Source organism: Bifidobacterium asteroides, from assembly GCF_048001765.1.
GTDB lineage: Bacteria > Actinomycetota > Actinomycetes > Actinomycetales > Bifidobacteriaceae > Bombiscardovia > Bombiscardovia asteroides_K.
Window position 1 is genome coordinate 115,344 of sequence record NZ_CP181447.1, and the last position, 115,343, is coordinate 230,686.

At 58.7% G+C, this 115,343-nt stretch carries 82 protein-coding genes, 3 tRNA genes, 3 rRNA genes and 1 pseudogene (1 of these 89 only partly in view); 57 read left to right on the forward strand and 32 right to left on the reverse strand.

Translation table 11 applies throughout. The features are described from left to right. Both ACNAOV_RS00400 and ACNAOV_RS00405 read right to left on the reverse strand, forming a co-directional pair. Window positions 1–899 carry the 5' portion of an AAA family ATPase gene (locus ACNAOV_RS00400; protein ID WP_416518104.1) on the reverse strand. 370 nt of this gene lie to the left of the window's left edge, so 899 of the gene's 1,269 nt are visible here — the first part of the coding sequence; its start codon is at window positions 897–899; its stop codon lies off the left edge, out of view. 63 nt (window positions 900–962) lie between these two features. Next, entirely contained in the window at window positions 963–3,815 is a 2,853-nt protein-coding gene (locus ACNAOV_RS00405; protein ID WP_416517493.1) for a heavy metal translocating P-type ATPase, read from the reverse strand. 119 nt (window positions 3,816–3,934) lie between these two features. Between ACNAOV_RS00405 and ACNAOV_RS00410 the strand changes: the two genes are divergently transcribed. Further along, on the forward strand, window positions 3,935–4,216 hold the full coding sequence (locus ACNAOV_RS00410; protein ID WP_110416674.1) for a metal-sensitive transcriptional regulator: 282 nt from the start codon (window positions 3,935–3,937) through the stop codon (window positions 4,214–4,216). A gap of 168 nt (window positions 4,217–4,384) precedes the next feature. Next, window positions 4,385–5,749 (forward strand): dicarboxylate/amino acid:cation symporter, encoded by a 1,365-nt coding sequence (locus ACNAOV_RS00415; RefSeq protein ID WP_416517494.1) that lies wholly within the window; start codon window positions 4,385–4,387, stop codon window positions 5,747–5,749. On the opposite strand, the gene ACNAOV_RS00420 is transcribed toward ACNAOV_RS00415, so the two are convergent. From ACNAOV_RS00420 to ACNAOV_RS00430, 3 genes are read right to left on the reverse strand one after another with little or no spacing between them, the layout of a single operon-like run. Then, window positions 5,746–6,831 carry a glycoside hydrolase family 88/105 protein gene (locus ACNAOV_RS00420; protein WP_416517495.1) on the reverse strand — a complete coding sequence of 362 codons (1,086 nt, stop codon included), beginning with the start codon at window positions 6,829–6,831 and terminating at the stop codon, window positions 5,746–5,748. The two genes, ACNAOV_RS00415 and ACNAOV_RS00420, sit on opposite strands and share 4 nt — an antisense overlap. Before the next feature lie 39 nt (window positions 6,832–6,870). Next, window positions 6,871–7,842, reverse strand: coding sequence for a sugar kinase (locus ACNAOV_RS00425; protein ID WP_416517496.1), 972 nt, complete (start codon window positions 7,840–7,842; stop codon window positions 6,871–6,873). Between the two features lies 1 nt (window position 7,843). Beyond that, window positions 7,844–8,989 carry an ROK family protein gene (locus ACNAOV_RS00430; RefSeq protein WP_416517497.1) on the reverse strand — a complete coding sequence of 382 codons (1,146 nt, stop codon included), beginning with the start codon at window positions 8,987–8,989 and terminating at the stop codon, window positions 7,844–7,846. A gap of 279 nt (window positions 8,990–9,268) precedes the next feature. On the opposite strand from ACNAOV_RS00430, the gene ACNAOV_RS00435 reads away from it, so the two are divergent. The 7 genes from ACNAOV_RS00435 to ACNAOV_RS00465 all read left to right on the forward strand — a co-directional run bounded on the left by ACNAOV_RS00435 (window position 9,269) and on the right by ACNAOV_RS00465 (window position 16,623). Further along, window positions 9,269–10,528 (forward strand): ABC transporter substrate-binding protein, encoded by a 1,260-nt coding sequence (locus ACNAOV_RS00435; RefSeq protein WP_416517498.1) that lies wholly within the window; start codon window positions 9,269–9,271, stop codon window positions 10,526–10,528. 36 nt (window positions 10,529–10,564) lie between these two features. After that, entirely contained in the window at window positions 10,565–11,479 is a 915-nt protein-coding gene (locus ACNAOV_RS00440) for a carbohydrate ABC transporter permease (protein WP_416517499.1), read from the forward strand. Window position 11,480: 1 nt separating this feature from the next. Then, entirely contained in the window at window positions 11,481–12,329 is an 849-nt protein-coding gene (locus ACNAOV_RS00445; protein ID WP_416517500.1) for a carbohydrate ABC transporter permease, read from the forward strand. A gap of 162 nt (window positions 12,330–12,491) precedes the next feature. Beyond that, window positions 12,492–14,123: a hypothetical protein gene (locus tag ACNAOV_RS00450; protein ID WP_416517501.1), complete on the forward strand. Its 1,632-nt coding sequence runs from the start codon at window positions 12,492–12,494 to the stop codon at window positions 14,121–14,123. Window positions 14,124–14,198: 75 nt separating this feature from the next. Beyond that, on the forward strand, window positions 14,199–15,035 hold the full coding sequence (locus tag ACNAOV_RS00455; protein ID WP_416517502.1) for a sugar phosphate isomerase/epimerase family protein: 837 nt from the start codon (window positions 14,199–14,201) through the stop codon (window positions 15,033–15,035). An 80-nt stretch (window positions 15,036–15,115) separates the two neighbouring features. Then, on the forward strand, window positions 15,116–15,925 hold the full coding sequence (locus ACNAOV_RS00460) for a gluconate 5-dehydrogenase (protein WP_416517503.1): 810 nt from the start codon (window positions 15,116–15,118) through the stop codon (window positions 15,923–15,925). 59 nt (window positions 15,926–15,984) lie between these two features. Next, on the forward strand, window positions 15,985–16,623 hold the full coding sequence (locus ACNAOV_RS00465) for an RpiB/LacA/LacB family sugar-phosphate isomerase (protein WP_416517504.1): 639 nt from the start codon (window positions 15,985–15,987) through the stop codon (window positions 16,621–16,623). Window positions 16,624–16,693: 70 nt separating this feature from the next. On the opposite strand, the gene ACNAOV_RS00470 is transcribed toward ACNAOV_RS00465, so the two are convergent. Together ACNAOV_RS00470 and tgt are read right to left on the reverse strand one after the other, a co-directional pair. Beyond that, window positions 16,694–16,776: transfer RNA gene (locus tag ACNAOV_RS00470), tRNA-Leu, on the reverse strand. Between the two features lie 58 nt (window positions 16,777–16,834). Next, a complete protein-coding gene (gene tgt / locus ACNAOV_RS00475; protein ID WP_416517505.1) occupies window positions 16,835–18,133 on the reverse strand; it encodes a tRNA guanosine(34) transglycosylase Tgt in 1,299 nt (432 codons plus the stop codon). Between the two features lie 232 nt (window positions 18,134–18,365). On the opposite strand from tgt, the gene ACNAOV_RS00480 reads away from it, so the two are divergent. From ACNAOV_RS00480 to htpX, 6 genes are all read left to right on the forward strand, one after another. Next, window positions 18,366–20,237, forward strand: coding sequence for a S1C family serine protease (locus tag ACNAOV_RS00480; protein ID WP_416517506.1), 1,872 nt, complete (start codon window positions 18,366–18,368; stop codon window positions 20,235–20,237). Window positions 20,238–20,410: 173 nt separating this feature from the next. Next, entirely contained in the window at window positions 20,411–22,378 is a 1,968-nt protein-coding gene (locus ACNAOV_RS00485) for a heavy metal translocating P-type ATPase (protein ID WP_416517507.1), read from the forward strand. Window positions 22,379–22,496: 118 nt separating this feature from the next. After that, a complete protein-coding gene (locus ACNAOV_RS00490) occupies window positions 22,497–23,963 on the forward strand; it encodes an FAD-dependent oxidoreductase (RefSeq protein WP_416518105.1) in 1,467 nt (488 codons plus the stop codon). Between the two features lie 171 nt (window positions 23,964–24,134). Then, the gene (locus tag ACNAOV_RS00495) at window positions 24,135–25,316 is read left to right on the forward strand and encodes an ImmA/IrrE family metallo-endopeptidase (RefSeq protein ID WP_416517508.1); all 1,182 of its coding nucleotides are present in this window, start codon (window positions 24,135–24,137) and stop codon (window positions 25,314–25,316) included. Then, complete coding sequence (locus tag ACNAOV_RS00500) at window positions 25,313–25,912, forward strand: DUF4411 family protein (RefSeq protein ID WP_416517509.1); 600 nt, start codon at window positions 25,313–25,315, stop codon at window positions 25,910–25,912. The genes ACNAOV_RS00495 and ACNAOV_RS00500 overlap by 4 nt, the downstream gene beginning before the upstream one ends. A gap of 90 nt (window positions 25,913–26,002) precedes the next feature. Then, the gene (gene htpX / locus ACNAOV_RS00505; RefSeq protein WP_121913517.1) at window positions 26,003–26,938 is read left to right on the forward strand and encodes a zinc metalloprotease HtpX; all 936 of its coding nucleotides are present in this window, start codon (window positions 26,003–26,005) and stop codon (window positions 26,936–26,938) included. Between the two features lie 204 nt (window positions 26,939–27,142). Here htpX and nagA read toward each other — a convergent pair whose 3' ends face one another. Genes nagA through ACNAOV_RS00525 form a run of 4 tightly spaced genes read right to left on the reverse strand, consistent with a single transcriptional unit; the run spans window position 27,143 to window position 31,666 of the window. Then, window positions 27,143–28,450, reverse strand: a complete 1,308-nt coding sequence (gene nagA / locus ACNAOV_RS00510; RefSeq protein ID WP_416517510.1) for an N-acetylglucosamine-6-phosphate deacetylase — start codon at window positions 28,448–28,450, stop codon at window positions 27,143–27,145. Window positions 28,451–28,464: 14 nt separating this feature from the next. Continuing rightward, window positions 28,465–29,253 (reverse strand): glucosamine-6-phosphate deaminase, encoded by a 789-nt coding sequence (nagB, locus tag ACNAOV_RS00515; protein WP_416517511.1) that lies wholly within the window; start codon window positions 29,251–29,253, stop codon window positions 28,465–28,467. Then, entirely contained in the window at window positions 29,250–30,356 is a 1,107-nt protein-coding gene (locus ACNAOV_RS00520) for an ROK family protein (protein WP_416517512.1), read from the reverse strand. The genes nagB and ACNAOV_RS00520 overlap by 4 nt, the downstream gene beginning before the upstream one ends. A gap of 5 nt (window positions 30,357–30,361) precedes the next feature. After that, window positions 30,362–31,666 carry an AGE family epimerase/isomerase gene (locus ACNAOV_RS00525; protein WP_416517513.1) on the reverse strand — a complete coding sequence of 435 codons (1,305 nt, stop codon included), beginning with the start codon at window positions 31,664–31,666 and terminating at the stop codon, window positions 30,362–30,364. Between the two features lie 298 nt (window positions 31,667–31,964). Between ACNAOV_RS00525 and ACNAOV_RS00530 the strand changes: the two genes are divergently transcribed. Further along, window positions 31,965–33,083 carry an ROK family transcriptional regulator gene (locus ACNAOV_RS00530; RefSeq protein WP_416517514.1) on the forward strand — a complete coding sequence of 373 codons (1,119 nt, stop codon included), beginning with the start codon at window positions 31,965–31,967 and terminating at the stop codon, window positions 33,081–33,083. A gap of 123 nt (window positions 33,084–33,206) precedes the next feature. Further along, a tRNA-Gly gene (locus ACNAOV_RS00535) sits at window positions 33,207–33,277 on the forward strand. Window positions 33,278–33,498: 221 nt separating this feature from the next. On the opposite strand, the gene ACNAOV_RS00540 is transcribed toward ACNAOV_RS00535, so the two are convergent. Further along, the gene (locus ACNAOV_RS00540; RefSeq protein ID WP_416517515.1) at window positions 33,499–33,936 is read right to left on the reverse strand and encodes a hypothetical protein; all 438 of its coding nucleotides are present in this window, start codon (window positions 33,934–33,936) and stop codon (window positions 33,499–33,501) included. A gap of 571 nt (window positions 33,937–34,507) precedes the next feature. Continuing rightward, window positions 34,508–34,633: a hypothetical protein gene (locus ACNAOV_RS00545; protein WP_416517516.1), complete on the reverse strand. Its 126-nt coding sequence runs from the start codon at window positions 34,631–34,633 to the stop codon at window positions 34,508–34,510. Window positions 34,634–34,737: 104 nt separating this feature from the next. Here ACNAOV_RS00545 and ACNAOV_RS00550 point away from each other — a divergent pair, with 104 nt between their 5' ends. From ACNAOV_RS00550 to ACNAOV_RS00560, 3 genes are all read left to right on the forward strand, one after another. Next, window positions 34,738–34,971: a DUF2188 domain-containing protein gene (locus tag ACNAOV_RS00550; RefSeq protein ID WP_045934889.1), complete on the forward strand. Its 234-nt coding sequence runs from the start codon at window positions 34,738–34,740 to the stop codon at window positions 34,969–34,971. A 200-nt stretch (window positions 34,972–35,171) separates the two neighbouring features. After that, the gene (locus ACNAOV_RS00555; protein ID WP_416517517.1) at window positions 35,172–35,981 is read left to right on the forward strand and encodes a hypothetical protein; all 810 of its coding nucleotides are present in this window, start codon (window positions 35,172–35,174) and stop codon (window positions 35,979–35,981) included. Between the two features lie 31 nt (window positions 35,982–36,012). After that, window positions 36,013–36,768 (forward strand): alpha/beta hydrolase, encoded by a 756-nt coding sequence (locus tag ACNAOV_RS00560; RefSeq protein ID WP_416517518.1) that lies wholly within the window; start codon window positions 36,013–36,015, stop codon window positions 36,766–36,768. A gap of 6 nt (window positions 36,769–36,774) precedes the next feature. Here ACNAOV_RS00560 and ACNAOV_RS00565 read toward each other — a convergent pair whose 3' ends face one another. Further along, window positions 36,775–39,006, reverse strand: a complete 2,232-nt coding sequence (locus ACNAOV_RS00565; RefSeq protein WP_416517519.1) for a cation:proton antiporter — start codon at window positions 39,004–39,006, stop codon at window positions 36,775–36,777. A gap of 521 nt (window positions 39,007–39,527) precedes the next feature. On the opposite strand from ACNAOV_RS00565, the gene ACNAOV_RS00570 reads away from it, so the two are divergent. After that, window positions 39,528–42,314, forward strand: coding sequence for a cation-translocating P-type ATPase (locus ACNAOV_RS00570; RefSeq protein WP_416517520.1), 2,787 nt, complete (start codon window positions 39,528–39,530; stop codon window positions 42,312–42,314). Window positions 42,315–42,373: 59 nt separating this feature from the next. After that, window positions 42,374–42,802, forward strand: coding sequence for a nucleoside deaminase (locus ACNAOV_RS00575; RefSeq protein ID WP_416518106.1), 429 nt, complete (start codon window positions 42,374–42,376; stop codon window positions 42,800–42,802). Window positions 42,803–42,811: 9 nt separating this feature from the next. On the opposite strand, the gene ACNAOV_RS00580 is transcribed toward ACNAOV_RS00575, so the two are convergent. Then, entirely contained in the window at window positions 42,812–43,639 is an 828-nt protein-coding gene (locus ACNAOV_RS00580; protein WP_416517521.1) for a sulfite exporter TauE/SafE family protein, read from the reverse strand. A gap of 222 nt (window positions 43,640–43,861) precedes the next feature. Between ACNAOV_RS00580 and ACNAOV_RS00585 the strand changes: the two genes are divergently transcribed. The 4 genes from ACNAOV_RS00585 to ilvA all read left to right on the forward strand — a co-directional run bounded on the left by ACNAOV_RS00585 (window position 43,862) and on the right by ilvA (window position 50,939). Next, window positions 43,862–44,836: a ketopantoate reductase family protein gene (locus ACNAOV_RS00585; RefSeq protein ID WP_416517522.1), complete on the forward strand. Its 975-nt coding sequence runs from the start codon at window positions 43,862–43,864 to the stop codon at window positions 44,834–44,836. 63 nt (window positions 44,837–44,899) lie between these two features. Further along, a complete protein-coding gene (locus ACNAOV_RS00590) occupies window positions 44,900–46,810 on the forward strand; it encodes a glycoside hydrolase family 13 protein (protein ID WP_416517523.1) in 1,911 nt (636 codons plus the stop codon). 162 nt (window positions 46,811–46,972) lie between these two features. Further along, window positions 46,973–49,438: a trehalose-phosphatase gene (otsB, locus tag ACNAOV_RS00595; protein ID WP_416517524.1), complete on the forward strand. Its 2,466-nt coding sequence runs from the start codon at window positions 46,973–46,975 to the stop codon at window positions 49,436–49,438. Window positions 49,439–49,673: 235 nt separating this feature from the next. Then, window positions 49,674–50,939 (forward strand): threonine ammonia-lyase, encoded by a 1,266-nt coding sequence (gene ilvA / locus ACNAOV_RS00600; RefSeq protein ID WP_416517525.1) that lies wholly within the window; start codon window positions 49,674–49,676, stop codon window positions 50,937–50,939. Window positions 50,940–51,155: 216 nt separating this feature from the next. Here the strand turns inward: ilvA and ACNAOV_RS00605 are convergent, their stop codons facing one another. The 5 genes from ACNAOV_RS00605 to ACNAOV_RS00625 form a co-directional block, all read right to left on the reverse strand. Next, window positions 51,156–51,827 (reverse strand): ATP-binding cassette domain-containing protein, encoded by a 672-nt coding sequence (locus ACNAOV_RS00605; RefSeq protein ID WP_416517526.1) that lies wholly within the window; start codon window positions 51,825–51,827, stop codon window positions 51,156–51,158. Window positions 51,828–51,852: 25 nt separating this feature from the next. Beyond that, a complete protein-coding gene (locus ACNAOV_RS00610) occupies window positions 51,853–53,886 on the reverse strand; it encodes a bacteriocin-associated integral membrane family protein (protein WP_416517527.1) in 2,034 nt (677 codons plus the stop codon). Window positions 53,887–54,302: 416 nt separating this feature from the next. Further along, a complete protein-coding gene (locus tag ACNAOV_RS00615; protein ID WP_416517528.1) occupies window positions 54,303–54,803 on the reverse strand; it encodes a hypothetical protein in 501 nt (166 codons plus the stop codon). A 506-nt stretch (window positions 54,804–55,309) separates the two neighbouring features. After that, a complete protein-coding gene (locus ACNAOV_RS00620) occupies window positions 55,310–55,681 on the reverse strand; it encodes an SdpI family protein (protein WP_416517529.1) in 372 nt (123 codons plus the stop codon). Window positions 55,682–55,728: 47 nt separating this feature from the next. Next, entirely contained in the window at window positions 55,729–56,382 is a 654-nt protein-coding gene (locus ACNAOV_RS00625; RefSeq protein ID WP_416517530.1) for a DUF1648 domain-containing protein, read from the reverse strand. Between the two features lie 394 nt (window positions 56,383–56,776). On the opposite strand from ACNAOV_RS00625, the gene ACNAOV_RS00630 reads away from it, so the two are divergent. Then, complete coding sequence (locus ACNAOV_RS00630; protein ID WP_416518107.1) at window positions 56,777–58,033, forward strand: IS256 family transposase; 1,257 nt, start codon at window positions 56,777–56,779, stop codon at window positions 58,031–58,033. A gap of 624 nt (window positions 58,034–58,657) precedes the next feature. Here the strand turns inward: ACNAOV_RS00630 and ACNAOV_RS00635 are convergent. Further along, window positions 58,658–59,413 (reverse strand): Sir2 family NAD-dependent protein deacetylase, encoded by a 756-nt coding sequence (locus tag ACNAOV_RS00635; protein ID WP_198220191.1) that lies wholly within the window; start codon window positions 59,411–59,413, stop codon window positions 58,658–58,660. 654 nt (window positions 59,414–60,067) lie between these two features. Between ACNAOV_RS00635 and ACNAOV_RS00640 the strand changes: the two genes are divergently transcribed. The 7 genes from ACNAOV_RS00640 to ACNAOV_RS00670 all read left to right on the forward strand — a co-directional run bounded on the left by ACNAOV_RS00640 (window position 60,068) and on the right by ACNAOV_RS00670 (window position 68,735). Further along, window positions 60,068–61,592, forward strand: a 16S ribosomal RNA gene (locus ACNAOV_RS00640). A gap of 406 nt (window positions 61,593–61,998) precedes the next feature. Continuing rightward, a 23S ribosomal RNA gene (locus tag ACNAOV_RS00645) occupies window positions 61,999–65,069 on the forward strand. Between the two features lie 170 nt (window positions 65,070–65,239). Continuing rightward, window positions 65,240–65,356 (forward strand): 5S ribosomal RNA (gene rrf, locus ACNAOV_RS00650). The 16S, 23S and 5S rRNA genes sit together here, the layout of an rRNA operon. A gap of 304 nt (window positions 65,357–65,660) precedes the next feature. Continuing rightward, a complete protein-coding gene (locus ACNAOV_RS00655; protein WP_416517531.1) occupies window positions 65,661–66,326 on the forward strand; it encodes an NAD(P)H-binding protein in 666 nt (221 codons plus the stop codon). Window positions 66,327–66,518: 192 nt separating this feature from the next. Continuing rightward, window positions 66,519–67,271, forward strand: a complete 753-nt coding sequence (locus ACNAOV_RS00660) for a tyrosine-protein phosphatase (protein ID WP_416517532.1) — start codon at window positions 66,519–66,521, stop codon at window positions 67,269–67,271. Window positions 67,272–67,338: 67 nt separating this feature from the next. Then, on the forward strand, window positions 67,339–68,277 hold the full coding sequence (locus tag ACNAOV_RS00665) for an aldo/keto reductase (protein WP_416517533.1): 939 nt from the start codon (window positions 67,339–67,341) through the stop codon (window positions 68,275–68,277). A 206-nt stretch (window positions 68,278–68,483) separates the two neighbouring features. Next, entirely contained in the window at window positions 68,484–68,735 is a 252-nt protein-coding gene (locus ACNAOV_RS00670; protein WP_416517534.1) for a hypothetical protein, read from the forward strand. 210 nt (window positions 68,736–68,945) lie between these two features. Here ACNAOV_RS00670 and ACNAOV_RS00675 read toward each other — a convergent pair whose 3' ends face one another. Both ACNAOV_RS00675 and ACNAOV_RS00680 read right to left on the reverse strand, forming a co-directional pair. Beyond that, a complete protein-coding gene (locus tag ACNAOV_RS00675; RefSeq protein ID WP_416517535.1) occupies window positions 68,946–69,764 on the reverse strand; it encodes a nitroreductase family protein in 819 nt (272 codons plus the stop codon). A 106-nt stretch (window positions 69,765–69,870) separates the two neighbouring features. After that, window positions 69,871–70,206 carry a DUF4235 domain-containing protein gene (locus ACNAOV_RS00680; protein WP_416517536.1) on the reverse strand — a complete coding sequence of 112 codons (336 nt, stop codon included), beginning with the start codon at window positions 70,204–70,206 and terminating at the stop codon, window positions 69,871–69,873. A 70-nt stretch (window positions 70,207–70,276) separates the two neighbouring features. On the opposite strand from ACNAOV_RS00680, the gene ACNAOV_RS00685 reads away from it, so the two are divergent. Beyond that, the gene (locus ACNAOV_RS00685; protein ID WP_416517537.1) at window positions 70,277–70,987 is read left to right on the forward strand and encodes a histidine phosphatase family protein; all 711 of its coding nucleotides are present in this window, start codon (window positions 70,277–70,279) and stop codon (window positions 70,985–70,987) included. Between the two features lie 96 nt (window positions 70,988–71,083). On the opposite strand, the gene ACNAOV_RS00690 is transcribed toward ACNAOV_RS00685, so the two are convergent. Continuing rightward, window positions 71,084–72,124, reverse strand: a complete 1,041-nt coding sequence (locus tag ACNAOV_RS00690) for a LacI family DNA-binding transcriptional regulator (protein ID WP_416518108.1) — start codon at window positions 72,122–72,124, stop codon at window positions 71,084–71,086. A gap of 76 nt (window positions 72,125–72,200) precedes the next feature. Continuing rightward, complete coding sequence (locus ACNAOV_RS00695) at window positions 72,201–73,949, reverse strand: glycoside hydrolase family 13 protein (protein WP_416517538.1); 1,749 nt, start codon at window positions 73,947–73,949, stop codon at window positions 72,201–72,203. Window positions 73,950–74,514: 565 nt separating this feature from the next. On the opposite strand from ACNAOV_RS00695, the gene ACNAOV_RS00700 reads away from it, so the two are divergent. The 12 genes and pseudogenes from ACNAOV_RS00700 to ACNAOV_RS00755 all read left to right on the forward strand — a co-directional run bounded on the left by ACNAOV_RS00700 (window position 74,515) and on the right by ACNAOV_RS00755 (window position 88,963). Then, on the forward strand, window positions 74,515–75,879 hold the full coding sequence (locus ACNAOV_RS00700; protein WP_416517539.1) for an ABC transporter substrate-binding protein: 1,365 nt from the start codon (window positions 74,515–74,517) through the stop codon (window positions 75,877–75,879). Between the two features lie 168 nt (window positions 75,880–76,047). Next, entirely contained in the window at window positions 76,048–76,902 is an 855-nt protein-coding gene (locus ACNAOV_RS00705) for a carbohydrate ABC transporter permease (RefSeq protein ID WP_416517540.1), read from the forward strand. After that, window positions 76,899–77,738 carry a carbohydrate ABC transporter permease gene (locus ACNAOV_RS00710; protein WP_416517541.1) on the forward strand — a complete coding sequence of 280 codons (840 nt, stop codon included), beginning with the start codon at window positions 76,899–76,901 and terminating at the stop codon, window positions 77,736–77,738. The genes ACNAOV_RS00705 and ACNAOV_RS00710 overlap by 4 nt, the downstream gene beginning before the upstream one ends. A 57-nt stretch (window positions 77,739–77,795) precedes the next feature. Further along, the gene (locus tag ACNAOV_RS00715; RefSeq protein WP_416517542.1) at window positions 77,796–79,982 is read left to right on the forward strand and encodes a hypothetical protein; all 2,187 of its coding nucleotides are present in this window, start codon (window positions 77,796–77,798) and stop codon (window positions 79,980–79,982) included. A 56-nt stretch (window positions 79,983–80,038) separates the two neighbouring features. Beyond that, entirely contained in the window at window positions 80,039–81,160 is a 1,122-nt protein-coding gene (locus tag ACNAOV_RS00720; protein WP_416517543.1) for a glycoside hydrolase family 172 protein, read from the forward strand. A gap of 16 nt (window positions 81,161–81,176) precedes the next feature. Further along, window positions 81,177–81,776, forward strand: coding sequence for a DUF624 domain-containing protein (locus ACNAOV_RS00725; RefSeq protein ID WP_416517544.1), 600 nt, complete (start codon window positions 81,177–81,179; stop codon window positions 81,774–81,776). 228 nt (window positions 81,777–82,004) lie between these two features. Then, window positions 82,005–83,903 (forward strand): molecular chaperone DnaK, encoded by a 1,899-nt coding sequence (gene dnaK / locus ACNAOV_RS00730; protein ID WP_416517545.1) that lies wholly within the window; start codon window positions 82,005–82,007, stop codon window positions 83,901–83,903. Between the two features lies 1 nt (window position 83,904). Further along, window positions 83,905–84,630 carry a nucleotide exchange factor GrpE gene (gene grpE, locus ACNAOV_RS00735; RefSeq protein ID WP_416517546.1) on the forward strand — a complete coding sequence of 242 codons (726 nt, stop codon included), beginning with the start codon at window positions 83,905–83,907 and terminating at the stop codon, window positions 84,628–84,630. A 146-nt stretch (window positions 84,631–84,776) separates the two neighbouring features. After that, window positions 84,777–85,781, forward strand: a complete 1,005-nt coding sequence (locus tag ACNAOV_RS00740) for a DnaJ C-terminal domain-containing protein (protein ID WP_110412332.1) — start codon at window positions 84,777–84,779, stop codon at window positions 85,779–85,781. Between the two features lie 52 nt (window positions 85,782–85,833). Next, on the forward strand, window positions 85,834–86,364 hold the full coding sequence (locus tag ACNAOV_RS00745; RefSeq protein ID WP_416517547.1) for a heat shock protein transcriptional repressor HspR: 531 nt from the start codon (window positions 85,834–85,836) through the stop codon (window positions 86,362–86,364). Between the two features lie 202 nt (window positions 86,365–86,566). Continuing rightward, window positions 86,567–88,033, forward strand: a pseudogene (locus ACNAOV_RS00750) (DEAD/DEAH box helicase); the annotation flags it as partial. A 273-nt stretch (window positions 88,034–88,306) separates the two neighbouring features. Continuing rightward, window positions 88,307–88,963: a GntR family transcriptional regulator gene (locus ACNAOV_RS00755; protein ID WP_416517548.1), complete on the forward strand. Its 657-nt coding sequence runs from the start codon at window positions 88,307–88,309 to the stop codon at window positions 88,961–88,963. On the opposite strand, the gene ACNAOV_RS00760 is transcribed toward ACNAOV_RS00755, so the two are convergent. Further along, window positions 88,951–91,074, reverse strand: coding sequence for a transketolase family protein (locus ACNAOV_RS00760; protein ID WP_416517549.1), 2,124 nt, complete (start codon window positions 91,072–91,074; stop codon window positions 88,951–88,953). The two genes, ACNAOV_RS00755 and ACNAOV_RS00760, sit on opposite strands and share 13 nt — an antisense overlap. 219 nt (window positions 91,075–91,293) lie before the next feature. Here ACNAOV_RS00760 and ACNAOV_RS00765 point away from each other — a divergent pair, with 219 nt between their 5' ends. Together ACNAOV_RS00765 and ACNAOV_RS00770 are read left to right on the forward strand one after the other, a co-directional pair. Continuing rightward, entirely contained in the window at window positions 91,294–92,706 is a 1,413-nt protein-coding gene (locus tag ACNAOV_RS00765; protein WP_416517550.1) for an MFS transporter, read from the forward strand. Window positions 92,707–92,806: 100 nt separating this feature from the next. Continuing rightward, entirely contained in the window at window positions 92,807–93,907 is a 1,101-nt protein-coding gene (locus ACNAOV_RS00770) for a mandelate racemase/muconate lactonizing enzyme family protein (RefSeq protein ID WP_416517551.1), read from the forward strand. A 1,491-nt stretch (window positions 93,908–95,398) separates the two neighbouring features. Here ACNAOV_RS00770 and ACNAOV_RS00775 read toward each other — a convergent pair. Further along, window positions 95,399–95,471, reverse strand: a tRNA-Ala gene (locus ACNAOV_RS00775). A gap of 108 nt (window positions 95,472–95,579) precedes the next feature. Next, on the reverse strand, window positions 95,580–96,260 hold the full coding sequence (locus tag ACNAOV_RS00780) for a VTT domain-containing protein (protein WP_416517552.1): 681 nt from the start codon (window positions 96,258–96,260) through the stop codon (window positions 95,580–95,582). Window positions 96,261–96,472: 212 nt separating this feature from the next. Between ACNAOV_RS00780 and ACNAOV_RS00785 the strand changes: the two genes are divergently transcribed. Then, window positions 96,473–97,867 (forward strand): GH1 family beta-glucosidase, encoded by a 1,395-nt coding sequence (locus ACNAOV_RS00785; protein WP_416517553.1) that lies wholly within the window; start codon window positions 96,473–96,475, stop codon window positions 97,865–97,867. Between the two features lie 67 nt (window positions 97,868–97,934). Here ACNAOV_RS00785 and ACNAOV_RS00790 read toward each other — a convergent pair whose 3' ends face one another. Further along, window positions 97,935–99,491 (reverse strand): dolichyl-phosphate-mannose--protein mannosyltransferase, encoded by a 1,557-nt coding sequence (locus tag ACNAOV_RS00790; RefSeq protein WP_416518109.1) that lies wholly within the window; start codon window positions 99,489–99,491, stop codon window positions 97,935–97,937. A gap of 226 nt (window positions 99,492–99,717) precedes the next feature. On the opposite strand from ACNAOV_RS00790, the gene rsmI reads away from it, so the two are divergent. Beyond that, window positions 99,718–100,671 (forward strand): 16S rRNA (cytidine(1402)-2'-O)-methyltransferase, encoded by a 954-nt coding sequence (rsmI, locus tag ACNAOV_RS00795; protein WP_416518110.1) that lies wholly within the window; start codon window positions 99,718–99,720, stop codon window positions 100,669–100,671. On the opposite strand, the gene ACNAOV_RS00800 is transcribed toward rsmI, so the two are convergent. Together ACNAOV_RS00800 and ACNAOV_RS00805 are read right to left on the reverse strand one after the other, a co-directional pair. After that, entirely contained in the window at window positions 100,635–101,084 is a 450-nt protein-coding gene (locus ACNAOV_RS00800) for a hypothetical protein (protein WP_416517554.1), read from the reverse strand. The genes rsmI and ACNAOV_RS00800 overlap by 37 nt on opposite strands. After that, window positions 101,081–101,572, reverse strand: a complete 492-nt coding sequence (locus ACNAOV_RS00805; protein ID WP_416517555.1) for a hypothetical protein — start codon at window positions 101,570–101,572, stop codon at window positions 101,081–101,083. The genes ACNAOV_RS00800 and ACNAOV_RS00805 overlap by 4 nt, the downstream gene beginning before the upstream one ends. 381 nt (window positions 101,573–101,953) lie before the next feature. Between ACNAOV_RS00805 and metG the strand changes: the two genes are divergently transcribed. The 6 genes from metG (at window position 101,954) to ACNAOV_RS00835 (ending at window position 113,666) form a co-directional block, all read left to right on the forward strand. Next, entirely contained in the window at window positions 101,954–103,825 is a 1,872-nt protein-coding gene (metG, locus tag ACNAOV_RS00810) for a methionine--tRNA ligase (RefSeq protein WP_416517556.1), read from the forward strand. Window positions 103,826–104,050: 225 nt separating this feature from the next. Further along, window positions 104,051–107,071 carry an HAD-IA family hydrolase gene (locus tag ACNAOV_RS00815; protein WP_416517557.1) on the forward strand — a complete coding sequence of 1,007 codons (3,021 nt, stop codon included), beginning with the start codon at window positions 104,051–104,053 and terminating at the stop codon, window positions 107,069–107,071. Between the two features lie 226 nt (window positions 107,072–107,297). Beyond that, window positions 107,298–109,136, forward strand: a complete 1,839-nt coding sequence (locus tag ACNAOV_RS00820) for an ABC transporter ATP-binding protein (RefSeq protein WP_416517558.1) — start codon at window positions 107,298–107,300, stop codon at window positions 109,134–109,136. A gap of 29 nt (window positions 109,137–109,165) precedes the next feature. Then, window positions 109,166–111,073, forward strand: a complete 1,908-nt coding sequence (locus ACNAOV_RS00825; protein ID WP_416517559.1) for an ABC transporter ATP-binding protein — start codon at window positions 109,166–109,168, stop codon at window positions 111,071–111,073. Window positions 111,074–111,187: 114 nt separating this feature from the next. Next, window positions 111,188–112,255 carry a glycoside hydrolase family 43 protein gene (locus tag ACNAOV_RS00830; protein ID WP_416517560.1) on the forward strand — a complete coding sequence of 356 codons (1,068 nt, stop codon included), beginning with the start codon at window positions 111,188–111,190 and terminating at the stop codon, window positions 112,253–112,255. Window positions 112,256–112,307: 52 nt separating this feature from the next. Further along, complete coding sequence (locus ACNAOV_RS00835; protein ID WP_416518111.1) at window positions 112,308–113,666, forward strand: glycoside hydrolase family 27 protein; 1,359 nt, start codon at window positions 112,308–112,310, stop codon at window positions 113,664–113,666. Between the two features lie 6 nt (window positions 113,667–113,672). Here ACNAOV_RS00835 and ACNAOV_RS00840 read toward each other — a convergent pair whose 3' ends face one another. Continuing rightward, on the reverse strand, window positions 113,673–115,256 hold the full coding sequence (locus ACNAOV_RS00840) for a glycoside hydrolase family 43 protein (RefSeq protein ID WP_416517561.1): 1,584 nt from the start codon (window positions 115,254–115,256) through the stop codon (window positions 113,673–113,675). Between the last annotated feature and the right edge of the window lie 87 nt (window positions 115,257–115,343).

The window sequence follows — 115,343 nt, forward strand, 5'->3', positions numbered from 1 at the left end:
GTGCGCAGGACCCGGATGGCTGCTTTGACGATTCGGGATCCGCGGACAGTGCCCAGGGAGAGCAGTCCGGCCGTGTCCATGTTGGACATGACCACTTCTTGAGAGGTGCCGGCAAATCTCAGATGGGCGCGGTGTTCCTGGTCGATGTGGAAGTAGTCGATGCTGTCATCGAAGACGTGCAGCACGGGATCGGCGATGGTGTCGGCCGGAACGATGGGAAAGTAGGTTTCTGGTCCGATGCGGGCGATGACCTGAGCGCACGCCGTCCTGGTGTAAGGCAGAACGATGCTGGAGTGAGGTGAGAGGTAGTCGAAAGCCTCTTTTGTCAGATAGGCATCCGTGGTTGCATCGTCTGGAGATTGAGTTGCCAGCCGCCGAACCTTGATTAGCTTTGAGCGTTGTTGGAAAGCATCTGTATTGCGAAGCACAGACTTGGGCAGAGGCTTGTTTGGATAGCGCCAAAGCTGTTCCTGAGAAAACTTATAGGTGCTATCTGCTAGCGGGTCCGTACTTTCATCGGTGTTGTCATTTCGGACTGCATCCAGCTGTGACTTGAGCAGATAGAAGTGCTGCTTGGACTCAAAGATCAAAGAGATTTGCAGGCTGGGCCCGAAGGCGCTGAGGGACCTGACGGAGGACAGCATAGGGCTGGCATCCCTGCTCAGGATGCTGACAGCTAGAGCCAGGGCGTTGAGTGCTGTGGTTTTGCCAGATGCATTGATGCCTGTAAGACACAGCACGTTCTGCGCGTAAATGTGACTGCCTGGACTGTTCTCCAGATAAGTCAGTCCATTGCCAGGGGTTTTCGAGCGGACCTGGTCGCGGGCGTAAAGATCCAGGGCCAGGGTCTGGTTTTCAAAGGGTTCAAGGCCCTCGACGACCATTCTGAGCAGACGCATGATAGTCACCAATATTCCTGTAGACATAAAAAGTGTCTACAGGAATATGATACGCCTGCAATTTTACTTGTTGAGCACCTTCTGAGGATCGGCGTCGAAGGTATCGACGCAGTTCTGCGAGCAGAAGTAGTAGGTCTTGCCCTGGTAGTCGCGCTTGGCTGCGGCTGTGTTGGGGTCGATGGTCATGCCACAGACCGGGTCGGTGACCTTGCCCGTTGTTGCCTGATCCTGCTGCATGCCGTCATGATGATGGAAGAGTCCCATCTCGTTTCCTTTCTCTTGGTTGTGTTCTTGGTGGGTGGAAATACTGAGGTCCCTGGTCAGGGCATCCATGTCGATTGGCCTGGCCTCCTTGATTGGCCTGGCCTTCAGGGGCGTGTGCCGCAGCCGGTTGGCATTGAGCACCACAGACAGGGAGGAGAAGGCCATGGCTGCGCCGGCGATCATGGGGTTGAGCAGGAGGCCGATGAAGGGGTAGAGCACGCCGGCGGCGATGGGGATGCCCAGGCCGTTGTACCCGAAGGCGAACCAGAGGTTCTGGTGAATGTTGCGCATGGTCGCAGCAGAGAGGTCGATGGCCTTGACGGCCGCGTTCAGGTCGCCCGAGACCAGGGTCACGTCGGCGGACTCGATGGCCACGTCCGTTCCGGTGCCGATGGCCATGCCCAGGTCGGCCTGGGCCAGGGCTGGGGCGTCGTTGATGCCGTCGCCGATCATGGCCACCTTGTGCCCCTGGGTCTGAAGGGCCTTGACGATGCTCGCCTTGTCCTCGGGATGGATCTGTGCCACCACCCGGGTGACTCCCACCTGGCTGCCGACCTGCTCGGCGGTGCCCTGGTTGTCACCGGTCAGCATGATGGTCTGGATGCCGCGCTCGTTCATGTCGTGGATGGCCTGCTTGGACCCGGACTTGACCTGGTCGGTCACGGCCAGGACACCAGCAAGCCTGTCGTCGATGGCTACGAAGATAGTCGTGCGGCCCTGATCCTCCCAGTTGCGGACGGTGTCGAAGAGGGATTGCGCGCCTGCCTGGTCCACCGTTTCATTCTCCAGTTCGATTCCCTTGCCCTCGAGCAGTCTGCGGTTGCCGACAAGGACATGCGAAGTGCCCTTGCTTCCTTCGAAAGATCCGGAGGGGAAGGTCGCATCGATGCCGGCGCCGGTGACCGAGTCGAAGTCTTTGGCCGGGACCAGCTCCAGGTTGCGGTCCTTGGAGGCCTGGACGATGGCCTGGGCCAGGGGGTGTTCGGAATTGTTCTCGGCGCTCGCGGCCGCTCTTATCAGCAGGTCCTCATCCATTCCCTGCACGCTCAGGGCATCGGCTAGTTCAGGCCGGCCCTGAGTGATGGTGCCGGTCTTGTCAAGGACGATGGTGTCGACGTCATGTGCTCCCTGTAGGGCCTCCGCCGACCGGTAGAGTACGCCGGCACGGGCGCCGCGTCCGGTGCCGATTGTCACGGACAGGGGGGTGGCCAGGCCCAAAGCGCAGGGGCAGGCGATGACCAGGACGGAGACCGCCGCCACGATTCCATATACGCCGCGGGGCATGGGGCCGAACACCCACCAGGCTACGAAGGTCCAAAGCGCTACCAGGATGACTCCGGGGATGAAGATTGACGATATCCGGTCGGCCAGCTTCTGGATGGGTGCTTTGGATGTCTGGGCCGTCTTGACCAGCCGGATGATCTGGGCCAGAACCGTGTCCTGCCCTACCTGGGTGGCCCTGTAGCGCAGGGAGCCTGTGCCGTTGACGGTGGCTCCAACCAGGGAATCGCCCTTCTGTTTGAGGACGGGTATAGGCTCGCCGGTCACCATGGATTCGTCCACTGAGGATGAACCGGAGATGACCTGGCCGTCCACCGGCAACTTCTCGCCTGGATGGACCTGAATCACGTCTCCAACAGCCACATCGTCGACAGCGATTTCCTGGGTGGTCTCCCTGCCGTCCTGGCCGGTCCTCACCACGGTGGCAGTCTTGGGCCTCAGTCCGATAAGGGCACGGATGGCATCGCCGGTGCCGCGCCGGGCCCGTGCCTCCAGGATCTGGCCGAGGATCATCAGGGTGATGATGGTGCCCACGGCTTCGTAGTAGGGTTCACGGCTTCCCTCAGGCAGGAGCTGCGGGGCCACGGTGACCACCAGTGAGTACAGGAAGGCCGTGGCCGTGCCCAGGGCAACCAGGGAGTTCATCTCCGGTGCCCGGTGTGCCAAAGCCAGCCATCCGGTGCGGTGGATGGGCCAGCCAGAGTAGAACATCACCGGCAGGATCAGGACCAGCTGGACCCAGGGGTTCATCAGAATGTGGGGCATGTGAAGGAACATGCCGAACATGGCCGGAATGAAGACAGGGAGCGTGAAGACCAGGGCTACGATGAATCGCCTGGTCAGGTCGCGAATTTCCGCCGTGCGCTCCTGATCGGCCTCGTCCTGGTCGCTGCCACCATTGGTCTGGGCGGGCTTGGCGGGTTTGTTCTGTTGTGGATGCTCGTCTTGCAACTGGCTGCTTTGTGCTTGCTCGGATTGTACCTCGGCACTGTCGGTCGTGGGTCCATCAGTGGCCCGGAGCATCCCGTGGAGCATGTTCATCCCGCAGGCGAAAGGATAGTCACCGGCCTTGGGCGGGGTCAGCTGGACGGTCGAGGTCTGAAAGGCGGGCAGGGTCTTGTCGATGTTGAAGTCGTTGAAGACCACGTGTGAGGAGCATTCCCCGCTTTCCTGGCGATCGAAGACCAACTTGACCGGCCGCCCGGCCTGAACCTGGATCAGCTGGGGGCTGTATCCGCCCTTGACCGTGATATGGACGGTCTGGACGCCGTTCTCATCCTTGGCCTGTGCGGCCTTTCTGGGTGCGAAGAAGTACCAGATGATGCCCGCGGTGATAGCCAGGGCTGCAATAAGGACCAGGATGTTGCTCATGTGGCTCACTATACCCCCCAGGGGTATACTGATAGTGAATTTCGATGTGGGTTTCATGAATCCGGGTTGGTCCCGGCTCTGCCATGAAGGCCATGGAATGAATAGGAATGGAGTAAACCTTGCCTGGATATGCCAACGACAAAAAGCGGACCATCACCAGACTCCGGCGTGTCGAGGGCCAGGTCAGGGCCATTGAGCAGATGGTCGAGTCAGACACCTACTGCATCGACATCCTCACTCAGATCGCCGCCTCGACCAGCGCCCTGAAGTCCGTGGCTCTGACCCTGCTGGACGACCACATGAACCACTGCGTCCGCGAAGCTGCCGAAAAGGGGGGCGAGGAGGCCGACGAGAAGATGGAGGAAGCCTCCGAGGCCATCGCTCGCTTGGTTCGTTCCTAGCCCCCCCCCCCCGCAGCCAGGCCTAATCCGCCCGGGAATAGCAGTCCATAAGCAACGGGTATAGGCATTCTTCCGGTAATCGCTGTATTTCCGCTTTTCTCCTGTTAGATTGAACCCCAACCCTAAGCCGTTTGGCCCTGGGGAGGAGAGCTCGATGAGGGAGAGGCAATGTCGGAAACAGGTTGGGATTGGGCGGCCCTGATAGTGGTCGTCATTCTCTTTGCAGGGCTGGCCCTGCTGAGCAGGAAGACCAAGGTCAACTTCAGTTGGCGGGTCATCATAGCGACGGTGCTGGGAATTCTGGTGGGTGTGGGCTTCTCCGGTCACACCACCTTTGTAGGGGCATTCGGCAACGTCTGGTCCGAGGTCATTTCGGCCCTCGTGGTGCCCCTCCTGCTTTTCAGCATCATTGCCAGCATCAGCCGTATCGGCGGGTCTGGTCGGCTGAAGAACATCAGTGTGAAAACCATCGTTTTGCTCCTGGTCAACACTTTCACAGCCGCTGTGATCGCCTTGGTTCTGGGGCTGCTCTTCCAGGTCGGTAAAGGGTTCAACCAGGCCCTGCCCAAGGGGGCCAAGCCTCACGAGGTGCCAGGAGTGCTCGATACCCTGGTCGGCCTCTTCCCCTCGAATCTAGCGGAAAACTGGGCTCAGAACCAGGTCATTCCTGTCGTGATCTTCGCCATCCTTCTGGCGGTCTCTCTGAACAAGGCCGCTTCAACCCCGCGCGGTGAGCAGAGCGTGGCCCCCTTCAAGGCTTTTGTGGAAGCGGGCAATGTGGTCCTGTCCAAGGCCACTCAAATCGTGGTTGGCTTTACCCCCTATGCGGTTCTTTCGCTGATCGCTGCCGCCATCGGTCGCAGCAACCTGAAAAGCCTTCTGCCCCTACTGGCAGTTCTCTTGGTGGCCTACCTGGGCCTGGCCATTCAGCTCTTCCTGGTCCAACCCCTGATTCTGGCTCTGGTCGGCAGGGTCAATCCTCTGCCCTTCTTCCGCTCACTTTGGCCAGCGGGCGTGGTGGCTTTCACCTCCGAGAGCAGCGTCGGCACCATTCCTGTCACGGTCCGTCAACTGCGTTCTGCCGGCGTTCCCGAGGAGACGGCTTCCTTCGTGGCCAGCCTGGGAGCCAATCTGGGCATGCCCGGATGCGCCGGACTCTGGCCCGTTCTGCTGGCGGTCTTCGCCATCAATGCTCAGGGGATTCCATACTCTCCCCTGCGCTTCGCCCTCCTGATTGTCTTTGCTCTGGTGGTTTCCGTGGGGACGGTGGGTGTGCCCGGCACAGCCACGATCACCGCCACCTCCCTTTTCACGGCCGCTGGACTGCCAGTACCCTTCATCGCTATCATGCAGCCCATTTCCCAGCTGGTGGATATGGGCCGTACGCTGGTGAACGTGGCTGGTGCCGCCAATACGGCAGTCATCGTGGCCAGGACCGAGAACGAGTTGGACCTTGACCTTTACCAGGGTCGCAAGGTCTTCGATGACCAGGACATCGAAGAGGGCGAGGAGATACAACAGTCAGCAGACTAGGCCCGGACGCGTTCCATCCCTGCGCACATGAGCAGGAAGGCACCCACCCCGTGCATGTCGTTGATACTGGTGGGCCGCTGGCAGTATTCCTCATAGCTGCCGGGGCCGGTTCCTACACAGATATCGCCGATGAGGAGGTCATCTCCCTGCCACTCAAGGCTTTTGATGACCCCCTCATATCCCTTGTTGGCCGCTTCCAGATAGGCATTGTCCAGAATGCCTTGGCCTACGGCCTTGCAGATGGCGGCCACGAAGAGACAGGTGCAAGAGTTCTCAGGCCAATTGCCCTCCTGGCCGACCTTGTCGAGAACCTGCCACCAGCGGCCGTCGGGGCCCTGATAGCGGCAGACTGCGGTCAGCAGGTCGCGGACCAGATTCCGCAGATCCTCGCGGCGCGGGTGGTCCTGCGGAATCTGGTCGAGCTCGTCCACAATGGCTACGGGCACCCAGCCGACAGATCGACCCCAGTATTCAGGCGAGAGACCAGTCTTCGGGTTCGCCCACTGGGCTTGGCGAGAAGGGTCGTAGGCATGCCGCCAGAGCCCGGTCTCGGGTATGCGCGTCTTCTCCTGCATGAGCAGGGCCTGCCTGATGGCCTCGTCTATCAGTGCCGGGTCCCCAAAGCGATGACCGTATTCCGTCATGAAAGGTCCGCCCATGTAGAGGCCATCCAACCACATCTGTCCAGCCGCCCGCTGCTGATGCCAGAAGCCTCCTTCGTTGTTTTTGGGATAGAACCGCAGTTCTCCGGCCAGCTGGTCCAGGGCATTCCGGTATCGGGGATCCCCGGTTCGCTCCTCCAGGGGGAAAAGCAGAATGCCCGGTTGAATGTCGTCAAGGCAGATCTGGTCTTGGTTGAGTACGTGTCCGCGCTCGTCGACATTGGCATCCACCCATTCCTGCAGATAGGTCATGTCGTCATCACGACCATTGAGCAGAAAGGTCTGGTAAACGCCCGACAGGAAGACCCCTTGGTGATAATGGAAGTGATTGCGGGGCGGCAGATCGCTTCCTTTGGGGAATTTACGTCGCATGGTGTCCACGGCTGCCTGGGCGTACTCTGCTGATGATGATGGTTGCATGATTCAGTCCCCTTTTTGTTAATCGGCATGATAATTGTCTCATCTACTTGAGGTCGTTTGACCAGTATCGCTCTTGAGCCTTGAAGCCAGCGCCAGAGCTCCGGTGACGGGCGGATCCTCCAGCAGGCGGAGGCCGACAGGGCCGCCTTTCAATGAGGCAAGGACCCCGCTCAGCTTGCGGGCCATGACCGGTTGGTGGGTGATGACCCCGCCAGCAGCCACCACTTGGCGCCCGCAGGCTCCGGCATGAATGACTGCTTTCACGGCCAGGCCGATGTGGGTCACAGCCTGGTCCAATATTTCGTCGGCAATGGCCGAGCCTTTCTGCCGAGACCGGAAAAAGAGTGGAGCCAGACGCCCCCAGGCCTGTTCGTCTGCGGATGATCCGAAAGCCAAGGCTAACTGGTTGATGTCCCGCACAGTGAAGTGCTCCAGCAGATCCTGTGTCAGCGGATCTTCCATGACTGCCGCCGTTCCCGCGACGACTCCGCGGTTCAGTATTTCCCTAACTGCTTCCCGGACCAGGGCAGGGGCACTGCCGTAGTCGCCCAGAAGCCAACCGTATCCGTATCCGTCGGCCCGCACCAGATTGCCGGAGGTATCCCGACCAACAACGACCATGCCGGTGCCTACCACCAGATTCAGCGCCTGCCTGATGCCCGCCGTCGGCCCTAGCAACTCGGCGTCGTTGACCACGCGGATCCGCCAGCCGGGCAATTGCTCGGTCAATGCCGTCGTGGCCAGGTTCAGTTGCTGGGGTGTATCGGCCCCATGCAGCCCCAGACATAGCGCAGCCGGCCCAGGTCGGCGCTTGGCCGCCTGTGCCCGTATTAGCTCGGCCAGTCGGATCATATCGTGGGGAAGTACGGTGTCGCTGTTCTTCCGCCATGAGTCAGAAGCCAAGATCAGGCTTTGGCGATGTTTTGAAAAAAGCGTATCGATGCGGGTTTTGGTTCCGCCTACGTCCACGCCGACCACAGGTAAGGGATCCTCCCGTTGCCTGCTGTCCATGCTAGACATTGAAAGCCGCCATCCTGACCTGCTGGCTGATCAGCTCCCCCATGCCAATCAGGGGAGCCTTCCTGCCCAGCTGGGTTGCTGCGAGATCCGGCATGTGAGGGATGCGTCCGATCAGGCGCCGTCGGATGCCTTTCAGGATTCGCTGCCCTGGCAAGGTTGGAGCGATGTCCAGGACGATGATTTCCGGGTCGGCTACCAGGCAGATATCCCCGATGGATAGACTGATCAAATCGATTAGGGCTTCCTCACGCTGTTCGCTCGGTTGGTTCTCGACGGCGCTGATCTGAGAGATCTGCCATTCCAGATCGCCGCCGTATGTGTAGTACTTGTCCAGTGATTCCCGACTGGTCAGCGTGTAGCCCATCTCGCCGGCCATGCCATGGCTTCCCCGCAGGATGCAGCCATCCACGACGATGCCGGCACCTACGCCGAAATGGCGGATGGTGTAGCCGACTACCGGGTTATGGTTTTTCCCCGCTCCTGCCAAGGCTTCTCCATATGCATAGGCATTGGCGTTGTTTTCTATCAGAACAGGGCCTTTGCCAGCCGTACGCAGGATGTCGCCCAGGGGTACTTCATTCCAGCCCAATTCACTGGCGGCTGTAACCGTGCCGTCGTTCTGGACGATGCCGGGCACGGCTACGCCCATACCGGTGCAGGGAATGGACCGATCTGCGGCCCATCGATCCAGAAGCCTGGCCATGGTGGCGATGGCGCGTATGCGGCTGCCGGTGCCCCCCTTATCTTCGTCATGCGGTTGAGGCATGTGCTCCTCGTGCAGGATCCGATCATTCAGGCTGACCACGGCTCCATCAATGGTTGTTCCTCTGATGTTGACGACCAGAACGGCGTGGAAGCTCGGATTCAAATGCAGCAGGCGAACCGGCCGGCCTCGGCCATCGCGGTTCTTCGCGCTCTCCTGGATAATGCCTTCCTTCCTAAGCTGGGCGCAAAGTCGGTGGACAGTTGGCAGCGGGATTCCTGTCAACTCAGCGATTTGGGCCCGAGAAAGGCTATCGGTATGGCATAGGGTGTCTAAAATAACGCTCCTATTGGTGGTGACAACCCGACCTCTGTCCCCATGGAGGGCCATGTTCGCTCCTGCGGTCCGTGTGCCCATGTTTTTCCTGTCTCTCATATCGATGTAGTCGGCCTTTCTTTCCACAAGGAGACCGATTGCCTGCTTGTCTTTCCGACATTCATTCTTATAATGATACTAAATAATAGTTCAGATTAAGATTTTCCTGATGGTGCGCTGGTAGAGATGCCTGATTCACTGCGATTCTGGAAGTGGATAAATACTATGATTAACAAGAGTTTTACCGTTTTGTTCACAGGCTTTCGCAATCTATGCTAATATTATTCTCAAATTGATATCCCACATTGATGTGGAATCAGATTCACAAAGGAGTGTCGAATGCCAAGGTTAATTCGCCGATTCCTGGCCGCAGGAGTGGCCGTGGTCTCTATCTTCGCCCTGACCGCATGCGGCGGAGGGTCCAAGGGAGATTCCGGAGCAGATGCCAAGGAGATCACCCTGACCTATTCGGATGATCAGAACAACGCCTACAAGACCATGGCCCAGAAATACACCAAGGACACCGGGGTCAAGGTCAATATCATGGAGGTGCCCTATGCGGATCTTAGTACGAAAATCGCCAATGCCGCCAAGGCCAATGATCTTCCTGACGTGGCACGTGTCCCCCAGATCAACCCCGTTTGGGCCGATCAGCTGGAGGATCTGACCAGTCTGGCCGATAGTCATAATGCCATGAAAAGCCTTCTGCGCAAGTCCCCGGACGGCAAGATACTCACCATTGCCTCTGATCTGACAGCTGTGGGCCTCTTCCTCAATACCTCGCTGTTCGACAAGGCTGGTGTCTCTTATCCGGATCCCGACGGATCCTGGACCTGGGAGGAATTCATAGACGCCTTGAAAAAGGTGCAAGAGGCCACCGGAGCGAAATATGGCATGGTCATGGATGCCTCCAGCCACCGTGAACGCTCTTTCCTCTATCAGTTCGGTTCCAAGGGCGTTCGCAAGCATGCGGATGGATCCTGGGGTCTGGATGACAAGGCCAAGACAGCCCTCGAGTTCCTCAAGAGCATCGACGACGACAAGATTATGCCTAAGTCGGTCTGGGCTTCCAACGAGGATCCCTCGGCTCTGTTCAAGTCGGGACAGGTGGCTGCCTACTATTCGGGCAACTGGCAGATAGCCGATTTCAACACATCCATCACCTCATTCTCCTGGAAGAGTGTCATCATGCCTGCCTCGCCCACCAAGGCCACCAATGTGGGAACCAATTACATGGTCGCCCTGAGTCCTGCGGGCAAAAAGTTCCTCGACTGGTTCTACAGCAAGAAGAACTACACTGCCTTCTGTGAGCAGGGCAACTATCTGCCTGCCCTCAACGACATCACGCCTAAGTATGCCAACCACAATGAGGACATGGACCTCTACCAGAAAATCATTCGTGAATCCGACCAGGATGTGCTTTCCCGCCAGGTCATGACCCAGCTGGAGCTTGCGCTGAAGGGCGCGGTTCTGCCGAGCCAGGACCCTATGAAGGACGAGACGGTCAAGTACCTGTCTGACGAGCAGGATGTAGACACGACCGTGGCTAACATGAACCGCCTGTTCACCAAGTACTACACAGTTGACAACAAACAGTGAAGCCATTGGCTCAGCAAAGACATGGAGGTGAGGGCTATGGTGAAGACCTCTGGAAGAGCAGGCGGAGGTAAAGCGCCCAAGAAAATGAAAAAGCCGGTGGCAGCGCCCTTGTTTTTGATTCTGCCTGCTGTCGTGCTCTATGTTATTTTCTTCATCTGGCCTGCAGCAATCGGACTCTTCTATTCCTTCACCAACTACAAGGGCCTGTCCAAGTACCGGATGGTGGGCCTGTCCAACTACACCACGCTGCTGGCCGACCATGACTTCTGGTCCTCACTGTTGCGCACTTTTGAGTACATCCTGTGCTCGGTGCCTCTGAACGTCTGTCTGTCCCTGCTGGCGGCGGTTCTGGTGACCAACCGGAAGGCAGTCGGCCGGACCCTGGCCCGCACTCTCTTCTTCATCCCCTGGCTGGTCTCTCCCATCATCACCGGTCTGATCTGGCGATGGATGTTCGGCGAGGGCTTCGGCATCGTCAATCAGGTCATCCAGGGGCTGGGTGGACACCCTATGCGCTGGGCAACCGATGCCAACCTCTCCTTCCTGGTGCTTATCCTTGCCGGCGTCTGGGCGGGAATGGCCTTCAATATGCTGCTGTTCATAACCGCCTTGGAGAATGTGCAGGCCTCACTCTACGAGGCGGCCTCGCTGGACGGGGCCAACATCTGGCAGAAGTTCGTGCATATCACACTGCCAGGCATCGCTCCGACCACCTTCATGGTTGTTCTGTTGGGCACCATCGGAGGCATCAAGGAGTTCGCCATGGTCCAGGCCCTGAACGGGGGCGGACCAGGCACGGCTAACAGGCTGGTGGTCCAGTACATCTACGAGACAGGATTCTCAAACTCCCGCATCGGCTACGCCTCGGCGGCCTCCATGGTTCTGCTGATTATTCTGGTCGTCGTGTCACTACTGCAGATGCACCTTAACAAGAAAACAGGGGGTCGCTGATATGCATGCCGTATCTGTGAGAACATGGTGGCAACGGGTCAAGGCAGACGCCCCCTCGACCATAATGATGTGGTTCCTGGTCATCTGCTTCGCCTTCCCGGTATTCTGGTTGATTCTGTCCTCCTTCAAGGGGCCGGATGAGCTTTTCGCTGTGCCCATGAGCTTCCTGCCCCGCCGATGGACCACTGCGGGCTATGCGGCGGCCTGGAGCCGGATCGACTTTGCCCGATACTTCGGTAATACGGCAGTAGTCGCCATCATCACCACCGTCCTGACCGTTATTGTGAGCTCCATGACCGGGTATGCGCTAGCCAAATATGACTACTGGTGGACCAGACTTTTCTTCATCGGCATACTGCTGACGACCATGCTGCCCACTGAGGTCATAATGTCGCCCTCTTTCATTGTCGTGCGCGATATCGGCTTGTACAACACCCTGGCCGGTATAATCGTTCCTTCGATCATCACCGCCACTGGCATCTTCATGTTCCGCCAGTACTACCTGACTGTCCCTGATGAGATGATGCAGGCGGCCCGTGTGGACGGATGCTCTGAACTGCAGATCTTCCTGCGCATCATGTTGCCCATCGCCAAGCCCTGTATTGTGACCCTGGCCATTTTCTCCTTCCAGTGGCGCTGGAACGACTATATCTGGCCATTGCTGATCCTCAATGACTCTAAACGGTTCACTCTGCAGGTGGCACTGCGGACACTGGTTGGTGCGGAGAAGATAGATTGGGCTATTCTGCTGCCGGCATCTGTCATTTCCATGATTCCGCTGGTCCTGATTTTCATGTTCTGCCAAAAGTACATCGTTGGTTCGGATGTCGATGCAGCCTTCAAGGGTTGAGCCAAGTCCGGACGGACATTCCATGGAGGAAAGGCCTATGTGATGTCAGATATGTCCTACACCCAAATCCTGAGCAGGAGCTCGCTGCGATTCGTTCGCACGCGCTTGCAGACTCTGGATCGGGATTCTGATTTGCTGATTGGTTTGTCGCACCGTCCGACGATGGAGCTGATAAAGGCCGTTGTTGCCGTGTCTGCCATATGCCCCTCCGAGCAGACGGCGGGCTTGGTCGACAGGCTACCGGTTCTGCTGGAGCACTTGGCCGACTTGCAGTTGGAGGAGGGGCTTTTCTCTGGCGGGGATAATTTGGTTTCTCCTCCCGATAGTGCCTTCACCATCAATGATCTGTGCCTGACCTTGGAGCTGATGCAGGTCCAAGACTGTCCCCAGTCCGTGATTCAGGCCGTGCGTGAACCTCTCTTTGAGATAGCACGACGTGCCGCCCCAGCCATGCTGCAGGGGGGTGTGCACACTCCCAACCACCGATGGGAGATGGCAAGTGCCCTGGTTGGGCTCAACCTCTTCCTGGGCGGGAGTGAACTGCGCTCCCGTGCTGAGGCCTGGCTGGCCGAAGGCATCGATATTCAGTCCGATGGTCTCTATTCGGAGCGCAGCCCCAACTACGCAGCCTATGTGACCAACCCATGTCTGATTGCCCTGTCGCGCAGGACCGGACATACCCAATACCTGGACTTGGTCGAGAGGAACCTGCGCGCCCAGGTTGCTTTGATGCGGCCGGACGGAATGATGGAGACCGTTCAATCGCGCCGCCAGGATCAGAACCAGCCATTCGACCCCGAACCCTTCCTTTCGCAGGCCCGACTGTTGGCCGTGGTCAAGGGAGATCCACGGGTGATTCGCTGGGCTTCGTGGCTTTCTCGACGCCGGCTGGCTGATCCAGCTCGACATCTGGCTGAGCTTCTGGTGGACTCGCGCCTGGCCGGCCCTCTGCCCCAGGCTGATGGGGCCGAGGATCATGATGATCGGGTTCAGGAGTATCAGCAGTCCGGACTGACTAGGGTCCTGCTGTCCGGAGATTCATGGGCTCAATCGAGCATGACAGCCTCCATCTATGCCGGATCGGACTTTCCCGATACTGGTCGGGTGGCCTCGGGGCTGGCCAACAATCCGACCATCGTCGATTTCTCAACTCCCGGGCTGACTCTGGAGACCCTGAGAATATCCCCGGAGTTCTTCGGCCTGGGTCCGTTGCGTCCCGGCCACTGCGTCAGACAGGGCAACAGGCTGGCCTGGATCATGCGCGATATGCGCACCAGTGGCTATTACCAGCCGCTTGATCAGAAATTCTGCCGAAACGATGCTGCATACCGGTTAACCGATGAAGGAAGGTTCTTCGCCTGCATGGACTTCGATCGGCGCAGACGGGACGATCTGACTCTGTCTACCCGGATCGAAGTCGAGATGTACCCGGATGGATTCAATCTGCACGCCCGCTTTCAAGGTCCCGTCACTACCTACACGTGCCTGTTGGCTCTGCAGGGGAACCAGATGGGGATTCGTGCGGGAGCCAGGGCCGATGGTAATGGAATTTGGAGGATTTCCGAGGCACGGTCGGCGGAGATCGTAGCCGGGGCCAAGGATGATTGCACTTGTTTGCGCCTGAGCATTCAGGGTCGACCGTCTGAGCATCCCCTGGCATACGATCCCGGGGAGTGCTATACCTACCCGGGTGGCGATGATGCAGTGGCTGGCCAAAAGTTGATTTACTCGGGGTCGACCGCCGGAGATTTGGTTCTCTCGGCTCGATGGCAGCGGAGTATGGCAAAAGCATGAAACAAAGTCAAACCCTGCAGACATTGCTATTACAGTTGACCAATCAATTGGGGATGGTGAGGAGGAAGCCCAAGGATGATTACCGTTGCAGTGAGGGGGCATGACGTCCCCGGGGTCGATGACTTCGAATCCCTAGGTGCCGGACTGGAGGGGTATGGGGTCCATGCGGTCCAGCTGTCTCTGGCTCGGCAGTTTCCCGATCTTGCTTCGGTGGACCGGATCAATCCCGGCATGGGTCAGACCTGTCGTCGTCAGTTGGGGGCGCACGGGGTCGATGTGGCTGTACTGGGGTGTTATATCAACATGATTCATCCCGACCCGGTGCGTCGGGAGGCCTTGTTGCGGCAATTCGAGGCCCATCTGCGCTTCGCGCGCTGCTTCGGCGCGCCGATGGTGGCCAGCGAGACAGGTTCGGTTCTGCCCGAGCCCACAAGTCGTACCGAGGCCAACTTCACTGAGGAAGCCTACCGCCAGGCCCGCACATCCATATCACGGCTTGTGGCCTACGGGGAGCGTATGGGGACCATGGTCGGCATCGAGCCGGGCATCAACCATCCCATCTGTTCAGTGGCGCGTACTCGGCGGCTGCTGGATGAGATCGATTCGCCCTACCTGGGCGTGGTCTTCGACCCGACTTCCCTGATCTTTGCCGGCAATGCCGGCGAGCAAATGGACTTGGCCCGGGCCGGGTTTGATGCCTTTGCTGACAGGATCCTGGCCGTCCATGTACGGGACTATCGAATCGTACCCGGCGAGGAACAGGTCCAACCCTGTGACAATGGCGAGGGGATTATGGACGTTCCCGCTGTTTTGGATCTTGTCAAGGCCTATAGGCCCATGTTGGCTGTGGTCTTCGAGGAGACCAAGGGTCCGGCCATCGCCCGCGTAGTGGAGAGATATGCCAATTATTGAATTGACGTATATTCGCGTCCGCGGAGCAGAGGAAAACGGTTGGGTTCCTTGGACCCCGACCAATTCATAAGGAGGTTATCATGACAGGGTTCTCCATGGACCAGTTTTCACTTAAGGGCAAGGTAGCGCTGGTCACCGGGGCCGTCTATGGCATTGGATTCGCCATTGCTTCGGCCTTGCATGAGGCAGGTGCCACCATCGTCTTCAACGCTTCCAATCCCAAATCGGTAGATCGCGGATTGGCCGCTTATCGGGAAGCCGGGATTCCGGTGCATGGCTATGTCTGTGATGTCACGGATGAACAGGCTGTGGCGACCATGGTGGAGCGCATCGGCAAGGAGGTGGGTACCATAGACATCCTGGTCAATAACGCCGGCGTCATCAAGCGTATTCCCATGCTTGACATGAGCGCCGCCGATTTCCGTAAGGTGGTGGACGTGGACCTGAATGGCCCCTTCATCGTCTCCAAAGCTGTGCTGCCGGGCATGATCGCCAAGGGCGCAGGGAAGATCATCAACATCTGCTCCATGATGAGCGAGCTCGGCAGGGAAACAGTATCCGCCTATGCGGCAGCCAAGGGCGGTTTGAAGATGCTGACCCGAAACATCTGCGCCGAGTATGGTCACGCCAACATCCAGTGCAATGCGATTGGCCCAGGCTACATCGCCACACCACAGACGGCTCCCCTGCGCGAGCGCCGGCCTGATGGATCCCGGCACCCATTCGATCGGTTCATCATCTCCAAGACCCCGGCTGCCCGCTGGGGTTCGACCGCAGACCTACAAGGGCCTGCAGTCTTCCTGGCTTCCCCGGCATCCAACTTCGTCAACGGACAGGTGCTGTATGTGGATGGGGGCATCTTGGCTTATATCGGCAAGCAGCCGGAGTGAACTGCCGTGCCAGAATCCCACTATATTGACAATCTATCAGCAAAGGAGAATGCAAAATCATGAAAGTGGCATTAATTAACGAAAATTCTCAGGCCGCCAAGAATCAGATTATTTTTGAGACCTTGAAGAAGGTCTGTGACAGCAAGGGATATCAGACTTTCAACTACGGCATGTACGGCAAGCAGGGGGAGAGCCAGCTGACCTATGTGCAGAATGGGCTATTGGCGTCCATTCTGCTCAACGCTGGGGCCGTTGACTTCGTGATCACCGGCTGCGGCACAGGTCAAGGAGCCATGACCGCCCTGAACAGCTTCCCTGGGATTGTCTGCGGTCTGGCAGAGGAGCCCACTGATGCCTATCTGTTCAGCCAGATTAACGGGGGCAACGCCCTGTCGATCCCCTTCGCCAAGGGTTTTGGTTGGGGCGGTGAGCTCAATCTGCAGCTGATCTTCGAGCGGCTCTTCGCGGAGCCCATGGGGGGCGGTTATCCCAAGGAGCGGGCTGTGCCGGAGCGGTGCAATGCCGGTATCCTGCAGAAGGTCAAGGCTCAAGTCTACCGTCCTCTCACCGAAGTGCTGGATAGGCTGGATCCTGATTTTGTCAAGGAAACCATAGCAGGCGAACACTTTGCGGAATACTTCATGGCCAACGCCCAGGATGGGCAAATCAAAGACCGTATCGCTGCCCTGCTGGCCTGAACGGCGAAAGACAGGTCAGAAAATATAAATGAGGCACCGGAATCTCCGGTGCCTCATCTGTATCTACAAGTGCGAACGGAGGGAGTTGAACCCTCACGAGCATCAGCTCACTGCCACCTGAAGACAGCGCGTCTACCATTCCGCCACGTTCGCAGACAACTAGAAAGGTTAGCACGGTTGTCTACGCGGCGCAATAATGGCGTGTTTTGGTTCAGCCCTTGGACCCATGGGCGTAGAACCGGGCCAGGGTCTCCTTCTTGTACTCGTCGAAGTAGCCGCCATCGATGGATTGGCGGATTTCGTCCAGTAGCCTGACAAAGAAGCGTTCGTTGTGGATGGTGGCCAGCGTGTAGCCGTTGAGCTCATGGGCGCGGAGCAGGTGGTCGATGTAGGCCCGGGAGTAGTGGGTGCAGGTGTAGCAGTCGCAGTCCTCTTCGATGGGTCTGAAATCAGCCTTGAACTGGGCGCGCTTGATGTTCCAGCGGCCGTCACGGGTGAAGACGGCCCCGTTACGGCCGCAGCGGGCCGGGGATACGCAGTCGAAGGTGTCCCCACCGTTTTCCACGCCTGCGAATATGTCGTCCACAGCGGCGATGCCCAGCACGTGCCTGGGCCGGGATTCGGGCATTTCGTCGCAGATCCAGGCGCAGGTCTGCCCCAGCAGCCGTTTCTCTATGGCGCCCCCGATGCCCACGCCGTCGAAGTCCAGGGAGGCGATCTGGCGGGCGGCACGTCGGCGCAGATCCTCATAGTTGGCCCCCTGCACCACGCCGAACAGGGCCTGGTAAGGCTTGCCGGTCCGTGCCTGGGTCAGCTTCTGGTGCTCGTCCACGCAGCGTTTTGCCCAACGGAAGGTACGCTCCACTGACTGTTCCTGGTAGGTGCGGGTGTTCATCAGGGTGGTCAGCTCGTCGAAGGAGAACATGATATCGGCGCCGATGCGGTGCTGGATTCCCATGGAGATTTCAGCCGAGAAGCGGTGCCGGTCGCCGTTGAGCGGGGACTTGAAGGTGACCCCGTCCTCGTCCACGAAGGCCAGGCGCTCCTTGCCTTCGGCGATTACCTGGTCCGACTTCATGCCGGTCACGTCCATGGCCAGGGTCTTCTTGAATCCCGCCCCCAGCGAGAGCACCTGGAAGCCGCCTGAATCGGTGTAGGTGGGGCCGTCCCAGTTCATGAACCGGGCCAGGCCCCCTGCTTGGTCCAGAATGTCGGGACCGGGGCGTTCGAACAGGTGGAAGGCGTTGGCCAGGAGGACCTGGGCGCCCAGCTCCCGCATCTGCTCGGGCAGGACGGCCTTCATGGCCGCCTGGGTGGCTACGGGGATGAATGCGGGGGTGTGGATGTCTCCGTGAGGAGTGTGGATGATGCCAGTGCGGCCGTAGCGGCGGCCATTGCGTCCCAGGCCTTCCGGGCTGTCAGGCAGGCGGTTCAGGGTCTCGAATGAGAATGCGGCGCGGTCGCCGGGTCGGCCCGGCGTGGCTCCCAGCGGGTTGGTGATCAGGCTCATGGCTCCACTGTATCCAAGACATCCAACCGTCCCGCTGCCGCCCTGTGCACAGTCGATGTGACTTTCATACAATGTCCAGACAACATTCAGTATTTCGGCCCTAGACTTGGAAGCAATGCATGCGAGGACCCACTTCGCCTGTCAGCCGGAAACAGCAAAAAGCGCGGGCGACGGGGTAGATTGACAAGCGTGACCGAATAGCAGGCAGCGGCATCGATCCGAAGGAGCAGAAATGGCTGAAGAGCACAAGGTCGACCCTTGGAAGGGCGACGACGACGGTCAGTCCTGGCAGCCAAGCCACATCGAGCGCGGGGTCGCCAATCAAGAGCAGGAGACGGGAGCTTCCGCAAACCAGACCGACTCTGCTCAAGTTCCCACGACGGACGAAGGGAACCAGCAGACCCAGGCCTGGGATCAGAGGCCCACGACTCCTATTGCCGTGCCTGGTGGAGATGCACAGTCCACGACCACGGAAAACGGGTCGAATGACGGTAGCGGCACCGGGACTTCATCCTCCTCTTCCAGTGGCTCGGCCACGGGGCAGGATGCGCCGACGCAGCAGCCTTACTATCGGCCTGCGCCCGAGTATGGCGCCTATGCTCCTGCAGGCTCGCGTCCTCCTGCCAACAATCAGAATCAGCAGCAGCACAACCAGCAGCCAAACCAGGGATATGGCTCCGGTCCTCAGCAGGGCTTCTTCGGACAGTACGGACAGCCAGGCCAGTTCGGCCAGAATGGCCAACCCCGTCAGAATGCCGGCCAGAACCCCCAGGGCGGCCAGCCTTCCGGCCAGGGTCCCTATGCACCCTTCGGATTCGGTGGCCCCAACGGCCGGCCTGGTCCTGCTAATAACGTCAGCAACAACTTAAGTGGCACGGGCAAGTACGTCTTCACCGCTGTAGTGGCTGCCTTGGTGGCCGCAGCCCTCATGCTGGGCCTGGGCTGGGCGGCACTGTCCAACGGATGGATCACCCTGCCCTCGTCCTCCTCGCTCAGCGGGGTCTCCTCCAACTCCTCGGGCCAGGGCACGGCCAAGGTCGAGGGAGGTCAGGCTCCTGACTGGCAGGGCATCAGCAAGCAGGTCTCCGAGTCCGTGGTCTCCATCCAGGTGCAGACCAAGAGCGGTGTGGGTGCCGGATCGGGTGCGGTCTTCGACACCCAGGGCCATGTGGTCACCAACAACCACGTGGTCGATGGCGCCCAGGAGATTCACGTGACCCTCTCCAACGGGCAGATGTATACGGCAAAGGTGGTCGGCACCGACACCACAGCCGATCTGGCCATCCTCAGCCTGGATCAGGCGCCCTCCGACCTGAAGCCTGTGAAGTTCGCCGATTCCGAAAAGCTGGCCGTGGGCGAGAACGTCATGGCCATCGGCAACCCCCTGGGCTACGAGAACACGGCCACCACCGGCATCGTCTCGGCTCTGAACCGCCCGGTCTCGGTCATGGACGAGAGCAACAACAACCCCATCGTGACCAACGCGGTCCAGCTGGATGCGGCCATAAACCCCGGCAACTCGGGCGGCCCCACCTTCAACGCGGCTGGCGAGGTCATCGGAATCAACTCCTCCATCGCCTCCATGGCCTCCTCCAAGTCTGAGGCGGGATCCATCGGCATCGGATTCGCCATTCCATCCAACCTGGTCAAGCGAATCGCCGATGAGATCATCAAGGACGGCAAGGCCAAGCACGTCTCTCTGGGTGTCACCATCCAGAGCAGCACGGCCCAGGCCGACGGAGTCACCCGTGGCGGCGCCAAGGTCACCAATGTGGTTTCGGGCTCCCCGGCTGACAAGGCCGGCATTAAGGTCGGAGACACCATCGTGGCCTTCAATGGTCATGCGGTCAACAACAACTACTCTCTGCTGGGCTTCGTCCGGGCTGCCGCCTTCGGCGACTCGGTCAAGATCACCGTGGTGCGTGACGGCAAGACCGCCGATGTGAATGCCACCTTGGATAGCGAGGAGCAGACCGTTCAGGGCAAGCCCAGGACCAACAGGAAGAACTCGGACGGCAGTGGCCAGGACGGCGACTCCGACCAGGGCGGTTCGGGCGACGACGATGACTCCATGGATCCCTTCCGCTTCTTCTTCGGGCAGTGATCCGCGACTGAACCCGGGGGCCGTATCCGTCGCTTTGGCGGGTGCGGCCCCTTGTCGTATCCGCCGTCCATTGCTGGCTCCGGTGCGGTATAGGCTTGAAATGTCAAGAGCAGAAGAGAGCAGTGATCCGGCTACGACTGTCAGATCGACAAGTCCGGAGCGGGGAAGTGGTCATGTCAAAAATCCTGGGTTTCGCCAAGAAGGTGCCCATGCTTTGGGTGGTTCTGATCTGCGGGCTGGTCATGGGCCTGCTCTGGCATCCCTATCGTCAGGCCGCCCAGTGGCTGGTCGCCGTCCTGGTAGCCGTCTCGCTGGTGGACACCCTCAAGGGGATGATCGATGACGTCCGCCAGGGCCACGTGGGCGTGGACATCCTGGCCGTGGTCGCCATCCTGTCCACCCTCGCCGTTCGTCAGTACTGGGCCAGTTGGGCCGTGGTCCTCATGCTCTACTCGGGCGACGCCATCGAGCAGTACGCAGGGAACAAGGCACAGAACAATCTGACCGTATTGGTCCAAGCCGCCCCTCAGGTGGCCCATGTGGTTCAGACAGAGCTGCCGGAGGGAGAGCATACCCTTCCCAAGGAGAGCGACTGGAATACGGTGGCGGTCGATAAGGTCCGTCTGAACGATCTCCTGGTGGTCAAGCCCGGCGAGACCGTGCCTGTTGACGGCGAGCTGATCAGTCCAACCGCCACCTTGGATATGTCCACCATCAATGGCGAGCCAATGCCCCGCAGGCTCTACCAGGACACCCAGGTCATGTCCGGAGCGGTCAACGGCTCGTGCACCTTCCTGATGCGGGCCCGGCAGCTGGCGCGGGATTCCCAATACCAGCGAATCCTCAACCTGGTGCGCTCAGCACAGAACTCGCGGGCAGCAGTCGTCAGAACAGCCGACCTGATGGCGGTCCCCTTCACCGTGGTGGCCTTCATCATCGCCTGCGTAGCCTGGATCATCTCCGGCGTGCCGACCCGGTTCGCCCAGGTTCTGGTCCTGGCCACCCCCTGCCCTCTGCTGATTGCCGCCCCTGTGGCCTACATGGCAGGGACTGGGAGGCTGGCCAAGGCGGGTCTGCTGATAAAGACCCAGGACGTGATTGAGAATCTGGGCCGGGTCTCGCACATCTTCTTCGATAAAACCGGCACGCTGACCGTCAAACGTCCCCAAGTGGCCAAGGTCGACCTGCCTGACGGTAGGGAGCAGAAGGTCGATACAGACCGGATTCTGGCCATGGCGGGCGCTGTTGAGTCCTACTCGGTCCACATCCTGGCCAACGGAATCGCTGAGGCCGGGGCCGCCGCCCAGGAGCGACTGCGGGCACAGAACAAGGGTGAGACCCATCTGCATGCGCGGGAGGTTCGGGAGGATTCCGGCAACGGGGTACAGGGCCAAGTCGATGGTCACCAGGTCAAGGTGGGCAGGGCTCGGTTCGTGGCTGATGGGCATTCAAGCGATTTATTCGGCCCCCTGGCGCCTGACGAGATGGCCTCCTACGTCTCTATTGATGGGGTCTTGGCCGCCAGGGTCGTCATGAAGGACGTGCCCAGGTCGGATGCCGCCCAGACCATCGCCCAGCTGCGGGAGTTGGGCATCACCCGTCTATCCATGGTCACCGGTGACAAGGAGGCCTCGGCCCGGATTATCGCCGACCAAGTGGGAATCACCGACGTGCATGCCGGCCTCTTCCCCGAGGACAAGGCCAATCTGATCGCCAAGGCCTCCAAGGAGGAGCCCAACAGGCAGCCCTTCTGGGACATATGGCTGTCCAAATTCCTAGGGGAGTCAGTGACCAAATCCATCACCATGATGGTGGGAGACGGGGTCAACGATGCTCCGGTCCTGGCCGCTGCCGACGTGGGTATGGCCATCACCGACGGAACCACCACGGCCGCCTCCGAGTCCGCCCAGGCGGTGATTATGAATGACGACATCGCCTGTTTGCCCAGGTCAATCACCATTGCACGCAGAACCAAGCGGGTCATGCTCCAGGCGGTCATGCTGGGGCTGACCCTGGCCACGGTGGGCATGCTCTGTGCCGCCTTCGATCTGATTCCGGTGGTTGTCGGCGCCTTTACGCAGGAGGCCATCGACGTGGTTTCAATCCTCTGGGCCCTGACTGCGCTGATAGATCGGGACTGAGGCCATTTCACGACGCTTGGTGAAAGTCCCGGGGATGGAGCCCAATTAGCTCTGTTCCCGACCGTCGCTTTGCGTTAGGCTGGCAAGCATGAGCGATAATAATGTCAACGATTCCACCATGCCCGCACCGGCCTGCGGTAAGGAAGCCGACTCCCCTCTGCGCGTGGCTGTCATAGGCGCGGGGCCTGCAGGGGTCTACGCCTCTGACATTCTGCTGCGGCAGCTTCGGGAGAAGGGTGCCGACCTTGGTCTGGGGGACCGGGCCAGGATTGATTTGTTCGAGAAGCTGCCCGTTCCCTTCGGCCTGGTCCGTTACGGCGTGGCCCCGGACCACCCCAGCATCAAGTACATCGCCGGCGCCTTGGAGAAGACCTTGGACAACCCGGAGATTCACCTCTATGCGGATGTGGAGTTCGGCAAGGACGTCAACCTGGATGATCTGCTTCAGCGCTACGATGTGGTGCTCTTCGCCACCGGCGCCGTGGATGACCGCCCCCTGGAGATCGCCGGTCACGAACTTGATGGCGTTCACGGGGCCGCCCACTTCGTCGAATGGTATGACGGTTATCCCGATGCTGACCAGAATTGGCCATTGGATGCCAAACAGGTGGCCGTCATCGGAGGCGGGAACGTGGCCATGGATGTCTCGCGAATCCTGATGCGGCGGGCCGACGACCTGCTGGGCACCGACATCCCCGACAATGTTTACCGGGGGATCCAGGGCAACCAGGCCCGTGAACTGCACATGTTCATTCGTCGCGGTCCGGCCCAGGCCAAGTTCTCGGTCCAGGAGCTACGCGAGTTGGAGAAGCTGCCCGGAGTGCAAATCGTCATCGACGAGGACGACTTTGACCTGGATCAGGAGACCATCGATCGGGCCGGTGCCGACAAGCTGACCCGGCAGATGCTGGAGGAGCTCTTCACCATCAGGGAGATGGCCGAGGACATGGCTGAAGATGGTGGCGTCGACTTCGAGGGCAATCCCGCCGACCGCCGTTTCTATATGCACTTCTACCGGATGCCTGCGGCAATCATCGGCCAGGACGGCAAGGTGACCGGCATTCGCGTGGAGAAGACCAAGGTCACACCCGAGGGCTCCATGGAGGAGACCAGCCAGTATGAGGAGTACCCGGTTCAGGCCGTCTACCACGCCATCGGCTACAAGCCCGCCGAGGTTCCCGGCATTCCCTACGACTTCTCCGGCTACACCCTCTCCAACGTCCACGGTCGCGTGACCACTGCTCCAGAAGGGCAGGACGGGCGACCCATCGACCGTCTTTACGCCACGGGCTGGGCCAAGCGAGGGCCTGTGGGCCTGATCGGATCCACCAAGTCCGATGCCCTGGAGACCATCGGCAACATGCTGGGTGACCTGGCTTCCAGCCCGGACCGTGGTCGCTTCGCCAAGGACCGTGACGACGATTCGATTGATCGTTTCCTGGCGGAGAGGGGCATCCAGCCCATCGACTTCGCCGGCTGGAAGCGGGTGGATGCCTACGAGCGGGCTGAGGGCGCCAAGGTTGGCCGCGAGCACATCAAGGTCATCGATCCCGACCAGCTCCGCCAGCTCGCCCACGGCGAGTAGGCGATCGCTCCTGGGCCTGTGTTAGCAGTGGCAGGACCTGGATGAGGTTCATGAATCCTCGTCCAGGTCCTGTTTTCTTGGTCTGGGCTACTGGCTGCTCACAGCGGAAGGATAAGTCTCGCGCAGGTATCATTGTCATTAGAGCCCATCACGGAATCGAAGGAGCGTGACATGGCTAACCTGACTCTCTATCCGGCCACCCTCCAGTGGGCCGTTGAGGAGGGTGATGCCGATCCCGTGGCCCTGTCTCAGCGCCGAGGGCTTGGCCAGTTGCCGGATTGGCTGGAATCCAAGGAACCCGTGTCTGTATCCTTCAACAAGGTAGAGCAGCTCAGCAGGGCCCTGCATGTGCCTTTCGGTGCCTTGGTCAGGTCGGTTGTGCCCCAACGTCGCCTTGAACCCCTGGTTCGTTACCGGACCGTAGGCAACACGTCTGTGCAGCCCAGCAAAAATCTGCAGGACACCATAGACCAGATGCGGTTCAGGCAGGAATGGGCCAGGGATGAATTGCTTGAGTCCGGCTTGGATGCCAACCCGCTGGTCGGGTCGGTGCACAGTGCCGAGTATGACGATGACCTGGCTGATGCGCTTCGCTCCACCCTTGGGTTGGATGGGCGCTCTGCCTGGGAGGGCGGCAAATCCAGCGACCGTTTCCGTCAGCTCAAGGAACAGGCATCTAATGCGGGCATCATGATCATGCTCAACTCCCAGGTGGGTTCTACAAGGTCCCGAAAACTGGATCTTCAGGAATTTCGAGGGTTCGTGCTGATTGACGACATGGCTCCGCTGGTGTTTATCAATAGGAACGATTCCTTTGACGGCATGATATTCACCTTGATTCACGAGGTGGGGCATGTACTGCTGGGTACTCAGGAGCTCTTCGACGGCATTGGCGGCCAAGGAGACCGCAAGACCACCGAGCGTGCGATAAACCGGGCAGTGGTAAAGGCTGTGATTGATGATGAGCGCTTCCGGAGGCTGTGGCAAGAGAAGCTGGACGGGGGCAAAGAGCCGGCCGATGCTGCGGAGTCTATAGCTGACGACTTCCATCTGAGTGCCTTGGCCATGGGGATACAAGCCCATCAGTTTCGCTTGGCTGACGAGGATACGCTTGAGGAGCTGCGGGCACGAATGGATCGGCATCTTCAGGACAAGACCGCTCATCGTCAGGAGCGGGAACCTCATGGCAATGGCAACAGGACCAATGCCTCCAGGGTGGACACCGGTTTCGTCCGTCTGGTCAATGCCGCCATGGACGGGGGCAGATTGGCTCCGACTGAGGGCTTCGACCTGGTGGGGGTGCGCTCCCCGCAGTCTTATCAGGGGTTGATTCGTGAAAAGAAGCTGTTATGACCGCTACCCTCTACCTGCCCGATTCCAACATCTTCATCGCCTCCTACCGGATTAACCATCCTTTCGACTACAAGGAGTTTCACCCCTTCTGGCGATGGATGGAAAAGCTGGCTGAGAGCAGGGCGATTGCCATGGTGGATGTCGTCTACGACGAGCTGGTCAATGAGCAGGCCGCCAATCCCGATATGTTGGACCTTTGGGTGCGTGCAGTGTTCAAAGGCCACCAAATAAGCCATAAGGACGACAAGTATGCGCAGGTCTATGCGAAAATCCAGGATTATCTGGTCACCTGCGGGCAGTATACGGAAGGGTCGCGCCAATACTGGGAGTCAGAGAGCAAGGCGGATCCCTGGCTGATTGCCGTGGCCAAAGTCGAGGGGGCAGTCATAGTGACGGACGAGGCCCGGGTTCCGTTGCAACAGGGTCAGCACATGAAGAAAGAGCCCAAGATTCCTAACATCGCAGACCAGTTTGGGGTGAAGACCATGAATCTTCGTCGGTTCTTCGATGTCAACGGGAGGTTGAAGAAGGTTCAATATGTTCCTCCTAAGTCTCAAGGTAAGAGAAAAGCTGTGAGCCAACCAGGCCTATTCTGAATGGGTGGTAGGGGAGGAGGGGGCTCAGCAGCCTCATCTTTTCAGCGCCCGTTCAGCAAAAATTCAGCGGTATTGTCTACCATGGAACCCATGAATGGCAAGCTGAAGGTTCACGGACATTTCAACGGCCTGAAAACGACGCTTTTGTTCGCCCTCATGTGGGCCGTTATTATGCTCATCTGGTGGCTGACTGGCGGTCGCCAGGGGACACTGGGCATCTATATCCTCATAGGCCTGGCCACCACTTTCGGATCCTACTGGTTCTCCGACAAGGTGGCGATTGCCTCCATGCACGCCCGGCCGGTCAGCGAGCAGGAGGCTCCGGACCTCTACCGGATCGTCCGAGAGCTGTCGGGGAGGGCAGGCAAGCCCATGCCCCGCATCTACATTGCCCCCACCGACTCGCCCAATGCCTTTGCCACGGGCCGTAACGAGCGCCATGCCGCCGTCTGCTGCACCCAGGGGATCCTGCGCATCCTCAACGAGCGTGAGATTCGCGGGGTGCTGGGCCACGAGCTCATGCACGTCTACAACCACGACATCCTGACCTCTGCCGTAGCTTCGGCCATGGCCACGGTCATCACCTATCTGGGATACTCCCTCATGTATTTCGGCGGCGACAGCCGGGACAGGGATAACGATTCCGGTGTCTTTGGCCTCTTGGGTGTGCTGATCAGCTCGATTCTGGCCCCGCTGGGCGCCTCCCTGATCCAGATGGCCATTTCGCGCACTCGAGAGTATGACGCCGACGAGGACGGCAGCCGGCTGACTGGGGACCCGGCGGCTCTGGCGTCGGCGCTGAACAAAATATCCTACGGGTCTCAGGCCGCGCCTATGCCGCAGACTGCCGGCACCCAGAGCGCTGCCGCCATGATGATCGAGAATCCTTTCTCGGTCAAGGGGTTCAGCAGACTTTTTTCCACCCATCCGCCCACCGATGAGCGCATAGCCCGCCTAATGCAGATGAGCCAGGAGATGGGGCAGACCCAGGTGAATTCCGGGCATGGAGCCCAGGTGGGGTACTGAAAGACCAGGGGGCTAATGCGCCTGTACACCTATCAATAGCGGTGATTCCTCTCCGCTGTCTTGGTCGATAATTTTGGGAACGGTCAGAAGGCCCGGCCTAACGTCTGGCCCTTCTGACCGTTCCTGCCTTTGTGCCCTTAGTTGCGAAGAATCCGGCTTGTCATAGAGGCAAGGAGGAATCGGAGGCTTTTGGCTATTCGTTGTTTAGATCTGAATTCTGCGCCCGTTGCAGACCACGGTTTTGACGGACCAGTCGGCCGGGTTCAGGAGGAGGAGGTCGGCTGCATAGCTTGGTGCCAGTAGGCCCAGTGGGGCCTTGGTGATCGGATTGGGATGATCTAGTCCCAAGGCCCGGGCAGGTGTCAGCGTGACGGCTTCCACGGCCTGGGGAGCCGGGAGGCCGATGGCTTGGACGGCTCGGCCGACTGCCACATCCAGGGTCAGGGTTGAACCAGCGATGGCTCCGTTGGAGGTCAGGCGGGCGTGGCCGCCCTTCACTGTTACGTCCAGGGAGCCCAGCTTGTAGGCGCCGTCCTCGCAGCCGGTAGCCTCCATAGCATCGGTGACCAGGGCAATCCGATGGGGGAAGAGCCTGAAAGCCAGGTCGACGCAGGGGTCCTGCACATGGAAACCGTCGTTGATCAGCTCAGCCGTGACCCGAGGGTCCTCCACGGCGGCCGGAATGGGCCCTGGCTGACGGTGGTGGATGCCGTTCATGGCGTTGAAAACGTGAGTGAGTATGCGGGCGCCTGCATCGAAGGCGCGGCGGGTCTGATCGTAGTCGGCATCGCAATGGCCGACCGCAGGCACCACACTGGACCCAGCCAGGCGGGATATGGCCTCGTAGCCATGGTCGCGCTCGGGGGCCAACGTCACCTGACGTATGCAACCGTCGGCAGCTTCCAGGAGGCGGTCGAGAACCGTGGGTTCAGGGTCGCGCAAACACTTGGGGTCGTGCGCCCCCTTACGGGAGAGGGCGATGAAGGGCCCCTCCAAGTGGGCGCCCAGCACGTCGGGCCTGGAGTCCATGACCCGCCTGACCGAGCGCAGATTGGTGCACATCGTGTCGACCGGGTTGGTGATCAGGCTGAGCACCTGCCTGGTGGTTCCATGGACCATATGGCAGGCCCTAGCTGTGCGAATGGCCTCGTCGCCGTCATCGAAGGAGTGGACCCAGCCGCCGTGGGAGTGGATGTCGATGAACCCGGGGGTGAGGATGAGGCCGGCTGCGTCGATAAACTCCACACCGTCCGCATTCACGTCATGGGTATCTGATCCAGGCTGGAAGGAGGGCGGTAGGCTGGGCAGGCCAGCGGCCCTCAGGGCGGATTCCAGGCTCTCCCTGCCTTGCCCGACCTGGTCAATCCTGCCCTCCAGGGCCAAAATCCAGCTGTCTTCCCTGATGCCTCGGGCGTCTATTAGCCTTGCGCCGGTCAGGACAAGGGGATGGGCCGGTCCATTCAGGGATGATTCGGCCGCGAACCCCGCCGACTCGTATGCTTCCTTGGACATGTTTGGTTTGCCTTCTAGATGGACTGCCAGTCAGGCTTGTTGGCATATGCCCACTTGTAGTAGTCGCGGTTGCGCAGGCGGGAGGCGGCGGCCTCGTCCACGATCACTGTGGCGTGGGGATGCATCTGAAGGGCGGAGGCCGGGCAGAAGGACGATATGCCTCCCTCTACGCTCTCGGCCACGGCTTCTGCCTTGCCGGCACCGAAGGCCAGGAGGACCAGCTGGCGTGCCTTGAGGATGGTTCCGATTCCTTGGGTGATGCAATGGGTGGGCACCTGGTCCATGTCATTGTCGAAGAAGCGGGCGTTGTCGATGCGGGTCTGCTCGGTCAGGGTCTTGATGCGGGTGCCCGAGGCCAGGGAGGATCCGGGCTCGTTGAAGCCGATGTGTCCATCAGTGCCGATGCCCAGGATCTGCAGGTCGACGCCGCCTGCATCCTCGATTGCCTGGTCGTACACATGGCCAGCATCCTTGATGGTGTCCAGGTTCCCATTGGGCACCCTCACCTTGGCCGGGTCCAGGCCCAGAGGCTCGACCACGGTCCGGTCGATGGTGGACCGGTAGGACTGGGGGTGGGCCGGGTCCAGGCCCGCGTACTCGTCCAGGGCGAAGCCACGTACCTGGGAGACGTCAATCCCCTCCTTGTGGACAAGATCGGCCAGCGCCTTGTATGCCGCCAGAGGGCTGGATCCCGTGGCTAGACCCAGCACGCAGTCAGGCTTGCGCCGGATTAGGTCAGCTGTGCAGCGGGCATAGATTTCGCCGGCTTCCTCCTGGGACTTGACGATGATGATTTCGGTCATGATGCGATTTCCTTTCCAATAAGGTCAGATGGTCGACTGTCGGCGGCCATGCGTCCTGCCAGGGCGGCGCCGATGGCTGCGATGGGCAGGTCGGCTGGGGCCAGGCGCAACCGGTCGGGCAGCTTCAGCGAGGCGATGAAGTGGCTGCAAGCCGCGCTCCTATTCAGATGCTCGGTGACCAGATCCAGTAGGGGCTGACCGGTTTTGCTCATGCCGCCGCCCAAGATGATGACCGCGGGATCGATGGTCAGGGCCACGATCTGCACGGCCAGGGCGATGCCATGGCCGATGATGTCCTGGACTTCCTGAGCGTGCTGGTTCCCCTGGCTTGCCTGGGCAATCAGATCAGGCAGAGGGTGGGCAATTCCTGGCCAAAGGGCTTCCACTGCTGAACCTGATGCCACGGTCTCCAGACAGCCACACTGGCCGCACTTGCAGGGAAACTGGTGGGCGTCCACCGGAATGTGTCCAATTTCGCCGATTGCTCCACTGGCTCCGTGTTCGATCCGGCCCCCGCGGATGATGCCCGCTGCCAGGCCGGTGCCTAGATTGATGAAGGCCACCACATGGTCGTCCTGGTCGGGCAGGGCCCTGGGTCTGTCACGCCCAGGCTCTGATACGGGGCGTCGGGCCTGGTTCCGGGCAACCTCGGAGTGAGGTGTGGTTCGAGGGGCCATTAGGGAGTCGCTGGCCTGCGAGGCGGCTCCCAGGGCAGCGATATTGACATCGTTTTCGACGCGGACGGGCAGGCCGGTCGTCTTGGTAACGGCAGGGCCCAGAGCCATGTGGCGGATGCCCAGGTTGACTGCGTCGTCCACTATTCCACGGTTGGCATCCACGCGCCCCGGGATGCCCAGGCCTACGGTGACAGGACCCCGATTTGGGCCCACCAGATCCAGAAGGTGGTGGATAAGTGTCACCGTGTCGTCATGAACCGCTTGGTTGCCCTCGCGCGTGGGGATTCGATGGCAGGCCAGCAGGTGCTTGTCGCCGTCCATGGCCACGCCCTCGATTTTGGTGCCGCCGATGTCAATTCCTAGGCTGATCGGACGGGCCTGGACGCTATCTGTATCCGCCTCGGGATGCGGGGTCGATGCTGCCATGGATTTCAGCGGGCCTGATTCTGGTCTGCAGGTCCCTGTCCGCAGGCCTTCTTGATGGCCGTGGCGATGGAGACCGCCGGGTCGTTGTAGGGAATCAGGGTGGACTGGAATGCGTGGTAGAGGTCGGACTTGCCGGGCCAGACCGTGCCAATCACGTGGTTGTTGGCATCCAGCTGATGCCACCAGGACCCGCCCTGGTGGTCAATCAGGTAGTGGTCTACGTAGCTGCAGAAGGTGGAGTACCAATCGGCGTAGGTGGCCTTGCCGGTGGCTGCGTAGAGGGTGGACGAGGTGTTCAGAGCCTCGGCCAGGGTCCAGTGCATGCGGTCGTCGACAACCGGGCGGCCCTGCCAGTCTGTGGTGTAGACCAGGCCCTCGGCTCCGTCGGCGGCCCAGCCATCCTCCACAGCCCTGGCGAACAGGTGCTCGGCTGCCTCGATGTAGTGGCGACGGTCGGCATCCTGATCGAACCTGCTTAGTGCGTACTGGGTAATCAGCCTGGCCCATTCAATCCCGTGGCCCGGCGTTGCCCCGTAAGGCTTGAACTGGTCGGCCTTGTTGTTCTGGTTGTAGTCCAGGTCGGCCTGCCAGTCGCTGTTGAAATGCTCGGGGATGCGCCACTGGTTGTTCTCAGCCCAGCTGATGACCTGGTCGATGATGCGACCGGCGCGCTCGCGATAATCCTCCTTGCCGGTGGCATCGGCTACGGCCAGGAAGGCCTCGGTGCTGTGCATGTTGGCGTTGAGCCCCCGGTAGGGGTCCAGCCTGGTGAACTCGCTGTTCCAGGTGTCGACGGCAAGGCCCTTGTCGTCATCCCAGAAGTAGCGGTTGAAGATCTCCAGTGCCTGGTCCAGCAGGGCCTGCCCATCGGGGTCGCCGGCCAGCATGGCCGAGGAGGCGGCCAGGACTACGAAGGCGTGGGTGTAACAGGACTTGCCGCTCTCGGGCTGGCCCTGCCAGGAGACCGAGGGATACCAGCCGCCGTGCTCGTCGTCGTGCAGGTTACCCTGGAGGGCCTGGACGCCACGATGGACCAGCTCTGATGCGCCCGGGTAGCCCAGGAGGCTGCCAATGGCGTAGACGTGGGTCATCCTGCAGGTGATCCAGGTCTGGATTCCCTGGTCTGGGTCGATGCTGCCGTCGTCATTGAGCCAGCCGGCGCCGCCCTGCTCGGTGGGGAACCCCCGTCCGAAGTCCAGGAAGCCGTAGGTCTGCGAGGCCATGAAGATGCGATTGGCCTCGTTACCCAGCAGGTATCGCGGATTTGTGGCGGACGGTGAGGCTTCCGAATGGTTCGGTGTCGTGGTCATGGCAATCGCTCCTTTGCTCAGCGAGGGGATGCAGCTGTTTTCGATGTCTGTTTACAGCCTAACACTTAATTGTTAGGAAACTGAACTTTTTATTGGCTGTCCCCGTGGTCTTGCTCACGATGCTAGTGCGCAGTCCTGAAAACCAACAGCTTTGGTGCCCCAATGGCGAGGTATGGACCTGCCCGGGCAAGGAAGTTTACAATATAAGGTGCAAGCATGGATGGGCGTGATCACGGGGTTCAAGGCCCAATCCCCATGGCGGGTCCCCGTTCCCGCATTATCTATTGTCAGGCGAATCATGACCAGCAATACCGGCAACCTGTCCAAGGCGCTGCCCAAGTCGGTGCGGCACCACAACCGAGCCATCCTGCTCAGGTTGCTCTACCCCGATGTCAGCATGACCAGGGCTGATCTGGCTCGCGCATCAGGGTTGACCAGGGTCGCCATATCAGACATCGTGGCCGAGCTGCTGGGCGAGCATCTGCTCATGGAAGTGGGTTATAGCAAATCCACTGGGCCTGGCAAGCGGGGGCGGCTGCTGCGCATCAATCCAGACGGGCGCAGCATCCTGGCCCTGGACCTTTCCACGCCCTACGTTTTCAGGGGGGCGGTGCTCAACCTGACCGGACAGGTGGTGGCGCGTGAGGAGATCCCGCTGACTGCTGACGGCAAGGTCCCCCTGGACTTGGTGGGGGAGTTGACTGATTCATTGATGCAGCGGGCAACCCATCCCATCATGGGCATCGGCGTATCCAGTCCCGGCATCGTCAGTGCTGAAGGCGTGGTGGATGATGCCACCAACCTGGGCTGGGTTCAGACCGACCTGCGCGGCTACCTGCATGAGAAGACAGGCCTGGAGGTGACGGTCAACAACGATGCCAATAATGAGGTTTTGGCCGAACGGCAGTTTGGTTCAGGCCAGTCCGACCTGCTGCTGGTCCATCTGGGCGACGGAGTTGGGGCAGGATTGCTGATTTCCGGCGAGCTGGTGACTGGTTGTAACCGTGCGGCTGGAGAAATCGGCCATGTGGGCGTTGACCCCACAGGTCCGCAGTGTCGCTGCGGCAAGCGCGGCTGCCTGGAATCACTGATCAGCGTTCCCAAGCTGACTGCTGCAATGGATCGGGATCCCGACAATCTGGCCAGCATTCTGCGGCGTGCTGGCGAACTGCTGGGTCGTGTTCTGACCATGCCCGCCGGCCTTATGGACATTCCTCGCGTAGCTGTCCTGGGCGACTCCAGGGTGGTGAATCGCATTTTCCTGAGTGCCATGGAGAAGACCATGAACGATGCCCTGGCCACTGATTTTCGGCGACCCCTTGTGGTTGACCGCTCGGCCTTGGGTGAGGATGCAGCCTTGCTTGGAGCCTGCTCCACGGTGGTGGCCGACCTGATCGAGCCTGACGGCACCGTCTGAAAGTGGATTGAAGAGCTGTCTCGCAACCGTGCCCGGAGTTGGTGATTCGCGCACATCGCCGAGACCTGCTACCATGGTGACTCGCATGCGGTTGGCCGAGGTTCGACCCTGGTAGCCGGATTTGCGGGCGTAGTTCATTGGTAGAATGGAAGCTTCCCAAGCTTCAGAGGCGGGTCCGATTCCCGTCGCCCGCTCTCCTTCTCAGAAAATCGCTAATGGCGCTGACATCTAGGTTTGGGAAGATATCAGCTTTGGCGAGGATAAACTCTTGTGCGCATCTGGTACTGACTAGCAGTTTAACGAGGATAAAGCAGATACCCCAACTGAGCATATGCCGCGTTCTTTGCGCATCCATATCGTTAAATGAAACTGGTCGGCCTATAGTTGGTGAGCGAGCGTCAGCATCAGCGTTTACTCACAGGGGAATATCGCTGACGTCTATCGAGAGGAACAGCACCCCAGCCAGACTATGCAGTAAGACGATCAAAGTCACTAAGACAAGCAGGATTTTTGCGACGATGTTCCACCATTTCCGGGCTTTGCGCGACTTCCGTTTATACAAGGCAACTATATGGACAATGCCGCTTATCAGCCAGCAGACAAGCCCCACAATGGTGGTCGCAATTATCCTGTTCACCCAAGTGTCCGAGGCAAAATCAACGGCATACGGGAATGCCATAAAGAACTGAATAGGAATTTTGCTATACCAGCCCCAGCTCATTGGCAGCAACAGAACAAGGCCTAGAAACCATAGGACAAGGTCGGCATGAGCGGGTACGTGGATTGTGCGGCGAAGGTCGGTCTTCTCCGTATCCTCGCCTGTTTTATCCGATTTCCGTCCCCTGCATGCCATAGCCGCAAGGCTACAGCATCTGTAGGTATGAAGAGCCACTTGCAGACGCTTCCTCACATTCCCCGTTAATCCTGTTCCGCTTGACCGCCAGTTTTCACTGAAGAGTTTCTCATCTGTGAAAGATTTGACTGTGCGATCTGCAAGGTGGGCGACTATAGCAAAAGACGGTACGAATCATGGTGTGGCCTCGTTTGTGTTTCCACGTCTGATTGAGGCGTATGCGCGGGCTTTTGCTCGCCACATCCAATGTGAGGAAGTTATATCGCAGCTTGGCTTGTTGGCATGAGATTAAGGACGTGGTGCCTGTCAACTCAATCCGCGACTATGCCGACGTGACGCCTGCTGACCAGCTGATGGAGTGCTTCCTCGAAGCTATTACCAACACTTGGTGGCTACTGGGCACGCTGCTTTCCGCATCGGCGAACCAATCGCGCCTATGGTTGCAAACAGGACTCTGCTCAAACCTCTAGAATCTCAAGGTTAATGGAGATGTGTCCACCTTGCCTGAATATGCATCCAACCCAGATCCTGTATCCAAGTAGGTAACTCAACATCTGTAGTTTCGTTCCACTTAAATCACCTCATAGTAATTTGCTCTGGTCATTTCTATTCTCTTGCCCATAATCGAATCTTCGATATCTGAGCTAAAAGTTGCAAGCCCGGCAACAGCGCGGAAAGCCTCTTCTAGCACCATCATTGATGAACAATATTCCTGGAAGTTCTGGAGTGTCGAAGCACGGTGCCTCAGGTCCGGCAGTGGAAGATGAGGGGGTACAGGGAAGTATGGAAAGGACGGCCATCATGGCTGATTATCACGTGCAATACGACGGGGATCGCGATCTTTGGACAGTCAAGCGGGCCGGGGCCTCACGCGTCTCCCGCACCTTCGCCACCAAGGCGGAGGCCACCAAGCAGGCCAAGGTCTTTGCAGACCGGTCCGGCGGCGGCGAGGTCAACATCCATAACAAGGGCGGCAACAAAATCCGCGACAAGCGCACCATAGGCAAGAAAGATCCTCGAGACATCAAGGGCTAAAGTCCTACTGAGATTTGGGACCTTTCGTCGTCATCGGACCTGTGCACGTGCCGTACGTCACGGCGATGAGCAACTATGCCTGACTATGCGCATCCATCATCCCGGCAGGATGTTGGGATGGTGAAGCATTGGCCGCCGTCGCTGGTCTGTATGTGTCCGCCCCCATAGACTGAAACCAACCGTGAAAGGTGGCGAGGTCGATGGCCGATGGATTCAACCAGCTGGATCAGCGGCTGGCGGACAGCGGGTATGACGAGGGTCTGCCAGCCTCATATCCTCCTCGCCCGGATATTGATGAGCGTCCCATTCAGATAGCGCATGCCAACATCTGGAGTCGGTTTGCCGCGGTCACGGGACTGGTCTCGGCCTTGGCGGGCGCGGCCTTGCTGGCCCATGCCATAGCCCCCTCCAGGCTGGGGGTCATAGGTCAGGTGGGCATCTCGGCTTGGGTGGGTGTCTCCGTGGCTTTTGCCCTGTTGACCATAATTTTGGTCATCATAGCCCGTCACTCCGGACCAGTCCCGAACCGGCCATCGGTGGGCTCGGCTGGCATTATCCTTCTGATCTGCGGGATGCTCTTGACCGTGGCAGGCCTGCTTATTGCCAACTCTTCCCCCAAGGGTATCATCAAGGCAGCTGCGCGTGACGAAGCGCCCACCAGCTCGCCCCAGGCCATGACCGGCGGTATCGACAAGGCTGCCGGCCAGTGCGCTTCGGGTTGGCATGACATCAGCCTGGGTGGGTATGTAGGCATCTCCCAAGCCCGGTATTGCACGGATACGACCATGGCCTATGTGGTTTTCGATAACGATTCTGCAGCCTCCCTGGCCAAAGGGCCTATCCGCGCCCGCGTGCCTGACCTGCTCTCCCGCTACGGGGGCGGGCTGCAGCCCAAGGATCTATGGCTGCTGACCGGCAAGCGTTGGATGGTGGTGGGTAGCAAGGCCCAGGTGACCGGACTGCAGAGCCAGTGGGGTGGCCAGGCCGAGCCCCTCATGGGCCAGCATTGAATGACCGGGCCGGTCGACTATCGTGGCAGTTATGGATCAAGCACAAAAGGATGACGGCGGATTGGTGGGTCGGCCCTCCACGGTGGTGCCCGGACGTTTTGGGCAGGAGCTCAAGGTCGAGCAGGTCCGTTGGTCCCACAAGCAGGGCACGGGCAACCCCTCGCGGCCCATTTTTGTACTCATGCATGGCTGGGGCTCCAATGAGGAGGACATGGCCGACCTGATGCGTTATGTGGCTCCTTACAACGACTACGCATCCCTGCGGGCGCCCATGGTGGTGCCTGGTAGCGAGCGCGGCATGTTCGGCCCTGGCTACACCTGGTTTCATGATATGCGTCCTGAGCAGGAGGATCTGGATCGGGATGGTTACGCAGCGGCTCGGGCTGTGGACGCCTGGGTCTCAGCCAATATCCCCGAGGACCGACCCGTAGTGGCCATGGGCTTCTCCCAGGGGGCCATGCTGGCTGTTCATCTGCTTCGGGTCAACCCTGAGCGTTACCGGGCTTCCATATGTCTGTCCGGTTTCCTGGCTCCAGGCCTGGTGCCTGGCACCGCTCCTGCGGATGAGCGCCTGGCTGGCTTGAACAAGCCGGTCTTCCTGGGGTTCGGCTCGGACGACACCACGGTGCCCAAGTATGAATTCCGTGCCCTGGCCGCCTGGCTGGATGAGCACGTATGGCTGCACACCACCGAGTATGACCACCTGGAACATGCCGTCGATATGCGCGAGATGAACGATCTGCGCCAGTGGCTGGGCGAAATCGACGTGACCTCGGGCCTTATGTAGGTCGGCTCAGAGAGCCGAGTCGGCGTCTACCTGCATGACGTAGACGTTGCGGCGCATCTTCCTGGCTGTCGTGCGCGAGATTTCCCCGGATTCGACCATATCCTGGATCCGGCTCAGCTCGATGGCGTAGCCCTCGCGCTTGGCCTCCTCCACCTGATCCCTGATGGCAGGCATGCCCGTGTATTCGGTCTTTCCCTCCGCCGAGGATTCGATCATCTGGTGGTTGATGATGGTGTTCAGCAGGTCCTCGGTCTTGAAGCGGCCCTTGCCGAGCTCGGAGTAGAGCTTTTCGATTAGGAAGTGGTTCATCTCCGCCTGCAGGTGACGCCCGGCGATGAAGACCTGGTCCTTGTCGATCGGCTGGGCCAGGTGCTTCAGGCGGTGGAACTGGCTGTGTAGCAGTCCCCTGAGTCGTCTGCGAGCCGTGTAGGCCCTCCAACGAAGTTCCCCGCCTCTGTCCAAGTGGAAGAGGGAGCCGGATATGGTGGACAGGATCCTACGGGCGGCCTGTTCCTGGCTGCGCAGATTCAGCAGTTCCTCCTGGTCGTCTCCGCGCTCGCTGCGCTGATCGATCAGTTGGGCATCGGCATCCCTGTCGGCTACGGTCTCGGCCTCGGTGCTGGGTTCGGCCTCGGTCTCGTTCCCGCTGGCAGACTGCGTGGATGCAGGTGCCTGCTCTATGTCTGCGTCCTCGTTCCTGAGTCGCTCCTCCAACTGATCCTGGGCCTCTTCTATCCGGCTCAGCCGCTCTTCCATGTAGTCCTGCTCCCACTCCATGGTCTGCACCTGAAGGTCCTGGAAGTCCTTGGGGGAGTACTGGCCGATCTCGGACTTGAGCTTGGCGATGCGGTGGTTGTACTGCTTGATTACATGCTGGATGGCCAGCCGGTTCTCGTCAGTGATCCTGCTGGAGAGTTCCCGGACCGTGCCCCTGAGTACCTTGATGGATTTTTCGACCTGTTGGGCCGGCACCTCGCTGCTCTGTGAGGGAGCCAGCAGTGGCAGGGCGAAGTTGGCAAGCACCAGGGTGACGATGATGACCCCGGCGGCCACGAAGATCAGCTCGCTGCGCATGGGGAAGGCAGAACCGTCATCGGTCATATAGGGGATGGTCAGGGCAAGGGAGAGGGTGATGGTCCCCTTGGGGCCGCCGAAGGTCATGACGGCTGCCGATCTCAGGAGCTTGGATGTGATCCGTGGCCTGCTGCCGGTTTCGTGGTCCTTGGTGAAGATCAGGACGCTGGCTGTCCAGAGGAAGCGCAGCACGATCACGGTCAGGCAGACCAGGGTGATGGTGGCTACCAGCATCCAATTGCTGACCCGCCGGTCTCGCCAGCTGGTGCCCATGGCTGCCGGCAGCAGCATGCCCAGAAGGACGAAGACTGCACCGTTGAGGCTGAAGGAGAGCACCTTCCAGACGCTGGACGAGACGATGTTCGCCTTGGAGGTATTGGGTCCCACTCCAGTGTGGTCGAAGCGGATCAGCAGTCCGGTTGAGACCACGGCCAGGATTCCGGACACGTGCAGGATGTTCTGCCCGACCATGTATATCAGGAAGGGCAGGAAGAGCTCCAGCAGGATCCTGGTGGTGGTGGTTTCCCAACCCAGGCGACGGGCCGACTCAAAGAGCCAGTTGATCACAAAGCCCATGATCAGGCCGAAGCCGACGCCGCCTACGAACTCAACGAAGAACTCGCCCAGGGCCTGGGGCAGGGAGAAGGAGCCGGTCACGGTAGCCAGGATGGCGAACTGGAAGCCGATGACGCCGGTGGCGTCGTTGAAGAGCGATTCGCCGGCCAGGATTGAATGTTCGTCCGGTGTCAGGTCGGCGCTCTCGCCCAGGGAGGAGACGGCCACGGCATCGGTGGGCCCCAGGGCGGCGCCCAGGGCCATGGCTGCGGCCAGGGGGAACATAGGCCAGGCGGCATGCAGGATGACGCCCACCATGAGCATGGTCAGAGCAGCCAGGCCAATGGCCAGGGAAAGGGATGATCGCAGCCCCTTGAGCAGCTCCACCTTGTTGATGGTATGGGCCTCGTAGTAGAGCAGTGGCGCGATGAAAAGGACCATGAACAGCTGAGGATCCAGCCGCATCCGCGGGAAAATGGGCAGCAGGGCCATGACTGCGCCCAGGACGATCTGGACCAGGGGGGTGGAGATTCGAGGAATGAACCTGGAGATGAAGGAAGAGACGAGGACGGCAGCAAGTATGCACAGAATGAGGATGAATATTTCCACGGGCTTCCTTTCCGCCACGCAATCCCGGGTGGGCTGCCGCAGGCCCGACTAGCAGGGTTCGTTCGACCAATGAAGGAATCTCCGAGTGCAGGGTCGCATGAGGATCGACGTCGCAGAGTCCATTATACGGAATCACGGCATCCAGGAACAGCATTAATGGACAATGTGCGCTAAGTTGACACCTCAAGCCAAATGGTGGACAGACCGCGCTCGCGATGGGCGAACATTTGTGAAAATCCGGCCCGGGGACTCCTTGTGATCGCATGAAAGATCGGCTTGATCAGTATACTCGTGAAGACCGGGAAGGCTCCGAACCTCCCAGAGGTTCACCGCTTTCGGCGGGTGACCATGGAGCCCCATCTCTTGACCCCGGGGACTTGCGCGCACGCTATTGTTGCCCCGATGCTTTTGGACATACCCCGGTCCAAAAGGAAGATTGCAAGAAATACTGCAGAGGGTCGCATGCGGGGACAAATGACCGATCCGGTTTGGAAAGGCCAGGTTGACCGATGACATCATCCATGACATCTACAAACATTAAGAATCAGAACGCAGCGGCAGCAGGGGCTGACATGCGCTTCGACGACACCGACTGGCACAGCTTGGAGACCTCGGCTGTGCTGGAGACCCTGCACACCGGGGATCAAGGCCTGGATACGCAGGAAAGCGCACGCCGCCTGGAGATCTTCGGGCCCAACAGTCTGGCCGAGGCACAGGCCAAACCCCGTTGGAAGCTCTTCCTGGAGCAGTTTGCCGGCCCCCTGATCGCCGTCCTGATGGTCTGCGGCATCATCACCATTTTTCTGCAGCACTATGTGGACGCTGCGGCCATTTTCCTGGTCCTTTTCCTCAATGCCATCATCGGCTATGTGCAGGAATCCAAGGCAGATAAGGCTGTGGAGGCCCTGACCACCCTGTCCACCCCCACCACACGCGTGGTGCGCCAGGGCCGGATGGAGCAGATTGACGCCGACCAGCTGGTGCCGGGCGACCTGGTCCTCCTGGAGAGCGGCGACCGCATCCCCGCCGACCTGCGGTTGATTGAGGCCCTCCACCTGCGCATTGACGAGGCCATGCTGACGGGCGAGAGCGAGGATGCCAAGAAGAATACGGACCCCGTGGACCGCGATGCAACCCTGGGCGACAGGCGCTGCATGGCCTTCTCGGGCACCATGGTCACCAGCGGCCGTGGACGAGGGCTGGTGGTGGCCACTGGTTCCGACACCGAGCTGGGCGAAATCAACGATCTGGTTCATGTGGCCAAGGGCCGCACACCCCTGCAGCGAATCATTCACCGCACCGAGGTGGGCATCGCCATCGCCGTCATCTTGGTGGCCGTCTTCGTCTTCATCGGCGGAGCCATCCTCAATGGCGACGCTACGGGGGCCTTCCTGTCTGCAGTCTCCTTGGTGGTGGCCTCCATGCCCGAGGCCCTGCCCATCGTGCTGACCGTGGCCATGGCCTTGGGAGTCTCAAGGATGGCCGAATACCATGCCATCGTCCGCTCTCTGCCGGCAGTGGAGACCCTGGGCTCCATCACCGTCATCGGCTCGGACAAGACCGGTACGCTGACCCAGAACCGCATGACCGTGGAACAGTTCACCCTGGGCGGCGGCCAGCCGGTCCCCGTCGAGGGCATGGACTTGGGCGCAGAGGCTGTATCCGACGACGATCGTATGCGCGGTCTGGCCGCTCTTGCTCGGGCCGGGGCTCTGACCAATGAGGCCCACCGGCAGCCGAATGAACAAGGCGGCATCGAATACAGCGGCGACGCGGTCGATATGGCCATGGCCCGCCTGGCCGACCAGACCGGGGCCGTGACTACTGAAGACCTGGATAGTCCTATAGTCTTGGAGACCCCCTATGAGCCGGAACTGCTCCACTCCATGACCATTCGCCGCAGCCCGGACGGTACCCTGACCCAATACGTCAAGGGCGCTCCGGACGCGGTCATGGCCATGAGCCGAACCATGCTGGACCCGGATGGTCAAGTCGTTCCCCTGGACACCCAGGCCGTTCACAAGTCCTACGAAGCCATGGGCTCCCAGGGGTTGCGGGTAATCGGCGTGGCCAGCAGGGTCCTTTCCCCTGACCAGGATCCCGCCTCCCGCCGTCGACCTGACGACCTGACCTTCCTGGGGCTTGAGGGCATGCTCGACCCGCCTCGACCTGGCGTGCGCGAGGCCATCGCCGAATGTGCCGGAGCCGGCATCCGCGTGGTCATGATCACCGGCGACCACCCGGTGACCGCAGCCGCCATAGGCCGACGCCTGGGTCTGGAGCACACCGATCAGGCGCTGACAGGCAGCGAGATGCTGGAAATGAGTGACGAGGTCCTCCGGGCCCGTCTGCGTGAGACCTCCATCGCCGCCCGTGTCTCCCCCCAGGACAAGCTGCGCATTGTGGAGGCCCTGCAGGACGAGGGCCATGTGGTGGCCGTGACCGGCGACGGCGTCAATGACGCCCCGGCCCTGAAGGCTGCCTCAGTGGGCATCGCCATGGGTCGTTCCGGCACTGACGTGGCCCGGGAGGCCAGCGATGTGGTCCTGACCGACGACAACTTCGTTACCATCACCCAGGCCGTGCGTCAGGGGAGGGTCATCTTCAAGGCCATTCGCGGGTCCGCCTACTTCCTCCTGTCCACGGCTGCAGCCGCCATGATTGCCGTGGGGGTCAATGTAATCGCCGAGGAGCCGCTGCTCTTCCTGCCCCTGCAGATGCTCTGGATCAACTTCGTGACCAATGGCGTCCAGGATATCGCCCTGGGATTCGAACCAGGCAACGGCGATGAGCTGGAGTCGCCCCCGCGTTCGTCCGGAGAGGGTCTGCTCTCGAGGGTGCTCTGGGCGCGACTTGCTGTCTGTGGGCTCTGGATGGCCACCTGCATTCTGGTCCTCTTCCGCCTCAACATCAACGCGGGGATGGACCTGGCCCACGCCCGGACCATGGCCCTGACCCTGTTGGTCCTCTTCAACTTCTTCGTCGCCATGTCGGCCCGGTCCGAGAACAGGCTGATCGTCCAGCTCAACCCCTTGGATAACACCTTCCTCCTGGTGGCCTCGTTCGTTGCCCTGGGCATCCATGCGGGGGCCATGTACCTGGCTCCGGTTGCGGGCGTTCTGGGCATGGCCCCGCTGAGCGCGAGCCAGTGGCTCATCTGCCTGGGAATTGGACTGACGGTCCTGATCTTCAGTGAGGGCGACAAGATGGTTCGTGCCTTCCTGGCCAAGCGGGGCATAGGTACGTCCGGGCGGCCCAAGGGCCATCTGCACCATGTGCGCCGCCGCATCGCAGGCATGATCAACTGAACTGACCTGTCGGGCTGGACTGTCAGACTGAACCCGTGCAAGAACGGTGGAAGGCGCCCATGGAGGAGGCCCTGCAGTTGGCCGGCATAGCCGGAGAGCGGGGGGACGTGCCCGTGGGCGCCCTGGTCTTGGATGCCTCGGACCGGATCATCGGCCGGGGCTTCAACCAGCGGCAGGTCCTGGGCCGTCCCCTGGCGCACGCCGAGATGGAGGCCATCGGGAAATCAGCCGTTGGCTGGGATCTGGCAGGATGCACCATGGTCGTCACTCTGGAGCCTTGCCCCATGTGTGCTGGAGCCCTGATGGCCTGTCACTTCAGCAGGGTGGTCTTCGGCGCCTGGGATCCCAAGATGGGAGCCTGCGGGTCGGTCTGGGATCTCCCTCGTGACCCGCACACTGGGTCAAAGGTCGAGGTGCTGGGCGGCGTGTGTGAACAGGCATGCGCCGGGATTCTTGCCGACTTCTTCGCCCGGCATCGCCAGGACTGAGTCCTGTTCTTAGCGGTGGTTGTGATTGGCCCTGTACCGCTGGAAGGCCGGGGTAACCTGAAGGGCCGCCCAGATGCAACGCAGGACGATCAAGCAGAGGTAGGCGGCGAACAGATTGGCGCCTACTCGCGCGCTGACTCCTGAGGCCGCCCAGGTGCCCACCGGTGTGGTCAGCGCGGCCACGATTCCCAGAAGCAGCCCCTGACCGGCGTGGACCAGATGGTGGCGCAGGTTGGTGAACGTCCCTGACAATGAACTGGGCAGGATGGCCAGCAGTGAGGTCCCCCTGGCGATCAGATCGCTGGCCCCCAACAGAGCCAGAGCCGGCACCGCGATGGCTCCGCCGCCAACGCCTAGCAAGCCCGACAGGGTTCCGATCAGGATGCCGACCAGCAGAATGATTAAGGCCACCACTGGGCTCAGCTGGATGCTGCTATCTCTGGAGGGCGTGGACACCAACTGCTGGGCAATGACTGCCATTAGGAAGCCCACGTAGAGCCACCTGAGTATCACCTCAGGAAGCCGGTCCAGCAGCCAGGTGCCGATCTGCGCTCCAATGACCGTGCCCACGGCAAGCAGCAGGGCGGCCAGCCAGTCCACATGCCCGCCCAGGGCGTAGGAGGCCACTCCGGCCAGCGACATGGGGATCATGGAAGCCAGCGAGGTGGCCGAGGCCTGCCGTTGCTGCAATCCGGTCCATACCAGGGCTGGCACGATGATCGATCCGCCGCCGATACCGAACATCCCCGACAGGAATCCGCTGATCACGCCCACCAGGACCAGGATGGCCAGGGTCCGCCGGTCCATCCCTCCGGCTCCTTTCTGCTCTTTCTGCATGAGTTCCAGCCTAGGTCGACGTCCTCATCGGGATGGCAGGATGTCCGCGTGTGTGGTCATGTCCTCCAAAGTGCAGAAATCCACGCATATCCCGGCCCTTATGTCCACCATGCGACCGTTGCCTTGGCTCCCTTCTGCCGTCTCGGCATACTGCTTGGTATCCCCCGGGCCGGTCCCCGGAGGTGTGTCGTCTGTTCAAGAGAATTAAGAGGGTGTATTTCGATGCGATATACGGTCATCGGTGCCGGAGCCATGGGCTATCGTCTGGGCGTGCTGCTGCAGGAGCAGGCCGGCCTGCAGGTGGATTTCGTGGATACCTGGATGCCCAATATTGACAAGGTTCATGACCAGGGAGGCGTCTACGTCTCCCGTGATCATGAGAATCGGCATTTGGTGCCCGTCAACATTTACACCCCCGAGGACTACAAGGGCGACCCCGACGTCTGGATCGTCATGGTCAAGCAGATGCAGCTTGAGGGGGTTCTGGAGCGCTGCGCGCCGCTTTTCCGCGACCATCAGGTGGTCTACTCGGCCATGAACGGCTGGGGTCACTTCGACAAGCTGCTCAAGTACTTCCCCAAGGAGCGCATCTACGGCGGCACGGCCATGATCGGCACGGTCCTCAATGGACCCGGCGATGTGGACTTCATCGGCAAGCCTGGGTCTGGTTCCGTGCATCTGTGCGCCATGACCGAGCAGACCACCGACCTGGAGCGCCGGATGGCCGAGGACTTCAAGGCCGCCAATCTCAACCCCATCCTGACCGAGAACTTCGAGGGCACCTGCCTGGCCAAGATCATCTTCAACTCGGTGGTCAACACCATCTGCACCATGTACCAGATCACCATGGGCCAGTTCGTCTCCTACCCGGGGGCCAAGGATATGTCCCGCCAGCTGATTGACGAGGCCTATGACGCCTGCGAGCGGGCCGGCAAGCAGCTGATCCAGACCCGCCAGGAGACCCTGGACGAGGTGGACTATGTCAGCCGTGTGGGCAACCCGCTTCACTACCCCTCCATGTACCAGGACATGTCCAAGGGCCGCCCGACCGAGGTGGACTACATCAACGGCTACCTGGCGCGTCTGGGCCGCGAGCATGACTATGTCTGCCGGACCCAGGAGTTCCTGACCCACGGCGTCCATCTGGCCGAGCTGGCCTTCCGTGTCCACCACGAAGAGCAGGCTGACCAAGGGTGAATGATGGGTGATTTATAGTGGGGGTGGCACAAGGACGTCCGACCCCGTCCGGCCAGGAGAACCATGACCCAGGAAGAACGCATGCAGCTGCCCGATCGGGTACGGACCAACGGAGCAACCCCCAATCCCTGGTGGGCCAACGCTGTGGTCTACCAGATCTATCCACGGTCCTTCCAGGACACCAACGGCGACGGCTATGGCGACCTGCCGGGCATCACGCAGCGGCTGGACTACCTGGCAGACCTGGGCGTGGACGTCATCTGGCTGAGCCCGGTCTACAAATCCCCCCAGGACGACAACGGCTATGACATCGCCGATTACCAGGACATCGACCCCATCTTCGGCACCATGGACGATATGGACGAGCTTCTGGACCAGGCCCACCGTCGGGGAATCAAGGTGGTCATGGACCTGGTGGTCAATCACACCTCGGACGAGCACGCCTGGTTCCAGGCCTCCCGCAACAGGGATGACCCGCACGCCGACTGGTATTGGTGGCGCCCTGCCAAGGCCGGCCACGAACCGGGGACTCCTGGCGCAGAGCCCAACCAATGGGGGTCCTACTTTGGGGGCTCCGCCTGGCAGTACGATTCGCAACGCGGCGAATACTACCTGCACCTGTTCTCCAGGAAACAGCCTGACCTCAACTGGGAGAACCCCCAGGTCCGGCAGGCCGTCTTCGACATGATGAATTGGTGGATGGACCGGGGCATCGACGGTTTCCGCATGGATGTGATCGTCATGATCTCCAAGACCGTCGACCCCGAGGGCCGCCTTCCCGGCGAGGATGGATCGGTCATTGCCGACGGTCCTGTAGGACCCGAGGGGTATTCGTCCTCGGTGCCCTTCTGTGTGGACGGCCCCAGGCTGGATGAGTTCCTGCAGCAGATGCGCAGTCAGGTCTTCCAGGGCCGGCAGGGCTATCTGACTGTGGGGGAGGCTCCCGGCCTGGCTCCTGCCCGCAGCGGGCAGATCACCGATCCGGCCAACCACGAACTGGATATGCTCTTTCTCTTCACCCAGACCGAGGTTGACACCGGGGACAGCAAGTGGGACATCCGCCCCTTCCGGGTCTCCCGGCTCAAGGCGGCCATGGACGAGCAGCAACAGGCTGTGGCCAAGGCCGGATGGGCCAGCCTCTACTTCGACAACCACGATCAGCCCAGGATCGTCTCCCGTTGGGGCGACAAATCCAGCGAGGAACTGCGCTCGCGTTCGGCCAAGGCCCTGGGGCTCCTCCTGCACATGCACCGGGGGACCCCCTACATCTATCAGGGCGAGGAGCTGGGCATGACCAACGCCGGCTTCACCAGCCTTGACCAATACAAGGATCTGGAGTCCATCAACCTCTACCATCAGCGGGTCGATCAGGCGCACGAGCAGGATCCGGAGTCCATGATGGCCGCCCTGGCCTATATGAGCCGCGACAACGCCCGCACCCCCATGCAGTGGGACTCCACCAAGTTTGCCGGCTTCACAGCCTCCTACGCTCCCAAGGAGCCCTGGTTGGCCGTCAACCCTAATAAGGACAAGGTCAACGCCAAGACCGAGCTGCGCGACCCGGATTCGGTCCTGGCCTTCTACCGGGAGCTGATTCGCCTGCGTCACACCAATCCGGTCGTGGCGGCCGGCGACTTCACTCTTCTGGATCCGGATGCTGACCAGATCTACTCATTCACCCGTTCCCTGGACCAGGCGCCGGAACCCAAGTCGGGACCCGAGGCTGCCAGCGTTCTGGACGCCCTGCCCTGCCAGCGCCTGCTGGTTGTGGTCAACCTGAGCAGCCACCCGGCCTCACTGCCGCCTCAAACTGCCGCACTTCTGGGCCTGGACCAGACTGGATTCACTTCCATGGCCCTTGGTGCGGTGGACCCCGACCGGATCCTCATATCCACCTACCGACCAGAGCAGACTGCCAGCTCCCTGCTGACCGGCCGTCTCTCCCCCTGGGAGGGGTTCGCCTACCGTCTCTGAGGAAAACCCCGCCCTCGGCACGCCTTCCCGGCTAGAGTGGAAGTCAGCGATGCCCTGATGGGCCTGTACGGACCGGTTGGGTCCCCGGGTCCCTGGGCGATGGGTCCGCGCCGTGGTCAATCCCGACGATTCCGGCGCGGACGGGAAAAGAAAGCGGGTTGCATGTCTCGTCTGATCATCGTCTCCAACCGTTTGCCCATGTCACTGCAGGCACGGGAGGACGGTTCATATACCTTGCGCCAGAACGTGGGGGGACTGGCCACGGCCATCGGTCCCTACCACCGTTCCCATAAGGACAGCCTCTGGATCGGCTGGAGCGGCATCGATCCCCAAAAGTACTCGGAAAAGGAACTGGACCGCATCCGTCAGGCCTACCGGGAGAGCCGGTGCATTCCTATCTTCCTGAGCAAGGAGGAGCTGAACGGATACTACGCCGGGTTCTCCAACAACACCCTCTGGCCGCTCTTCCATGACTTCTCGCATGAGGCCGTCTTCCGCCAGGAGGACTGGGAGATGTACCGCAAGGTCAACATGCGTTTCGCGCAGGTGGTGGAGCCGCTCATCCGCAAGGGCGACACCATATGGATCCAGGACTACCACCTGATGCTTCTGCCCAAGATGCTGCGTGAACGCTATCCTGATGCCTCCATCGGCTGGTTCCTGCATGTGCCCTTCCCCAGCGCCGAGATCTTCCGCTCGCTGCCCTGGAGCCGTGAGATTCTGGAGGGCGTCCTGGGCGCCAACCTGATCGGCTTCCATACAGTGGACTTCTCCGCCAGCTTCCTGGCTTCGCTGCACAGGCTGCTGCCAGAACTGCCGGTCAACCGGGACGGTGTGGTCGAGATGCCTGACGGCCACCGCGCAGCCATTGACGCCTTCCCCATCGGCATCGATTACAACCTCTACCGGCGCACCGCCCATTCCAGTCTGGCCCGGGCCATGCGTCGGGGGATCGACGAGGTCTGTGGCAAGTCTCCCCGTCATCGCTACCGCACATCGGTGACGGCTGAGGGCGTGGCGGCCAACGAAGCCACCGCATCGGACGCCAATTGGTGGAGCCACTACATGAAGGAGGACATCCCCGAGTCCACGCTGGCCAAGCAGGCGGCCTCCTCGGTGGGCAGCCGCTCCAACAAGGTTATCGTCTCGGTGGATCGGCTGGATTACACCAAGGGTCTGCCCGAACGGCTTCAGGCCTTCGGCCGCATGCTGGACAAATACCCTGAATGGGTGGGTCATGTCACCTACTACCTGCTGGCCACCCCCTCGCGCGAGGTCGTCGAGTCCTATCAGCGGCTCAAGGCCCAGGTGGACCAGCTGGTGGGCGAGATCAACGGCCGCTACTCCCTGTTGGCCTGGACCCCCATCCACTACATCACCCGCTCCCTGTCCATCAAGCCGGTCTGCGGTATCTACACGGCTGGAGACGTAGCCCTGGTCACCCCCCTGCGCGATGGGATGAACCTGGTGGCCAAGGAGTACCTGGCCTGCCATGATGGACGTGACGGTACCCTGGTTCTGTCGGATATGTGCGGGGCGGCCGACGAGCTGACCGACGCCTTCATCGTCAATCCCTATGACATCGACATGGTCTGCGAGGCCCTGCACAACGCCTTGGAGATCACCCCCGAGGAGTCCAGACAGCGCAACATCCGCATGCAGGCCCGGCTCAAGGTGCGCACTGCAGCCAACTGGTGCACCTCATTCCTTGACTCCCTGCGGCAGGTGTCCGCTCCCGGCATGACTGATAGGAGGCTGCGTATGGATCACCACAACGCCATCGTTCGTCAGTGGGACGGCGCTCATCGTCGTCTGGTCCTATGTGACTATGACGGGACGCTGACCCCGCTGGTTCGCCGTCCTGAGCGGGCCAAGCCCACCCAGGCCCTCCGTCGTCTGCTGACCCAGGTGGGGAGCAATCCCGATGTGGACTTCCTGCTGGTCTCCGGCAGGAGCCATCAGATCATGCAGGATTGGTTCGGAGACCTGCCGGTGGGGCTGATTGCCGAGCATGGCGCCTGGAACCGCAACCTGCCTGGCAGCAGCTCGAACGGGTGGCAGCGGGCGAAAGGCCTGCCCGACTCCGATACCTGGCAGAAGGTGATTCGGCCCATCATGGATGAATCGGCCACAAGAGTTCCTCACTCCTTCGTGGAGAGCAAGTCCGATGCGGTTGCCTGGCACTACCGTATGAGCGATGCCCAGGTGGCCGACCAGGAGCGTCAGGATCTGCTCCGCCGTTTGCGCGCAGTGGTGGTCGGCCTTGGGCTGATGATCATGGAGAACTCCAAGGTCGTCGAGGTCACCCCCGTGGCCACCAGCAAGGGCCAGGCCATCCTGCCCTTCGTCAACAGCGGCGACTACGACTTCATGATGGCCCTGGGCGACGATGAAACGGACGAGACCATGTTCGCCGTCATGCCCGATAAGGGCTGGACCATCAAGGTCGGGCCCGGCCAGACCAAGGCCCGGCTGCGGGTCAACGATCCGACCGCGGTCACTTTGCTGCTGGCCGATCTGGGTGCCGGCGTGGCCCGTGACGCTAATGAGCCCGTGGCTTCCCATGACTTCCGCGACGATCATACCGTGGTCGATGAGGCGCATGCCCAGCTCACTGACGACAAGTAAGCCAGGCGGCCACTAGCCGCTACCGGTGGCTGCTTGTGAAGTCCGTCAAGTTCATGGGTGGCTGGTGCTTCGCCTGGCTATCGGTCTGGCTGTCTCGGGTCTGTTCTCATACCTGTCTGGTCTTCGGGTGCCCAAACGTCCGATTGCCCACATGTTTTGGTTTTCGGCTCGTTTGGGTGTCCACCATGTTGACGGCTGACCCCATTGGTCGGGTCCGGCCGACCATACTTGGAGCATGGATACTTCAACAATCACTGCCTGTCTCGAGGCCGATCACGCCGCTGATTTGCGCAAAGCCGCCCAACGTCTGGAAGGTGTGGCCCGTCATACCCTTATCGAGGAATCCGATGATTTGGGCGCTCGGATAGGCCATCGCGTTCTGCTCAAGCCGGAGAATCTGCAGCTGACCGGATCCTTCAAGATTCGCGGAGCTTACAACAAGGTTGCCTCGCTGGATCAGGACGAGCTGGACCGCGGCATTGTCACCGCTTCCGCTGGCAATCACGCCCAAGGGGTGGCTTTTGCCGCACGCAGCCGGGGCGCGAAGGCCACCATCGTCATGCCCAGGATCACGCCGCCGCTCAAGGTCGATGCCACTCGGGCCTATGGTGCCGAGGTTGTCCTGCAGGGTGAGGTCTTCGACGAAAGCTCTGATTATGCTTTGGGGCTGGCATGTGATCGCGGCATGACCTTCGTCCCGCCCTTTGACGACTACGAGGTCGTCTGCGGCCAGGGGACCATCGCCATGGAGATTCTTCAGGATGTGCCCGATGTCACCGATATCGTGGTTCCCCTGGGTGGGGGCGGGTTGGGCGCCGGAGTGGCACTCGCCGTAAAGACCTTCAAGCCTGAGGTCAGAGTCATTGGAGCCACCCCGGTCGGATCTCCGGCCTGGCGTGAATCTCTGACAGCTGGTCATGTGGTCGCAGCGGATCGGATGCGTACGGCTGCCGAGGGTGTTGCCGTCAGACGTCCCGGCGATCTGAACTATGCTCTACTCAGCCGATATATGGATGATCTGGTCCAGGTAACCGAAAGCGACATCTCCGAGATGATTCTATTCATGCTGGAGAAGCACAAACTGGTGGTCGAGGCAGCTGGCGCCGTCTCCCTGGCCGCCCTGGGCCAGTTGGATCTGCAGTCCGATGTCTTCCGGTCGGCCCCGGGGCCGCATGTGATCGTCCCCATCATCTCGGGCGGCAATATCGATACGGTCACCATGGGTGCTGTCATCCAGCGGGGGATGATTTCCCGCGGGCGCATCATGCAGTTCGGCGTGGAGTTGCCCGACGTGCCTGGCCAGCTGGTCAAAGTGGCCACGGTCCTGGCCGATTTGCGTGCCAATGTGATCGAGCTCAACCACGATCAGTTCAAATCCTCCGGCCACTATGACAACGGCGTGCTCTTGGAGGTGACTGTGGAGACCAACGGCCCCGACCACATCACCCAGATTCTGGATACCTTGCGTAGTCGAGGCTTCCAGGTCCATCAGAACTACTGAGCATTATGTCCCGATTGGATCCGGTGCTCGTGCCTGGCATCCGATGTTCGGAGATAGTGATGGACAATGGTCGACGCCTTTGCTGGGCTTGGCTGATGGGTCCTGCTGGTTCTTGAAGGGCAATCTATGGCGATTCTTGTGCTGGCTTGCGTCTTATCATAGGTGGAGTCCCTTCCCCGGAGTCGTCACAGTCTGCGGGTGGAGGACGTGGGTGTATCAGCCTATTTCGATAATCGATGAACAGATTTGCTTTATTTCCTCATTATGTGTTGAGATGATGACGGCAGCGCCTTGTTGGGCAAGTTCGCACAGTATGCGTATTACGACGCTGGCGTTGTCCTGATCCAGCGCAGAGGTCGGCTCGTCTGCAAGAATGACATTCGGCTGTTTGAGCAGGAGCCTGGCGAGGGCGATTCTCTGTTGTTCCCCGCCCGATAGGGTGTAAATCTTTTTCTTCTGTGAGCCATTCATCCCGACGATGTCAAGTACTCTGCCGATTCGTTCGTCCCGTTCCTTGCGATGCTCGCGCTTCTTCATTTTGAGGGGAATCTGCAGGTTACGCGATACATTCCACTGTTCGACAAGACCATAGTTCTGGAATAGAAATCCTATGTTTTCGCGAAGACACACTCGCTGCCCCTTCCTGCTCTTATGTAAATAACCGGAGCGGAATGTCTCTTCGTTGTAAGTGACCGATCCTTCATTGAAGTCCTCCAACAAGCCGATGCAGTTGAGCAGGGTCGTCTTGCCTGCACCGGACGGTCCGCTCACTGCGATTATGGAACCAGGACCAGCGTCGAAGGACAGTCTCGACCATAACGTGTGTTCCGCAAATTTCTTGGTAAGTCCTTCGACTTTCAATGTCGGCTGCCTGCCTGCGTCTGTCATATGCATCTCCCTCAGCACCGTGGATTCACGGGCGTTTAATGTCGTCAGCACGGAACCTTGATTCGTATACCGATACGGTAATGGCCATGATGAGGCTGGATACAGCGAAGAGCAATGTTCCAGCCACCAGATCCGTAACCTTGTTCATCGAGCCGATAATGCCGACTGCCATGAGGGTCAGCAGCATCCCGATATTCTGCATGATAAGAAAGCCTCCATGTCTTCTGAAAAACCCGTATCCATGGATGAATTGAACGAAGGAGAGTCTGCGTCGTCTTGCGCAATACGCGGCCGAGCACACAAGGATGGCCATCATGGCAGCGGCCAGACCGAACGATATGGCTATAATGTCCCCGCGTTGCTCGTTCCTGGATAATGACAACGTATACGCCACCGAGTCTTTGGCGTTGTCAATACCCTGGAAGTATCCGGAGATTCCATAATGGTCCAGCTTGCTTTGCAGGAGTTCCGGATCGGAGAACAATACACTATCGCTTGATGTGTATGACAGGTATACCATGGGGCTGATCAACCCTGACGATGGAGATGTGACGGCTACCACTGGATCTTTCAAAGACAGCCTCTGTTGATCTTCCGCAGGCATGAACTGCGTTCCCGAGAAGAGGGATATGTCTTGGTCCGAACGTGTGCGGACCAAGACGCCGTGAGGGTTGCAGGAATATGGTTTCTGTTTCTGGGTAACACCCAGTTGGCACTGTATCTTGAAATATTCGGCGTATTCCTTCAACAAGGCTCCGGGGTCCCCTTTATATGATGAAGGCACCAGGAGTGTGAAAGCCCCGATATCTGTTCCAACCACTCTAACCGGTTTCCCATCAAGTCCGGCAATGGGTTGCTTGTCGAGATAGTTCGGGCTCACTACCATCGAATCGGATCCGTCCGGTTTATAAGGATCATTGTTCCCATCAGTGGAAAAAACGGAGTCACCGTTATACCCGACCAACATCGCCTTCCCTCTGCTGTCAAGATCCTCGATCACTTTCATCAGGGGAGGCGCTGCCCGGAGCTCATCCTCGTGTGGGGTGTTGGTGTTGACTGACAATCTGAGGACATATTGATCCGAGATGCGAGACCATTGTGCCAAGGACCGGCTGGTGCTCTGTATCGCGCTGATTCTATTCAGAGACCCGCTGATGGTGCCAAAGAGAACAGCCACCACCATGAACTGGGCAAAACCCGCGATGATGCCATCACGGAGTTCGTTACCCTCTCCGTTGAGAACGGCGGGTATTCGATTGCGGAATGTACTGGCACCGCCTAAAACCAACGTTAGGAAGACAAGATATGCTGTCAATACAGCCACGGCGATAAACAGCGCTCGAAGGAGTCGCCAAATCTGGTGGAAGTTATTGATAAGCCAGAGGAAAGGCAATCCCACTAAGGTAATTGTCACCAATCCCACGGCGAGTGTGGCGAGCAGTGACACCAGCTCGCCGACGAGTATCCTTCCGCTGGTATAACCGTGCATCGCCTTGATCGCATGTATCTTCCTGTTCCTGGACAGGGAATACGCGGTGGAAACCACCAATGTGATGGCGATGATAACGACTCCCGCCCAAAGGCCACCCTTCCCTAACGCGTCTATCATCGCAGCTATCCAGAAGCCTCGTGACCAGAGGCTTTGTGATTCGTCAACCACTATCCGGGAACGTGACAAAGCCTTGGCGAGCTGTTCCATATGCGACCTATCCGCATTGGTCGCATAGCTTCCGCGCAAGTCCTGGGTGGTAATCTCTTCAAAAGAAACTACTTTCGTTGACTGGTCACGCGTTGAAAAGGAAGGATAATCGTACCCTCCATTTCGTTGAAAAGACTTTTGGTCACCCACAAAGGCCACGAGAACACGAGACTTCATTGAATCACGAAATGAAGGTTGGATTTTGAAGACATTAATCCCTAAATTTCTTGATGCTTGAGCAATCGCATGCACAGCATCCGCCTTCGTCGCGGTATCAACCCTCTCGACGGTGAAAGAGGTACCGGTACCTGCCGGAAGCTCCTGGTCGATAGAGATAAGCATCTCGAATGTCACCACCATGGTGAGAATCAAGGAAGCCCAAATCGTCAACCGTTCAATCCAGTGAATTCGCAAATCACCTCACCCAAACTTCCTCAAGTCTTCTCCTTTGAAGGCAAATATGATGGCGAAAACCTTCCATCACGGGCTATTCTACCCCATAAATACAGCTGATTCATCCGGGCCTCTCACATATAGAGACCGTTCTTATGCCACTGATACCGATGTGGAATCCGAACCGGTACGATGACGCTGGCTACTCCTGGAACAATACCCTTGCCGGAGTTCGAACAACACTCCCACGACCAGTTTGCTTGGTTACACTCAAACCATGAGCATGGGATGTTTGAGTCGATGTAATGCGGAATCATGTAGGGAATATCGCTGGTGATGACACTGGTGGGGATCGTGGCGGTCAGCCAGTTGCGGGTCTGATGTCAGTCGAGCCGGTTGCTCATTCGTCTGATCTGCTCGCTGGCCTGTCTATCGAGTGAGACCAGTGCCTCGTCGAGGTGTCGTGTGACGTCGTGGGCGAGCGAGTCGAGCCTGCTTTTCTGCTCGCTCTGCAGCCTCAAGAGTCGCTCGTTCACGTACCGCTGCTCGTCGTGCATCTTTCTGAGCTGTGTTTCGTTCCTGCTCGCCGTTTGCTCCACGCCTTCCTCGAACGCCTTGTAGTCAGAGAGGATGACCTTCCTTGAGGCTTCGTTCTGCCTGTCGCCTGAGTCCTCTAATCGCTGCAAGCTGATCAACAGCATCTGGTTGGCCTGTTCCGTCGTGGAGGTTATCGCTTCCAACTGCTCCTTGCGGTTCACCTGGCTGCTAGTGGCGAGATGTATTTGCGTGCCCTGGTAGTTCCCGAGCTCCTCGAGTACATGCCTCGTCTCGCGCAGTTGCGCGCTCAGGTCCTCCTCGTTGCTCTGGTTTGGGTTCTCGTCCATGTCTCCTCGTTTCGTCCGGCAGCGATTGTAGTTCCCCGGCCACGCTCTTAATCTGTTCGCGCAGCTTCTCAATGAGCGTCTCCCCAATGACCGCGAAGCGAAGTCATCCACCGTCAAAATCAAAAATTCAAGTTTTCCTGTATAAGTATATAGGGGGGACCTCTCGTTAGCCTCACTGCGAGTATGGTTAAGAGGGTTTTGCTGCATTCAAAGTCCCTCTCTTGATTTGGCTTGATTGCGGCTTGTCTAGGCGTGATTGCTGTCTGCGCTGGTTGATGCACTTGGGGTGTGTTGATGATGGCGGTTTCGTGATTGCTGGTGGGTCTGATGCTTGGGTGGTTACGTTTGGTGGGCTGTGATTGCATGGATGTGGTGGGCTGTTTTTGGGTCGTTTACGATACATAAGAAATAAACTAGGCTACGTATCGTAATCAGTAGCGGAACGCCAGAATTAATCCACTATTTTGCTTGTTACGACACATAGCCTAGTTCAGATATCCGAAACTCTATCCCCGCTTATTATAATTATTGGCATCACTGTTTGCATAAATTCCAATAACAGCAGTTGCTCCAAGCATTATTACCAGCAACACCCAAAGTATGACCAAACAAGTGGGATCAAATGCGCTGACACCCTTAGTGAAAATACAACTAAATGCTAAGTCTATCGACATCAATGCCATAATTACAGCTTGCAATAGAAACAACCAAGAATACTTGGAGTGAATATATCCCCAGGTTTCATCAGATGACATTATGGCTTTAGTCCTTAATCCGACTTGCCCGTTTCTGCGTAAATTGCCTAGCTTCGCCTTTCGGTACAGCCACACAAAGTAAATTGTCAAAACTATCATCAATACACAAAGTGCTGCTACCATTGAATTTCGCTTTCTTTTTTGAAAATTATTGCTAATGGATCCGATTTTTAATTGTTAGATATGATAAACGCTGCTGCAGCACCGATAAATAATAAAAAGATGGCAATCAAGGCAAACATAAGAGCTATGAAGCCAGTCATCGATATCAATACTGCGACAACAAGACCTGCGACTCCAACAAAAAGAAGATCAGAAACCCATATGATTTTTACTGTCCGAATTGACAGTTTCATAAAACAATTTCCATTGCCGGGTTCTTGCAGAAGGGTCCTTTTTGATGGAACTGTTGTGATAGCTGACAGTACAAGAAGCACCGAAAAAGTAACAATAAATTGATTCACTGGATTTTTAAAAGCTGGTGATTGATGCTCAATTGAACTACTAAACATCACCATTGCAGCGTACCCTAAAACGGCAGTGGCCACAGGAAGATAAACATCAATAGAGTCAATCGCTCGTCCAACACTTTGTTTAATCACGAGTACGGATCGAGCAATGAGAACAATGAGCACCGCACACACAATGACTGCAGGGAAAATCAGAACGGTATATTTTTCCCCCCAGGAATCAGCCTTCCCAAGAGCATTCCAGTGCGTTGGCACTACATCAGGCAGTGCGTAATAGCTACTACCAAGTACGATAGCCATCACCAAAGCTAGAATGAAGGAAAACATTACGGACGGCGACAGCAACTTTTTCATATCATAACTTCCACGTTAATGACTGGGAATATGGATGTCCATAATTCAACACAGTTAAACCATCGTCACCCTTTCGGGAACGCAAAATAAAGGTACAGACTCCGTCCACTAACTCTTCGTTTTCCTTAGTTACAGTAGCCATAATCAACAACCCCTTAGTCGATATACGTTTATCAAATGCAATCGCAAAATGTGATGCGATTTACAAATATTGTAGTACTTGTCAAGCAATAATCGGTAGTTTTTCCGCTGGCGAGAGGCGCCGGTGCTTTTCCCGGGACTGTGGCAATAAGTGTGTAAGTGGCCTGGTTCGCTGACTGGTTGTCGGCGTGGAAGGTAGGCATGAAACATGTCTGTTGCAACACTGGTGCCTGTGGCATCGAAAACGAAGAAAATGACAACAACGCAGCCCTCTGCTGAGATGGTCGCTGCCGCTGAGCTAGTCCGGCAGGCGAAGGCCGCTGGACTAGATCTGGTAGGCCCTGATGGCTTGTTGAAGCAGTTCACGAAAACGGTCCTGGAAACAGCTTTGAATGAAGAAATGACAGAGCATCTGGGCCGTGAGAAGCACGAGAAGTCAGCTGAGGGACGATCGTCGAACTCACGTAATGGCACCACGTCGAAAACCGTGTTGACTGACAGCGTCGGCGAAGTGGAGATTGATGTGCCCAGGGACCGCTCTGGCACGTTTGAGCCAGTGATCGTCAAGAAGCGCCAGCGCCGGTTGAATAATGTGGATGGAGTAGTGCTCTCCCTTTATGCTAAGGGACTCACCACCGGTGAGATCAGTGCTCACTTTGCCGACATTTACGGAGCCTCTGTTTCTAAAGAGACCGTTAGTCGTATCACTGACAAAGTCGTAGAGGAGATGCATGAATGGTCCAGCAGGCCCCTGAACTCGGTGTATGCGGCTATCTTCATTGACGCCATCATCGTCAAAGTAAGGGATGGTCAGGTTGCTAACCGTGCCTTTTATGCCGCTATCGGTGTGGGTTTAGATGGCACTAGGGACGTCCTAGGCATTTGGGGTTCCCCTGGAGGTGAAGGAGCAAAATACTGGCCGTCGGTACTCACCGAGATCAAGAACCGTGGCGTCACAGACACGTTCTTCCTCATCTGTGACGGACTCAAGGGACTCCCTGACGCTGTTGAAGCGGTCTGGCCTCAAACTACTGTTCAAACGTGTATTCTTCACCTGATCAGGAACACGTTCCGTTACGCGTCCAAGAAGGACTGGGACGAACTCAAACGCGATGTGAAACCGATTTACACTGCTCCCAGCCTGGAAGCAGCCGAGGCCACAAGAGATGCCATGTTTGACAAGTGGGGCGAAAAGTATCCTGCTATTCAACGACTATGGGAGAACGCGTGGGGGCAATTCATTCCGTTCCTGCACTATGATGCGGAGATCCGCACGGTCATCTGTTCCACTAACGCTATCGAAAGTTTGAATGCTAGGTTCCGAAGGTCGGTGCGAGCCCGGGGTCATTTCCCGACCGAGCAAGCAGCACTCAAATGTCTCTACCTCACGGCACGCTCACTGGATCCTACTGGGAAGGGCCAAGTACGCTGGACCATGCGATGGAAACCAGCATTGAACGCGTTCGCCATCACTTTCGCTGACCGCTGGCCCGACGCGAAAGACTACTAAATGAAAATCGCCAGTTACACACATAACGAGACAGTCCCCTTTTCCCGATGAATTTGGGCTCGTGATCATGTCTTTCAAGCGAGTTTAAGCTCGGCTATTACACGTTTAATCTACTTGGTGACTATCAGAGATTTAGATTCTATATTGGAAGCGTCGGAGCTCTGTTGGAACAAGGCGTTTCAGGCTTATGACTCTACTAAAAGTATGCTATCGGGGATGGAAAGGTTCCGCTGGGATGTATGGCTGGAAGCCAGCGTGGTACCCGCTGATCATTGTGGCGTGGCCATGGGTGTTTTGGGGCGAAGAATCGACTCTGTCGGTGCCGATAAGGGCATGTCCAGGGCATCATACTTTGCTCGGGCGGGAAGACTTTGGCTTCCGGAGTTGATTCGCTGTCCTTCTTGTGGGGCGGGGGTTCGCTTCCTGATGCAGAGTCTCCGCGTGATAGGGGTGCGGGGTTCCAAAACGACGCTGACAGGGGACCGGTACAGGTGGAGTCTGTCTGTAGTGAGACGGAAGACGGCTAAAGGATTGCCATAGTGGGCCCTGCAGGTTCTTGCAGGGCCCATCAGAAATCTGCAGATCGCAGATCTGTTCCACTAATTGCGCCGAGCGGTTGGGAAATCATCCCTGTCCGGCGATGGTTTTGTCGACGAGTTTGGGCAGGGCTTCTTCGATAGGTTCGTGGATGAGTCGAGTTGCCAGGGAATCGTATTGGGTCGAACCCATGTTCATGATGGTGATTGGCACGCCCGCCTGGGCTGCCACCGGAACCAGCGAAGCTGCCGGATACACTTCCAAGGTGGAGCCAATCACCCAGAACTGATCGGCCTGGCTGGCCAGCCTCATGCTCTTCTCCATGGCTCCTTCGGGCAGGGCTTGACCGAAGTAGACCACATCAGTCTTGATGATGCCATTGCAAGGCATGTTGCCCTGGTAGGGCATGGGCTTGTGGCAGTGTGGATCGGGTTCCTGATCAAGCTTGGCCATGATGTCGGCCGTCCGATATGCCTGGCCGCACTTCATGCAATGGGAGCTGCCTATGGTCCCGTGAAGGTTGACGATGACGTCCTCGGAGTTACCGGCTTTCTCGTGGAGGGCATCGAAGTTCTGCGTTGCCAGCAGGTTCAGCATGCCTGCCTGCTCCAGCCTGGCCAGTGCCTTGTGGGCTACTCCGGGCTGGGCCTTCCAGACGGGCGACTCCTTCTGCCACCGCCATGAATACTCCCGCTGCTTCTTGTCGCTCATGAACAGGTCCAGGTCATAAACGTTCATTTGATCAGGATGCTTGGTCCAAACCCCGTCAGGCCCGCGGAAATCCGGTATGCCGGCGGAAGTCGAGATGCCCGCACCGGTCAGTACTGCAATTGTTGTGCTCATACACCCGTCTTACCATCCGTTAATAGACTCTATGAGTCGAAAGCCGACATGGTGCGCGAATATGTATTTATATCAACATTGGCATTCTTGCGTTGTGGATGACTGGTGGTCGAGAACGGAAGGTGAGCTCCGCGCCGGATGTGGCTGACTATGGCCAGAGTTCAGAAGGACCGTGAAAGGGCTATGCTGACACGCCAATAAGGTAGTGGCCTGGCCGATGATCTGTGAATAAAATGTGTGCATGAAGCCGTGATGGTGCGCTGAGGCCACATCTTAGCGAGTTCTAAAGTCAGAAAGGGCAAGTAACGACACGCCGTTTGAGGGCTTGTTATTGCTTGTTTTGAGGGTCTTTACGGGAGGGCCGGGTTGCGTTTCGGCCGGCTCGTGGTAAGTTTATCTCTTGCTGCTCAACACGGCGGTTCTTCTTCCGGGAGGAAGTTGAATGGCTTGTTGGTGTGGTGGTGGTTTGAGAACTCAAGAGCGTGTTTGTGCTACTTATAGCTTTTTGATTGCCAGTCCGATGCCCGCCCGGCTGTTGTCGGGTACGTGGGAGCGTTGTGAGGGGTGTCGGGGTTTTTCGTGGGTTGGTTTCCTCCTTATGGAAGCCGGCCCGTCAATTATTGATGTGGGCTGTTTCGGCCTTCTTCATGGTTTTTTGTGGAGGGTTTGATTCTGGCTCAGGATGAACGCTGGCGGCGTGCTTAACACATGCAAGTCGAACGGGATCCGGGCAGCTTGCTGCCTGGTGAGAGTGGCGAACGGGTGAGTAATGCGTGACCAACCTGCCCCATGCTTCGGAATAGCTCCTGGAAACGGGTGGTAATGCCGGATGCTCCGCGCTGTCGCATGATGGTGTGGGAAAGGGTTTACCGGCATGGGATGGGGTCGCGTCCTATCAGCTTGTTGGCGGGGTGATGGCCTGCCAAGGCTTCGACGGGTAGCCGGCCTGAGAGGGCGACCGGCCACATTGGGACTGAGATACGGCCCAGACTCCTACGGGAGGCAGCAGTGGGGAATATTGCACAATGGGCGAAAGCCTGATGCAGCGACGCCGCGTGCGGGATGACGGCCTTCGGGTTGTAAACCGCTTTTGATTGGGAGCAAGCGAGAGTGAGTGTACCTTTCGAATAAGCACCGGCTAACTACGTGCCAGCAGCCGCGGTAATACGTAGGGTGCAAGCGTTATCCGGATTTATTGGGCGTAAAGAGCTCGTAGGCGGTTCGTCGCGTCTGGTGTGAAAGTCCATCGCTTAACGGTGGATCGGCGCCGGGTACGGGCGGACTGGAGTGCGGTAGGGGAGACTGGAATTCCCGGTGTAACGGTGGAATGTGTAGATATCGGGAAGAACACCGATGGCGAAGGCAGGTCTCTGGGCCGTCACTGACGCTGAGGAGCGAAAGCGTGGGGAGCGAACAGGATTAGATACCCTGGTAGTCCACGCCGTAAACGGTGGATGCTGGATGTGGGGCCCGTTCCACGGGTTCCGTGTCGGAGCTAACGCGTTAAGCATCCCGCCTGGGGAGTACGGCCGCAAGGCTAAAACTCAAAGAAATTGACGGGGGCCCGCACAAGCGGCGGAGCATGCGGATTAATTCGATGCAACGCGAAGAACCTTACCTGGGCTTGACATGTGCCGGACGGCCGCGGAGACGCGGCTTCCCTTCGGGGCCGGTTCACAGGTGGTGCATGGTCGTCGTCAGCTCGTGTCGTGAGATGTTGGGTCAAGTCCCGCAACGAGCGCAACCCTCGCCTCGTGTTGCCAGCGGGTCATGCCGGGAACTCACGGGGGACCGCCGGGGTTAACCCGGAGGAAGGTGGGGATGACGTCAGATCATCATGCCCCTTACGTCCAGGGCTTCACGCATGCTACAATGGCCGGTACAACGGGATGCGACATGGTGACATGGAGCGGATCCCTGAAAACCGGTCTCAGTTCGGATCGGAGCCTGCAACCCGGCTCCGTGAAGGCGGAGTCGCTAGTAATCGCGGATCAGCAACGCCGCGGTGAATGCGTTCCCGGGCCTTGTACACACCGCCCGTCAAGTCATGAAAGTGGGCAGCACCCGAAGCCGGTGGCCCAACCCGTTTGGGGGGGAGCCGTCTAAGGTGAGGTCCGCGATTGGGACTAAGTCGTAACAAGGTAGCCGTACCGGAAGGTGCGGCTGGATCACCTCCTTTCTACGGAGATTTTGGAAATCCCCTGCGTGTGATGCGTGGGGGTCGTGCCTGCGGGTCCGGCCGGTCGGCCGGATGGTGTGGGCGTGCTGGCGTGGAACGGTCTTGAGGCTGTGGCATGGATGCGCTGTTGGGTTCCCGGACCGCCACCCTTGTGGGTGGTGTTCCCGATGCCCGTCGGGTTCCTGCGTGGGGTTTGTCCCGCGTCGGGTCCTGTCGGTGTGCTGGTGGTTTGAGAACTGGATAGTGGACGCGAGCGGATGGCCGGCTTTCGGGCCGGTTGTCTGCTGTATTGTTTCGTCCGAGCCTATTTTTGAGTGGGTTCGGGTCGATCGTTTTGTGATCGTTTAGTGTGATGATTTGTCGTCTGGCAGTTCGCAGTTGTTGTTGTCGTGGCATGGCCTGTGGTCGTGTTGTCGGCAAGGGCGCATGGTGGATGCCTTGGCAGACAGGACCGATGAAGGACGCGTGGGGCCGCGATAGGCCTCGGGGAGCCGCCGACAGGGCTTTGATCCGAGGGTGTCCGAATGGGGTAACCCGCCGGCCGTGATGGGCCGGCACCGCATTCGTGCGGGGGGTACGCAGGGAAGTGAAACATCTCAGTACCTGCAGGAAAGGATATTCCGTGAGTAGTGGCGAGCGAAAGCGGATGATGGCCAAACCGGTGCCGTGTGATACCCGTCGGGGGTTGCGGCATGGGTGTTGTGGGACTTGGCGTCCGGGCTCCGACGGGCCCGGCGGCAGTGATAAAGCGGCGTGTGAGGCGAACGGGATTGAATTCCCGGCCGTAGAGGGTGATGGCCCCGTAGCCGAAGGCGCGCCGCCTGCCGGTTCTTGTTCCCAAGTAGCGCGGGACTCGTGGAATCCCGTGTGAATCGGCCCCGACCGTGGGGTAAGCCTGAATATTCCTGTCTGACCGATAGCGTACGAGTACCGTGAGGGAAAGGTGAAAAGCACCCCGGGAGGGGAGTGAAAGAGTTTCTGAAACCGTGTGCCTACAATCCGTCGGAGCCCTTCGGGGTGACGGCGTGCCTATCGAAAAATGAGTCTGCGAGTCAGTGGTGCGTGGCGAGGCTAACCCGTGTGGGGCAGCCGTAGCGAAAGCGAGTCCGATAAGGGCGTTTCCAGTCGCGTGTCCTGGACCCGAAGCGGGATGATCTAGCCCTGGGCAGGTTGAAGCGCGGGTAAGACCGCGTGGAGGACCGAACGGACCTGGGTTGAAAACCGGGCCGATGACCTGGGGCTAGGGGTGAAAGGCCAATCAAATTCCGTGATAGCTGGTTCTCTCCGAAATGCATTTCGGTGCAGCGTCGCGTGAGTGCCTCCATGGGGTAGAGCTACTGGATGCTTGAGGGCCCGTATCGGGTACCGACAGCAGCCAAACTCCGAATACGTGTGAGGTGTATCGCGGCAGTGAGTCGGCGGGGGATAAGCTCCGTCGTCGAGAGGGAGACAGCCCAGATCGTCGTCTAAGGTCCCCAAGCGCGTGCTAAGTGGGAAAGGATGTGGAGTCGCATAGACAGCCAGGAGGTTGGCTCAGAAGCAGCCATCCTTGAAAGAGTGCGTAACAGCTCACTGGTCTAGTGGTTCCGCGCCGATAATGTAGCGGGGCTCAAGCACGCCACCGAAGACGCGGCAGCGCAGTTCGCTGTGCTGGGTAGGAGAGCGTTCCGCGTGGGGCGAAGCGGCGGCGTGAGCCGGCCGTGGACCGCGTGGAAGTGAGAATGCAGACATGAGTAGCGAGAGGCGGGTGAGAATCCCGTCCGCTGGATGACCAAGGGTTCCGGGGCCACGTTCGTCGTCCCCGGGTGAGTCGGGTCCTAAGGCGAGGCCGACAGGCGTAGTCGAATGGATGAAGGAGTCGATATTCTCCTACCGGCGTCAAGCCGTCCAATCCAAGACGTGGAAGCATGCCCTTACCTGTGTCGGGTGGCGGTCTTCGGACCGTCCGATGGCATGGGACCGGCGTGTGGATGCGTGGCGGGTAGCGCGGGAGTGACACGGAACGGGAGCCGGGCCGCGGTGGTGGTTATCCGTGGTCAAGCATGCGGCGCGTCGGGCAGGCAAATCCGCCCGGCATGAGCGCGAGGTGTGATGATGGGGGGTCTTGTGCCCCGAATCCGGTGTGCCGTTCCGTCGAGAAAAGCTTCGGCGTGAGGAGTGGCGCCGCCCGTACCCCAAACCGACACTGGTGGTCAGGTAGAGTATACCAAAGCGATCGAGCGAATCCTGGTCAAGGAACTCGGCAAATCACTCCCGTGCCTTCGGTATAAGGGAGGCCCCGGCCGGTGATGCGCCTTGCGCGCGGAGCCGGCTGGGGCGGCACAGACCAGGGGGTAGCGACTGTTTACCAAAAACACAGGTGCATGCGAAGACGTAAGTCGCTGTATATGCACTGACGCCTGCCCGGTGCCGGAAGGTTAAGAGGATCCGTCATCCCTCTTCGGAGGGGGCAGCGGTGAATTCAAGCCCCGGTAAACGGCGGTGGTAACTATAACCATCCTAAGGTAGCGAAATTCCTTGTCGGGTAAGTTCCGACCTGCACGAATGGCGTAACGACTTCCCCACTGTCTCGACCAGGAGCTCGGCGAAATTGCAGTACGAGTAAAGATGCTCGTTAAGCGCAGAAGGACGAAAAGACCCCGGGACCTTTACTATACCTTGGTATTGGCGTTAGGTGCGGACTGTGTAGCATAGGCGGGAGGCTTCGAAGCGGGTGCGCCAGCATCCGTGGAGCCGGAATGTGAAATACCGCTCTGTCCTCATCTGGCCTCTAACCTCGGCCGGTCATCCCGGCCAGGGACAGTGCCTGGCGGGTAGTTTAACTGGGGCGGTTGCCTCCCAAAGAGTAACGGAGGCGCCCAAGGGTTCCCTCAGCCCGGTTGGCAATCGGGTGTTGAGTGCAATCGCACAAGGGAGCTTGACTGCGAGACCGACGGGTCGAGCAGGGACGAAAGTCGGAGATAGTGATCCGGTGCCGGCGTACGGACGCGGCATCGCTCAACGGATAAAAGGTACCCCGGGGATAACAGGCTGATCATCCCCAAGAGTCCATATCGACGGGATGGTTTGGCACCTCGATGTCGGCTCGTCGCATCCTGGGGCTGGAGCAGGTCCCAAGGGTTCGGCCGTTCGCCGATTAAAGCGGCACGCGAGCTGGGTTCAGAACGTCGTGAGACAGTTTGGTCTCTATCCTCTGCGCTCGTTGGAATCTTGAGGAGCCCTGCCCATAGTACGAGAGGACCTGGGTGGACGAACCTCTGGTATGCCGGTTGTCGCGCCAGCGGCACGGCCGGTTGGCTACGTTCGGATGGGATAACCGCTGAAAGCATCTAAGCGGGAAGCCCCCTCCAAGATAAGGATTCCATGAAGCCTCAAAGCTTCTGAAGACCCCATGCAGAACACATGGTCGATAGACCGGACGTGGACACCCCGCAAGGGGCGGAGCCGACCGGCACTAATGGTCGAGGACAACACAACACCCACCCCTTGAGGGGTGGCGGCATCAACCATACTGCGGATACGACCTGCGGCAATATGCACGACGGCCACAGGCGATCGAACACGGAACACGCGTCCACCATCCGGTCCCCGAACCACCAGAAGACCCCATGCCCTTCGCATGAAGGGGATGGATGAAATTGAAGATTCGCGGCGGTCATGGCCTGGGGGAGACGCCCGGTCCCATTCCGAACCCGGAAGCTAAGACCCAGCACGGCAATGGTACTGCACCCGGAAGAGTGTGGGAGAGTAGCACACCGCCGCCACAACACGAGAATATAGGAGGTATCCTCAGGAGAATATTCCTGAGGGTGCCTCCCTTTTTCATATTCGAGTCGAATCAATGTTTAGCAGTCTCTGCTGTCCTGCACAAAGTAGAGCGCCAAATAATCGAACATGGCCAAGCTAAACACGAAAGGCCACCTTCACATGAGCAGTCTTCGATTTGCTATTTGAACGTACCGATCCGGAAACTGTGGCTTGATTTTCCGCCTGTTGTTTATTGCATGGGACACCTAGAATGAAAAGCAGCCAAATCAGGTGTGCAAACACCGTATGCAAAGAAAGCGGATGAGCATGGGTAAAAGAATCATTCTTGTAGGAGCCACGGGCAGAGTGGGTGCATTGACCTGCGAGGACTTGGTCAAAGCCGGCCACGAAGTGATCGCCTGCGCAAGAGGGGCTTCGAAGATTCCCGCTAGCCAGCAGGTGGAGCCCATGACCCTGGATCTGCATGACCCGCTCTCCCAAGTAACCGAAGCATTCCGCAGGTCGCGCGCGGACGCGGTTGTCTTCACCGCAGGCTCACGCGGCAAGGACATCAACCAGATCGACGCATTGGGAGCCATGAAGACCATAGAGGCCGCCAAAACGGTCGGTATCACCAGGTACGTCATGCTGGGAGCCATGTATGCGGCGGATTGGTTGCGCTGGGAGCAACCACAGGTCAAACCTGCCATCGATGCCCTTGCCGACTATTACATGACCAAGAACATGGCCGACCAGTACCTGATCGGCTCCGGACTGGACTACACCATCATCGAGCCAGGCAGTCTGACCGAGCAGAAGGGCACAGGAGCCATCCAGGTGGAGCCCAACGGACCCGGACCCATACCTATCCCTGACGTGGCGCAATGCCTGGCCGACTGCGTCGACCTGCCGCAGACCAAAGGCAGGATTTACAACATCGTTGGGGGCGGCACACCCATCAGACAGGCCCTCACGGCAAAGCAGTAAGCAGTAATAGGACCGACCAATCTTTCAAAAAACGCATTCGACAGGAGACCATGGCGTGTCTACACAGCAGCGGTAATGATAGCTTGGTTGCATTGCTCGTTGCGGTTGATTGCGCGCTGGCGCTCCTAGGCCCCGTGATTTTATGAAGGCGGGGTTGACATGGGGACCGGACGAATCCTAAGGAGGTTGTTGATGAACATCACCAATTTTCGTGATCTGGGAGGTATACGGACCATTCACGGCCGCCGGGTCCGGATCCACAAGTTCATCCGGTCAGGACAGTTGGTCGGCCTGGACGAGGAGACCAGGAGGGATTTGGTCGACCGCTACCAGGTGACGCAGGTCGTGGACTTCCGTCGGCCCTTCGAGATACAGGAAAGCCCCGATGATCAGATTGACGGTGTGACCTTCACCAACATTGATCTGTTGGAGCAGAGTGGCACTAACAGTGCCAGCTTGGACGATTTCGCCTCGCTGGGTTCGTCGGATCAGGTCAACGGCCACATGCTGAATGTCTACCATGACCTGGTCATGAGTCCTGCGGCCCAGCAGGGGTATGGGAAGTTCCTGCGCATCGTTGTGGGCAATACCCAGGGGGCCACGCTCTTCCATTGCTTTGCCGGCAAGGACCGGACCGGGTTCGCCGCGGCCCTGGTGCTCTGGCTGCTGGAGGTGGACGACGACCAGATATTCGCCGACTATCTGAAGACCAACCAGGAAAGGATCGGCGCCAACAACGAGCTGCTGGACCAGTTCCGCGCCAAAGGCTTCGACCAGGATTCACTGGATGCACTGCAGATTGCGCTCTGCGTCAAGAAAGAATACCTGGCCCATGCCCAACAGACCATGCTCGAGACCTACGGTGATGTCTTCGCCTATGCCCAGCAGGCTCTAGGGTTCGGACCAGACCAGGTAGATGCCCTGCGCGACAACCTGCTGGAGTAAGTGCACAGGGCTGGAGCGGCTGGGACGGGTAGACTCGATTCTAGATGTCAATTGCGAGGAGGATATTGTGCGATACATGAATTTAGGACGGTCAGGATTCCGGGCCTCCCGTGTGGCCTTAGGAGTCATGCGCATCGATCAGAAGAGCCGCGAGGAAGCACGGACCATTGTGGAGACGGCCATGAATGCGGGCGTGGACTTCTTCGACACAGCAGACTGCTACCATGCTGGGGCCAGCAGCCGAGCCTTGGGACAGGCTCTGAAGGACCTGAGCGTAGACCGTGATAGCGTTGGCATCCAGACCAAGTTCGGCATTTTCCGCAACCCGGACAGCGACCAGATCACCCGCTACGACTTCTCCAAGGATCATCTGCTGAAGGCACTGGATGAGGAGCTGGTCAACCTGCAGACCGACCATGTCGACTTTGTGCTGCTGCATCGCCCCGACACCCTGGTCGACTTGGATGATCTGGCTGAGGCTTTCAATGAACTGCAGTCTAGCGGAAAGGTTCGGCACTTTGGTGTCAGCAACGTCAACCCCATGCAGGTGGAGCTGCTTCAGAGCGCAGTGAGCCAGCGGTTGGAGGTCAACCAGCTGCAGTTCGGCCTGGGACACACCGGCATGGTCGACCAGGAGATCCACGTCAATATGGGCGACGATCCCAGCCTGGACCATGATGGCGGTCTTCTGGCATATTCGCGGCTGAAGTCCATGACCATTCAGGCCTGGAGCCCCTTCCAGACCGGATATTTCGACGGGGTCTTCCTGGACAATCCCCGCTACCCCGAGCTCAATGCCGAGCTGGACAAACTGGCCAAGCAGCATGGAGTGACCAAGAGCGCAATCGCAGTGGCCTGGATTCTGCGGCACCCTGCAGGTATACAGGTGCTTCTGGGATCCATGAACCCTGAGCGCATCACCCAGATGGCCGCTGGGGCAGATGTAGATCTGACCGCCCAGGAATGGTACGACCTCTATCTGAGCGCCGGTCACGACCTGCCCTGATCCTCGCCGTATGGTCGCTCACGTCCATCCGATTTCGGCCCAGTTCTACTGTTTCAGGTTATGAAGGATTGCGCCCTGCCGTCTGATCTTGCATCGTCTGCGTATGCCACGCGGCAGGGCCTGCTTAGGCGGATAGTAGTTATCATGAGTGGCAAAAAATGCACAAAAGGATAGTCAGATCGGTTTCGAGGTAGTCGTACGCTGTCATGCATTATTTCACCCCACGACGTTGCGTTGCTACGTCCAAGATCATGTATCACGATCGGGCCAAAGCCCAGCAGGCCGCCGACCGTAGCATGGTCGAACGCGACATTCTTCTGTGGGTCTACCGTTGCGACTACTGCGGAAGCTGGCATCTGACAAGCCATGAGCCCGGCTCCTACCAGCGTATAAGGACTACCTCGCGAGCTTCGAAACCGCATAGTCGCAAACGCGGGTATAAGCCTCGTCACAGGTGAGGCAGTCATTGCCTCTGTAGCCCAGCGTTCTTGGTGATTACCAAGTTGATTCTGATTGATTCTGACGACCCCAGACAACAAGATTGGACTTCGCTGATCTTGCTGCCTGGGGTCGTCAGTCTATGTCTATTCGCCTAATGCTGGTGAACTAGGCTGTTGAACGTATCCAGCAACTCCTACGGTTTATCTGGCTGGCAGGAATTTCGTTGCCTAGCAGGCTGGATCGAAGCCCTGTCGGCGGATCGAATCCAGCATTGGTTCATGGCCGGAGGCAGGGTTGCGAACCTTGTCGGCCATCATGGCGCTGAATGAGCGGTGGGGATCGTCCAGGTGCCGGATGTCGCGATAGTAGCGGGTGACGGTCTGGTCGAAGTCGGCCAAGGCATCCTTCATGTCTCCATCATCTTCGACCCGATGATAGGTGTTGGTGAAGATTTGCGCCTGGCGAGGCATCCTGGGCTTGGGATCCGGATCCTGGGCCGGGTGGCCGATGGCAAGACCCAGAACAGGATAGACCAGTTTGGGCAGTTTGAGCAGATCAATCAATCTGTTTGTGTCATTGATAACGCTGCCCAGAATGACTCCGCCTAGGCCCAGGGCGTTGGCTGCGGTTTCCATGGCGTGTAGGGCCAGAACCGCATCGTTCTGCGATTGCAGGAAGACATAGCCGGAGTTGAGCAGGGTGGTATCCGGATCCACATCATCGGCGAATCGTCGGACCAGATCGGCATTGCGACGCTGATCCGCCAGGAAGATGTAGAGCAACGGGGCTTCGGCGACATAGCGCTGATGGGCCATGTCGGCGATGGCAAGTGCCTCATCATGGTCCGTCACTCTGATGGCCGACCATTCATGGAAGTACCGGCTGGTCGCTGCGTGCTGGGCCGCCTGCTCAAGCAGGGCGACGGTCTCTTCGTCAACGGGTTCTTCTGTGAATCCGCGGATGGAGCGTCGCTCTAGCAAGGTCCGTATGGTGGGATTGTCGGCCGGATTCGTGGTCGGGGTTTTCTGCGAGTTTGCTAAGGTCATTTTGACATTCTGACCGTCAATGCCTTCCAATGCAAGACCTTGTCGTCAAAATCACGCAATCAGCGTTATCTGGACCGGTCTGGTTATCAGTCAGCGTCCCTTGCTTTCAGCGCTGGTGACGGCGGTCGATCAGAGCCTGGGAACCCCGCTCGGACAGACCTGTGACCAAGGCGATAACGGCTGCCGACAGAACGCTGAAGAGAAGATCGTCAGTAGCGCTCTCCTGATCTTCTTCGGGGTTGTCAACGCCTCCGTTGCGCTTGCGGACCAGTCCGCTCCAGAAAGACTGGAAGAGTTTGCCTGCCAGCAGTGCCGCAATGCTGGGAAGTGCAAACTTGACCAGCTTGTCTGTCAGCGAGTCCGGATCCGATTCAATAGAGTTGCGCATGTCATTCACCTTGTCGTCCACCTGATGAAACATGCCGACCACTTGTTCGGCCATCCCGCCAGGTTCCCGTCCTGAGTCCGTCATAGGTCCATTATCCCACACGCATGGGGTTAAAATACCATGCATGGATACTGTGAAAAACGCGGCGGGCAATGATGCCTCGGCTGAGAGTGAGGGCTACGCCGTGCTGTTACGGCATGGTCAGACTATTTGGAGCAAGACAGGACAGTATACGGGACGCACTGATATTCCCTTGACTGACCAAGGATGTGAACAGGCCAGGGAGGCCGGTCAGAGGCTGGCCAAAGCCTTTCCCAAGGGGTTTGACGCTGGTTGTGTTTTTTCCAGTCCTCTACGACGTGCCAGGCAGACAGCCGAGCTGGCCGGCTTTCCTGATCCGACACCGATGGATGAGATTCTGGAGTGGGATTATGGCCCGGCCGAAGGGCATCGTCCTCAAGATGTGGTGGCTAGTCTCGGCCGCGACTGGAAATTGTGGGTCGACGGCCCGCAGGCCCTGGGCATCAATGAACTGACCGGTGACCGGGTGGTCGTTCTGCCTTCGGGCGATTGTGTTCCAGTGCACGTGACCCGCGGTGAAAGTCTGGATCAGGTGGCCGCTCGTGCGCGAGAGATAGTCAAATGGCTTGAACCCCAGGTATGGGCGGGGCGGCATGTGCTCCTGGTGGCACACGCTCATATTCTGCGCATCCTGACCACGCAGTGGTTGACCCTGGACCCAAGCAAGGCCCAGTTACTCAGGATGAATACGGCGCATTACGGTGTTCTTGGCATCTACCAGGGGGAACGCGTGCTCAGGCAGTGGAATGTGTGATTGAGATGAATATCGGATGGTCTTAGCGGGTTTGACGATTCTAATTGAGTCTGCACGGTATAACATAAATAAAATCAGGCAGAAATCTATAGCGCATTATGGTTGTTGTCCGGATGTGATGCTTTCGGCCCCATGCCTTGGACGGGATGTACTACTACGCAGAATTAGCTTGGCGGGTACTGTTTCGCAAGTGTTGGTTATTTTCTTGCCAGCGATTAGGTCCAAGGCTTTCCTGGCGGCGATCTTTCCAAGTTGTATGGGATCCTGATGGATTGTAGTCAGCCCGACTTCATGCGCGTACAGGCTGTCATCAAAACCTGTCACCGAGACTGTGGCTGGTACCTCAATGCCGCTCTTCTGCAATTCGAACATCAGAGGTACGGCTATGCCATCCTCTTGGCAGGCTATAGCAGTGGGAAGAGATGAAAGGCTGAATATTTGCGTTAAGGCATCATCTATCTGATCATGGCTGTCTGCGACCTTGATAATGGTGGGTTCTACTCCGTTTGCTCGGCAGGTATCGAGAAAGGCATTGACTCGCTTTTGCGCACTGAAATGGAGTACTGAAGCATACATCTCTGTAATTATAAAGGCAATATTTCGATGCCCCAAGGACATGAGATGTCGTGCCAGCAGCATGCCTCCTTGCACATCGTCAATATTGACCGCTGCGTCGAACAGCTCTGACAATGATGAATTGATGCCGATTAGAGGAACATCTGCCGAATGAAGTCGTTCAACTTCGTCCTTGTCTATGTCAAACGAAGTTACGATGACTGCATCAGCGTTGCGTCTGATAGGGAGATCGCGGAAGAATTCCTGTCGTTCTTGAAGGGTCAGAATCCGACGTATGGCAATGTCATAGCCAGCCGGGTTGAAGATTGTGTTCAACCCTTCCAGAATTGAAGAATTGAACCAGGATTGGATTGGGCTGCTGATTAGCAACGCGATACGCAACGACTGTCCTGATTTCAGTACAGTAGCTGATCTCATGATGGAGAAGTTCAATTGGCGTGCAGCTTCGAGCACTCGTGCTCTTGTCTTATCGGATACTAGTGAAGGGTTGTTGAAAGCCCGTGAGACTGTGGAAACCGATACATGTGCCGAGGCGGCAACATCCTGAATTGTCGCATTCACAAGGTTGCCGCCTTTCCATTGTCCCAGCGCTCGCAGGTCGACCTCTCCTTCAAATGCGGGAATCAGTTGTAGATGTTTACTCCAATAATATCCATGCAGTGGCATCTTGAGGAAGAAGGTTATCCGCGATTTTTACTGAAGCAAGAACTACGCTACCGGTAGGTAGGGGAATAGGGTGTTCGTTAAAATTGGTGATGATGGCTAGTTTACTATTCCCGCTGCTACAGGATCGGGTGTAGGCAATTACCTTCGGGTCGTCATAGTCCGTCAGCCAGCTCAAAGATGTATCGGGTATCTCTGTCAACAATCGTGCACGTTCAGATATGGCCTGCCTGTAGAGATTCAACATGGAGGATGGATCCGACTCTTCGCGATTAACGCAGAAGCTTGCGAACCACAAGGGCTGTGGCAGGTGCGGCCTTACGAATTGACTGGATTTGCGCGTGGAGAACCCAAAGGTTCCGTTCTGTCCGAATTTATGATTCCATTCTGCTGGCTCGGGGGAGTCATGGTCATCCCAAGGCAGGGGGACACGGCAACCGTCACGGCCTTTTTCTTTCAAGGCCCCTTTGGAACGTACGGCTGTCGGATCCTCTAGGCGCTCCCAAGGGATGTCAGCCACCTCAAAGAGACCCAATTCCTCCCCCTGATAAATATATACAGACCCGGGCAAGCCCATTTCAAGCAGGATAGCGGCCCTGGCCCTTTGTGTACCTAGTACACGGTTTTCTTCATAGGACTCGCCATTTCGCAGCACCCAGTCCTTAGCTAATTGATGCTGTGTTCGGGAGTGAATCTGAGGCAACGCATAACGGCTGGCATGCCGGACCAGATCATGGTTGCTCATCACCCATGTGGCAGTTGAGTGGGAACGTTCGGCTGTTTGCAGACCGTCCTCAATCGCATCTCGCATTTCTGAAGAATCCCAATTGGCCTTGGCAAATTCGAAATTGAATACTTGTCCCAATTCATTCTTGGAGGCGTAACGGTATTGGTGATCCGGCTCGACCCAAGCTTCTCCAACGGCAAAACGAGCCGGAGTATATTCGTCAAATACCTTTCTCCATTCACGATAGATGTCATGAACTTCTGGACGGTCCCAGAGAGGATTGCTCCCATCCGGATTATCTTTGTTTTGCAGAGTCCATTGGTTCAACTCCTCCAGAGGCCTGTTTAACACGTCCTTGGCCAGCCCATGTGCGACATCGATACGGAACCCGTCGGTTCCATGATCGGACCAGAAGCGTAGCGTGTGCTTGAAGTCTTCACGGACATCCGTATTCTTCCAGTTTAGGTCGGGCTGTTCGGAAGCGAATATATGTAGATACCATTGGCCGTCTTCTACTCGCTTCCATGCAGAGCCGCCGAATTCGGATATCCAGTCAGTGGGAGGAATGGAGCCGTCAGGCCCTCTACCGTCACGGAATATATACCGGTTACGGGCCTCAGACCCTTTTGGCGAGGCAAGGGCATCCTGAAACCATGGGTGACGATCCGATGTATGGTTGGGGACGATGTCAACAATGACTTTGATTCCGTGTGAGTGAGCCGTTGCTGTCATAGTGTCGAAATCCGCCATAGTCCCTAGGCGCGGGTCGACGTTGCGATAGTCGATGACATCATAGCCACCGTCAACCAGTTCAGAAGGATAGAAGGGCGAAAGCCAGATGGCATCAACTCCTAGGTAATCCAGATAACTTATTTCGCTGGTAATTCCAGCGATGTCTCCAATCCCGTCTTGGTTCGAGTCCCTGAAGCTACGTGGATAAATTTGGTAGACGACCGCTTGTTTCCACCAGTCGTCCCGTTTCTGCATCTGCTGCATAATGCTCCTCCTGTGACATTGTGCTGCGGCGACAGGTAAGTGGCCCCACCGATATGCCTAATTGCTCATGCCGGCTGCACTGCCAACCTGTACGATTATTGGATGGATATCTCTATCGGATCGCTCGAAAAGACAGCCGATCCGTACTGCTTCTATTTGCCGCCTATGGCCTCCTCTTTCTGCAGGTGGTATATAGATAACCTATACTACAGAGATGACAACGATTGCAATTGAGAGTCGTGGTGACTTATTTTTGCCGTGGAATTGATGTAAAGTAGCAGGCCCGTTATGGGACACTAATTACCGAAGTCTTCAGGATAATAAAGGGTTCTCGGATATGAAAGTAGCTTCGAATTATTGCCATAGAGAGCAATAAGCTAGAGACGCGTCTGAACTTAATGCATACGTTGTTTCTATTTTAGATGAGAGAAGATTGTTGTAATATCAGCTAAGTAAGAAGTCTTTTGTTGTTGAGACATGGATAATTTCGTTCATATTTGACAACGGTTGCAATAGATGCCATACTGCAAGTGTCCATGAGAATTCGCAAAGGAGCGTGAGCAATATGCGCAGCGGTATCGTGAAAAGTATGACCGTCATGACCACGGTAGCCATGCTGGCCGTAGGTTTGGCGGGCTGTGGTGGCGGTTCGTCTGCTTCCAGTTCCGATAAGGGAAGAGTTTATTTTCTTAATCACAAATCTGAAGTTGCCGATCAGTACCATCAGCTGGCAAAGGATTTCACAAAGAAGACCGGTATCAAGGTTGATATCGTCACGGCAGCGACCAACACACTGGATCAGACCACACAGTCGGAATTAGCCAAGAAGGATGCGCCGACCATTCTGAGCATCGGCATGGATAACTTCCCGAAATTTAAGAAGTATCTGCTGCCTATTCAGGATACTGACGTCTATAAGCTTCTGGACAAGAACGGCACGGAGTATTCCATGAAGGACGGCAACGATTCCTTCACTTTCCCCTTCGCAGCCGAATATTACGGCATCATCTACAACAAAAAGATCATTAACGAATACGGGACCAAACCCTACGCCGTGGTTAAAAGTGTCGACGATATCAAAGATTACTCGACATTAAAGAAAGTGATCACCTCAATTCAGGAGCACAAAGACGATCTGGGCCTGCAAGGTGCAGTGACTACGCCGTCGGTAGACGCTTCCGATGAGCACAGGTTCGTATCCCACATGTCACGTATACCGCTTTATTACGAATATCAGGACTCCAATACCACCTTCAAACCTGAATTGAAGGGCACTTATTTGAAGAACTACAAGGATCTTTTTGATCTTGAAGTTGCCAGCAGTCCGTCGAATCCAAAGACAGCCAGCAATAAGACCTATGACGATTGTGTCGCTGAATTTTCCCAGGGACAGGTTGCTTTCTTCCCTGAAGGGGTCTGGGCCTACCCATTGATTCGTAATAACAAGGTAGCGGATGAGGATATGGGTATGCTCCCTTATTGGATGGGTATTCCTGGCGAAGAAAAAATGGGACCTGCATCTGTTTATGATGCTTCATGGGCTATTAACAAAAAAACCAGCAAGGCCAATCAGGAAGCATCCTTGAAGTTCATCAAGTGGATGGTCACTTCCGAAGAGGGCAAGGAAACTCTTTCTCATAAGATGAGTTTCTCCGTGCCTTTCTCGGCATTCAGCGACAAATACCAGCCCAACAATGTCCTGACCTTATCCGCGCGGGCCTATGAGAAGCAAGGCAAGCCACTGGTTCGCAGTTTCAATCTTCCCAGCACTCAGTGGGGCGACAACCTGGCTAACGCACTCTTGGAGTATACCCAAGGCACCAAGGACTGGAACAATGTCGAGCGCAGCTACATTGATGGTTGGCAGAAAGACTGGAAGCTGGTCAAGCAAACAACCGGTGCCTTGCCGACTGCCACGAAACTCCACTAATCGATCGCAGACGAAAGCGGTCGTCTGAAAACAGCATCGCACGACGGGGGGCAGACCCCCGATGCGTGGAAAACGCATGAATCTGCCCCCACCTCGGCGTGAGAGATGTCTCAAAAGTTGCCCCGGGCAAAGTGGGCGACCGTTACATGTCAGAAAGTCAGCAACATAATGATATCGATGATAGGCAAATCCATACGTAAATGGTGGATGTTGTTCTCCTTACCGACCTTGGTAGCTTTTATGGTGGGGTTTGTGGTACCGTTCATACTTGGTATCTACTTAAGCTTTACAAACTTCACTACTATTACCGATGCTGAATGGATCGGTGTTGGCAATTATTCAGGTGTCTTTAGTGACCCTGAATTCATACATTCCTTGGTGCTTACAGTTCTATTTACAGTGATAACCACCGTCATCATCAATGCTGTCGGGTTCATGATCGCCTATATGCTGACCAAGAAAATCAGTGGATCAACATTGTTCCGCAGTATCTTTTTTATGCCTAATCTGATTGGCGGTATCATTCTGGGATACATCTGGCAGTTGCTGCTCAATGGTGTGCTGTCGTTCTGGAACCGTTCTATTACCTTCTCGGCGACTTACGGATTCTGGGGTCTGGTGATACTTACCTGCTGGCAACAAATCGGCTACATGATGATTATCTATATCGCTGGGCTGCAGGCTTTGCCCGGGGATGTCATCGAAGCGGCACAGGTGGATGGTGCCAGCCAAGGTCAAACCTTGCGACGTGTGATTTTGCCTCTGATGATGCCGAGCATCACTGTGTGCACATTCTTGACCATAACCAACGGATTCAAGACATTTGACCAGAACCTTGCATTGACCAACGGTGCTCCATCCAATAATTCGGAGCTGATCACGCTCAATATCTATCGAACTTTCTACGGAACCGCTGGCATGGAAGGTGTTGGGCAGGCTAAGGCTGTCATATTCTTCGTCATTGTGGCGATAGTGGCGATTGCTCAGAATCGCCTTTCTGCGAGGAAAGAGGTGGCATTGTGAGCAAAAGCACCTTGCGTCACGGCCGTTTGTGGACCGTGTTCTTTTCGCTGGTCTCGTTACTGTGGATTTATCCGTTGATCCTGGTGATCATCAACTCCTTTAAGAAAAAGGCATATATTTCCACAGAAACTTTCAGCTTGCCTAATGCAGAAAGTTATGCAGGGCTGGAAAACTATCGACGCGGCATTGAGCGTACGAATCTTTTGGTCAGCTTCGGGTGGACCATTATTCTGACCGTGGGAAGCGTTTTGTTGGTCCTGCTATGCACATCTATGTGCGCTTGGTGGATAGTCCGCGTTAACAACAAATTCGCAAAGCTCATCTATGTGCTGTTCCTGTTCAATATGATTGTGCCTTTTCAGATGATCATGTTCCCATTGTCCAAAATCACCGACATGCTCGGATTAAACACCCCTTGGGGTCTGTGGGTAATCTATTTGGGCTTCGGCGCTGGTCTTGCAGTTTTCATCTTTACAGGAGCTGTGAAATCGTTGCCGATGGAAGTCGAGGAATCGGCCATGATTGATGGGGCGTCGGTTCCGCAGACTTTCTTCAGAATCATCCTGCCTATGATGAAGCCAACAGTGATGAGTGTGGCCATTCTTGAAACTATGTGGATATGGAATGACTTCTTGCTGCCATATCTCACCTTGGATATCAGAAAATACAAAACTATATCGATAGCAGTGCAATATCTGAAAGGCGGCTATGGCGCTGTTGATCTGGGCGCCATGATGGGCTGCCTGGTCTTGGCCATCATACCGGTCGTCGTATTTTATGTGCTGTGCCAGCGATACATCGTTGAGGGCATCACTACTGGAGCTGTAAAGGGGTGAGCTGTGGGTGAAGTAACCAGCAGGAAATCGAGTGGAACAAGAGGCTACCAGCCAACAATGAGCCAGTCGATCTCTATGGGCTATGATGCCAAAGGCGGTGCTCGTAACCGTTCTTCATTGTATGCTGCGGCAGGATTGGAATGGCCAAACGACTATATGCCCGAGGAAGAGGTACCTCGATATAATGATTACCCATTTTGTGTAGATGTTTCCAATAATCGACTTTTGGCTTCGCTGGATCGTTCGGCATTCGTTCGTCGCGCAGTAGTCGGTGTTGGGTCTCAGGATGCGCGGGGTTCTGATGCCCCAGGCGTATACACTAAAAAACAATTGGCATACTTCGACGGTCGTTGCGGATTGCGCATGTCGATTGATGGCAGACCTTTGCAACAGCCTTCGTTGAACTTCGAGAAAGGCGTCGTTCCTGTCTTTTGCTTCTGCCGACACGACGTCGAAGTGATACTGCGGGTATTCGTGCCAGCTGACTATGAGACAAAGGTGAGCGCTGTTTTCTTGCTGGCTGAGGTGAGAAATCAGAGCGATTCGTCCCATACGCTGGATATTGAGTTGGATTGCGAAGAATCATGTCAATCAAAGTGGCCTGATTTGGCAATTGACGTAACCCTGATTACTAAGGATAATCCTGAGCGCTCTGGCAGCTGTCAGGTGAGCTTGGATGCCGGACAGATGATACAGATCGGTTGTATTTGTAGATTCGCTGTCGACGTGCTTCCATCACCTCCTGTGGTGACTCTTGAGGAAATGGATTGCGCGCTTGGGAAAGTCTTAGAGTCCGTGGGCTCGCAAGGAGTGTTAGAAGTACCAGAAGAGCCTTGGGTTGGTGAGGAGCTGACTCGGGCGGCTGAACTTGCTAGGCAGAGTGTCCTTCAACTTGCTGACGGTGAGGTCATCGGTTCTTTCTGGGGGTCTAATGTCAACCCGAAGCCTGATGTGTGGATGAGGGATTTTTCCTACACGGCTATTGGCTTAGTGGATACGAATCCATGGCTGGCATATAGGTGCGCTAGATATCTTTGCGCTGCCAGTGCTCCTGGCGAGCAGTGGGGTACCGCAGAAGAAGGTCAAGCAGGTGAATCGTCATATCGGCACTCTTTGGGTAACGCCTGCATGGGCGCAGTTGTCCTCTCGATGATTTATCGACGCTATGGCTACGACTTTGTGAATCAGCCTGATTCGGTAATCGTCGATTATCTTCATCAGCTTGCAGGGTGCATGATTGCTGACCGACCTGATCGAGGATTATTGTATGCCACGCGTTTTATCTCTGATGGTTTGTCTCGCGGGGACTTTCATACAGGTTCCAATATGCTTGCATGGAGAGCCGCAGATGCCTTAATTGAAGATTTTCATGCTCTGTTTGAGAACAGTACCATCGAGACGCTGTCGTCGATTCGTTCGCAACTAATGGAGACCATTGAAACGTTGTGCGTGGGGTCTTTTGGCCAGGGTGAGCAGTTCGTGGAAGGCGCATATGCCAATGGCGATCTGGTGCCAATTCATGATGCCGAGGAAAGCGATTTAGCGCTCGCAAGTGTATATGGTTTTACCAAGCGCGATGACTGCCGCATCATCAACCATATGTATTGGGCTCACAGTATAGGAAACCCTTATTATGCCCGTGTTTCTGGAGGCATTGATTTCTGGGATTTCGACGGCAGCAATGGTGTTTCATATCCTGGGTATCTGTGTTTATTGAAGCGGACAAGGAATCGCGAGGATCTTCGACATGCTTTTGCAGCAATTCGTAGAACGACCGATTTGGATGGGTCGTTCTGGTGGTGGCCATTTAAGCATGATGAGCTGGATGCGAATCGAATAAAACGAGGTCTGGGAAAGTGTGGCTGGGGCGGTGGTGAATTCGTGAGTCTCATGCTTCATGACATTCTTGGGATACAAGCTGATGCGAAAACCAGTTCTGTTAGTTTTGCGCCGTATCTGCCTTGGCACAAGGCCAGTCTTACTGGGTTCGCTTTCCTGGACGGCACGGTGGATTTTGTGGTTGACGATGAAAAGCTCAGTCTTGTAAATAACACGGATCACGATATACATGCTCGTCTTCAACTTTGCATGCCCGCAAATTCCATGCTTGAAGATGTCAAGATTAATGATTCAAGCAGAAGGATGGAAGCACAGCTGGTCAGGCTGTTTGACAGTTCCTCAGTGGTTTTGAAAGAGGTAGTGGGCCCACGAAAGCGGGTTGATATGACTATCGCTATTTCATAAGCGATCAATAGCCGACATACAAGTTCGGATGAACTAGAAAGCGATTGGTGCGATAGATGGTGCAAGCATACGAGAATGACCTGCTTTATCGCCTGTTGAGGCCCAGGCATGGTGTGACGAGATGCATAAATGGGGAAAATCCTCAAGGGAGAAAGGGGGAAGCTGGAAATTCAAGCAGTCCTTTAGGGTTTACCAGAAAAGGGCATCCTAGTCTGCCTGTTCTGCGTCGCGGCGAATCAGTCACTATTGCAGATATTCGGGAGCCAGGGATCATCAAACATATGTGGTTCACTGTCACGGATGCCACCTCGCCGCAGGGCTTATATGTTCTTCGGAATCTGTTGATCAAGATTTATTGGGACGGTGAAGAGAGACCGTCAGTCGTTTCCCCATTGGGCGACTTCTTCTGTTGTGGTCACGGACGGGGTGCTCTGGTGGACTCCTTACCTATCTGCGTTAACCCAACTAGAGGATTTAATTGTTACTTCCCCATGCCATTCAGCTCGGCCAGAATCGTACTGGTCAACAACCACGACGAGGATGTGCAATCAGTCTTTTATCAGATCGATTATGAACTTAATGATGCACTACCTGACGAGCTGATGAGGTTTCACGCTCAGTGGCGGCGGGAACCTGTCACTACCAGACAACAGGATTACACCGTTCTTGACGGTGTAGCGGGTGACGGAATATATGTGGGTACCTATTTGGCCCTTACTGCTTTGCAATCACGATGGTGGGGTGAAGGTGAGTTTAAATTCTTCATCGATGGTGATAACCAATTTCCTACCTGGTGCAGTACTGGTGCTGAGGATTATTTCGGTGGCGCTTGGAGTTTTCGATCGGAAACGAATAAAGATGCCATGCATGAACAGACCTATAACAGGGCCTTTATGGGCTACCCATTCTATTCGCGGACAACCGGGGGTGAAATCAGTGATTATTGGGATGACTCAAGCCCTATAGTACGGGGAATGTATCGCTGGCACCTAATGGACCCAATTATTTTCCATCAGGATTTGCGGGTTACATGGCAACAGATAGGTGGCCGCGAGAGTGGAATGTTCGAGCGGGAGGATGACGTGGCTACTGTGGCTTATTGGTATCAAACAGAACCGCATCTGCCTTTCCCGACTGTTGTTGAACAGCCTGATCCAAATCTGTTAATGCCTAGGTGACGTCGAAAAGAACATCATGCATATTCTTTCGCCAGAGTCAGCCTTTATGCGTGGACTATCTATAGTTATTGATGCGGTATGGATAACTATATTGATGATTGTGGTGTCGTTGCCCGTGATTACTGCAGGCTCTGCTCTGGTTGCTGCGAATTATGCAGTCAGGAGGTCTTTGGCGGGGATTGGACATGTGACACGAGATTTTTTCGCTGCCTTTACAAGCAACTTTACGCAAGCAACCATCCTGTGGCTGATTCTTGGTATTCCTGGCGCCGCTTTGGTGGTCCTCTGGATTGTCGTACGTTCATGGGCGCTACTGGCTCCACAGCTCATTGCTACTTGTTTTTGGATAATCGGTTTTGAATGGGTTTGGTGGCTGCAGGCCCGATTTGCCAACTCTGTTGCGGGAACACTAAAGAATTCATTGATTTTCGGGCTGACTAAATGGCCATATACCGTAGCGCTTGTAATGCTTGACTGCCTCATTTTCGGACTTTTGTTCGCCTCGGTGGCTGTCATGCCACGCGGTCTTTTTTTGCTCGCTCTGGTGGCGCCTGGAGGCTTGGTCATGGTTAAGAACGCAATTTTAAATTATGCAATGCGTTCCTACATAGCATAAGAAAGTGACTACCTGAAACTGATGCAGGAATCGTTCACTTGGATGGGAATAATATTTGCCAGAAGAAGTTGAGTGATGTAGGCTCAAGTTTCGGAGTGGTCATGATGGCTGCTTGCCCGGGCCGACGGGAGCCGGCCATTGGGACCACGAACGAAGCGCGAGCGGAGAACGTGAACGATGAGGTGCGGGCCAGAACCCACACCTCAATTACATCAGGAGGTAACGAGTATGGCACGTGCAGTTGGCATCGATCTGGGAACCACCAATTCCTGCATTGCAACACTGGAGGGCGGCGAGCCCACGGTAATCGTCAACGCTGAGGGCGCGCGTACCACGCCATCGGTGGTGGCATTCAGCAAGTCAGGCGAGATTCTGGTCGGCGAAGTGGCCAAGCGTCAGGCCGTCACCAATGTGGACCGGACCATCAGCTCGGTCAAGCGTCACATGGGCACCGACTGGTCCGTCGAGATCGACGGCAAGAAGTGGACCCCGCAGGAGATCTCGGCCCAGATCCTCATGAAGCTCAAGAGGGACGCCGAGTCCTACCTGGGCGAACCCGTCACTGACGCGGTCATCACCTGCCCTGCCTACTTCAACGACGCTCAGCGCCAGGCCACCAAGGATGCCGGCAAGATCGCCGGCCTGAACGTCCTGCGCATCATCAACGAGCCCACCGCCGCGGCTCTGGCCTACGGTCTGGAGAAGGGCAAGGAGGATGAGCGCATCCTGGTCTTCGATCTGGGCGGCGGCACCTTTGATGTCTCCCTGCTGGAGATCGGCAAGGATGACGACGGCTTCTCCACCATTCAGGTCCAGGCCACCAACGGCGACAACAAGCTGGGCGGCGACGACTGGGATCAGAAGATCATCGACTGGCTGGTCAGCGAGGTCAAGAACAAGTACAACGTGGATCTGTCCAAGGACAAGATCGCCCTGCAGCGGCTCAAGGAGGCCGCCGAGCAGGCCAAGAAGGAGCTGAGCTCCTCCTCGTCCACCAGCATCTCCATGCAGTACCTGGCCATGACCCCCGACGGGACTCCAGTCCACCTGGACGAGACCCTGACTCGGGCCCACTTCGAAGAGATGACCTCCGACCTGCTGGGCCGTTGCCGTACGCCCTTCAATAACGTGCTGCACGATGCCGGCATTTCGGTCCAGGACATCGATCACGTGGTGCTGGTCGGCGGCTCCACCCGTATGCCCGCCGTCAAGGACCTGGTCAAGGAACTGACCGGCGGCAAGGAAGCCAACCAGACCGTCAACCCCGATGAGGTCGTGGCCGTCGGCGCTGCCGTGCAGTCCGGCGTCATCAAGGGCGACCGCAAGGACGTGCTGCTGATCGACGTGACCCCGCTTTCCCTGGGAATCGAGACCAAGGGCGGCATCATGACCAAGCTGATCGACCGCAACACCGCCATCCCCACCAAGCGGTCCGAGGTCTTCTCGACCGCCGAGGACAACCAGCCCTCCGTGCTGATCCAGGTCTACCAGGGCGAGCGTGAGTTCGCACGTGACAACAAGCCTCTGGGGACCTTCGAGCTGACCGGCATCGCTCCGGCTCCGCGTGGTGTTCCTCAGATCGAAGTCACCTTCGACATCGACGCCAACGGCATCGTGCACGTCTCCGCCAAAGACAAGGGCACCGGCAAGGAGCAGTCCATGACCATCACCGGCGGCTCCGCCCTGCCCAAGGACGAGATCGACCGTATGGTCAAGGAGGCCGAGGCCCACGAGGCCGAAGACAAGCAGCGTCGTGAGGACGCCGACACCCGCAATGCCGCCGAGTCCGCCGCCTACCAGACCGAAAAGCTGGTCAACGACAACAAGGACAAGATCTCCGACGAGGTGGCCAAGGAGGTCACCGACAAGGTCAACGCTCTGAAAGAGGCTCTGAAGGGCGAGGATATGGACAAGATCAAGAACGCCCAGAGCGAGCTGATGACCTCTGCCCAGAAGATCGGCCAGGCCCTCTACGCTCAGCAGGGCTCCGGGGATGCTGCAGGCGCCCAGGGCGCTGCAGATGCCGCCGGTGCTGCCTCGGGTGCAGGTTCCTCCTCGTCCGCCGATGACGACGTGGTGGATGCCGAGGTCGTGGACGACGACGACAAGAAGAAGGACGGCGAGTGAGATGTCGGCCTTCGACAAGGATGATGCCGGGCCGCTGAAGGGCGACCCGGCCGCCGCCGGCGAACCGGACGGAAATGAGGCCAAGGCTTCTGACGCCGCCTCGACGCCCGATCAGGAAGCGGCCCACGGCCGTCACGCCGGCAAGAGCGCTGCAGACGATGGCCGGACGGCCGGCCAGGCCTCGCCGGATTCCTCCGCCAAGGATGCGTCGTCAGCAGATGCTCAGACTGATGGCAAGACCGATGCTGACTCGGCCAAGGAAGACGGTGCCGACAAGGGATCAGAGGGACTGACCCCTCTGGGCCAGGCCAAGAAGGAGGCCGCCGATTACCTGGAGGCCCTCCAGCGCGAGCGGGCTGAGTTCGTCAACTTCCGTAACCGTGCCAAGAAGGAGCAGGACATCTTCCGCCAGCATGGCATCGTGGATGTGCTTACCGCCCTTCTTCCGGCCCTTGATGACATTGACCGGATCAAGGAGCACGGGCAGATGGACGATTCCTTCCAGGCCGTGGCCAAGAAGATCGACAAGACCTTCGAGAAGTTCGGTGTCGAGAAGTTCGGTGAAAAAGGAGAGGACTTCGACCCCACCAAGCATGAGGCCATCCTGCACAAGCCGGATCCCGATGCCAAGAAAGAGACCGTTGACACGGTCGTCGAGGCGGGCTACCGGATCGGCGACCGGGTGATCCGGGCCGCAAGGGTAGTGGTGACCTCGCCCGAGCAATAGCAGGGACGGTGATTGCGGACCTTCCGCAGGCTGAATCGACGCCTTCGCATGCGGCGGCTGAGTGGGTTATGTCCCGCCCGCCGCCGCACGCGAAAGGGCGGATTCCAATTCGATATATTCGTAGCTTATGAGGAAAGGAGACATGGATGGCTGAGAATGAATGGCTGAGCAAGGACTATTACAAGGTCCTTGGTGTCTCCAAGGACGCCAGCGAAGCGGAGATCACCAAGGCCTACCGCAAGCTTGCCCGCAAATACCATCCCGATCTCAATAAGACCAAGGAGGCCGAGGAGAAGTTCAAGGACATCTCCGAGGCCTACGACGTGCTCAGCAACAAGGAGCAGCGTCAGAAGTACGATGCCATCCGCCAATTCGGCATGGGGGGAGCCCGGTTCGCCGGCGGCTCCGGCCAGGGTGGCTTCAACACCGATGCATTTTCGGATATCTTCGGCTCCATGTTCGGTGGTGCCGGGGCGCCGGGAGGCACCCGTATCCGTTTCGGCGATGGTTCCGGGCAGCCGGACTTCGCTGACATCTTCTCCTCCTTCGGCGGGGGTGCCGGCGGTGGCGGTCGGACCGCCTACCAGGAGAGCAGGCCCAGACCCGTCAAGGGCGAGGATCGCAATTCGAAAATCGGGCTGTCCTTCCGTCAGGCGGTCAAGGGTGCCACGGTTTCCCTGAGCGTGGGCGGCAAGCGCTTCAAGACGCATATCCCCGCCGGAGTTCGCAACGGCCAGCGGATCAGGTTGGCTGGCAAGGGTCGGCCCGGCAGGGACGGAGGCGCCAATGGCGACCTCTACCTGCAGATCAGCGTTCAGCCCAGCCAACGGTTCACCATGAAGGACAGGGACCTGGTTATGAACCTGCCGGTGACCGTCTCTGAGGCTGCTCTGGGGGCCAAGGTCCAAGCCCGGGATATCGACGACCAGATTGTCACTTTCAAGATCCCGGCTGGCTCCTCCAGCGGCGACGAGATTCGCATCGCCGGCAAGGGGGTTCAGGACCGTCGCGGCAAGGGCGACCTGGTGGGGCGGCTTGAGATCCGCATGCCCGGTCGGCTGGGCATGGCCCAGAAGAAGGCCATGCGCGACTTCGCCAAGTCCAGTGGCGACTTCGACGAGCAGATCGCCGGCGAGCGCATGAAGATATGACGATCCGGGTGCCGGATTAAGTCGGAACGAACAGCGGAAAGGAGTGATGATCATGGTCAGGGTGGATCCCGAGACCAGGCGGATCTATCTGGCCTGCGCTCGCGGTCTGGTGGCCGGGCGCATCAGCCTGGATGCTGCCGACGATGCCGGTCTGGACATCGAACTGCCGGTCTTCAGCGTCGGCCAGGTCGGGCAGTTGGCCAACATCCATCCGCAAACCCTGCGCCAATACGACCGGCTGGGTCTGATTGTGCCGGAACGTACCGAGGGGGGTGCGCGCCGTTACTCCCTGCGGGATCTGGACCGGCTTGGTCAGGCCCAGCATTTGAGTCAGGACGAGTCCATCAACCTGGCTGGTGTGACCAGGATCCTGGCCCTGGCCGAGGAGAATCGCCAGCTGAGGCGCCAGCTGCGCCGCTCCCACCAGTCACAGGGGTCCAGTATGTTCGCAGCCGCTGCCGACGGTCGGGTTGTCGAAGTCAGGCGGTCCACCAGGGCCAGGCTCTGGCGACAGGACACGATGCATGACGAGGCCGATCCGACTGATTCCAAATCGCTGATCGTTTGGAGTGTACACTCCTGAGACAGGTGAGCGGCCTGTGCTATGGTGTACAGGTTGGCCGCTCGCCCAAGAGCTGCGGCTGATCGTCGCCTGAATGCTTTGAGTACGGGGAAACCGCTTGCGCGAAATTCGTCATTCTCTGCTTTGCAAGCGGCCTGCGAACTGTCGACCGACAGTACCGTTTTCTTCCCTGTTGTGAAAGGTCATTGTGACTGCTTCATCCATGCCCGATTCCAATTCTTCTAATACCGACCAACCTGCCGTAGAACCTATGACTTTTGACCAGCTGGGTGTACCTGAACCCTTGGTCCGCGTCCTGCGCAAGGACGGCAAGACCAGCGCCTTCCCCATCCAGCGGGATACCCTGCCTGATGCCCTGGCTGGGCGGGACATTCTGGGGCGGGGCCGGACCGGTTCCGGCAAGACCCTGGCCTTCAGCATCCCTCTGGTGGCTCGACTGGCTGCCTGCGAAGGAGGACGGACCGGTCATGGCCGCGGTGGTGCCGCCGGTGCAGGCAGTCTGCCCCGCCCGCGCGGTCTTGTCCTGGCTCCCACCCGCGAGCTGGCCAATCAGATCGACGAGGTTCTCAACCCCCTGGCTCAGGCCTACGGCATGCGGACCTGCACTGTCTACGGCGGGGTCGGCCAGGGTCGTCAGGTCGATGCCCTTCGGCGCGGGGCCAAGATAGTGGTGGCCTGCCCGGGCCGTCTGGAGGATTTGCTCCGCCAGCACAAGCTCAGCCTGGAGGACGTGGAGATTGCCGTGCTGGACGAGGCCGATGAGATGGCCGACATGGGCTTCCTGCCTGCTGTGGAGCGGATTCTGGCCCATGTTCGTCCTGGCGGTCAGCGCATGCTCTTCTCGGCCACCCTCGATCATGGTGTGGATGCTGTGGTCAAGCGCTTCCTTAAGGACCCCAAGATTCACGAGGTGGATTCCGCCACCCAGCATGTGGATCTGATGACCCACCACATCTTCCGCACCACTCAGGCAGCCAAGCACGATCTCGTACGTAAGCTGGCCTCGGGCACAGGACGGCGTATTCTCTTCACCCGGACCAAGTTCCAGGCCAAGAAGCTGGCCAAGAACCTGATTGACAACGGCATCCCGGCTGCACAGCTGCATGGCAATCTTTCCCAAAACCAGCGTGATCGCAACCTGGGGGCTTTCTCCAGGGGCGAGGTGAAAGTCCTGGTGGCTACCGACGTGGCCGCCCGCGGTGTGGATATCAGTGACGTAGACCTTGTGGTCCAAGTGGATCCACCAGCCGATCCCAAGTCCTTCCTGCACCGGTCAGGCCGCACGGCCCGGGCTGGCCGTTCCGGCGACGTGGTCACCCTTGTTCTTCCCGACCAGTGGCGTGACACCAGACGGATGCTGCGCATGGCCCATATCGATGCCAAGCCGGTTCAGGTGACTGCCGATTCGCCTGAAGTTACCGAGCTCGTAGGGCCCGTGGCCAAGCCGATCCACGGATGGTCCTTGCAGGCTGAGCAGCCGCAGGTTTCCGGTGATCGGCCTGCTCGTAGCGGGCGTGGTGGTGGCCGCAGTGGGCATCGGGGCCGTCCCAGGTCAGACAAGCGCTTCGATCGCGGTGGTCAGGGCTGGGCTACAGGCAGGGATCGAGATCGCCGGCCTTCTCGTTCCAGGCGGTCAGATGACCGACCGAGATTCGATCGTGAGGATGGCCCCTTGGACGGCCGGACCAGAGGCCATCGTCATTCCGGCAGCGGTCAGCGGACCCATGGTCACGATCATGGATACGGCAGCGGTCGCGCTGGCTCTCGTTTTGACGCAGGCCGTCGTGGATTCCGCCGTGGTCATCGTCGCGATGACAACCCCTTCCGCTCTGCCTCTAGGCGCTGATCCGTTTAGCGGCAATCATGATTCGCCTGCCTCGGTTGGCATAAAATCGGTATTGACGGCGTGCCTGGTCTCCAGCAGGGAAAAGAGGAGGATCCGATGTCAGTAAGTAAGCGCACGTTGGCCTACGATTACCTGCGCGATCAGATCGTCTTCTGCAAGATGAAACCTGGTGACCTGATTGACGAAAAGGCCGTGTCGGCCCGACTGGGATTCAGCCGCACACCTGTACGCGAGGCTATCAATAAGCTGGCTGAGGAGGGCCTGGTCCAGGTCTTTCCGCGCAAGGGGATCATCGTCAGCCAGCTTTCTCTTAAAGACCTCAACGACATGCTCGACAGCAGGATGCTGGTCGAGCCTTATCTTATGCATCAAGCCTTCGCTCATCTGGATGCCCAGACCCTGCGGAGCTACCGTGCGGCCGCCAAAACCAGGCTGGAGCGTGGATCAGTCAAGCCGGTCTCCATTCAGGATGACTTCGATTACACTTTTCACATGTATTTCGCCAGGCAGGCAGGGAACCAGTACCTGCTTGCCTTCATGAGCACCCTGCTGGCATTGAGCCAGCGTACCCGTGTTTTCCTGCCTTATCAGGAGGGGAGGGACGAGGCTTCCTGCCAAGAGCATATAGCCATCATCGATGCAGCGCTCAATGGTGACGAGGAGGGCGCGGTGGAGGCCATCCGCGCCCATCTGCACAATTCGCGAATCAGCTATCTACAGGCCAGCAGGGTTCATGCCGATTACTTCCGCTGATAGCATTTTCTTCCGCACCGTCCGACCTTGAGCAGGGACGCGTGTGCTGCATCCACTACATGGTCAGCGGTGATGCCGTAGTCTATGAGATTGCTTTCGCCGTCTCCCTGAAGTCCGAAGTCCTCGACTGAAATGGCCTTGCCCGCGTCTCCCAGATACCGGTGCCAGGACAGGGCGAGTCCGGCTTCGACGCTGACTCGTGCTCGTATCTCCTCGGGCATGACCCAGCTGCGGTAATCCTGGTCCTGCTGCTCGAACCACTCCATGCAAGGCACGGAGACAACGCGGGCCCCGATGCCTTCGATCGCCAGGCGGTTGGCTGCCTCCAGAGCCAACTGGACCTCAGATCCTGATGCCATGATCAGCATGTCCAAACGGTTCTCGGGCTCTTGGAGGATATATGCTCCACGGGATACGCCCTGGCGGGCTCGAGCCGAGGTTGCAGCCAAGTTGGGCAACGGTTGTCTGCTGAGCACTATGGCCGTGGGATGCGTGTCGCTTTTTTCGAAGATGTGTCGATAGGCTTCTGCCGTTTCGAATTCATCGGCAGGGCGGACAACAGCCAGACGGGGGATGGCCCTCATGGCAGCAAGATGCTCGACTGGCTGGTGTGTCGGCCCATCCTGTCCAAGGGCGATTGAATCGTGGGTCCAGATGTAGATATTGGGAATGTCCATCAGAGCGGCCAGCCGGACCGCCGGCCGCTCATAGTCGGCAAATTGGAAGAAGGTGCTGCCGAAGGGCCTGGTGTCCGAGTCCAACAGGATGCCGTTGGTAATGGCCCCCATGGCGAATTCTCGGACGCCGAAGTGGATTTGTCTGCCATAAGGATTGGCCTTTGGGAACTGGCGAGTGGCCCGACCGGCGGGAGCGAAGGATTCCGCTCCTTCCAGATCAGTCATGCAGGCGCTGCCCAGGTCAGCGGATCCGCCCCAGAGCTCAGGCATGATCGGGGCGATGGCGTTGAGCACGCGCCCTGAAGCCTGTCGCGCCGGCACGGAATCTCCCACATGCAACTCGTTTTCAAGTCCATCGATGGCGCTGTCGAGCTCCTTAGGCGGCTCGTGTCTACGGATGCGGTCGTAGAGAGCGGCCCACTTGGGATTGTCCTTTCGCCACTGTCTATAGCGTCGATCCCAATCGGCGTGGGCTCGAACACCCCGTTGCGCGGCCTGTCGGGCGTGCGCCAGAGCCTCCTCGTCAATGGGGAAGTCCTCATTGGGATCAAATCCGAGAAGGCTCTTCAGATCAGCCAGAGCCTTTGCGCCCAAAGGCGAGCCGTGGGTGGAGGCATCATTGGTCAGACCTGGGGTCGGCCAAGCAATCAGGGTGTTGACCTTGATGAACTTGGGGCGATCGGTGATCTCGCCTGCTTGATCCAGGGCGCGGGACAGCGCGGACAGATCTTCTTTGTAGCTACCGTCCGGCTGGACAAAATCGATGGAGTCGGTGTACCAGCCGCAGGCGCGCATACGTGCGCATACATCTTCGCCCAAGACCATGTTGGTGTCGCCTTCAATCTGGATATGGTTGGCGTCATAGATGACGGTCAGATTGTCCAAGGACTGATCGCCGGCCAATGAGCAGGCCTCTGCGCTCACGCCCTCCTCCAGATCGCCTTCTCCGCATATGGCCCAGATTCGATGATCAAAGGGAGAGGAACCCCTGGGGGCATCAGGATCCAGCAGGCCGCGCTGATAGCGCTGGCCATATGCGAAGCCTACGGCCGAAGCCAACCCCTGTCCCAGCGGACCGGTGGTCATCTCCAGACCAGGGGTGACACCCAGCTCGGGGTGGCCTGGAGTCCGTGTGTGGGCGCCGGACCGGTAGTTTCTCAAATCATCCAGCGTCAGGCCGTAGCCGGCCAGGAAGAGCTGAGTGTATTGAGCCAGGGATGCATGGCCGCCGGAGAGGATGAACCGGTCGCGGCCGGGCCAATGGGGGTCGGTCGGGTCATGCGTCAAATACCGCTGATAGAGGGCGTAGACGATTGGGGCCAAGGATATGGCCGAACCCGGATGTCCATTGCCGGCCCGCTCCACCGCATCAGCCGTCAGCACCTTGGCCATGTTGATGGCTCGTCGATCCAAATCATCCCAAGGCTTTTGCATGATTCCTTATCCGCCTTTCCAGGTGTGTTCGTGCACCGTTGGTCGTCTTCTGTGGTCAGCTTTCGCCAAGCCTCTTGGACGGCCCAAATTGACACCGCTGTCTTTCGACTTTAATATATCAGTAATATATCAGTTACGCAATGAAGCACTGATTCTGGCATCGGGCAGGAGAACAGTCAATGGGATCAGACCGAGCGCCGGAGCGAACAAAGGAGTCCAATGACGGATCTATCAATTTACCAGACCCTTGACAGGGCCAAGGCCATTCTGGACAGACAGGAGGCCAAGCACTCCTCGAGGGCCGGTTGGCTCATGGTGACGGCTCTGTTGATCGAATCCTGGGATATCTACTCGATGTCGTTCATCATGACCCACCTCAAGGATGTCTTCCACCCCAGCAGCTTTCTGCTTGGATTCGCGGCAGCCGGCACCCAGCTCGGTGCCATCGTCGGTTCCATCCTGGGCGGCTGGCTGACCGACCGGTTTGGGCGTCGCAACATCTTCTTGGCTTCCATGAGTATGTTTGCGGTCTGTGCCGTTCTTCAGGCGCTTTCGCCCAACATGTGGGTTCTGGCAATCATCCGCTGCTTTGCCGGCCTGCCGGTAGGGGCCGATGTGGCCAATGGCTTTACCTATATGATGGAGATCCTACCCAAAGGCAAGCGCGAGATCATGGGCAACCGATGGCAGTTCATGTTCTCCCTGGGGATTTTATGCGCCATTCTGCTGGTCACCGCCTTTGAGCTGAGCAAGATGCCGGCCAACCTGACCTGGCGGTTCATCCTGGCTGTGCCCGCCATTCCCGCCGGCCTGCTTCTGCTGGTCAGGTCCGGCCTGCCCGAGACCCCCGTCTGGCTTGTGGAGCATGGTGATTTCGTCAAGGCCCGGAAGGTGGCCAAGGAATACTATGGCAAGGATGTTTTGGCTGGCGTTCTGCCTGATCATGATATGCATATTCCCCAACCCTCCTGGCGTGAGGCCATCTCGGACCTTTTCAGCGACAGCTTCAGTCGCAGGAGCACCATATTCGCCTGGATATCCTGCTTCGTCCAGGCGTTCGAGAACTATTCGTTCTCCTTCTATCTGCCTACCATCCTGGCCGGCCTGGGCATAGCGACCCTCGTTCAAAACAATATGGCCATGTTCGCCGTCTACCTGCTGGCCTCCATCTCCGCTTTCGTAGGACCTCTTACCCTGCCCAAACTGGGGCATAAGGGATTGAGCGAATGGGGCTTCGGTCTGGTGACCATCGGCATTCTGGTCATGGACTTCGGCATCACCCGGACCAGTATGGCCATCATCATCGCCGGATCGGGCATCATGCTCTGGGGCCACTACTGGTCTTCGGAGAGTGGAATGACCATCGCCTCATTGGTGGCCAAGCCGGCTTATAGAGGAGCCGCTTCAGGCATTGCCTATGTCTTCGTCAAGCTCGCCTCCTTCCTGACCCTCTGGGTGTTCCCGACCCTTTATGACCGGCTGGGCGTGCCTAAAGCCACCCTGTTGATCGCTATCGGTCCTGTGGTGGCCTTCCTGGCCGCAATCTTCATTCTGCCCGAGACCTTCGGTCACGCGGTCAATGCGGAGACCATACAGTCGGCTGAAGCCAAGGCGGCCGGATTTGAAGACTGATTCGCTGATTGGAACGCTTCGTCTGCAAAGGATGGGCGCGTTTTGATCAACATGCGATGTGACGCTATGAAAAGGCGTCGATAAGAAAGGAATTATCACCATGTTCCAAGTACCGAAAATCAAGAAAATAGAGCTGACGACCGCCCGTGTTCCGTTGCCGGAAGGCCCATGGGGCGACCAAATCCACCATGTTGAGAACATAGAGGTCGTCGTTGCCGATGTCACGGCAGACAATGGGGTCACCGGCACGGGGTTCAGCCATACCTCCGGCTGGTGCGGGGCCACCATCGCCGCTCTGGTGAGGGAGATGATCCCCGATGTGATCGGCCTGCCCGTATCCCCTCGCGCGCTTTGGCAGCGCTCGTGGAAGTACATTCACGATGTAGGTGGGGCCGGTGTGACCACCCACGCCCTGTCCGCTTTGGATATCGCCTATTGGGATCTGCTCGCCAAGTCCCTTGACGTCTCTCTGTATGATCTGCTGGGCAAGGTGCGCGATCGTGTCCCGCTCTATGGGTCCGGCATCAATCTGAATCTATCGGCGGATGAGATTGTGGATCAGGTCAAGCGTTGGAAGGCCAAGGGATTCATCGCCGCCAAGGTCAAGGTGGGCAAACCCGACATCGAAGAGGATGTAGAGCGCCTGAAGGCCATCCAGGAGGCTGTGCCGGGCTTCCCCCTGGCCGTGGATGCCAACCAAGGGTGGGATTTGCCAGCCGCCTTGCGTGCCTTCAAAAAGTTCGATGATCTGGATTTGCTTTGGATCGAGGAGCCGTTGCCTTCAGACGATATTCTGGGGCATAGGATTCTACGTGAAAGGGTCAATACCCCGCTGGCCATGGGCGAGAACATATACAACCTCAATCAGTTCAATCAGTATTTTGAGCAAGGTTCCTGCGACTATGTCCAGGCGGATCTGGGCCGCGTGGGCGGTATCACCGGCTACCTGGACATCGCAGCAGCGGCCAGGGCCCACAATCTGCCCATGACGCCGCATTTCGTCTTCGAGCTCAGTGCCAGCCTCCTGTCGACCATTCCTAACATCTATGCTTCCGAGGTCACGGATGGCGGCACTTGGACGGATCTGCGGATCTTCAAATCCTCGGGGCATGTGGATGAGGATGGCTTCTGGGTGCCTCCCACTGGTCCTGGTCACGGCATTCAGGTGGACAGGGACTATCTGGAGGATCATCGCTTCTGACGGCATCGTACGCTCTGTGCCGAGACATCGGGGATCTGCCCACGATGACGCTCTGTCATCGTGGGCGGATTCCCGATGTCTTGCTCAGTGACTTAATAGAACCGTTTACGCTTTTCTTGCATACAGACCCTGCGTGCCTTTGCTTAGGGGAAGTCGGCGGATTTATGTCAAGGTCTGACAAATAGCGAAAGAAGGCCTGAAGGCTGATGGGGATAGCCGTAAGCTTAAGTTTTGGGTGCGGGGAGCCTGGCGGCAGAATCTCACGTGAGTATAAGCGCCGGTCGCTTGCACCTGAACCAGCTTCATTCAGTCGATTCGCGCTTTGACGAGTATTCTCGTTTCATTGGTCGGGCCTGGCCCGATCTCCTGCGGTGTAGATACAGACAAAGCGGAAAGTTGAAGGGCTCGACGGTGATTTCGTCTGTGGCCTGAGCCGCTGTGGCCTCAAGGGTATCCCTATGAAGGAACGTCGGTAGTTGGTGATTTGCCGTCTCTCGTCGGCCTGGCGATGGATATCATCTCAAGTAAGCGGTCGGACCAACTTTCGCCTGGTCCTGAATCCTGTGTTGACGATGACTGTGCTTGAGAATGTTCTTATTCCTGCTCATTTTGATGATTTGGGCATTGATGTGAGGCGAGCCGGATTTATTCTGCAGCTGATGGGCCTTGCTAATTACTTGCTGATTATATTCAGGACTTTGTTCTGAATTTGTCCGGAGGGCAACAGCTGAGAGCCGCTGTAGTGCGCGTGACTCTAACTCCAGTCTAGGATTGTCTTTGCGGTCGAGCCGATTGGGATTCTTGATTCAGCAAACGTTCCATTCGTCATTGGGCAACCGCGATTCCTGCCCAAGCGTGTTTCTGCTGCAATAATCGTGACACGCAGTTTGGATGCCGTAAGCGCATTTGATCTTTCCCTGGTGATACTTACGGTTAGTTTGCCTCATCAGATTATGCAGCCCACGGAGGATGAACTTTTTGCCCTGGTAAGGAGGAACGAGCGATGAAACGTTTTCTTGCTCATCGGATCTTTAGGGGGCAAAAGCGATTTTTTATACCTGGTTCACCTCTTCGCGCCTGTCTTCCTAATCATTCACATTCTTCTCAGCCAGGCTCATGCAGAAAATACCAATGTGGTTTCGTCGTCGACGCTCGGAAAGTTCGCGGGTCTTGGGGAGGTATTCTGAATCATTCATATGATATCGGTAATAGTCATTACTGTCATTGTGAACAAGGTTGTATTAGCGAGTCTGCTTTCCCTGACAAGATGCCATCTTTCGACCGAGCTATATCTAACGAGATAAGCTTAGCCTTGCGTCGGCAAATCGTCATCCTTGCAATCTGTTTGCCTAGCAGAGCAGGAAAAGCACGCCTTTCTATAAGGGAGTCGGTTTGATGTGAATTAGGCAATCAACTGCTGCAGGAACTGCACAGACTCAAGGTCAATGCATGCGGAACACAGATTGACTACTGCGGAATCTCTTGCGAGAGTGGAGCTGAGGGTAGTCGAAACCCCGACCTCTTCGATGCGAACGAAGCGCTCTACCAACTGAGCTACAGCCCCATTCGTTGCCCGACCGTAGCCGAGCAACAGAAATTTACTTTAGCGTGTGCCCCGGTCAAACGCAATTTCGAGTCGAGCTCAAGCCAACTGAATATCACAGCTCAGACATCAGTCCGACCCGGAGCTGGTTTTTTCGGTAGGAGTTTTATGGCCGAACTTCGCCTTGAGCAGGCCGATGACTGTGGGCAGGACCGAGATGGCCAGGATCAGGATGATGACCAGCTCGAAATGCTGCTGGACTGCGGGGATGCCGCCGAAGAAATAGCCCAGGAGAGTGAAGAGGGTGGACCATATGAGGCCGCCCAGGATGCTGAAGGGGGTGAAGCGCCTCCAGCGCATTCCGGAAATTCCCGATATGAACGGCATGAAGGTCCTGATAAAGGGGAGGAAACGTCCCAGAATCACGGCCAGGGGACCCCACTTGTCAATCAGGCCTTCGGTTTTCGCGATTCGCTCGGGGGTCAATGACTTCACGCGCCCCGAACGAACGATGGCCCGGCCGAAGAAGTGCCCGATGAAGTAGTTGCTCTGGTCGCCAAGGATGGGGGCCAGCCAGACGACTGGCAGGAGCACGTCCAGGGCCATGCCGCTGGATGGGTCATGGGCGAAGACGCCGGCTGCGAAGAGCAGGGAGTCTCCCGGCAGGAAAGGCATGAAAACCACGCCGGTCTCAATGAAGATGATCAGGAAGATGAACCCGTAGGTCGGTACCAGCCCCATGGCGATCCAGCTCGCGATGGCGCTGCGCGGATCCTTGAGCAGGTGTATCAGCCAGTTGACGAACCCCATGAATCGTGTTCCATTCCGTCGATGTGTGCTTTTCCAGAACCGAGACACACTTTAACAAGCTGGTCCTGGCGCCCGGTACCCGCTGGTCCGATTCCTTGCGAGGACAACACAACCCATCGTTGCCGGATTTATTGGCTGTCGGCCACTGTCTTCTCGTCGGTCCTCCTGTGCGAAGATAGGCAGGGAGGGTCACACAATTGAGGAGTGGACATATGGTCAATGACGAACGACTTGCCTTCCCGCAGGACTTTACCTGGGGCACTGCAACGGCATCATTCCAGGTAGAGGGTGCAACGCATGAGGACGGCAGGGGAGAGTCAATCTGGGACGTTTTCTGCAGGCAGCCGGGGAGGATAGTTGATGGCTCTAATGTCGATATCGCCTGCGATCAGTACCACCGCTACCCAGAGGACATTGCTCTGATGAAGCGGATGGGGGTGGGGGCCTACCGGCTGTCTGTGGCCTGGCCTCGAATAGTGCCGGAGGCAGGCGGTGCCATCAACCAAGCCGGCCTGGACCACTACCGGCGGGTGCTGGACATGCTGCTGGGCAACGGCATCAAGCCTGTGGTCACCCTCTACCACTGGGATCTACCCCAGTACCTGCAGGAGGTCGGGGGGTGGGCCAATCGCGACACCGCCCAACGATATGCCGACTATGCGGCCGTCCTGGCCAAGGCTCTGGGCGATCGGGTGCAGACCTGGACTACCCTGAACGAACCCTGGTGCTCGGCCTATCTGGGCTACGGCAATGGCGGTCATGCCCCTGGCATCTGCGACTATGGGCAGGCTCTTGAAGCGGTCCATCATCTGAATCTTGCCCACGGGCTGGGAGCCCAGGCCATCCGTGCCGAGCTAGGCGACAGGGCACGCGTATCGGTGACCCTGAACCTGCAGGTCAACCGAGCCGATAGCGACAACCCGGCGGATCAGGCGGCCAAGACCCGGGCTGACCTCTTCGCCAACGAGGTCTGGCTGGGTCCCATGCTGGCCGGAACCTATGACCAGCGCATCCATGATGCCGCTGAGGGTATCACTGACTGGAGTTTCGTTCATGATGGCGATCTGGAGCAAATTCATCAGCCTTTGGACGTGCTGGGGATCAACTACTATTCAACCAACCATGTGCGGGGTCGAAGCGTTGCTGGTTCCGAGCGCAACCCCATGCCTGCCCAGGATATGGTCGAAACGCTGCCTCCTCAGGGGCCGTTGACTGCCATGGGCTGGAACCAGGAGCCACAGGGGTTGACTGATCTGCTTATGGAGGTCTCCAGGCGTTTCCCTGAGCTGGAGCTCATGGTTACCGAGAACGGCTCTGCCTGGGAGGACCGGGTCAGCGAGGATCCATCCTTCCCTGGAGGCAAAGGGGTACACGACCCTCAGCGAGTGGCCTATCTTGACGAGCACCTGCGCGCCGTGGCCAAGGCCATCCAGGCCGGGGCCCGGGTGACCGGCTACTTCGCCTGGTCCCTGCTGGACAACTTTGAGTGGGCCTTGGGCTACACCAAGCGCTTTGGGCTGATCAGGGTCGACTATGACACCCAGGAGCGGATCTGGAAGGATTCCGGTCTGCGGTATGCGCAGATTATCCGCGACCGGGCAGTCTGAGGACGACGGTTTATAAACGCCTCGGCGAGGCGGTTGCGCATCGCTGTACGACCGCCCCGCCTTTGTCTTAGATCCAGCTGGACAGCCACATGTGCATGCGCCAGAAGTCGTAGGGAATAGGCATGGCGGTCCACAGCGGGTAGAAGAAGACCGAAGTCAGGCCAAGCAGGGTTAGGCCCATGATCATGGTCTGCCGGTAGAGGACGCTGTCCGAGTTCTGCCGTAGCCAGTTGACCACGTAACAGATTGCCAGAATCGTCCAGGGCAGGATGACGATGGAGTAGAAGGTGAAGGTGGTCCGGTTCATGTATTGGACCCAGGGCAGCCAGCCGGCCAGGAAGCCTGCCAACACACCCCAGATGCGCCAATCTCCGTGCTTGACCACGACGGCGATGACGATGGCCAGGATCACGCAGATGCTGCCAAGCCACCAGGTCAGAGGATTGCCTAGGGAGGTGACGGCCGCCACGCAGGGGGAGTCCTTGGCCAGTCCGCACAGGCCGGGGAAGCCGGTGAGCTTCTGCCAGTAGAAACTGGTGGGTCTGATCTGCAAGGGCCAAGTCAGGGGGTTGGCCATGTATGGATGGCGGGTATGCAGGGTGGTGTGGAAGTGCCACATCTGCCGATGGTATTCAGCCAGGGATCGGAGCCCCTCCGGCAACCAGGTCAGACCCTGATCAGGGTGTTGGGCCGCCCAATTGTGCATGAATGAATCGCTGTGCAGGAACCACCCCGTCCAGGAGGCCAGATAGGTGCCCGCCCAGATGGGAATCATAAGCAAGGCCGCCGGCAGCCCGTCCCGGAACACGGCACTCTGCAACCAGGATCCGTATCCTGCCTGATGGCGCTCCCAGCCGTCCCAGAGCACCGAGATCAGGGCGAAGACGGCGAAGAAATAGGCACCTGACCACTTGGTGCCGGTGGCCAGACCCAGTAGCAGGGCGGCGGCCGTCCGCCACCAGGACCAGGCGATGAAGGGGCCGGTGGTGGCCACGGGCAGCTCGACACGGCTTTCCTGCCTTTGATGCCCCTGTGACTGAATGACCTTCACCCGGTAGTGCAGGCGGAAGTCAGCCTGGTCCTTGGCCCAGGATTGTCGCAGCCTGGCCCGAGCCCAGTCCCGATGGCCCATCAGGCACAGCCAGGCTCCCAGGACGAAGATCATGACGAAGTTATCCAGCAGGCCGGTACGGCTCATGACGATGCCCAGACCATCGATGGCCATGAGGAAGCCGGCGGTCAGGGCGATTGGCAGGTTATGGAAGAGGCGCAGTGCTACACGGCAGAGCAGCAGGATGGCGATGGTGCCGGCCAAGGCAGTAGCCACTCGCCAGGCGAAGGGGTTGCCGGCTCCACCGAAGAGCTTGAGACCCAGGGCGATGCACCATTTGCCCACCGGCGGGTGAACCACGTATTCGGCCTGAGGCAGCCAGCCGCTGGTGTGCCCCTGGGCGAAGATCTGGTCGATGGGTAGTTCCAGCGGGCCGACTGTTTTCGGCCAGTTGCGTGGCTCGCCGGTCATCAGCATGGTCCAGGCATCTTTGACGTAATAGGTCTCGTCGAAGACGATGGCCCGGGGACTGCCCAGCCGTACAAATCGCAGAATCCCGCCTAGAAGAGCCATGAGGATGCAGGCCAGCCAGCCGCTTTGCCGATGGGAGAGCCGGGGAATCCAGTTGATCCCTCTCTTGGTATGCTGACCCTTGGGCCTGCTGAAAATGGACAGCATGGCAGGGCGACCGGACCGGTGGGCGGCGTGCCTGCCGTGTCTGGAGGAGCGATGCTGCGAAGAAAGCCCTACCAAAGATGTCATCACCCCTAGATTAGGCCATACTAAAGGCATGAGCAGCATGAATGGCCGGAGCGATGGACATACACAGGGCGGAGAAAGTCTTAAGGAGCCGATTTCATCCAGTGTTTCACGTGGAACAGTGGTGCTGGCGGCCACGCCCATAGGCAATGTCGCTGATGCCTCGACACGGTTGGTGGAGCTCCTGCAGTCGGCGGACTTGGTGGCTGCGGAGGACACGCGGAGGCTTTACGACCTGGCCAACCGGTTGGGGGTGCGCGTATCCGGCAGGGTTATGGCCTATCACGATCACAACGAGCGGCGGATGGCTGATCCCATCCTGGACCAGGTCCGTGATGGAGCCTGCGCGCTGGTGGTCTCGGATGCGGGCATGCCCACCATCAACGATCCGGGCATGGCCATCGTCAGGCGTGCCATCGAACGAGGCATACCGGTCACCTGTGCTCCTGGGCCCAGCGCCGTACTGGACGCCTTGGCTCTCTCCGGTCTGCCCACCGACCGCTTCTGCTACGAGGGATTTCTTCCTCGCCGACACCAGGAGCGGCTACGGCATCTGCGCACTCTGCGTAGTGAGGAGCGGACCATGGTCTTCTACGAGACTCCCCACCGCATTGATCAGGCTATGCAGGACCTTCAGGAGGTCTTCGGCCCCGACAGGCTCATGGCCCTCTGCCGGGAGCTGACCAAGGAGCATGAGCAGATCCGGCGGGGCACCATCGGCGACATTGTGCGCTCCCTTCAGGAAGACCCTCCCAGGGGTGAGATGGTCCTGGTCGTGGCCGGTGCCTCCGCCCTGGAGGTCAGGCGCAATGATCCTGATGCTATGGATGACCGGCAGCTGGCTGCTCTGGCACGTGACCTGTCCCGGTCCGAGGGCCTGCGGCTCAAGGAGGCCATCGCCCGGGTGGCCGGCGAGCATCCCCTGGCCGATGGCAGTCTGCCCAATCGCAAAAGGATTTATGCCTTGGCCGTTGAAGAGGATAAAGAGGACTGATTCCCGTTCCCCTCTTCCAGCAGTACCTCCAGTGCCCTGCGCACACCGGGCCCGCCCAGCTGGGAAACGGCCTCCAGCAAGGCGGGCGAGGCAGCGGGATTGGCTACCAACCATCGACGTAACTGGGGCTCTTCTCGGGCGATGGCCCAGAGGATGCTCGGGTCGGTCTCTGGGTCTGTGGCCATCAGGGCGGTTGGCACCAAAGGAGGCTCTGGCGGTGGGGCGCGCACCTCGGCCATTGGTTCCAAGCTATCGGAATCGTCTCGGTTCAAATTGTCTTCCGCCCGGGGGAGCGACCGGCTGCTGACGGCAGTCATGAGCCGGGCCATGCGTTCAGCAGCGGAGAATCCACGACGGCCGCGGTGCCGATGATGGCTATGCCCACGTTGGCTGCCTATCATCGTCTGGTTCATAGGATCGCCTTGAGTCGTCTTATGGTCTCCAGTCCTTGAGCGTGGCCAGGCCAGCGCGGATTGGAGGACAGGAGCTCCTCGCAGGATCCACAGCTGACCTGATACCGCTCCATGAGCTCATGCAAGACTGCTGTAATCTCCTCCCCGTTGCATTGGCCCGAGGAGTCGCAGGCCAGATCACAGGCCGTCCAGAGCGGCGAAGTCACCCAGAGCTTCCCGAGCTTCATCAGATGGCGGGCATCCAGCTGTCGCTGGTGGGGTCGCAGGGGCCTGCCATGGACCGGCGTGCGGAAGTGGGAGTTGGAGATGATGTCCAGCGCATCGGGAAATTGGCCGTTGATCCATATCCAAAGCGCCAGACCGCCGCATGCCGCTGCGCCGTAAGGAACCATGGGCGTGACGATGGAGGCGCGACCGTAGAGTCCCTCAGCCTGTTCGTTCAGATAACAGCAGGATTGGTCCAGACAGGTCACGATCCCTTCCTTCACCAGCAGACTGAGGCTGAGTGGACCGGGCAAATCCTCGGTTCGGATCAGACTGGGCAGTGGCTCGGGTTCGGGGGCCTGGGCCCCGAATTCGGTCGTAGAAGGACGGCTGCGAGTATGTGTCGGCGCTCCTCCGGCTTGTAGTGGTCGACTTGGCGGCTTGGTGGTAGCTCTAAGGGGGCGGCTGGCGCCAATGGCGGTGGTAGGTGTCCGCGGCGCTCCCCCGAGCGCGTGTTCTCGATTCATGGTTCGACTGTAAATGGTCGTGCCCGGGTTTGCCTGAGAGAGGGCCAAATTTGTGCATTTGTGGATAATTTGCTTGCTCGGCGGCAGTCCTGTGGACGAGCAGGGGGATTGTAGGCCTAAACCGATAATCTTGCTGGTATGAGTCATATCCTTGTTTCCGTCGCCTGGCCCTACGCGAATGGGCCCCGTCACATCGGCCACGTCGCTGGGTTCGGCGTCCCCTCGGACGTCTATGCACGCTACGAACGCATGAAGGGCAATGATGTCCTTATGGTTTCGGGGACCGACGAGCATGGCACTCCCATCCTGGTTGAGGCTGACGCCGAAGGAGTGGGGCCTCAGGAGATTGCTGACCGCTACAACCGGGTCATTGTCAAGGATTTGTGCGATCTGGGGCTCAGCTACGACCTCTTCACCAGGACCACGACCGGCAATCATGAGAAGGTGGTGCAGGAGCTTTTCCGCCAGTGCCGGGCCAATGGCTACATCTATGAGGGACAGCAGAAGGTGGCCATCTCGCCTTCCACCGGCCGGACCCTACCGGACCGCTATATCGAGGGGACCTGCCCCATTTGTGGCGCCGATGGCGCTCGCGGCGACCAGTGCGACAACTGCGGCAACGAGCTGGATCCGGACGAGCTGATCAACCCTGTGTCCAAGATCAATGGGGAGACCCCTCGGTTTGAGGAGTCAAAGCACTTCTTCCTTGATCTTCCCGCTCTGGCCGAGGCCAACCTGGCCTGGCTGAAGACCAGGAAGGGCTGGCGCAGCAATGTGCTCAACTTCTCCCTGGGACTCTTCAAGGAGGTCAAGCCGCGGGCTATCACCCGCGATATCGACTGGGGGATTCCCGTGCCTGTGGATGGCTGGGTCGACGATCCCAATAAGAAGCTTTACGTCTGGTTCGACGCCGTCATCGGCTACCTGTCGGCATCCATCGAATGGGCCCGCCGTCAGGGCGATCCCGAGGCCTGGCGCAAGTGGTGGAATGACCCCAAGGCTCTTGGCTACTACTTCATGGGCAAGGACAACATCACCTTCCATTCGCAGATTTGGCCCTCGGAGATTCTGGCATACAACGGCCAGGGATCCAAGGGTGGGCAGCCGGGCCCCTACGGCGAGCTCAATCTGCCTGAGCAGGTGGTGGCCAGTGAGTTCATGACCATGGAGGGCAAGAAGTTCAGCTCCTCCAGGGGCATCGTCATCTACGTCAAGGACATCCTGGCACGCTATCCGGTCGATGCGGTCCGCTACTACATTTCCATCGCCGGACCGGAGACTTCGGACTCGGACTTCACCTGGGCGGAGTTCGTCCGGCACAACAACGAGGAGCTGGCTGCATCATGGGGCAACCTGGTCAATCGCGTGGCCAATCTGCTCAACAAGGACTTCGGCAGCATCCCCCACATCGAGGAGGACTGGCTGACCGAGGAGGACAATGCCCTGCTGGACCGCAGCCTGCAGGCCTTCGATACCGTGGGATCGCTGATTGAGCATCATCGTCAGAAGGCCGCCCTGGTCGAGGCCATGGCCCTGGTGGGCGATATAAACAAGTACATCTCTGCCCAGGAGCCTTGGAAAATTAAGGACGACCGGAATCGTCTGGCTGCCGTCCTGCATACCGCCGCCCAGGCTGTACTGGACGCCAACACCATGCTGGCCCCCTTCCTGCCCCATGCCTCTCAGCGGGTCTGGGAGACCATGGGCGGCAAGGGCACCTTCTCACCCTTGCCTCATGTCGAGGAGGTTGACGACCTGGATCGGTCCGACTTCCACTATCCCATCATCACCGGCGACTACCGGCTGGGGGAGACGGTCCATCCTTGGACGCGCGAGCCCCTCAGGGACGGTACGCCGATCGATCAGCCCACACCCATCTTCCCGCGTATTCCCAAGGAAGCCGTGCAGGAGGAGCTGGACCGCTTCCAGGAGCAGCTGGACCGCCGCAAGGCCAAGGAGCGCGCCAGATTCGAGGCTGAGCAGGCCAAACTGGGCGACCAAGGCAAGTAACGGTCGATGCGCCCGGGACGGCTTTTGTGATTCACAGAGAACTTTGAGGTTTTCGGGCACTTCCTCCAAGGTAGCGCTGGTTATATTTGTTCTGTCGGTTGAGGTACTGGCCGATGGGGGTCATGCGGCCCCGATAACTGAACCCCTTCTTCTCTCTCTTCTCGCCCGGCGGTTCTTCGAACCGCCGGGTTCTTTCGTCATGGAAGACCCATAGGATGAGTAACCATGAAGGTTGCCCAATTCGCCTGTGTGCTCTTCGATTTGGACGGGGTGCTGGTGCCCACGACCATCCTGCACAAGGCCGCCTGGAAGGCGTTGTTCGATCAGGTCCTGCCCGCGAACGTCCCGGCCTACACGGAGCAGGACTACTACGCTTACGTGGATGGTCGCCCCCGCTATGACGGTGTCGATGCCCTGTTGCGCAGCAGGGGTATCGAATTGGACTGGGGCAGCCCCAATGACGATCCGCAGCTGGACACGGTCTGCGGATACGGCAATCGCAAGAACATGACCTTTGAGCGGATGCTGAAGCAGAAGGGGATCGATCCTTACCCGGACACGGTGGATTTGCTTCGGCATCTGCGCGCCGACAAGAAGCGTCTGGCTGTGGTATCCAGTTCGCGCAACACGGTCGAAGTCCTCCAGGCCGCTGGAATCGCCGGATACTTCGACACTGTGGTGGACGGCAATCTCAAGGACGAGATGGGTCTTCAGGGCAAGCCGGCCCCCGACACCTACGCCTATGCGGCCAAGGTGCTTGGACTGCGCAATGAGGATGCCGTTGTGGTCGAGGACGCCATCTCTGGTGTGGCCGCCGGTCACGCGGGCAGGTTCGGCCTGGTTGTGGGCGTGGACAGGGGCGCCGGCCGTGAGCAGTTGCTCAAGGCGGGTGCGGACCTGGTGGTGGACCAACTGATCGAACTGATTGACGATGATGCCAGCGAGCGTGGGCAGGAGGAGGACCCCGGTCTGGATGAGGATCGCTTCCCTGTGGAGGACTGGGGGTTCAGCGAGGTCGGTCGGCCCGATGCGGTCAGTGCCACGGTCTTCTCGGTTACCAACGGCTCCGTCGGTGTCAGGGGCGAAGGCGGCGGGGAACGCTGCCTGGGAAACGGCACCTTCCTGAGCGGTTTCCATGACACCTTCCGAATAGCCCATCCCGAAAGCGCCTACGGATATGCCAAGGTGGGCCAGTTGATCCAGGGGGTGCCCGATGCTTCGGACTTCACCATCAAGGTGGAGGGGCTACCTCTGGGTAGGCCGGAGAAGACCACTCAGCGCCTGGACTTCCGAACCGGAATCGCGACCACCACCAATCTGTATGATTTGGGCCATGGCATCCACCTGAAGACCGTGCTCACCCGCATGGTCTGCCTGTATGACCGCAGTCTGAGCGTCTGTACGCTTACCGTTGAGTCGCCCGACCGGGACATGGCTGTGGTGGTCGAGGGTCCGGTCAATGTCGACAACTCCCGCCATGTCAACTCCAGCGACCCCCGCAAGTCGAACTTTGTGGACGGGTGCGGAATCCACGAGGTGCTGGACAATGCAGTCTATGGCGAGCTGAGTGCGGATTGCAGGGTCTTCCGCTGCAATAATTCACGGCTCAGCCTGGCCCTGGGTGTCCGGCAGTTCAGGGACGGCCGACCTGTCGAGGGATCGGGCTGGCGCATGGATGTGCCCAAGGGCGGTTCCACCCGTCTGGTCCGTTATGCCGTCTACCGCAGCCACCCCATTCTTCCGGCCGGCACCAGCGGCAACGGTCTGGTCGTGCAGACGCGGGGCGAGGGGACCCGGAATCTGGTCGAGGACTGCCGCGATAGGCTGGAGGAGGTCAGCACTCTTTCTCTGGATGAGCTGGAGAAGCGCCAAAGGGAATGGCTGGATCAGTTCTGGGAGCGTCAGGATATCCGCATCCAGACCGACGATGGGGGTCGTACCCAGCAGATGGTGCGGTGGGAACTCTTCCAGCTGGCCCAGTCCACGGCCCAGATCGAGAACGGTGTGGGTGCCAAGGGCCTGAGCGGGTCCGGCTACAGCGGCCACTACTTCTGGGACACTGAGATCTACATTCTCCCCTTCCTGATTTATTCGGCACCTGCTCGGGCAAGAGCCGTCCTTCACTACCGCTACATGATGCTCCCCGCCGCCAGGCGCAGGGCCTGCACGCTCAACCTGAATGGCGCCCTCTTCCCCTGGAGGACCATCGACGGTGAGGAGGCCTCAGCCTACTTCCCCACGGGCACGGCCCAGTACCACATTGATGCTGACATTGCCTACGCGGTGGCGCAGTATGTACAGGTCACCGGCGATGAGGACTTCCTGCAGGCCGAGGGCATCGACATTCTGGTGGAGACGGCTCGTCTCTGGATGAGCCTGGGGCGCTACAAGGAGGACGGCCGCTTCCACATCCACTGTGTGACCGGCCCCGACGAATACACGGTCCTGGTTGACGACAACCTCTACACCAACCAGATGGCCCGTTTCAACCTTCTGGCCGCTTACAAGGCCTATCAGCACTTGCGTGAGAAGCATCCAGACCTGATCGGCACCATACGCGAAAGGCTGCATTTCGACGACGCTGAGGCCGACAAGTGGTCCAGCGCGGCTGAGGCCATGTTCGTCCCCTTCGACGATCAGGAGGGGGTCCATGCCCAGGACGCCCAGTTCATGCAACGCCCCCGCTGGCACTTCGACCAGTTCACGGCCAGGCCCCTGCTGCTGCACTACCATCCGCTGGTCATTTACCGGCACAAGGTGCTCAAGCAGACCGACGTGGTCATGGCCCTCTACCTGCTCAGCTCCTGGTTCACTCCGGAACAGAAGTTGGCTGACTTCGACTACTACGATCCGCTGACCACCGGGGATTCGACCCTGTCTGCAGCCTTCCAGTCCATCCTCGCCGCCGAGGTGGGGCATGACCAGCTGGCCATGCAGTACTTCCGTCGGTCCTTGTTTACGGACGTGGACGACCTGCATGCCAACACCACCGACGGCATCCACCTGGCCGCATGCGGAGGCGTCTGGTCCAGCCTGGTCTGCGGCTTTGGAGGCCTGCGCGACACCGGCGGAACCGGGCTGAATATCGATCCCCGCCTGCCTTCGTCCTGGCGCTCGCTGACCTATGAGTTGGAAGTGCGTGGCACCAGGTTCCAGGTCGCTGTAACAACAGACGGTGTCGATCTGAAGCGCTTGTCAGGACCCGAACTGGACCTTCTGGTTCAGGGGCATCCGCGTCACATATGAACTCCGGGTTCCGGGTCTAGACACGCCCGTTATCCGGGGTTGCATCTGGTTCAGGCTCCAATAGAATAGGCAACGCTTGACGAATCCAGGGCGGACATAAGCGGCGTTGCAGAGGCGAGGAACATAGCCGGGCGTCATCATCGGTCAGTCACTCTCCCGGACGGTCACGGCAATGAGAAGAGACCAGATCAGAGAAGCTCAACAGGGAACGTGAGGGTGTCCTCCAATGTACGTCGATTCTGCGAAGAATCAGCACAGCAACAACCTTCGATGGATCCTCCCCTACTGCAGGCCGGACGCCGGTAGAATCGCCGCCGCCTTCGTGCTCTTTGCGGGGGATAAGGTCCTGGTCATGCTTATGCCCATTTTGGCAGGCATGATCGTGGATCAGGTCATTGGCCAGGGGCATGAGGATCGGCTGCCCAAGCTTTGTTTCGCCATGATAGCCGTAACCCTTGGTCGTAGCATCTGCCGCTATGGCTATCAGATGTTCATGGAGCGTTTCGGCCAGAACACCATTTATCGGCTGGTCAGCGACGAGTACGAAAAGCTCCACGACATGGACTTCACCTACTTCAACCACACCCGCAACGGCGACATCATGAGCCGGATGACCTCGGACACCGATGCCATCCGCCACTTCGTCTCCTGGGTCTCCTACAACATCCTGGATGCTGTCTGCCTCTTTGCCGGGTCCCTGGCCGTCATGTTCACCATCGAATGGCGGCTGGCCCTGGCCCTGCTGGCTGTGACCCCATTCCTCTTCTACTTCACCTGGCAGCTCTCCAAGCACGCCCACCCGCTCTTCTACGCCATTCGCAACTCGCTGGCATCACTCAATTCCATGGTCGAGGAGAACATCGAGGGCAACCGGGTGGTCAAGGCCTTCGTCCGCGAGCCTTATGAGACCGAGAAGTTCGATCAGCACAACGATGACTACATGCAGCGCAACATGGACTCCGCCCGCAACAGCCGCACCTACATGCCCTGGCTGGACGGCTGCTCCTACATGCTCCAGCTGATCACCCTGATCCTGGGCGGCTGGCTGGTCATCCGCCAGCAGATGACCCTGGGTGCCCTGGTCTCCTTCAACAGCTTCCTGTGGATGATTGACGGCCCGGTGCGCCAGTCCGGCTGGCTGATCAACGATGTGGAGCGCTTCAACGCCTCCTGCGTCAAGATCCGTCGGCTGCTGACGGCCGAACCCAGAATCGTCGAGCGCAAGAACGCCCAGGCCGGCGTGGTCCAGGCGGCCACGGTCCGTGCCAAGGTCAACGGCGAGCAGACAGGTGATCCGGTCAGGATTCGTGGGGACATCCGCTTCGACCACGTCAGTTTCGCCTTCCCCGATGACCCGGAGACCCCCATCCTCAAGGACATCGATTTCCACGTGGCGGCCGGCACCCGGCTGGGCATACTGGGGGAGACAGGCTCGGGCAAGTCCACCCTGGTCAGCCTGGTGGCCCGTTTCTACGACCCCACAGTGGGCCATGTGCTCATCGACGGAATCGACGCCCGGCAGTGGCCCTTGGACCTGCTGCGGCGGCAGGTCAATATCGTGGCACAGGACACCTTCCTCTTCTCGGACACCATCGGCGACAATATCGCCTTCGGAGCCCACCGCGACGACGAGCAGTACGTCAGGACCATGGCCTCCATGGCTGGCGCTGACTCCTTCATCAACCGGATGCCCGAGGGCTATGACACTGTAGTGGGCGAGCGCGGAGTTGGCCTGTCGGGTGGCCAGAAGCAGCGGCTCAGCCTGGCCCGGGCCCTGGCTGACGACCCGGCCATCCTGATCATGGACGACACCACATCGGCTGTCGACATGGAGACCGAGGCCACCATCCAGCGGCATCTGCAGGAGATGGAGGGTACCAGGACCATGGTCACCATCGCCCATAGAATCTCCTCCATCAAGGATTCCGACCTGATCCTGGTCCTGGACCACGGCAGGATCGTAGAGCGCGGGTCCCATGAGGATCTGGTCCATGCCCACGGCCGCTACTACCGGATCTACCGCAAGCAGCTGGGGCTGCAATCCGGACAGTCGGCAGGGTTCTGACACATCAGCAGGCATGGCAAGGTGAGACGATGAAGCAACAAGAGCAACGTTCGGCAGGCACCACCCGCAGGAACACCTTCCGCGAGGACGAGGACCTGGAGGAGCAGATTGACTTCGGTGACATCAAGCGCATAGGGGTCTATCTGAAGCCCTACCTGCGCCAGGGGGTGATCATCCTGGCGGCGGTCCTGTCCATGAGCGCCATCGCCGTGGCCATTCCCTACATGACCAAGACCATGATCGACACGGTCATCCCCTCCAAGGATCCGGTCCGGCTCTTCGCCCTGGGGGCGGTCTTTCTGCTGGCCATCGTGGTCTACGAGCTCCTCCTGCGCTACCGGACCGTGGCCATCACCCAGGTAGGGCAGCTCATGCTCAAGGACATGCGCCGGGACCTCTTCACCCACATCCAGACCCTGCCCTTCTCCTACTTCGACTCCCGGCCCCACGGCAAGATCCTGATCCGGGTGGTCAACTACGTCAACACCCTCTCGGATACCCTGAGCTCGGGTCTGATCAACGTGATTGCGGACATCTTCACCTTCCTGCTGACCCTGGTGGTCATGTTCGTCATCGACTGGAAGCTGACCCTCTGGTCGCTGGTTCTCATGCCCCTGCTGGTGCTCTATGTATTGGTCCTCCAGCGCTTCCAGCGACGGGCCTATCAGCGCCTGTCCAACAAGCAGAGCAATCTGAACGCCTATATTCATGAGTCCATCGCGGGGGTCAAGACCACGCAGACCTTCGTCAGGGAGCGCGAGCAGTTCCGTACCTTCCAGGAGCAGCAGGGCCAGGTCCGCAGCGCCTGGATGCGGGCCGTGCACATCCAGTACCTGATGTGGCCAGGAGTGCAGAACATCTCCACCATCACCATCGCACTGATCTACTATCTGGGAATCACCGGCCTGGGCGGCGTGCAGGTGACCACGGGCATGCTGATCGCCTTCGTCGGCTATGCCAACAACTTCTGGAACCCCATCATCAACATCGGCAACTTCTACAACCAGCTGATCACCTGCTCGGCCTACCTGGAGCGCATCTTCGAGACCCTGGACGTCCGCCCCGAGATCGAGGACCGTCCGGGGGCCATAGAGCTGCCACCGGTCAAGGGCAGGGTGGACTTCAACGACGTGGTCTTCAAGTACGAGCCCGGAGGCCGCAACATCCTCAACCTGGTGGACTTCCATGTGCCGGCAGGCAGCACGGTCGCCCTGGTGGGGCCCACGGGCGCCGGCAAGACCACCATTGTCAACCTTCTCTCGCGCTTCTACGACGTGAGCGAGGGAAGCGTCTGCGTGGACGGGCATGACGTGCGCGACGTGACCCTGGCATCCCTGCGTCGGCAGATGGGGGTCATGCTTCAGGACACCTTCATCTTCACTGGCAACGTGCGCGAGAACATCCGCTACGGCCGCCTGGATGCCACCGACCAGCAGATCGAGGAGGCCGCCAAGGCCGTCCATGCCCACGAGTTCATCATGGAGCTGCCTGACGGCTACGACACCAAGGTCGAGGAGCGCGGTTCCACCCTCTCTGCAGGTCAGCGGCAGCTGATCGCCTTTGCCCGTGTTCTTCTGGCCGACCCCCGCATCCTGATTCTGGACGAGGCTACCAGCAGCATCGACACCCGCACCGAGGAGGCCCTCCAGGCCGGACTGGCCCACCTGCTCAAGGGGCGGACCTCCTTCGTCATCGCCCACCGGCTGTCCACCATCGAGAATGCGGACCAGATCTTCTACATCGATCATGGGCAGATTGTGGAGCACGGCACCCACCAGGAGCTTCTGGCCAAGAGGGGCGCCTACTACAGGCTGCATGAGTCCCAATACGCCATGATCCGCACAGCCAACGGCGACCAGGCGCAATCGACACAGCCTGGCGATGATGCAGGACAGGACAACCAGGTTCGGCAGGATCCGGCTGTCTCTGCGCAATAGCAGGCTGGCCTCTGTGTCGCTGCCGGTCCTCAGCCAGCAGTATTACATCGTTGTAAAATAGATAACGACAAGTCAAGGCCGACAGATTCGGCAGCCAGGGCAAAGGAGCAGACGTTGAGCAATACGGTTCACAAGGACGTCGAGGGAGCCGACCCCTACGGGTATCTGATGGTGCACTTCATCGAAGATCCCCAGGGGTATGCCGAGCGCCTCTACTTCGACCTGTCCCGGGGCGACGACCCTCTGAGCTGGGATCCGATGTACGGGGGCAAGCCGCTGCTGACCTCGCACCTGGGCACCACCGGTCTGCGGGACCCCTACATGGTTCGTGACCCGCGTAACGGCCGGGTCTATGTTATGGCCACCGATCTGCGGGTGTTCGGCGGCGATCAGTCGCAGGGCAGCGGCTGGGAGCACTGGTCCCACCACGGCAGCACCAAGCTGATGATCTGGTCCACTGACGACCTGATCCATTGGTCAGGCCCCTGGTCGCTGGATGTGTCCTTGCAGCAGGACGGTAGCAGGGTCCCGTTGGGCATGGCCTGGGCGCCGGAGTGCCTATGGGTGCCCGACTATGAGGGGCCGGGCCAGGGGGCCTTCGTCCTCTACTGGTCATCCAAGCTCTTTGACCAGGATGATCCCGACCATGCCGACCCGTCGGCCTACGACCGCGTGCTCTGGGGGTCGACCACCGACTTCACCCAGGAGCACTTCCGCTATGGGGGAGTGCTTATCGATACCGGTCGCAATGCCATCGACACCACCATGGTCCAGCGTCCCCTGCCCGGTGGCGGCCTGCGCACCTACCGGGCCACCAAGGACAACGGCTTTGGCCGGGGCATCTGGCTGGACAGCACCGACGATCCCCGCTGGTGGCTGCCACAGGCCCGGTGGACCACCATCCAGGAGCGGATCGGCGCCGGCTGGTGCGCCGATGGCAACCCCTCGGGTGTGGAGGGTCCGGCCCTCTATGCCGACCATTCCCGGAACCGTTGGTACCTGCTGGTGGATGTGATCCCTTCAGTGGGGTACAGGCCCATGGTCAGCGATGATCCGGACGCCGGATTTGACTACGCCCGGGAGCAGGACTTCCACCTGCGCCCCCATACCAAGCACGGCGGGGTTCTGTCCCTGACCCGGCAGGAATACGAACGTCTGCGCCCCCTGGCGCAGCAGAACTGAAACAAAAGGACCGAGAAAGGAGCAAGACATGGACAAGGCCTGGAAACCACCTATGGGGTGGAACAGCTGGGACAGCTACGGAACCACCGTCACCGAGCAGGAGGTGCTGGACAATGCGCAGGTCATGCGCGACAGGCTGCTTCCGGTGGGCTGGGACACGGTCGTCATAGACATCGCCTGGTACGACCCGACTGCCAGGGCCCATGGCTATAACGCCAAAGCGCCTCTGGTCCTGGATGACTATGGCCGGCAGTTGCCGGATCCGGTCCGGTTCCCGTCGGCGGCCGATGGCCAGGGGTTCGCTCCGCTGGCCGCTAGGATCCACGATTTGGGCTTGCGCTTCGGCATCCACGTCATGCGGGGCATCCCTCGGCTGGCGGTCGAGCGGAACCTGCCCGTCCTCGGCACCTCCTATACGGCCGCCCAGGTGGCTGATACCACCCATGTCTGTGCCTGGAATCCCGACAATTACGGTCTGGACCAGTCCCATCCGGGAGCTCAGGCCTGGTACGACGCCCAGGTCGACCAGTTCGCCCGTTGGGGGGTGGATTACCTGAAGGTGGACGACATGCAGGCCCCCTTCATGGACCGTGAGATCGATGCCTACGCCCGGGCCATCAGCAAGGCCGAGCAGGCGCATAAGCATCCCATGACCCTCTCCCTGTCCCCGGGCACCCGGGTGCCCACCACCCATCTTGACTTTCTGCGGGATCACGCCCAGCTCTGGCGGATTTCGGACGACCTCTGGGATCGTTGGCAGGACCTTTACGCCCAGTTCGCCCGTCTGGCCCGCTGGGCACCTCTGCAGAGCACAGGCCACTGGGCTGATGCGGACATGTTGCCCCTGGGGCATATCGGACTGCGGGCCGAGCGGGGCGGGGACCGGTCCAGCCTCCTGACGGCCGACGAGCAACGCACCATGCTGACCCTCTGGGCCATGGGGCGCTCGCCGCTGATGGTGGGTGGCGACCTTCCCAGCAGCGATGAGACCACCCTGTCGCTGCTGGACAACCCGGCCCTGGAGGAGGTCACCGCCGGTTCGGACGACAACGGCGAGATCATCCGGGAGCCGGTCGAGGGTGGGGATGACCAAGACAAGGCAATCTTAGGCGAGGAGATCGTCTGGAGGGCCCTGGCCAGGGATTGGGCCGACGGAACCCCCTCAGCCCATGCCGGCGGGGTCTATGCGGCTGTCTTCTGGACCGGGGATCGCCCTCGGCGGATCAGGACGGCCCTGTCCTCCCTGGTGGGCCTGGATGGGGCGGACGGGGCCTGGACCCCGGTCGACCTGTGGCGGGGCCGGGCCACTGAGTCCGCCCAGATCAGCCTGGAGGGACAGGGTGCCGACCGCGAGCTGGTGGCCCTTGTCCCAGCACACGGCGTGGTCTGGGTGGCTCTGGATCCCCGCTGAAGCTGATCAGCGCTTGGAGCCCCAGATGCAGACGTTGTTGCCCAGGGCACTGAAGGTCATGACCGTGCGGTGGTCCTTGTCCCTGGGCAGCCGGGCGAAGACGCCCTGGTAGGTCACGGTCCCGTCTTCCTCCTGGAGGTCCATGGACAGCCGTCCCTGGCCGTCGACCTGCCAGTGGCCCTGGCGCGCTCCGGTCACCTGGCCGCCGGGCTCCAGACGGATGTCCACGGCCTTGACCACGCCCCGGTATCGGGTGCTGTGAGTGTCGGTCACCTTGCGCGGTCCCTTGAAGAAGATGGTCGGATCGTGCTCCACCAGCTCATAGGTCCCGGCCTCGTCCTTGGCGCTGTATGGGCCGCCGGCCTTGGTGCCCAGGTACTCATAGGGGGCGGCTACCAGCCAGCCGTCCGCCGTGGGCATCAGCTGCCGGACCCGGATCTGATGCTCCTCCTTGCGGTCGGAGAATCTGGTGTGGTAGACCACGTAGTCACGGCCGTCCTTGTCATGCAGAGCAGTGTTCCCGCCCTGGGAGACCTCGATGTCGCCCTTCTTGTCCCCGCTCCACTGGTAGGAGCCCATCAGGCGGATGCCTGTCTCGCTGGTCCAGTTGTCGGCCTCGCCGCTGGTGGCGATGGCTGGGTTGCCCCGCTGGTCCAGGTAGGGGCCGGTGATGGAGTCCGAGCGGAACATCCGCATCTGGTAGCCACCGGTCTGCACCAGCTTGCCGTAGGAGAGGAAGAGGTACCAGTGGCCATTGGTGTGCAGCAGCGCCGATCCTTCGCCTGAGTTGCCGAATCCTCCGGCGAGTTTGTGTCCGTAGTAGGCGTCGGACTGGTTGGCCTGGGTGGGGTAGGTGGTGGAGTAGTCGCGCAGCCCGGTCTTGGGGTCCAGGCGGATCATCCAGATGCCGCCGAACCAGGAGCCGAAGCTCATCCACAGGCCCCCCTGCCCGTCATCCTTGACACAGGCATCAATCGCATTGATACCCGTATCCGTGTAGGACTGATAGCGGTCCAGCTCCGGGTCCGAGCCCAGCACCTTGGGAATGTCGGTGCGCATGTAATTGGCCCGGGTGAAGCCGGAGTAGACCACTGGCCCCACATAAGTCCAGTCGCCGTCCACCCGGTCGGCGGTCAGCAGGACGATGACCGAACGATGCTCGGCCCCGTTCAGGCTCAGGTACATGCACCACTTCTTCATGGTGGCGTTGTAGTAGACGTCAGGCGCCCACATGTTGCCGGTCACGTCCGGATTGGAGGACTGCTTGGGCCAGTCCTTCCATATCTTGGCAAAGATCTTCTTGTAATCTCGACTCAGGTTGTTGGTGAAGGGGGTCCAGTTGACCAGATCCGTGCTGCGGGCATAGGCCCGGTGCGAGCCGAAGACGTAGTAGTTCTTGCCTGAGCGAACCACGGAGGGGTCGTGGACCGAGACGCGCTTGGGCTCCTGGCTGGCGGCGGTTTTTGTGCCGCTGGCTGACGGCTGCTGGTTCGAGCAGGCGCCCAAGGCCCCTGTCAGCAGTATCGCCAGACCCGCCGTCAGGGCAGTCAGGGCCTTCATGGCCCGTCCGGTGCGTTTGGGTCTTCTCATGGTTCCTCGCTTTCCGTGGAGGCAGCCCGATCGACCTCGATGACGACCCGCGGCGCATGCCGAACTCATGGTTCGGTTCGGGTGAGC

Coding starts and splice junctions, on each gene's coding strand:
- ACNAOV_RS00405 (WP_416517493.1), bottom strand. CDS start 3,815: ATGAGCAACATCCTGGTCCTTATTGCAGCCCTGGCTATCACCGCGGGC.
- ACNAOV_RS00415 (WP_416517494.1), top strand. CDS start 4,385: ATGTCGGAAACAGGTTGGGATTGGGCGGCCCTGATAGTGGTCGTCATT.
- ACNAOV_RS00420 (WP_416517495.1), bottom strand. CDS start 6,831: ATGCAACCATCATCATCAGCAGAGTACGCCCAGGCAGCCGTGGACACC.
- ACNAOV_RS00425 (WP_416517496.1), bottom strand. CDS start 7,842: ATGGACAGCAGGCAACGGGAGGATCCCTTACCTGTGGTCGGCGTGGAC.
- ACNAOV_RS00430 (WP_416517497.1), bottom strand. CDS start 8,989: ATGAGAGACAGGAAAAACATGGGCACACGGACCGCAGGAGCGAACATG.
- ACNAOV_RS00435 (WP_416517498.1), top strand. CDS start 9,269: ATGCCAAGGTTAATTCGCCGATTCCTGGCCGCAGGAGTGGCCGTGGTC.
- ACNAOV_RS00440 (WP_416517499.1), top strand. CDS start 10,565: ATGGTGAAGACCTCTGGAAGAGCAGGCGGAGGTAAAGCGCCCAAGAAA.
- ACNAOV_RS00445 (WP_416517500.1), top strand. CDS start 11,481: ATGCATGCCGTATCTGTGAGAACATGGTGGCAACGGGTCAAGGCAGAC.
- ACNAOV_RS00450 (WP_416517501.1), top strand. CDS start 12,492: ATGGAGCTGATAAAGGCCGTTGTTGCCGTGTCTGCCATATGCCCCTCC.
- ACNAOV_RS00455 (WP_416517502.1), top strand. CDS start 14,199: ATGATTACCGTTGCAGTGAGGGGGCATGACGTCCCCGGGGTCGATGAC.
- ACNAOV_RS00460 (WP_416517503.1), top strand. CDS start 15,116: ATGACAGGGTTCTCCATGGACCAGTTTTCACTTAAGGGCAAGGTAGCG.
- ACNAOV_RS00465 (WP_416517504.1), top strand. CDS start 15,985: ATGAAAGTGGCATTAATTAACGAAAATTCTCAGGCCGCCAAGAATCAG.
- tgt (WP_416517505.1), bottom strand. CDS start 18,133: ATGAGCCTGATCACCAACCCGCTGGGAGCCACGCCGGGCCGACCCGGC.
- ACNAOV_RS00480 (WP_416517506.1), top strand. CDS start 18,366: ATGGCTGAAGAGCACAAGGTCGACCCTTGGAAGGGCGACGACGACGGT.
- ACNAOV_RS00485 (WP_416517507.1), top strand. CDS start 20,411: ATGTCAAAAATCCTGGGTTTCGCCAAGAAGGTGCCCATGCTTTGGGTG.
- ACNAOV_RS00490 (WP_416518105.1), top strand. CDS start 22,497: ATGCCCGCACCGGCCTGCGGTAAGGAAGCCGACTCCCCTCTGCGCGTG.
- ACNAOV_RS00495 (WP_416517508.1), top strand. CDS start 24,135: ATGGCTAACCTGACTCTCTATCCGGCCACCCTCCAGTGGGCCGTTGAG.
- ACNAOV_RS00500 (WP_416517509.1), top strand. CDS start 25,313: ATGACCGCTACCCTCTACCTGCCCGATTCCAACATCTTCATCGCCTCC.
- htpX (WP_121913517.1), top strand. CDS start 26,003: ATGAATGGCAAGCTGAAGGTTCACGGACATTTCAACGGCCTGAAAACG.
- nagA (WP_416517510.1), bottom strand. CDS start 28,450: ATGTCCAAGGAAGCATACGAGTCGGCGGGGTTCGCGGCCGAATCATCC.
- nagB (WP_416517511.1), bottom strand. CDS start 29,253: ATGACCGAAATCATCATCGTCAAGTCCCAGGAGGAAGCCGGCGAAATC.
- ACNAOV_RS00520 (WP_416517512.1), bottom strand. CDS start 30,356: ATGGCAGCATCGACCCCGCATCCCGAGGCGGATACAGATAGCGTCCAG.
- ACNAOV_RS00525 (WP_416517513.1), bottom strand. CDS start 31,666: ATGACCACGACACCGAACCATTCGGAAGCCTCACCGTCCGCCACAAAT.
- ACNAOV_RS00530 (WP_416517514.1), top strand. CDS start 31,965: ATGACCAGCAATACCGGCAACCTGTCCAAGGCGCTGCCCAAGTCGGTG.
- ACNAOV_RS00540 (WP_416517515.1), bottom strand. CDS start 33,936: ATGGCATGCAGGGGACGGAAATCGGATAAAACAGGCGAGGATACGGAG.
- ACNAOV_RS00545 (WP_416517516.1), bottom strand. CDS start 34,633: ATGATGGTGCTAGAAGAGGCTTTCCGCGCTGTTGCCGGGCTTGCAACT.
- ACNAOV_RS00550 (WP_045934889.1), top strand. CDS start 34,738: ATGGCTGATTATCACGTGCAATACGACGGGGATCGCGATCTTTGGACA.
- ACNAOV_RS00555 (WP_416517517.1), top strand. CDS start 35,172: ATGGCCGATGGATTCAACCAGCTGGATCAGCGGCTGGCGGACAGCGGG.
- ACNAOV_RS00560 (WP_416517518.1), top strand. CDS start 36,013: ATGGATCAAGCACAAAAGGATGACGGCGGATTGGTGGGTCGGCCCTCC.
- ACNAOV_RS00570 (WP_416517520.1), top strand. CDS start 39,528: ATGACATCTACAAACATTAAGAATCAGAACGCAGCGGCAGCAGGGGCT.
- ACNAOV_RS00575 (WP_416518106.1), top strand. CDS start 42,374: ATGGAGGAGGCCCTGCAGTTGGCCGGCATAGCCGGAGAGCGGGGGGAC.
- ACNAOV_RS00580 (WP_416517521.1), bottom strand. CDS start 43,639: ATGCAGAAAGAGCAGAAAGGAGCCGGAGGGATGGACCGGCGGACCCTG.
- ACNAOV_RS00585 (WP_416517522.1), top strand. CDS start 43,862: ATGCGATATACGGTCATCGGTGCCGGAGCCATGGGCTATCGTCTGGGC.
- ACNAOV_RS00590 (WP_416517523.1), top strand. CDS start 44,900: ATGACCCAGGAAGAACGCATGCAGCTGCCCGATCGGGTACGGACCAAC.
- otsB (WP_416517524.1), top strand. CDS start 46,973: ATGTCTCGTCTGATCATCGTCTCCAACCGTTTGCCCATGTCACTGCAG.
- ilvA (WP_416517525.1), top strand. CDS start 49,674: ATGGATACTTCAACAATCACTGCCTGTCTCGAGGCCGATCACGCCGCT.
- ACNAOV_RS00605 (WP_416517526.1), bottom strand. CDS start 51,827: ATGACAGACGCAGGCAGGCAGCCGACATTGAAAGTCGAAGGACTTACC.
- ACNAOV_RS00610 (WP_416517527.1), bottom strand. CDS start 53,886: ATGGTGGTGACATTCGAGATGCTTATCTCTATCGACCAGGAGCTTCCG.
- ACNAOV_RS00615 (WP_416517528.1), bottom strand. CDS start 54,803: ATGGACGAGAACCCAAACCAGAGCAACGAGGAGGACCTGAGCGCGCAA.
- ACNAOV_RS00620 (WP_416517529.1), bottom strand. CDS start 55,681: ATGGTAGCAGCACTTTGTGTATTGATGATAGTTTTGACAATTTACTTT.
- ACNAOV_RS00625 (WP_416517530.1), bottom strand. CDS start 56,382: ATGAAAAAGTTGCTGTCGCCGTCCGTAATGTTTTCCTTCATTCTAGCT.
- ACNAOV_RS00630 (WP_416518107.1), top strand. CDS start 56,777: ATGACAACAACGCAGCCCTCTGCTGAGATGGTCGCTGCCGCTGAGCTA.
- ACNAOV_RS00635 (WP_198220191.1), bottom strand. CDS start 59,413: ATGAGCACAACAATTGCAGTACTGACCGGTGCGGGCATCTCGACTTCC.
- ACNAOV_RS00655 (WP_416517531.1), top strand. CDS start 65,661: ATGAGCATGGGTAAAAGAATCATTCTTGTAGGAGCCACGGGCAGAGTG.
- ACNAOV_RS00660 (WP_416517532.1), top strand. CDS start 66,519: ATGAACATCACCAATTTTCGTGATCTGGGAGGTATACGGACCATTCAC.
- ACNAOV_RS00670 (WP_416517534.1), top strand. CDS start 68,484: ATGCATTATTTCACCCCACGACGTTGCGTTGCTACGTCCAAGATCATG.
- ACNAOV_RS00675 (WP_416517535.1), bottom strand. CDS start 69,764: ATGACCTTAGCAAACTCGCAGAAAACCCCGACCACGAATCCGGCCGAC.
- ACNAOV_RS00680 (WP_416517536.1), bottom strand. CDS start 70,206: ATGGCCGAACAAGTGGTCGGCATGTTTCATCAGGTGGACGACAAGGTG.
- ACNAOV_RS00685 (WP_416517537.1), top strand. CDS start 70,277: ATGGATACTGTGAAAAACGCGGCGGGCAATGATGCCTCGGCTGAGAGT.
- ACNAOV_RS00695 (WP_416517538.1), bottom strand. CDS start 73,949: ATGCAGCAGATGCAGAAACGGGACGACTGGTGGAAACAAGCGGTCGTC.
- ACNAOV_RS00700 (WP_416517539.1), top strand. CDS start 74,515: ATGCGCAGCGGTATCGTGAAAAGTATGACCGTCATGACCACGGTAGCC.
- ACNAOV_RS00705 (WP_416517540.1), top strand. CDS start 76,048: ATGATATCGATGATAGGCAAATCCATACGTAAATGGTGGATGTTGTTC.
- ACNAOV_RS00715 (WP_416517542.1), top strand. CDS start 77,796: ATGAGCCAGTCGATCTCTATGGGCTATGATGCCAAAGGCGGTGCTCGT.
- ACNAOV_RS00720 (WP_416517543.1), top strand. CDS start 80,039: ATGGTGCAAGCATACGAGAATGACCTGCTTTATCGCCTGTTGAGGCCC.
- ACNAOV_RS00725 (WP_416517544.1), top strand. CDS start 81,177: ATGCATATTCTTTCGCCAGAGTCAGCCTTTATGCGTGGACTATCTATA.
- dnaK (WP_416517545.1), top strand. CDS start 82,005: ATGGCACGTGCAGTTGGCATCGATCTGGGAACCACCAATTCCTGCATT.
- grpE (WP_416517546.1), top strand. CDS start 83,905: ATGTCGGCCTTCGACAAGGATGATGCCGGGCCGCTGAAGGGCGACCCG.
- ACNAOV_RS00740 (WP_110412332.1), top strand. CDS start 84,777: ATGGCTGAGAATGAATGGCTGAGCAAGGACTATTACAAGGTCCTTGGT.
- ACNAOV_RS00745 (WP_416517547.1), top strand. CDS start 85,834: ATGGTCAGGGTGGATCCCGAGACCAGGCGGATCTATCTGGCCTGCGCT.
- ACNAOV_RS00755 (WP_416517548.1), top strand. CDS start 88,307: ATGTCAGTAAGTAAGCGCACGTTGGCCTACGATTACCTGCGCGATCAG.
- ACNAOV_RS00760 (WP_416517549.1), bottom strand. CDS start 91,074: ATGCAAAAGCCTTGGGATGATTTGGATCGACGAGCCATCAACATGGCC.
- ACNAOV_RS00765 (WP_416517550.1), top strand. CDS start 91,294: ATGACGGATCTATCAATTTACCAGACCCTTGACAGGGCCAAGGCCATT.
- ACNAOV_RS00770 (WP_416517551.1), top strand. CDS start 92,807: ATGTTCCAAGTACCGAAAATCAAGAAAATAGAGCTGACGACCGCCCGT.
- ACNAOV_RS00780 (WP_416517552.1), bottom strand. CDS start 96,260: ATGGGGTTCGTCAACTGGCTGATACACCTGCTCAAGGATCCGCGCAGC.
- ACNAOV_RS00785 (WP_416517553.1), top strand. CDS start 96,473: ATGGTCAATGACGAACGACTTGCCTTCCCGCAGGACTTTACCTGGGGC.
- ACNAOV_RS00790 (WP_416518109.1), bottom strand. CDS start 99,491: ATGGCTCTTCTAGGCGGGATTCTGCGATTTGTACGGCTGGGCAGTCCC.
- rsmI (WP_416518110.1), top strand. CDS start 99,718: ATGAATGGCCGGAGCGATGGACATACACAGGGCGGAGAAAGTCTTAAG.
- ACNAOV_RS00800 (WP_416517554.1), bottom strand. CDS start 101,084: ATGAACCAGACGATGATAGGCAGCCAACGTGGGCATAGCCATCATCGG.
- metG (WP_416517556.1), top strand. CDS start 101,954: ATGAGTCATATCCTTGTTTCCGTCGCCTGGCCCTACGCGAATGGGCCC.
- ACNAOV_RS00815 (WP_416517557.1), top strand. CDS start 104,051: ATGAAGGTTGCCCAATTCGCCTGTGTGCTCTTCGATTTGGACGGGGTG.
- ACNAOV_RS00820 (WP_416517558.1), top strand. CDS start 107,298: ATGTACGTCGATTCTGCGAAGAATCAGCACAGCAACAACCTTCGATGG.
- ACNAOV_RS00825 (WP_416517559.1), top strand. CDS start 109,166: ATGAAGCAACAAGAGCAACGTTCGGCAGGCACCACCCGCAGGAACACC.
- ACNAOV_RS00835 (WP_416518111.1), top strand. CDS start 112,308: ATGGGGTGGAACAGCTGGGACAGCTACGGAACCACCGTCACCGAGCAG.
- ACNAOV_RS00840 (WP_416517561.1), bottom strand. CDS start 115,256: ATGAGAAGACCCAAACGCACCGGACGGGCCATGAAGGCCCTGACTGCC.